Origin of the sequence: Flavihumibacter stibioxidans, assembly GCF_014332695.1 — a bacterium.
Classification (GTDB): domain Bacteria; phylum Bacteroidota; class Bacteroidia; order Chitinophagales; family Chitinophagaceae; genus Flavihumibacter; species Flavihumibacter stibioxidans.
Genome location: NZ_MBUA01000012.1, coordinates 692242 through 807584, shown reverse-complemented (window position 1 = coordinate 807584; position 115343 = coordinate 692242). Strand labels below are relative to the sequence as shown.

At 49.8% G+C, this 115343-nt stretch carries 82 protein-coding genes and 1 pseudogene (1 of these 83 running past the window's edge); 51 read left to right on the top strand and 32 right to left on the bottom strand.

The window, feature by feature from the left end:
* Positions 1–17: 17 nt before the first annotated feature.
* The 13 genes from BC349_RS10580 to BC349_RS10520 all read left to right on the top strand — a co-directional run bounded on the left by BC349_RS10580 (position 18) and on the right by BC349_RS10520 (position 18796).
* Positions 18–1280 (top strand): glycoside hydrolase family 88 protein, encoded by a 1263-nt coding sequence (locus tag BC349_RS10580; protein WP_246456886.1) that lies wholly within the window; start codon positions 18–20, stop codon positions 1278–1280.
* 52 nt (positions 1281–1332) lie between these two features.
* Entirely contained in the window at positions 1333–1905 is a 573-nt protein-coding gene (locus BC349_RS10575) for an RNA polymerase sigma factor (protein ID WP_187256694.1), read from the top strand.
* Positions 1906–1979: 74 nt separating this feature from the next.
* Positions 1980–3152, top strand: coding sequence for a FecR family protein (locus tag BC349_RS10570; protein ID WP_187256693.1), 1173 nt, complete (start codon positions 1980–1982; stop codon positions 3150–3152).
* Between the two features lie 135 nt (positions 3153–3287).
* Entirely contained in the window at positions 3288–6737 is a 3450-nt protein-coding gene (locus BC349_RS10565; protein ID WP_187256692.1) for a TonB-dependent receptor, read from the top strand.
* Positions 6738–6755: 18 nt separating this feature from the next.
* Positions 6756–8222: a RagB/SusD family nutrient uptake outer membrane protein gene (locus BC349_RS10560; protein WP_187256691.1), complete on the top strand. Its 1467-nt coding sequence runs from the start codon at positions 6756–6758 to the stop codon at positions 8220–8222.
* Positions 8223–8322: 100 nt separating this feature from the next.
* On the top strand, positions 8323–9771 hold the full coding sequence (locus BC349_RS10555) for a BNR-4 repeat-containing protein (RefSeq protein ID WP_187256690.1): 1449 nt from the start codon (positions 8323–8325) through the stop codon (positions 9769–9771).
* A gap of 9 nt (positions 9772–9780) precedes the next feature.
* Positions 9781–11319: a PQQ-dependent sugar dehydrogenase gene (locus tag BC349_RS10550; RefSeq protein ID WP_222840139.1), complete on the top strand. Its 1539-nt coding sequence runs from the start codon at positions 9781–9783 to the stop codon at positions 11317–11319.
* On the top strand, positions 11316–12536 hold the full coding sequence (locus BC349_RS10545; RefSeq protein ID WP_187256689.1) for an Nramp family divalent metal transporter: 1221 nt from the start codon (positions 11316–11318) through the stop codon (positions 12534–12536). Before BC349_RS10550 ends, BC349_RS10545 begins: the two co-directional genes overlap by 4 nt.
* An 8-nt stretch (positions 12537–12544) precedes the next feature.
* Positions 12545–13561 (top strand): NAD-dependent epimerase/dehydratase family protein, encoded by a 1017-nt coding sequence (locus tag BC349_RS10540; protein WP_187256688.1) that lies wholly within the window; start codon positions 12545–12547, stop codon positions 13559–13561.
* A 3-nt stretch (positions 13562–13564) separates the two neighbouring features.
* A complete protein-coding gene (locus BC349_RS10535) occupies positions 13565–14629 on the top strand; it encodes a dihydrodipicolinate synthase family protein (protein ID WP_187256687.1) in 1065 nt (354 codons plus the stop codon).
* Between the two features lie 10 nt (positions 14630–14639).
* Positions 14640–16652, top strand: a complete 2013-nt coding sequence (locus tag BC349_RS10530) for a hypothetical protein (protein WP_222840138.1) — start codon at positions 14640–14642, stop codon at positions 16650–16652.
* 18 nt (positions 16653–16670) lie between these two features.
* Positions 16671–17795, top strand: a complete 1125-nt coding sequence (locus BC349_RS10525; protein WP_187256686.1) for a M20 family metallopeptidase — start codon at positions 16671–16673, stop codon at positions 17793–17795.
* Positions 17796–17800: 5 nt separating this feature from the next.
* Positions 17801–18796, top strand: a complete 996-nt coding sequence (locus tag BC349_RS10520) for a Gfo/Idh/MocA family protein (RefSeq protein WP_187256685.1) — start codon at positions 17801–17803, stop codon at positions 18794–18796.
* Positions 18797–19111: 315 nt separating this feature from the next.
* On the opposite strand, the gene BC349_RS10515 is transcribed toward BC349_RS10520, so the two are convergent.
* From BC349_RS10515 to BC349_RS20165, 7 genes are all read right to left on the bottom strand, one after another.
* Entirely contained in the window at positions 19112–19759 is a 648-nt protein-coding gene (locus BC349_RS10515) for a YdcF family protein (RefSeq protein ID WP_187256684.1), read from the bottom strand.
* A 28-nt stretch (positions 19760–19787) separates the two neighbouring features.
* Positions 19788–20237, bottom strand: a complete 450-nt coding sequence (locus BC349_RS10510; RefSeq protein ID WP_187256683.1) for a GNAT family N-acetyltransferase — start codon at positions 20235–20237, stop codon at positions 19788–19790.
* 473 nt (positions 20238–20710) lie between these two features.
* Positions 20711–21037, bottom strand: a complete 327-nt coding sequence (locus BC349_RS10505; RefSeq protein WP_187256682.1) for a hypothetical protein — start codon at positions 21035–21037, stop codon at positions 20711–20713.
* Positions 21038–21242: 205 nt separating this feature from the next.
* On the bottom strand, positions 21243–23531 hold the full coding sequence (locus BC349_RS10500; RefSeq protein WP_187256681.1) for a DUF2357 domain-containing protein: 2289 nt from the start codon (positions 23529–23531) through the stop codon (positions 21243–21245).
* Between the two features lie 3 nt (positions 23532–23534).
* Positions 23535–25121, bottom strand: coding sequence for an MrcB family domain-containing protein (locus BC349_RS10495; protein WP_187256680.1), 1587 nt, complete (start codon positions 25119–25121; stop codon positions 23535–23537).
* A gap of 153 nt (positions 25122–25274) precedes the next feature.
* Positions 25275–26372 (bottom strand): nuclease-related domain-containing protein, encoded by a 1098-nt coding sequence (locus BC349_RS10490; RefSeq protein ID WP_187256679.1) that lies wholly within the window; start codon positions 26370–26372, stop codon positions 25275–25277.
* A gap of 133 nt (positions 26373–26505) precedes the next feature.
* Complete coding sequence (locus BC349_RS20165; RefSeq protein WP_187256678.1) at positions 26506–27996, bottom strand: protein NO VEIN domain-containing protein; 1491 nt, start codon at positions 27994–27996, stop codon at positions 26506–26508.
* 1071 nt (positions 27997–29067) lie between these two features.
* Here BC349_RS20165 and BC349_RS10480 point away from each other — a divergent pair.
* From BC349_RS10480 to BC349_RS20235, 6 genes and pseudogenes are all read left to right on the top strand, one after another.
* The gene (locus BC349_RS10480) at positions 29068–30393 is read left to right on the top strand and encodes a metal-dependent hydrolase family protein (protein WP_187256677.1); all 1326 of its coding nucleotides are present in this window, start codon (positions 29068–29070) and stop codon (positions 30391–30393) included.
* A gap of 10 nt (positions 30394–30403) precedes the next feature.
* Positions 30404–30733: a hypothetical protein gene (locus BC349_RS10475; RefSeq protein ID WP_187256676.1), complete on the top strand. Its 330-nt coding sequence runs from the start codon at positions 30404–30406 to the stop codon at positions 30731–30733.
* A 416-nt stretch (positions 30734–31149) separates the two neighbouring features.
* Positions 31150–31374 (top strand): hypothetical protein, encoded by a 225-nt coding sequence (locus tag BC349_RS10470; protein WP_187256675.1) that lies wholly within the window; start codon positions 31150–31152, stop codon positions 31372–31374.
* Positions 31375–31727: 353 nt separating this feature from the next.
* Positions 31728–31955, top strand: a complete 228-nt coding sequence (locus tag BC349_RS10465) for a hypothetical protein (RefSeq protein ID WP_187256674.1) — start codon at positions 31728–31730, stop codon at positions 31953–31955.
* Between the two features lie 692 nt (positions 31956–32647).
* Positions 32648–33736, top strand: coding sequence for a cytochrome-c peroxidase (locus tag BC349_RS10460; RefSeq protein ID WP_187256673.1), 1089 nt, complete (start codon positions 32648–32650; stop codon positions 33734–33736).
* Between the two features lie 216 nt (positions 33737–33952).
* Positions 33953–34396, top strand: a pseudogene (locus tag BC349_RS20235) (DUF1016 N-terminal domain-containing protein); the annotation flags it as partial.
* 132 nt (positions 34397–34528) lie between these two features.
* On the opposite strand, the gene BC349_RS10450 reads toward BC349_RS20235, so the two are convergent.
* Together BC349_RS10450 and BC349_RS10445 are read right to left on the bottom strand one after the other, a co-directional pair.
* On the bottom strand, positions 34529–35938 hold the full coding sequence (locus tag BC349_RS10450; RefSeq protein ID WP_187256672.1) for a M16 family metallopeptidase: 1410 nt from the start codon (positions 35936–35938) through the stop codon (positions 34529–34531).
* Positions 35939–35956: 18 nt separating this feature from the next.
* A complete protein-coding gene (locus BC349_RS10445) occupies positions 35957–37270 on the bottom strand; it encodes a M16 family metallopeptidase (protein ID WP_187256671.1) in 1314 nt (437 codons plus the stop codon).
* A gap of 140 nt (positions 37271–37410) precedes the next feature.
* On the opposite strand from BC349_RS10445, the gene BC349_RS10440 reads away from it, so the two are divergent.
* Positions 37411–39018: an OmpA family protein gene (locus BC349_RS10440; RefSeq protein WP_187256670.1), complete on the top strand. Its 1608-nt coding sequence runs from the start codon at positions 37411–37413 to the stop codon at positions 39016–39018.
* Positions 39019–39099: 81 nt separating this feature from the next.
* Positions 39100–39858: a DUF4412 domain-containing protein gene (locus BC349_RS10435; RefSeq protein WP_187256669.1), complete on the top strand. Its 759-nt coding sequence runs from the start codon at positions 39100–39102 to the stop codon at positions 39856–39858.
* A 29-nt stretch (positions 39859–39887) separates the two neighbouring features.
* On the opposite strand, the gene BC349_RS10430 is transcribed toward BC349_RS10435, so the two are convergent.
* Positions 39888–42029 (bottom strand): glycoside hydrolase family 97 protein, encoded by a 2142-nt coding sequence (locus BC349_RS10430; protein ID WP_187256668.1) that lies wholly within the window; start codon positions 42027–42029, stop codon positions 39888–39890.
* A gap of 202 nt (positions 42030–42231) precedes the next feature.
* Here BC349_RS10430 and BC349_RS10425 point away from each other — a divergent pair, with 202 nt between their 5' ends.
* The 3 genes from BC349_RS10425 (at position 42232) to BC349_RS10415 (ending at position 43687) form a co-directional block, all read left to right on the top strand.
* The gene (locus BC349_RS10425; protein WP_187256667.1) at positions 42232–42558 is read left to right on the top strand and encodes a hypothetical protein; all 327 of its coding nucleotides are present in this window, start codon (positions 42232–42234) and stop codon (positions 42556–42558) included.
* 168 nt (positions 42559–42726) lie between these two features.
* Positions 42727–43146: a DsrE family protein gene (locus tag BC349_RS10420; protein ID WP_187256666.1), complete on the top strand. Its 420-nt coding sequence runs from the start codon at positions 42727–42729 to the stop codon at positions 43144–43146.
* 10 nt (positions 43147–43156) lie between these two features.
* Positions 43157–43687 (top strand): TlpA family protein disulfide reductase, encoded by a 531-nt coding sequence (locus tag BC349_RS10415; RefSeq protein ID WP_187256665.1) that lies wholly within the window; start codon positions 43157–43159, stop codon positions 43685–43687.
* Between the two features lie 134 nt (positions 43688–43821).
* Here the strand turns inward: BC349_RS10415 and BC349_RS10410 are convergent, their stop codons facing one another.
* Positions 43822–47625, bottom strand: a complete 3804-nt coding sequence (locus tag BC349_RS10410; RefSeq protein WP_187256664.1) for a fibronectin type III domain-containing protein — start codon at positions 47623–47625, stop codon at positions 43822–43824.
* A gap of 183 nt (positions 47626–47808) precedes the next feature.
* Here BC349_RS10410 and BC349_RS10405 point away from each other — a divergent pair, with 183 nt between their 5' ends.
* From BC349_RS10405 to BC349_RS10370, 8 genes are all read left to right on the top strand, one after another.
* The gene (locus tag BC349_RS10405; RefSeq protein ID WP_187256663.1) at positions 47809–50904 is read left to right on the top strand and encodes a sensor histidine kinase; all 3096 of its coding nucleotides are present in this window, start codon (positions 47809–47811) and stop codon (positions 50902–50904) included.
* A gap of 23 nt (positions 50905–50927) precedes the next feature.
* Positions 50928–51563, top strand: a complete 636-nt coding sequence (locus tag BC349_RS10400) for a response regulator (protein ID WP_187256662.1) — start codon at positions 50928–50930, stop codon at positions 51561–51563.
* Positions 51564–51630: 67 nt separating this feature from the next.
* Positions 51631–52125 (top strand): hypothetical protein, encoded by a 495-nt coding sequence (locus tag BC349_RS10395; RefSeq protein WP_187256661.1) that lies wholly within the window; start codon positions 51631–51633, stop codon positions 52123–52125.
* 24 nt (positions 52126–52149) lie between these two features.
* Positions 52150–52950, top strand: coding sequence for a hypothetical protein (locus BC349_RS10390; protein WP_187256660.1), 801 nt, complete (start codon positions 52150–52152; stop codon positions 52948–52950).
* Between the two features lie 33 nt (positions 52951–52983).
* Positions 52984–54309 carry an OmpA family protein gene (locus tag BC349_RS10385; RefSeq protein ID WP_187256659.1) on the top strand — a complete coding sequence of 442 codons (1326 nt, stop codon included), beginning with the start codon at positions 52984–52986 and terminating at the stop codon, positions 54307–54309.
* The gene (locus tag BC349_RS10380) at positions 54309–57398 is read left to right on the top strand and encodes a ligand-binding sensor domain-containing protein (protein ID WP_187256658.1); all 3090 of its coding nucleotides are present in this window, start codon (positions 54309–54311) and stop codon (positions 57396–57398) included. Before BC349_RS10385 ends, BC349_RS10380 begins: the two co-directional genes overlap by 1 nt.
* Before the next feature lie 19 nt (positions 57399–57417).
* Positions 57418–59316, top strand: coding sequence for a serine hydrolase domain-containing protein (locus tag BC349_RS10375; protein WP_187256657.1), 1899 nt, complete (start codon positions 57418–57420; stop codon positions 59314–59316).
* 102 nt (positions 59317–59418) lie between these two features.
* Entirely contained in the window at positions 59419–60201 is a 783-nt protein-coding gene (locus BC349_RS10370) for a hypothetical protein (protein WP_187256656.1), read from the top strand.
* A gap of 190 nt (positions 60202–60391) precedes the next feature.
* On the opposite strand, the gene BC349_RS10365 is transcribed toward BC349_RS10370, so the two are convergent.
* Positions 60392–61456: a serine hydrolase domain-containing protein gene (locus BC349_RS10365; RefSeq protein WP_222840137.1), complete on the bottom strand. Its 1065-nt coding sequence runs from the start codon at positions 61454–61456 to the stop codon at positions 60392–60394.
* A complete protein-coding gene (locus BC349_RS10360) occupies positions 61453–62379 on the bottom strand; it encodes a DMT family transporter (protein WP_187256655.1) in 927 nt (308 codons plus the stop codon). The genes BC349_RS10365 and BC349_RS10360 overlap by 4 nt, the downstream gene beginning before the upstream one ends.
* 90 nt (positions 62380–62469) lie before the next feature.
* Here BC349_RS10360 and BC349_RS10355 point away from each other — a divergent pair, with 90 nt between their 5' ends.
* The 3 genes from BC349_RS10355 to BC349_RS10345 all read left to right on the top strand — a co-directional run bounded on the left by BC349_RS10355 (position 62470) and on the right by BC349_RS10345 (position 65816).
* Positions 62470–64833, top strand: coding sequence for a penicillin acylase family protein (locus BC349_RS10355; protein WP_187256654.1), 2364 nt, complete (start codon positions 62470–62472; stop codon positions 64831–64833).
* Positions 64834–64932: 99 nt separating this feature from the next.
* A complete protein-coding gene (locus BC349_RS10350; protein ID WP_187256653.1) occupies positions 64933–65358 on the top strand; it encodes an SRPBCC family protein in 426 nt (141 codons plus the stop codon).
* 29 nt (positions 65359–65387) lie between these two features.
* Positions 65388–65816: a VOC family protein gene (locus tag BC349_RS10345; protein ID WP_187256652.1), complete on the top strand. Its 429-nt coding sequence runs from the start codon at positions 65388–65390 to the stop codon at positions 65814–65816.
* A gap of 2 nt (positions 65817–65818) precedes the next feature.
* On the opposite strand, the gene BC349_RS10340 is transcribed toward BC349_RS10345, so the two are convergent.
* Positions 65819–67516: a GMC oxidoreductase gene (locus BC349_RS10340; protein WP_187256651.1), complete on the bottom strand. Its 1698-nt coding sequence runs from the start codon at positions 67514–67516 to the stop codon at positions 65819–65821.
* A 28-nt stretch (positions 67517–67544) separates the two neighbouring features.
* Positions 67545–68468, bottom strand: a complete 924-nt coding sequence (locus BC349_RS10335) for a sugar phosphate isomerase/epimerase family protein (RefSeq protein WP_187256650.1) — start codon at positions 68466–68468, stop codon at positions 67545–67547.
* Between the two features lie 236 nt (positions 68469–68704).
* Between BC349_RS10335 and BC349_RS10330 the strand changes: the two genes are divergently transcribed.
* The 7 genes from BC349_RS10330 (at position 68705) to BC349_RS10300 (ending at position 79813) form a co-directional block, all read left to right on the top strand.
* Complete coding sequence (locus BC349_RS10330; RefSeq protein WP_187256649.1) at positions 68705–69313, top strand: RNA polymerase sigma factor; 609 nt, start codon at positions 68705–68707, stop codon at positions 69311–69313.
* A gap of 79 nt (positions 69314–69392) precedes the next feature.
* On the top strand, positions 69393–70454 hold the full coding sequence (locus BC349_RS10325; protein ID WP_187256648.1) for a FecR family protein: 1062 nt from the start codon (positions 69393–69395) through the stop codon (positions 70452–70454).
* Between the two features lie 202 nt (positions 70455–70656).
* Positions 70657–74031, top strand: coding sequence for a SusC/RagA family TonB-linked outer membrane protein (locus tag BC349_RS10320; protein ID WP_187256647.1), 3375 nt, complete (start codon positions 70657–70659; stop codon positions 74029–74031).
* A gap of 16 nt (positions 74032–74047) precedes the next feature.
* Positions 74048–75862: a RagB/SusD family nutrient uptake outer membrane protein gene (locus tag BC349_RS10315; protein ID WP_187256646.1), complete on the top strand. Its 1815-nt coding sequence runs from the start codon at positions 74048–74050 to the stop codon at positions 75860–75862.
* Positions 75863–75900: 38 nt separating this feature from the next.
* On the top strand, positions 75901–76857 hold the full coding sequence (locus tag BC349_RS10310; RefSeq protein WP_187256645.1) for a discoidin domain-containing protein: 957 nt from the start codon (positions 75901–75903) through the stop codon (positions 76855–76857).
* Between the two features lie 70 nt (positions 76858–76927).
* Entirely contained in the window at positions 76928–78535 is a 1608-nt protein-coding gene (locus BC349_RS10305) for a discoidin domain-containing protein (RefSeq protein WP_187256644.1), read from the top strand.
* Between the two features lie 180 nt (positions 78536–78715).
* Positions 78716–79813, top strand: coding sequence for a hypothetical protein (locus BC349_RS10300; protein WP_187256643.1), 1098 nt, complete (start codon positions 78716–78718; stop codon positions 79811–79813).
* Positions 79814–79850: 37 nt separating this feature from the next.
* Here the strand turns inward: BC349_RS10300 and BC349_RS10295 are convergent, their stop codons facing one another.
* The 9 genes from BC349_RS10295 to BC349_RS10255 form a co-directional block, all read right to left on the bottom strand.
* On the bottom strand, positions 79851–80471 hold the full coding sequence (locus tag BC349_RS10295) for a tetratricopeptide repeat protein (RefSeq protein ID WP_187256642.1): 621 nt from the start codon (positions 80469–80471) through the stop codon (positions 79851–79853).
* Positions 80459–81640 (bottom strand): tetratricopeptide repeat protein, encoded by a 1182-nt coding sequence (locus BC349_RS10290; RefSeq protein WP_187256641.1) that lies wholly within the window; start codon positions 81638–81640, stop codon positions 80459–80461. The genes BC349_RS10295 and BC349_RS10290 overlap by 13 nt, the downstream gene beginning before the upstream one ends.
* A complete protein-coding gene (locus BC349_RS10285) occupies positions 81625–83820 on the bottom strand; it encodes an urea transporter (protein ID WP_187256640.1) in 2196 nt (731 codons plus the stop codon). The genes BC349_RS10290 and BC349_RS10285 overlap by 16 nt, the downstream gene beginning before the upstream one ends.
* Positions 83817–85169, bottom strand: a complete 1353-nt coding sequence (locus BC349_RS10280) for a type III PLP-dependent enzyme domain-containing protein (protein WP_187256639.1) — start codon at positions 85167–85169, stop codon at positions 83817–83819. The genes BC349_RS10285 and BC349_RS10280 overlap by 4 nt, the downstream gene beginning before the upstream one ends.
* An 11-nt stretch (positions 85170–85180) precedes the next feature.
* Positions 85181–86233 carry an ATP-grasp domain-containing protein gene (locus BC349_RS10275; protein WP_187256638.1) on the bottom strand — a complete coding sequence of 351 codons (1053 nt, stop codon included), beginning with the start codon at positions 86231–86233 and terminating at the stop codon, positions 85181–85183.
* Between the two features lie 10 nt (positions 86234–86243).
* Positions 86244–86489 (bottom strand): PqqD family protein, encoded by a 246-nt coding sequence (locus BC349_RS10270; RefSeq protein ID WP_187256637.1) that lies wholly within the window; start codon positions 86487–86489, stop codon positions 86244–86246.
* A 27-nt stretch (positions 86490–86516) separates the two neighbouring features.
* Positions 86517–87020 (bottom strand): GNAT family N-acetyltransferase, encoded by a 504-nt coding sequence (locus BC349_RS10265; RefSeq protein WP_187256636.1) that lies wholly within the window; start codon positions 87018–87020, stop codon positions 86517–86519.
* 245 nt (positions 87021–87265) lie between these two features.
* Entirely contained in the window at positions 87266–88756 is a 1491-nt protein-coding gene (locus BC349_RS10260; RefSeq protein WP_187256635.1) for a SusD/RagB family nutrient-binding outer membrane lipoprotein, read from the bottom strand.
* 20 nt (positions 88757–88776) lie between these two features.
* Positions 88777–91983, bottom strand: coding sequence for a SusC/RagA family TonB-linked outer membrane protein (locus BC349_RS10255; RefSeq protein WP_222840136.1), 3207 nt, complete (start codon positions 91981–91983; stop codon positions 88777–88779).
* Between the two features lie 364 nt (positions 91984–92347).
* Between BC349_RS10255 and BC349_RS10250 the strand changes: the two genes are divergently transcribed.
* Positions 92348–93349 (top strand): hypothetical protein, encoded by a 1002-nt coding sequence (locus BC349_RS10250; protein WP_187256634.1) that lies wholly within the window; start codon positions 92348–92350, stop codon positions 93347–93349.
* A 34-nt stretch (positions 93350–93383) separates the two neighbouring features.
* Here BC349_RS10250 and BC349_RS10245 read toward each other — a convergent pair whose 3' ends face one another.
* On the bottom strand, positions 93384–93998 hold the full coding sequence (locus BC349_RS10245; protein WP_187256633.1) for a hypothetical protein: 615 nt from the start codon (positions 93996–93998) through the stop codon (positions 93384–93386).
* A gap of 54 nt (positions 93999–94052) precedes the next feature.
* Between BC349_RS10245 and BC349_RS10240 the strand changes: the two genes are divergently transcribed.
* The 6 genes from BC349_RS10240 to BC349_RS10215 all read left to right on the top strand — a co-directional run bounded on the left by BC349_RS10240 (position 94053) and on the right by BC349_RS10215 (position 100985).
* Positions 94053–94298 carry a hypothetical protein gene (locus BC349_RS10240; protein ID WP_187256632.1) on the top strand — a complete coding sequence of 82 codons (246 nt, stop codon included), beginning with the start codon at positions 94053–94055 and terminating at the stop codon, positions 94296–94298.
* 322 nt (positions 94299–94620) lie between these two features.
* On the top strand, positions 94621–95136 hold the full coding sequence (locus BC349_RS10235; protein WP_187256631.1) for a DUF2975 domain-containing protein: 516 nt from the start codon (positions 94621–94623) through the stop codon (positions 95134–95136).
* A gap of 1 nt (position 95137) precedes the next feature.
* Entirely contained in the window at positions 95138–95344 is a 207-nt protein-coding gene (locus BC349_RS10230; RefSeq protein ID WP_187256630.1) for a helix-turn-helix domain-containing protein, read from the top strand.
* Between the two features lie 75 nt (positions 95345–95419).
* Positions 95420–96295, top strand: a complete 876-nt coding sequence (locus BC349_RS10225; protein WP_187256629.1) for an ABC transporter ATP-binding protein — start codon at positions 95420–95422, stop codon at positions 96293–96295.
* 1 nt (position 96296) lies between these two features.
* A complete protein-coding gene (locus BC349_RS10220) occupies positions 96297–99806 on the top strand; it encodes an ABC transporter permease/M1 family aminopeptidase (protein ID WP_187256628.1) in 3510 nt (1169 codons plus the stop codon).
* 30 nt (positions 99807–99836) lie between these two features.
* Positions 99837–100985 (top strand): serine hydrolase domain-containing protein, encoded by a 1149-nt coding sequence (locus BC349_RS10215; protein ID WP_187256627.1) that lies wholly within the window; start codon positions 99837–99839, stop codon positions 100983–100985.
* Positions 100986–101034: 49 nt separating this feature from the next.
* Here BC349_RS10215 and BC349_RS10210 read toward each other — a convergent pair whose 3' ends face one another.
* From BC349_RS10210 to BC349_RS10195, 4 genes are all read right to left on the bottom strand, one after another.
* Positions 101035–102465 carry a TolC family protein gene (locus tag BC349_RS10210; RefSeq protein WP_187256626.1) on the bottom strand — a complete coding sequence of 477 codons (1431 nt, stop codon included), beginning with the start codon at positions 102463–102465 and terminating at the stop codon, positions 101035–101037.
* Positions 102455–105682 (bottom strand): efflux RND transporter permease subunit, encoded by a 3228-nt coding sequence (locus BC349_RS10205; RefSeq protein WP_187256625.1) that lies wholly within the window; start codon positions 105680–105682, stop codon positions 102455–102457. The genes BC349_RS10210 and BC349_RS10205 overlap by 11 nt, the downstream gene beginning before the upstream one ends.
* Before the next feature lie 24 nt (positions 105683–105706).
* Complete coding sequence (locus tag BC349_RS10200; RefSeq protein WP_187256624.1) at positions 105707–106792, bottom strand: efflux RND transporter periplasmic adaptor subunit; 1086 nt, start codon at positions 106790–106792, stop codon at positions 105707–105709.
* Between the two features lie 156 nt (positions 106793–106948).
* On the bottom strand, positions 106949–107479 hold the full coding sequence (locus tag BC349_RS10195) for a hypothetical protein (protein WP_187256623.1): 531 nt from the start codon (positions 107477–107479) through the stop codon (positions 106949–106951).
* A 294-nt stretch (positions 107480–107773) separates the two neighbouring features.
* On the opposite strand from BC349_RS10195, the gene BC349_RS10190 reads away from it, so the two are divergent.
* Positions 107774–110038, top strand: a complete 2265-nt coding sequence (locus BC349_RS10190) for a xanthine dehydrogenase family protein molybdopterin-binding subunit (RefSeq protein ID WP_187256622.1) — start codon at positions 107774–107776, stop codon at positions 110036–110038.
* On the opposite strand, the gene BC349_RS10185 is transcribed toward BC349_RS10190, so the two are convergent.
* The 3 genes from BC349_RS10185 to BC349_RS10175 are packed head-to-tail and all read right to left on the bottom strand — an operon-like array spanning position 109990 to position 114835.
* Positions 109990–111915: a sialate O-acetylesterase gene (locus BC349_RS10185; RefSeq protein ID WP_187256621.1), complete on the bottom strand. Its 1926-nt coding sequence runs from the start codon at positions 111913–111915 to the stop codon at positions 109990–109992. The genes BC349_RS10190 and BC349_RS10185 overlap by 49 nt on opposite strands.
* Before the next feature lie 25 nt (positions 111916–111940).
* Entirely contained in the window at positions 111941–112687 is a 747-nt protein-coding gene (locus BC349_RS10180; protein ID WP_187256620.1) for an SDR family NAD(P)-dependent oxidoreductase, read from the bottom strand.
* Positions 112688–112705: 18 nt separating this feature from the next.
* Positions 112706–114835, bottom strand: a complete 2130-nt coding sequence (locus BC349_RS10175) for an alpha-glucuronidase family glycosyl hydrolase (protein WP_187256619.1) — start codon at positions 114833–114835, stop codon at positions 112706–112708.
* A gap of 145 nt (positions 114836–114980) precedes the next feature.
* Here BC349_RS10175 and uxuA point away from each other — a divergent pair, with 145 nt between their 5' ends.
* A protein-coding gene (uxuA, locus tag BC349_RS10170) for a mannonate dehydratase (RefSeq protein WP_343063679.1) crosses the window boundary here: on the top strand, positions 114981–115343 show its 5' portion. Its footprint extends 807 nt past the window's final position; the window shows 363 of its 1170 coding nt (coding positions 1–363); the start codon lies at positions 114981–114983; the stop codon falls past the right edge of the window.

Genomic DNA, 115343 nt, shown 5'->3' with positions numbered 1-115343 from the left:
AAACCAACACTGTTTTCATGAGAATGCGATTCCATTGGCTATTGGCCATATCGGTAATAGTTGCTTTGTCTTTTTCCCTGCTTTCCTGGTCAGGAACCATTAAAATGCAACTGATAGAAAGAAATTTCCAGGTGGCGGAAAAGCGCTATGACCAGTTGTTACTAACAGCTACGGACAAGTCCAAATACCCGCATTCGCTGAATAAGGACGGCAGCCTTTTTTATTATGGTATCGATGAATGGACAGGCGGCTTCTGGCCCGGTTGCCTCTGGTTTATGTTTGAATTCACCGGCGATGCAAAATGGAAAAAAGCTGCGGAGGAATGGACGGCTTCACTTGAATCCAACCAATTTAATACCGTCCACCATGATATCGGTTTCATGATGTTCAGCAGTTATGGAAACGGTCTCCGGCTTACGGGCAATGAATCCTACAAGCCCATCCTGGTGCAATCGGCCCGCTCCCTCTGCAAACGGTATTCCCCTGTTGTCGGCAGCATCCAGTCCTGGCCGGCACGCAGGTCAAAAGATGGCCGCAACCATTGGCAATTCCCGGTTATCATGGATAATATGATGAACCTTGAATTGCTGTTTTGGGCAGCAAAGGAAACCGGCGATTCCAGCTTTTACCACATTGCAGTGAAACACGCCGAAACCACCAGGAAGAACCATGTCAGGCCCGATCACAGTTCTTTCCACGTGGTGAATTATGATCCGGTTTCGGGTAAAATGCTCCATCAGCAGACCCTGCAGGGGTTTTCAGATAACTCAGCCTGGTCAAGGGGTCAGGCCTGGGGTATTTATGGGTTCACCGCCACTTACCGGTTTACAAAAGACCGGCGATTCCTTCAGACGGCCATTGGTATGGCAGATTTTTACCTGGATAATAAAAGGCTTCCGGCAGACAGGATTCCGCTTTGGGATTTCAACGCCGGGCAGAAGGGGTATAAGCCTGACTGGGCTTATGACCCAAACAAATACAACCCGGTTCCGCGGGATGTTTCAGCTGCTTCCATCACAGCATCGGCACTGCTGGAATTAAGTGAATATTGCGACGGAAAACGCAGGAAAAAATATTATGACGCAGCTGCAAATATGCTGGAATCACTCAGCCGGCCGGAGTACCTGAATGATACCGGCAGCAATCCTTATTTTTTACTGAAACATAGCGTGGGTAACCTCCCCAGTGACAGGGAAGTGGATGTGCCATTGATTTATGCTGATTATTATTTCCTGGAGGCAATGCACCGGTATATTAAAATGAATCTCGGAAGGGAGTAATAACAAATCTTATGTGTTGGGAAAAACGATACTTTTGAAATAACCATTCCTGATGCCCATAGAAACTGCACAGATAACCAATGACCACCAACTGCTGATGGAACTTAAATCCGGAAGCAATCTTGCGTTCGATGCCCTCTATGACAGGTATTGGGAGGCCGTTTATACCGCAGCGTATAAACGTCTGCGTGATGAATCCTCGGCAAAAGACATTACCCAGGATATTTTTTTGCAGGTCTGGCTGCGGCGCAATGAACTGGAAATCTCCAACCTGAAGGCATACCTGCTCACAGCCGTTCGCAATAATGTGCTGAAAAAAATGGAAAAGGAAAACCGGTTTGTACCGGTGCCTTTATTGCTGCTGCAGTTGAAAACCGCGGGCGACAAGGCTGATGCGGACCTGATGGAAAAAGAATTCCTGAAACTTTATGATGCCATGGTGCAATCCCTTACGCCATCGCAGCAACAGATTTTCAGGATGCGTTTCCAGCACGACCTCAGTACCGAAGAAATTGCCGAAAAGCTTGATATTTCCCGGAAAACTGTGCAGAACCAATTGGGCAAAAGCGTTGCCCGCCTGCGTGAATCCCTTCTTTTTTTCGCTGTACTATTCCTCCTCGACTAAGATTTATTTAAAAAAACTGCAGGGTTGGTGGGATTTTTTTCAATTCACCGGTCTTGTATTAAATGCCTCCCCACATGAACCAGCAAGAGTTCCTGCAATTGCTTAAAAAATATCGCGAAGGATCTGCGACGCAGGAAGAAATTGATTTTTTACACGCTTATTATGACCTGTTTGAATATAGTGACAATGGATTGTCAGCTAAGGACCCGGCATCAAAAGAATTGCTGAAACAGGAGATGAGGTCGGAGATAGCGGCTGCCATACAGAATGAAGCATCCGGTCCTGTGCTGCGCCTGGTATGGTTTCGTCGGCTTTCCGCAGCAGCCCTGATTGTACTCATGCTGGGGGCAGGGGCCTATTTCCTGGTGAAACATGAACCTGTCCAGCCCCAACCGGTTGCCTTGCAGCAAGAGGAACCCACCGATATCGCTCCCGGCGGCAACAAGGCGATCCTCATACTGGCAGATGGCTCCAGCCTTGCGCTGGATGATGCCCGCAACGGCGACCTCTCCAAACAGGGAGCCACCCTGATCAGGAAAACTGCTGAAGGAAAACTGGTCTATCTCACCGAAAACGATGAAGCGCCAGTTCAACCGGTACTGGCGTATAATACCATTTCAACCCCGCGTGCCGGACAGTACCAGCTCACCCTTTCAGATGGTACCAGGGTATGGCTGAATGCCGCTACCACATTGAAGTTCCCGGCACAGTTCATTGGAAAGGAAAGGATGGTGGAACTCAATGGCGAAGCCTATTTTGAAGTGGCGCCCAATAAGGAACAGCCATTTTTTGTGAGGTCGGCACTACAAACCATCAGGGTGCTGGGAACGCATTTTAATGTGAATGCATACGATGACGAAGCGGCGCTCCGGACTACACTGCTCGAAGGCAGGGTGGAAGTGAATATTGGCTCTGCGGATAATAAGATTGCCAGGATCCTGATGCCGGGACAACAATCGGCGGCCACCAGGAATGGAAAGCTTACCGTTGCTCCTGCAGATACGGAGGAGGCAACAGCCTGGAAGGACGGTTATTTCAAATTCAATAAGGCCGATATCCAGACCATCATGCGACAGGTGGCCAGGTGGTATGATGTGGAGGTGGAATACGAAGGAAAAATACCGGAAGACGTGTTTGTCGGAAAGATCAAACGGAGTGAAAATATTTCAGGTGTACTCAGGATCCTGCAACTCAGTAAAGTGCCTTTCAGGATCGAACACAAAACAGTAATCATCGGTATAAAATAGTAGCTGAAATGGTTCAAAAAAAAACCGGAAGTGCTACCAACACAACCGGTTTCGGTCCTTTCGGACCAGTTGGATCATTTCAGTAAAGATTCTCGCGAAAGAATAATAAATCAATAACCCAAACTGCTCAAATGTATGCAAATTAACGTTATCGGCAGGGCCCTTCACCGCATGGGTCTGCCGGCTTCACAAACGGTTTTTTACATGAAACTGACTGCCATTTTTTTACTGTTTGGATGCCTTCAGCTGAGTGCCCGTACCTATTCGCAGATTAGCTTGTCTGGGAAGGGCATTTCACTGGAAAAGGCATTATCGGAAATCGGCCGGCAAAGCGGTCATTTCTTTTTTTACAAGTACAACGAACTCAGGGATGCACAGCCTGTGACCCTGAAACTTCGTAATGTGCCCCTCCCAAAAGCTTTGGATGAGATCTTCCGCAACCAGCCTTTTACTTATGCCATTGACAATAACACGATTGTTGTGGTAAAGAAAGAGGCTGATAGCAGGCCGGCAGATGATGCCCTGCCTCCGGTAGAGGTCATCGGTACCATCACGGATGAAAAGGGTAACCCGATGCCGGGTGCCACCATCCGGGTAAAGGGCACCACCAAAGCAACCGTATCAGATGCAACGGGCACTTTCAGGATCCCCGAGTTGCCGGAAGGAACGGTACTGGTTATTTCCTACACCGGATACGTGATGCAGGAAGTGTTACTGAAGTCCGGCAGGAATATTTCAGTGGTGATGAAGGAAGATGACAACAGCCTGAAATCGGTTGTGGTTGTTGGTTATGGCACACAGGAACGGAAGGATGTTACCGGCGCCATTGCAACCCTGCCGGCTAAAAAACTGAAAGACCAGCCCGTTACCAGTGTGGATGCTGCCCTGGCAGGTCAGATCGCAGGCGTGCAGGTGGCACAGACTTCGGGTAGTCCCGGTGGCGGTGTAACGGTCAGGGTCAGGGGATCCGGTTCCCTGAGTGCCGGCAATGAGCCTTTGTATGTGATCGACGGGTTTCCTGTCAGCAACGATTACAACCAGCTCAATAACCCGCTGAACACACTCAATCCAAATGATATTGAATCCATCCAGGTGCTGAAAGACGCGTCCGCTACGGCTATTTATGGTTCACGCGGGTCAAACGGCGTAGTGATCATTACCACCAAATCCGGTAAATCGGGTGCGGCCAGGATTAACCTCGATGTATATACCGGTTACCAGGAAGTGGCGAAGAAAATCGACCTGCTGGACGCGGAAGGTTTTGCCAACTATATCAATGAAACCCGGAACAATGCCTGGGTTGACCGCGGTGGTTTGATCACCGATGACAATACGGTCCGCAATAACGTGATCTACCGGCTTCCCCCCTTCCTTGCTGATCCCGCATCGCTGGGAAAAGGAACCGACTGGCAGGAAGAAATATTCCGGAAAGCCCCCATCAGGAATTACCAGTTGAGTTTTTCCGGTGGCAATGACAGGACAAAATATTATATGTCTGCCGGTTACCTCGACCAGGATGGCGTGGTGATCAACGGCGATTTCAAACGGTACAATTTCAAGCTGAACGTTGAATCGCAATTGTCCGATCGCATTAAGGTTGGCGCCAACCTGACGCCCACCTACACCACCAGCAATGTGAGTGATGCAGAAGGCCACTGGAGTGGTGGCGCCGTGATCCTTTCAGCCCTGCTGATGTCGCCGCACCTGCCGGTTTACAACCCTGACGGAACCTATACAACCGGACTGAACCTTGGCTATGGTTTCAGCAGCGTGGAGAACCCGGTTAAGACCGCTAAGGAAAAAGTAAATAACTGGGGCCGATTCCGTTTGCTGGGAACCAGTTTTGCCGAGATCGAACTGTTGAAGGACCTGAAATTCAAAGCCCTGGTAGGTACGGATATCCGTACGGCAAGGCAGCGTACCTTCGTTCCTTCCATCATCGGCCGGGACGGAGCACCGCCGCCATCTATTCCCATCGGTACCGCCACCAGTACAGAGAACGTTAACTGGTTGTCTGAATTTACACTTGCCTATAATAAGTCTGTGGGCAAACACAGTGTTAATTCCGTTCTCGGTTATACCATCCAGAAAGAGAATTTCGAAAGCAATTTTGTATCTGCAACCAATTACCCTAACGACCTGGTACAAACGATCAATGCCGGCATCATCAATGGTGGCAGTTCCGACCGCCAGCAATGGTCATTGCTTTCCTACCTGGCAAGGGTTAACTACAGCTACGACAGGAAATACATGCTGACGGCAACTGTCCGCCGCGATGGTTCCTCCCGTTTTGGTTCCGACAATAAATGGGGCACTTTCCCATCTGTCTCCGCCGGCTGGCGCGTTACGGAAGAAGATTTCATGATGGGCGTAAACTGGCTGGATGACCTGCGCCTGCGTGCGAGCTACGGTATCACCGGTAACAATTTTATTGGCAACTACGACCATATCGGTCTGATCGCCAACCAGAATTATGTGCTTGGATCCGGCAGCGGTTCGATCGTAAACGGACTGGCGCCGGGTACTTTCTCCAACAGCAACCTGGGATGGGAACTGAACAAACAGTTTGACCTTGGTATTGAACTGGGCGTACTGAATAACCGGGTGGTGTTCTCCGCTGACTACTATAACAAGGTTACTTCCAAACTCCTGCTGAATGTGCCGGTTCCTTCCATCACCGGCTTTACCAGTGCTACGCAGAACATCGGCAAGATCAGGAACCATGGTATTGAACTGAGCCTGTCAACTAAAAATACCGTTGGCGCTTTCCGCTGGACGACCGATGTGAACGTCTCTTTCAACCGCAACAAAGTGCTGGCCCTCGGACCCGAAGGCTCACCTATCTTTGGTAACTACCAGCTCAATTCAAGTCATAAGACCGAGATCGGTCGGTCCATGGGAAATTACTATGGCTATGATGTGATCGGCATCTACCAGAATGAAGAAGACCTGGCCAAGAGCCCGAAATTCGCCGACTCGCGACCTGGTCACCTTAAATTCAGGGATGTGAATGGTGATGGAGTGCTGAGTACCGAAGACCGTACCATTCTGGGAAGTCCATTCCCCGATATGACCTATGGCATCACCAACAACCTTTCCTACAAGGGATTTGAAATGAATATCCTGCTGCAGGGTGTGGCTGGTTATGAAGTGTTGAACCTTGGTCGTCGTTTTCACGGCAACTATGCCGGTACAGGAAACTCGATCGCTGAAGTGAAGGATGCATGGCGTTCTCCTGAAAACCCGGGCAGCGGAACCGTTCCAAGGTTAAACCGTGACCTGGCCAGGTATTCAAGCAGTAACTCCAGCGCAAATATTTCATCACTGTTTGTGGAAGATGCTTCCTTCCTGCGCATCAGGAACATTTCACTGGGGTATAATTTTTCTGAAAAATTAACCGGTAAGATCAATGCACGTTCGGCCAGGCTTTATGTGAGTGTGCAGAATGCCCACACATTCACCAATTACACCGGGTATAATCCGGAGGTTAGTGTAACCGGTGCGAGCACACTTACGCCGGGTGTGGATTACGGTGGTTATCCTGTGGCCCGGACTTTTACACTTGGAATTAATCTTGGTTTCTAATCAATTCAATTCAACGTCATGAAAAAATACATTTTCTATATATCAGCTGCAGCGGCTCTCGGTTTGACGGGCTGCAGCAAGGATTTTATTGAACTGGCGCCGGTTTCCCAGAACAATGTGGTCAATTTTTATAAGACAGCGGCGGACATGAAGATTGCCGTGAATGCGGCTTATGGCGCGCTGCAGTACAGTGGTCAGTATTTCAGTGCCATGCACGAGATCGCTGAAGTTCGTTCCGACAATACCGGCATTCTCGATGTCCAGACCGGGCTGAATGTGGTGGAGATCGACATCTTCACCAACCAGTCCAGCAATACCCTGCTGAACAATATGTGGAACGACCACTACCGCGGTATCCAGCAATGCAATATTGTGATCGACCGCATCGATGCCATCAATATGGATGCGGCTACCAGAGACCGTTATGTGGGTGAAGTAAAATTCCTGCGGGCCCTGATGTATTTCAATATGGTGCGCACTTTCGGCGACCTGCCGCTGGTGATCAAAGAGATCAGGAACCCGGAAGAAGGCTATGCCTACACACGTGAACCGGTGGATGCCGTATATGCGCAGATCATTGCCGACCTGAAAGAGGCGGAAGCAAAATTGCCTGCGATCTATACCGGTACAGAGATTGGAAGGGCTACCTCCGGTGCCGCGAAATCTTTGCTGGGAAAGGTTTACCTGACGCGGAAAGATTTTACTGCCGCCGCTGCAAAGCTGAAAGAAGTGATCGATGGCACTGCCACCAGTAAATACATGCTGCTTTCCAACTATGAGGACATCTTCAAAGTGACCAATGAAAACCACCGCGAGTCCATCTTCGACGTGCAGTTCAAAAAAGGCGGCACGGGCGAGGGCAGTCCCTTTACCAACCAGTTCGCACCCAGGTCTTCCGGTGTTATTGTGAGCAAGGTAGGACCCGGACTGGGGTATAATATCCCCACCCAGGATATGGAGGACGCCTATGAAACCGGCGACCTGAGAAAGGATCTTTCCATGGCCAATGGGTATATGAACGGCGCCAGTTTTGTGGCTTCCAAGTACATCAAAAAATACCTCGATGTGCCCTTCCAGGCAAACGATGCCGATAATAACTGGCCGGTTCTGCGCTATGCAGATGTGCTGCTGATGTATGCCGAAGCATTGAATGAACTCGGGTATGTGGCCGATGGCCCGGCTTTTGACTACCTGAACCAGATCCGCACCCGTGCCGGCTTGCAGCCGAAGACCGCGGTGAATGCAGAGCCTTCTTTGCAGATTGCCGACCAGGCTGCTTTCCGCCTGGCTATCGAACAGGAGAGAAGGGTGGAGCTGGCTTTCGAAAACCACCGCTGGTTTGACCTGGTGCGTACCGACCGCGCCATTGCCGTGATGGCAGCACATGGCATCAGCATTCAACCCTACCAGTTACTCTATCCCATCCCGCAGAGCCAGATCGATATCAATCCCGAAATGATCAAACAAAACCCGGGATATCAATAATCGTCAGTTGCGTTTTGGTTAAACAGGAGTCCGCCTGCTTGTCGCCTGCCGGCAGGTTGGCCAGCAGGTGGACTCCCTTTTTTAAACCCGGAATTTTCTTATGAACCTGTTATTCGCCAGCCTGCTCAGCCTGCATCTGTTCAACGGTACAGATACCACCATTACGCTGAATGTTTCGGATGATGGTTACCGTGGTATCTGGTACAGCAGCCAGCCTTCCGGCGATGAGTATGTGTACAAGTACAGCGGCGGACTGGCTACTTATCCCGCCAATCACTATCCCTTTTCGGTGTATGCCCCCGCAGTGAACAAGACTTTCTTCTGTTACGGGGGAACCGATGCCGCGGGCAAAACGCTGCTGCATACGGTGTCCTTTTTCGACCATGCCAGGGGCAAAGTACCCCGACCCACCATTGTGCTGGATAAAAAAACCAGCGATGCCCACGATAACCCGGTGCTGAACATCGATGCACAGGGTTATATCTGGCTCTTCTCCACCGCCCACGGCACCAGCGCACCTTCGTATATCCATCGCAGTGACAGGCCTTATGATATCACCAGTTTCACCCGCGTGCAGGCCACCAAAAAAGTAGCCGGACAAACAAGCCCGCTGGATAATTTCTCCTACCTCCAGGCCTGGGTGGTGCCCGACAGCGGCTTCCTGCACCTCTTCACACATTATGACCGCCAGGTGATTCCCGGTTACCCCGACAAACCCCGGCGGACGATCAGCTTCATGAAAAGCAGTAACGGCATCAGTTATGGTGACTGGATAGATATCGCCGCCATCGAAGAAGGCCATTACCAGACCAGCGGACAATATGGAAAAAAGATTGCCACCAGTTTTAATTTCCATCCCTATCGCCAGGGTGAAAACGGACTGAATTACCGCACTAATTTGTATTATATCGAAACCCCTGATTTCGGCAACACCTGGCAGACAGCCGATGGCCACAAAATTGACCTGCCCGTCCGCGAGGTGCAGAACCAGGCGCTGGTGAAGGATTACCGGCAGGAGGGATTAAAAGTGTATATCAACGACCTGGCTTTTGATGCCCATGGCAACCCGGTGATCCTGTATATCACGAGCAAGGGTTTTGAAGCGGGACCGGCAAACGGTCCGCACGAATGGCATACGGCGCATTTCAACGGCCGGCACTGGGATATCCGCACCATCACCCGCTCCGACAACAATTACGACATGGGTTCCCTCTACATCGAAACCGATGGCAGGTGGATGGTGATCGGTCCCACCACCACCGGGCCGCAGGCTTATAATACCGGCGGGGAAATGGTGAGATGGGAATCAAATGACCAGGGAAAAACCTGGACCAGCCAGCCCCTGACCCGGGGCAGCCAATACAATCATTCCTATCCCCGCAAACCGGTTCAGGTGCAGGATGGATTTGTGGCTTTCTGGGCTGATGGCCATGGCCGCCAGCCCTCGCCTTCCAGCCTCTATTTCGCCAATAGAAAAGGGGAAGTGTACCGCCTGCCGCAGAAGATGAAAAAGAAATTCGCCCGGCCGCAACGCATCCACCTCAAATAACCAACTGACATGTACACACGCCATTTTGATTTACGGTATCCATGGCTGACCCTGAGCCTGGTCGTTATACTGGCTCTTACTGCCGTCGGTTGTGGACAGGCCAGCGGAACGATGGCGGAGAAAGCGCCCGAAGCCAGCCTGCAACTTGACAGCAGCCTGCTGGGTATGCAGACCATCGCCGCGGGACTGGATGTGCCCTGGGAGATATGCTGGGGTCCGGATGACAGGATCTGGTTCACCGAGCAGAACGGTTCTATCAGTCGCCTTGACCCAACCACGGGTGAAAAAAAATTATTGCTGCGCATCCCCGAAGTCTGGCGCCACCGAAGCGCGGGACTGCTGGGTATGGCCGTGGGTAAATTAATAGACAACCAGGTGTATGTGTTTGTTGACTTCACACACCGCCATGATTCGGTGATCACCAGCCGCCTGGTCCGCTACCGGCTGGATGGGGATACCCTGGTAGAAGCCCGGCTGCTGCTGGAAATTCCGGGTAATACCGGCCACAATGGTTCGCGCGTGGTATTGTCCCCGGGCGGCCTGCTCTACTGGGCTACCGGCGATGCCGCGAACCTCGCCAATGCCCAGAACCGCGCCAGCCTGAATGGCAAAATCCTCCGCCTCCATACCGATGGCAGTATCCCCGCGGATAACCCCGATCCACAAAGCCCGGTGTGGGCGATGGGGTTTCGCAACATGCAGGGACTGACATTTTCCGCCACGGGCAGGCTCTATGCCTCCGAACACGGCGATGCCACGGATGATGAAATCAACCTGCTGCTGCCGGCCGGCAATTATGGCTGGCCCCTGGTGGAAGGCTTTACCCATACAGACAAGGAAAAACAAGTTCAACCAGCGGGCAGCATGCCGCCCCTGAAAGCCTGGACCCCCACGATTGCTCCCGCAGGAATGGAATATTATGGCTCCGACCTGATTCCCGAATGGACCAACAGCCTGCTGCTCGGAACCCTCAAGGACCAGAGCCTGCGCGTGCTGCAGCTCGATGCCCGCGGGGAACAGATAAGCACCGAACAGGTATTCCTGGAAAAAGCGCTGGGGCGTATCCGTGATATCTGCGTGTCGCCTCAAGGCGAGGTTTTCCTGGCCACCAGCAACCGCGACTGGAACCCTGCCCCGGGTTTCCCGAAACCCCAGGACGACCGGATCATCCGGCTGGCACCCGATCAACGAAGGGCCGCCACTGTGTACAGCGCAACTGCGCCAGGCGACCCCACCACCGCACAGGCCACCACGGCGCAAGCCAACCCCAACCCCGAAACCATTTACAACCAATACTGCGCCTCCTGCCACAAACCCGATGGCAGGGGCCTGCCGGGAAGCTTCCCCGCCCTAAAAGCCTCCCCCCTGGTCAACGGCGATCCGCAGGCACTGATCCACCTGCTGCTGAAAGGAAAAAAACAGATGCCCGCTTTTGAATTTTTATCCAACCAGGAACTCTCGGCCATCGGTAGCTTTATCCGCTCCTCCTGGGGCAATAACCAAACCGCCATCACCGAACCAACCATACAGCTATCCAGAAACAAATGAATACAGCAACCAACACCAGCAAAATCGGAACCTGGATCAAAACCCTCGGTCCGGGTATCATCACCGCCGCCCTGGTCTTCGGTCCCAGTAAAATGACCATCACCTCCCGCCTCGGCGCAGAGTTCGGTTATTCCTTAACGTGGATTATCGTGGTGGCCATCTTTTTTATGATCCTCTTCGCCAATATGGGCTCGCGCATCGGCGCGGCCGCACCCGATACCCTGCTGACGGTCATCCGCCAGAAATGGGGCCGCGCCATAACCATCGCCATCGGCCTCGGCATCTTCCTGGTGGCCACTTCCTTCCAGGCAGGCAACTCGGTGGGCGTGGGCATCGCACTCGGGGAAGCCACGGGCACCGGCCCCCAGCGCTGGATCATCCTCTTTAATATCCTGGGCATCAGCCTCCTGTTTTTCCGCGGCTTCTACAAGGTGCTGGAAAAACTGATGATCCTGCTGGTGGCCATGATGCTGGTTTCCTTCCTGGCCACCCTGCTGATGGTGCAACCGAGTATTGCCGGTATCACAAAGGGATTGATGCCTTCCCTGCCAACCGGTTCAACCGGACTGGTAATCGCTTTCATGGCTTCCTGTTTCTCCCTGGTGGGCGCTTTTTACCAGTCCTACCTCGAAAGGGAAAGGATCCGCACGGCCACCGGAGCTGCCAAAAGACCCGCGGCCAGCACCACCGGCATGCTGATGCTGGGTGCCATGAGCGCCGTGGTCCTTTTCTGTGCCGCCGCCGTGCTGCACAGCCAGCAGGTGAAAGTGGTGAACGCCGCCGCCATGGCCCGCGCCCTCGAACCGCTGTTCGGTACCTATGCCTCGAATATGTTTTTCACCGGCCTCTTCGCCGCTTCCTTTTCCTCCCTGGTGGGCAATGCCACGGTGGGCGGCTCCATGCTGGGCGATGCCCTGGGCTGGGGCAAGGACCTCAACAGCAAAGCAGTGAAAATCCTGATTGCCGTGGTGATGACAGCCGGCGCCTCGGTGGCCCTGCTCTTCGGCAAACTGCCCCTGGAGATGATTGTGCTGGCGCAGAGCATCACGATTTTCCTGGTGCCTTTTATCGGCTGGGCCATGTTCTCCATCGCCAACGATGGCAGTATCATGGGCGCGCATAAGAATACACCCCTGCAGAAATGGATGGCACTGGCGGGTTTGCTGCTGGTGGTCTTCCTGGCAGCGGGTAATGTGTACGAACTTTTTATAAAATAATAAACACCATGAATCTTACAGAACAGAAAGAAAAAGCCCTGCTGTTGCCTTCCGAAGCCCTGCTGCGCGACTTGCAGGCGATCAGCGGCGATATCATGCTGCTGGGCGTTGGCGGCAAGATGGGTCCGGCTATGGCGCGACTGGCCAAACAGGCTATTGACCTGGCGGGATTACCAAAAAAAGTAATCGGCGTGTCGCGTTTCTCCGACCCTTCCCTGGCTGCCGCATTACAGGCCGATGGCATCGAAACGATTTCCGCGGACTTGCTGAACGAGTCCGAACTGGCGGCCCTGCCGGAGGTGGAGAACGTGATTTACCTGGCCGGACAAAAATTCGGCACCACCGGGAAGGAGGCTTTTACCTGGGCGATGAACGCTTACTTACCCGGCCGCGTAGCCGAAAAATACCGGCACTCGAATATCGTGGCCTTCTCTACCGGTAATGTGTATCCGTTTAGTCCGGTTCATGCCGGCGGACTCTCCGAAGAACAGGCTGCCGCACCGGTGGGTGAATATGGACAGTCCTGCCTGGGCCGCGAACGCATCTTCCAGTATTTCGCGGAAAAGAACCAGACGCCCACCCTGATCTATCGCCTGAACTACGCGGTGGACCTGCGTTACGGCGTGCTGCTGGAAATCGGCAAGGCGGTTTTTGAAGGTCGCCCCATCGACCTCAGCTCCGGTAATGTGAACGTAATCTGGCAGGGTGATGCCAACGAAATCGCCCTCCGCTCCCTGCTGCATTGCAGCACCCCGGCCAAACTGCTGAACGTAACCGGTCCCGAGTTACTCTCCGTCCGCTGGCTGGCGGAACAGTTCGGCCAGCGCCTCAACCGCAGCCCGCTGCTGGTGAACGAACCACAGCCCACGGCCCTGCTGAGCAATGCCTCCGAATGCCACCGGCTTTTCGGTTACCCACGGGTGACCATCCGCGAGATCATAGACCTCACGGCCGAATGGATTCTGGGCGGCGGCAGCAGTTTTGGTAAAGCAACCCATTTTCAGGAAAGAAACGGACAATTCTAAACCATGTCAAACACACTCGACCCGATATTACTACATCACCTGCAGGAAGGCACGGTGATCCCGGCACATCCCCTGGCCCTTACGGCCGACCGGCAACTGGATGAAGCCCGCCAGCGTTTACTCACGCGTTACTATATCGCCAGCGGCGCGGGCGGCATGGCCGTGGGCGTTCATTCCACCCAGTTCGAGATCCGCGACCCGCAGGTCAATCTCTATGAACCGGTGCTCCGGCTGGCGGTGGAAGAACTGTCCAAAGCCGCACCCGACCGACCCTTCCTGAAAGTGGCCGGCATCTGCGGCCCTACGGAACAGGCGCTGAAGGAAGCCATCCTCGCCAGCGGTCTGGGCTACGATATGGCCCTGCTGAGCATGGGCGGACTGGCCGCTTATTCCGAGGCAGACCTGCTGGCGCGTACCAGGGCCGTGGCGGCCATTATGCCCGTGTTCGGTTTCTACCTCCAGCCTTCGGTAGGCGGACGTATTTTCAGCTTTGATTTCTGGCAGGCTTTTGCCGCCATCCCCAATGTGCTGGCCATCAAAGTGGCCGCTTTCAACCGCTACCAGACCCTCGATGTGATGCGGGCGGTGGCCTGCTCGCCCCGCGCTAAGGAAATAGCCTTATACACGGGCAACGATGATAATATCATCGCCGACCTGCTGACGACCTATCGGTTTCAATTCGAGGGCCGGCAGGTGGAGAAATCCTTTGTGGGCGGACTTCTCGGTCAATGGGCAGTGTGGACGAGCAAGGCGGTGGACCTGCTGCAGCGGATCAAATCCGCGAAGGCTGAAGGCCGGGATCAACTGCCGGCTTTTCTCTCCGAGGGCGTGGCCCTGACGGATGTGAATGCCGCCATCTTCGATCCGGCCCACCAGTTCCACGGCTGCATTCCCGGCATCCACGAAGTGCTGCGCCGCCAGGGCCTGCTGGCGGGTACCTGGTGCCTGAATGAAAAGGAGCAACTTTCACCCGGACAGGCAGAGGAAATTACCCGCGTGTACGAGTGTTACCCCCACCTGAATGATGATGCATTTGTGCAGGAATTTCTCCGCCAGCAATCCCTTTAAAAACAGACCCATGAAAAATATACCCCAACTGATAAGGCTTGCCTGCCTGGTGTTTTTGCTGCAGGTGGTTGCGCTGCCCGCATCTGCGCAGACAGGTGCCACCCGTGCGCAGGCCGACACCCTTCACCCCCAGGCCGACTCCTCGCGTTTTACCAATCTCGGTCCCCAGCTCCGGGCTTCCATGATCCAGGGCAGCCTGTTCGTGAAAGACTCCGCTGGTCGCGAGCTGCTCTACACCGTGGTGCGCGGCGAACCGGCCCACCTCCTGGGTTATGAACTGGCCTCGGGTAAACTGCTGCTGGACCAGCCCCTGCCCGGGGCGGATGGGGCCTGGGATATGGCTTACTCCCCCGATGGCTGGTTATATGTACCCGGCGCCAGCGGATCGCTATTCCGCCACCGCCCGGGTTCGCCCTCGGTGGAAAACCTTGGCCAGGCCCTGCAGGGCGAAACCTATGTCTGGAGCCTGACCACGGGCAAAAACGGCGAAATCTTCGGCGCCACCTACCCCGGCTGCCGCGTGTTCCGCTACCACCCCAAAGACGGCTTCAGCGATGCGGGCAGGGGTCCGCTGGTGGCGGGCGAGAACTATGTCCGCAGCCTGGCTTTCCACGAAAAATCCGGGAAACTCTATGCCGGCGTGGGCTCCCATGCCCACCTGGTGGAACTGGATCCGGTAACCGGACAAAAAAAGGAAATCCTTCCCGCCAAATACAAAAACCGGGAATTCGTGTATGGGCTGGAGCTGGTAACCGGCATCAAAGGCGGCGACCGCCTGATGGCCCTGCTCAACTCCGGACAAACCACTATTATCTACAACCTCAGAACCCATAAGGTGGAGGCGGAGCTGGACAGCATCGATATGAAAACCGTGCTGCAGCAGCCCGGAACGCCCTGGGTGTACGTAACCTCCGGCGGTAAACTCTGCCGGCTGGATATCAGCCGTCCCACCGCCCCCCTGCAGGTGATCGGCGAAACCGGCGCCAGCGCCAATGCCCTGGCGTTAAGCGGCGACAAACAGGTGCAAGTACTTACCTATAAGGGAGTGGTGCACCGCTTCCATCCGGCCACCCGCGTGTCGAGCCAGCAGCAACTGGAAATACCCGGACAACCCATTCCTATCCAGTCCATCATTTACGGTCCGGATGACCGCATCTGGATGGGTGGTTACCTCGCCGGCGGGCATGCCACCTACGACCCGCAAACCGGTGCCAGCCAGGAATACAAGGGGCACGACCAGACCGAAGGCATGGCCGTGCAGGGTGATCATATTTACATGGGCATCTACCCCCACGGCAAGCTCTATGCGCTGGATACCCGGCAGCCCTGGGATGCCAAAACCAATCCGGCTTACCTGGGTTCCATACCCGGACAAAGCCGGGCTTTCGCCATCCTGGCGGTGGAGGAAAAAAAGAAAGTATTTTTCGGCACGGTGCCGGAATACGGCCAGCTCGGCGGCGCCCTGATCGCCTGGGACCGCCAAGCCAACACCCTCGATGCGGTGGTGAACATCGTACCCAACCAGTCGGTGGTGAGCCTGGCACAGGCAGGCGGACTGCTTTATCTGGGTACCTCCATTTCAGGCGGACTGGGTGCGCAGGCATCCGAGAAGGAAGCGAGGCTGGTGGCCTGGGATATGGACCGCAAGCAGAAACTGATGGACATCGCCCCGGTGCCGGGAGCCATGGCCATCACGGCACTCATCAACGGTCCGGGTAACACCCTCTGGGGCATGGCCGACGGTCAGCTATTTATATTCGACCCGGTGAAAAAAGCGGTGATCGCCACCCGGCGCGTGCATGAAGTGCCCGCCACGCGCGGACATATCTGGCGGAGCGCCTTCCTCGGCATCCACCCGTCGGGTACAATCTATGGCACCGGCGCGAACCTGCTGTTCAGCATAGATCCGGCAAGTCTGGCCGTGACCATCCTCGACAAAAAAGCCAGTTTGTTTGCAATGGACAAACAGGGCTATATTTATTTCAAGCGCAATACCGAACTCTGGCGCTATCAACCCGAATAAGCTGTCAACCTGAAACACATGCACGGAGCAGTACAGATAACCCGCCACCTGGTGGCCATTCCCTCGGTGAACCCTATGGGCAAAGGCCTCACCGGCGAGCTCTATTCCGAAAAGGGAATGGTTCGGTATATAGCCGATTACCTGCAGACGCTGGGCATCAGCGCAGAGGTCTTCGGCGCCGACCCCGACCATCCCAACCTCACCGCGTTTATAGATGCGGGTAAGCCGGAGACCATCATGCTGGAAGCGCACATGGACACCGTGTCGCAGGAACAGATGAGCATCAACCCCTTTGACCCCGTGATCCGCGACGGCAGGATCTATGGCCGCGGCTCCTGCGATACCAAGGCCTCGCTGGCCACCTATCTCTATGCCGTGGGGGAACTGGTTCGCGGGAAGAAATCCCTCAAACGCAATATCCGCCTGGCTTTCGTGAAGGATGAAGAATACGCTTTCTCGGGAGCGCGGGAACTGGTGGACCGGGGCATCCGGGCCGATTTTGCCATCGTGGGCGAACCCACGGAGCTGAACCTGATCTATGCGCACAAGGGACTCTGCCGGTTTTTCATCCACACGAAAGGAAGCAGTTGCCACTCTTCCATGCCTTGGCTGGGCGAGAATGCCATCTACAAAATGGGCGCCCTGCTGGGAAGGATTGAAGACTATGGACGGCACCTGGCCAAGACCGTGCATCCCGACCTGGGTTGTGCTACGGTGAATGTGGGCCGGATCAGCGGCGGACAAACGGTGAACACCGTGCCTGCCGCCTGCAGCATAGAGCTCGACAATCGCCTGCTGCCGGGCATGGACTATGACAGCATCCTGCGGGACCTGAAGACCTGGCTCGGTGAATCCGCAGACTATACCATTGAACCGCCCTACCTGCTGGCACTGGGCGTGCAGAACCATCCCGATGACCCCCACAACCGGGCCCTGCGCCAGGCCTGCGAAGCCAACGGCGTGCAGCCCGCCATGCAGACCGCCCACTATGCCACCGATGCCGCCATCTACCAGCAGGCGGGCATTCCCTGTGTGGTCTTCGGTCCGGGTAATATCCAACAGGCGCATACCGCCGACGAGCACATCGCCATCGCCGACATCGAAAAAGCCGCAGATATATTGATCACCCTCTTAGCAGAATAAACGCTATGCAGATACCTTTTGGCCGCCGTTCTTTTATCCGCGATTCCACTATGCTGGCAGTGACCCTGGCCCTGCCATCCTGGGCTACCGCCTTAAGTCGGCAACCCGTACCGGCAGGCAGGCGTATTGGCATCATAGGCCTGGACACCTCCCACAGCGTTGCCTTCACCGGGCTCTTCAATGCCCCGGATGCGGCGCCGGAACTAAGGGGTTACAAGGTGGTGGCGGCCTGTCCCTTTGGCGGCCGCGACATCATTTCCGCCACGAAAAACATTCCGGCCAATACAGCAAAGCTGGAAGGGATGGGGATCCGCATCGTGGACAGCATTGGGCAGTTGCTGGCGTTCTGCGATGTGGTGCTGCTGGAAACCAACGACGGCAGGCTGCACCTGGAGCAGGCACTGCCGGTTTTTGAAGCCCGGAAACCCCTGTTCATCGACAAGCCCGTTGCCGCTTCGGCAGCGGGGGCAGAAGCCATCTTTAACGCTGCGGCTAAGCACTCCGTGCCCGTATTCTCTTCCTCCGCGCTGCGGTTTGTGGCGGGGATGGAAGCCATCCGGCGGGGCGACCATGGCCGGGTGCTGGGGGCAGACACCTACAGTCCCTGCACCCTTGAGCCCACGCACCCCGATCTCTACTGGTATGGCATCCATGGGGTGGAAATGCTCTATGCCATCATGGGTGCTGGTTGCAGGAAGCTCACGCGGCTGCACACCCGCGACACGGACCTGGTAACCGCTGAATGGGCCGATGGGCGCATCGGCAGTTTCCGGGGCATGCGTTTGGGTCCGCCTGATTTTGGCGGTACTATCTTCACCGAAAAAGGCAATATTCCTGCCGGCAAATTTGAAGGTTACCAACTGCTGGTGGCCGCCATCGCGCGATTCTTCGACACCGGGGTGGCGCCGGTCAGTGCGGCTGAGACCATCGAGATCTGCCGTTTCATGGATGCGGCGGAGGAAAGCAAGAGAAGGGGTGGGGAGGTGGTGGAGTTGCTATAATCAGCCAGAATGCCTGTTTTTTAGTACAAAATGGCTGATTATAAAATCTATAATCAGCCAGAACTTCCTGTAAAGGTATTGGCAAATCAAGGTTGTCGGGTATTATTCCCGGGTTGTCAGGTAAGATGCTAGCTCCAGTTCGGGGTTATTGAAAACTACAAATTGGCAAGGAAGCATTTGTAAGTATTCCTTTCATAGCCACTTTGCAGAGTTTATGTACAGATTGCAATTAGGGTACACTTACCTCCTTTCCTGGCAGGAGATTCACTGTCGCAGGAATTCAGCAGGAAAAGCAAAAGCACATAACTAAAATCCTTACCTTATCAAATGCTGGTCAAATCCCGCCGCCACCAGGGTTTCAAAATCCAGCCAGATAGCATCCGGAATATCCTGGTGAACCTGGAAACCCTTTGCCGGGTATTCCTTAATTCGTTGCAGGTCGCCCACCATGATATTGATTACCCGCTCCAGTGGAATTTCTTCGTTGGGATAGGCTTCGAAATCAATTTGCGGGGAAGTAACCACCAGGTCTTTATCGGGCCAGTGTTTTATGAAAGTGGCGAAGCTCCTTCTCTCCATATAGGGCTTCTGCACCACGATGAAACGCTGCGGGTCCAGGTTCTTCGACAATAGCAGTTGCCGGGTGAAAGCGATGTTTTCGCCCGTATTGGTCGATTGGTTTTCGATCAGGATAACCTCTTCCGGCACACCCATTTCCCTGGCCACCGCCGCGAATTTATCCGCCTCCTTTTCCGTCCACATGCCCTGGGTGAAATTTCCCAACCCGCCCGACATCACCAGCAGTGGCGCCCAACCCTCCAGCCACAGATCCGCCGCCCTTTCCGCTACACGAAGGTCATGGCTGCCCAGCGCCAGGATGCAGTCTGCGGGTTGCAGTTGATGCTGCATGTGGTGGTAGTCCCAGATGCGGCGGGCGGCTGTCAAAATATGTTCAGGGATCATAATGGGGTGGTTGGTTCTTTGGAGTCAACTATTCGGATTGCCTTTTGTGCAGCCACTGGTTTTTTGTCATTTCAAATTTGATCTCGTCCTTTCCATGGTTCCCGATTTCTATCCAGCCGGCTTTCCGGTAAAACTTTTCTGCCCTGGTATGCGGGGAAGTGCCCAGCCAAACAGGCTCATTTGTTTGGGTAAAGTACCAGTCCAGCATCATGTCGTGGAGCTTTTTCCCAATGCCCATTTTCTCAAACTCAGGTGCCAGGAACAGGGCCCAGATATTGTTTTCCTGGCAGTCAACAATGGAGAATCCAACGATCCTGCCATCTATTTCGCAAACCCAACCCTTCCCCCTTTTTGTAATAAACGCTTCGCAATCCTGGTCGGAAACGAGGTTTGGGTCAGATAGCGTATTCTCCTTCACCGAGTTCCTGACGAGTTGGATTTCCTTTATGTCGCTGGTGGTGGCTTCCCTGAAAGTCATTACTCCTAATCGCTTTGATTTACAAAAATGCGGGAAATTCGTTCAGGGGACTTTGGTAATTTTTCACTTCAACCAATTGGTGTCCTTGCTCCCTAAATGTCTGGACTGATTTATCATATCAGTTAAGTACATTAAATTTAGGGAGACATGGAAAAACAAGACGTAATTGGAATATCGAGGAAAAGCTTCAAATTCTGTAGGAAGCAGATCAAATTGGTTTAACGGAAACCTTGGTAAAAGAACTCCGATGCATGTGTGGGATGAACACTACCGGTCTATTGAACCGCTTAGGCCACCATTAGCCGAAAAGCCGGAGGAAAAGTCAAGGCCGGCGATCCGGGATTCCGAAGCGTATGCCATCGCCGCTACGTATAGCCTTTACTTTTCCAGAGGCGAGGCTACCTTTGACGGCAGCGGTGAAAAACAGAAAAAGTGTCTAACCAATATTGACCTTATGTCCAGTTTTTAGGGGTTTAAGACAAAAGATTGTCTGTGATTATTATTTCTTTCTTTGATTGTCTAAAATTCTTTTCATAAAAAATATCGGGTATAATTCCGCCGTTCACATTTTGAAATGCATCAATAACATTTACAAAGCCATACTTTTCAATTAAGCTATATAGTTGTTCTTTTGAAATTGATTGAGTAATGTATTTTCTGCAACCTTCTAGAAAGTTACTTGAACTTGCATTGCCTTGTTTGTCAGTTTTCCTTAAATGATCAACAATTGAATCTGCAAATGGTATTGCCAACTCTGAAAGAGAAATACTCGTCTTTTGTTGTTCAACTATTTCAAGCAATGATTTAGCAAAGGCAAACTTATATGTTGCGGAATTCCCCCCCAAATAATATAATAGCTCTCCACTGAGATTCTATTGATGGGTCATTTATTTGGAATTTTGTCGTCAATTAAATGTGCATTTGTAAACAGGCTCTTTTTCGGGGTATGATTATTTTTTTGTTTTTTCGGCTTATCAGTGGGTTAGGCATTGAAAGGCGGGCATATTATCGTATTTTGTTTTTCATTAATTCAGTAAGGCTCGTTGTAAATGGATATGCGGAGGCTCTGGCAATAGAATAGTTTTTAAGATTCCTGAAATTCCAACTTGCATTGTCAAATTCTGGGTCTGTTACCGGTTCTAATTGTATTACTAGGTAATTGTCCTGTGATGGGGAAGGGTAACCTTTTTTGATTAAATCATCCTTTGAGTACACTTTTGGACCTATACTTACAATCTTCCATAATTCACCGGAAACTTTGTTGCCAGTTGTATGCAGTAATAAATATTTTGAACTTACTGTTTCTTTGTCGAGTATAAGTGAACCTGCGGCAGAACCTATTCTAAAATTGTATAGTCTGTTTCTTGTAATCCAGGAAAATTGTTCAGTAGATTTATAATATCCTACTAGAATAAAGGTTTCATCAGGGATTAAATCTCTGTTTGTGTTGAATGGCTCTGGTAATGGTTCATTGATTATATTTTCCGAGTCTGGAGGCTTTTTATAAATTTCAAATGCCCTGTATGCGACTTTCTCTCTTTGTGATGCACGGTTTAGAAAGTGGTCAATGATTTCCAATATGAAGGCTTTTAGTTCACCTATACCACTGTCTGATTTTGATGGTTTTACTGGAAATGCTCCTAGTCCCGGAATTATTTCATGAAATCCTTTATGATTGATGGTTTTGCCACCGGGATACAAAACATATGCGCCTCCGGTCCGCCTGATTGCATCTTTGTAAGCGTGCATTTTTAAAAGATCGGCATTTTTGTAGATGCCTTTCCGGTTTTCCGCTTTTTCTTCATCCAGATCATTCTCTGTGTTTTGTTCAATATAATCAGCAATAGGGGCAATTTTGTATTTGGCGTCAAAGTGAACATGAACAATTAGTTCCTGTTTTTCTGCCTCATCTTCTGTAATGCCTAAAGGCCAGAATGAAAGTGTGTAGTCAGGTCGTAGTGTTGTTGTCCAGCTTCCCGAATCTGGGTAGTTTTTTCTGCCGGTGAATGAACGGTTGTAGTTGAATCGAACATTAAGCTTTCTGGCTCCTGAATTGTAAATTCCGCTTAGTGCGGTAAATTTACCCTGTTTAATTTGAAGATTTAAGCCATCTGATGTTTCCTTTATGAGTTCCGATATATCTTTTGGATCAATGTCAAAGATGCTCTGAAACAAGTCAAGAAGTTTGAAAAAAAGCCAGTATTCATACAAGGTGGCTATGTCCTTTTTGCCTCCACTATATATATCATCGCCACCAGTCCAAACTAGTTTTGCTGCAAGATCAAACATGAGCCAGACACGCAGCACCTCGCGATATCCTTCTTTCCTTTGCAAAATTGGACTGTTCAGCTTTAAAGTATTTGGTCGCGAAATTTGCTTAAAAACAGTATGATGTAACTGATTATCTAGTTCCTGAATCAATATTTCTGATTCGGTTTCCATTTTTTTATGACCGAATTCTTTTGCCTTTTTATTGATGTCGGTGCAAAACTTTAAAAAGATTTCAAGAGCATGTTTGATAAACCGATTTTCTGGAGTATCCACTGAATCTGCTTTTCGGATGGTGGTTATTCTTTCCGGCAGTGTTTCTATTCCATAATTTCTCAAATAGTGTGTGTGTGGTATTTTTGTGCGTTTACCGCCTTTCAGTATTTCTTTAATGTTGGTGTTGGAAAATCGTCTGGCATTCCTTATATCATTTTCTTCTGTTGTTTCTTTCCACTTGGTTACTGGAGATGTAAGAATACGATGAACAGCTTCCGCAAACTCATTTGTGCCAATTACTGATTTAATAAAGGCAAATTTCTGATAAATAGATTGACTGTCTTTTGTGTAATCAATATCAAAATGTTGCGAAACTGGGGAGCTAGCCTGAAGTAACAGATCTGTGCATTTTTCTGTAATTAGTTCAAGCATATCGCGATAGTCATCCCGATATCCCGCTTTCACTGATTGTATTTCGAGCTCTATTTTACAACATTCCTGAGAAGAGTTTTTTTCTAATAACGGAATAGATAAAGTTCCAACAAAAATATTGGGAGCAATAGAGCCAAGGCTGGTGTTTCTTTTGTGCTGCTGAACTATATTTTCGCCAACATCGCCAAGTCTGTAGTTTGAATCATTGATTTCATAATCATACGTGCAACCTTCCAAAAGCTGAAATCTTGCTTCATTGTTTTCATGGGCCAATTCTTCTGCATCAAACAACGAATCAGGCCTGTTGGCTTCAATCCAGAGCCTCAGTCCTTCTTTAACTGTTTCTAGGTTAATTTCTATGTTTGTAACCGATTTCATTTCTTATGCCTCAGCAAAACTGGCAAAACCGTTATCTATGGCCCCCTTATACATACGGGTTATTTTTTCAAGCGAAAGTGGATAATGAACATTCGTGCTGTTGAAATTAAAATCGGTCTTTTCAAAAACATCCTTAATGATTTTAACATCCCCTGATATGCAAAAGGAACCGAGTGTTTCCAAAGGTGAGCACAATTTTCTCCGGGATCCATGCAGTTTAGGCAGCAGCTTTTGCATTATGGCAATATCTATTTTTTCATCGGGGGTGAGTTCTTTTTGAAGTACGCTCAACTGATGAATCAGTCGTAAAATTTCTGTTGCATTGCGGTATCCAAATTCGGCTCCCATCTTTTTCAGTTCTCCGAAGAATTTAACCAATGTGGCATTGATCGTATCAATATCTTTTGTGGCAAAGGTTTTATTGGCTGCCATTTCTAGAAAATTCTTTGCCATTTCCACACCTTTGCTGGTAAGGATATCCAGGTTTATTTCCTTTATGTTTCCTAGGAAATTTGCCATTTCATCCTGTGTAACGCGAAATTCAACAGTATTTGCTCTATCCAAAACCTTAGGGCTGAACATATTTGTAGTTTCATCAATGTTCACTGTTCCTATAATAAAAAGATTGGCAGGCACTTTTAGTTTTGCAGGCACTCCGTTTTCAACGGCGCTTTCAGCATGCAATGAAATTTCTTCCTTTGATTCCATTACACTCAGAAAATCGGCAAAGTACCGTTCAACATGGCTTAGGTTCATCTCGTCAAGTATCAAAAAGTGCGGTAAGTCAGTTTGCTTATTTGCTTGTATAATTAAGTCCAGTACACCGTTGTCAGGCTTCACATATTCCTGGGGCTTAAGTGCGTTGGGATAACCCAGAAGGGGCTCTCTGTTGGTCCAGTCAGCACCTACCGGGATAATTCGGTACTGACTTGCATCCTTACAAATCCATTGCACAAAAGCCTGAGCTAATTTAGTTTTTCCTGAACCCGATAGACCTGTAAGAATAACGAATGGCTTGGTGAGAAGGGAAGCGCAAAAACGAGTGCATAATGTTTTATTTATATAATATCCTGCATCAAGCGCTGCATTATAAAATGTTGTGCTGCTAAATATTTCAGCTTGTCTAGTAGAACTTTTTGATTCACCTTTATTGGCCATGTAAATTGAAATCAATTCATTTAAATCATCGTTTATTTCTTTTTCATCAATTCCATTTTTTAAATCATAACTTTTGAAGATGTAAGAATTTCCGTATCTCTCTGGTCTTCCTAAATTATTATCTGCGAAAAATTGATCAATTGTTTTTTCATCTGAAATATTCCATTCTCTTTTTGATTTATGGGTTTCACTTACTCCATAGGCAAGAATGAGTAGATTTTTATCTTTGTAATATAGATAAACTGGATAAATGCCATCCTGAACAGTATCAGGCGCATTTAGAAAAGCTATCCAAGGTATTTTTGCTTTGTTCCCTTTTCCAAAACTTACTTTGATGGATAAACCTTGAAAATTATTTTTATATTCTGAAGTGCTAAGGTCTGAGGTTTTAGCTTGTTCGATAAATTTATTTAGTTCAGGATAGTAATTCATGTTGTTCCTAGAATGAGTAATTAGAATAATTATTTCAGCGATTATGCCTTGACATTTATTTGTGGTACTACCCTTTTATATTGTGATAAAAAGAATGTACGTTGAAGTTACTACTGGACTTAAGTTATGTCAAATATTTATTTTAAGACAGTTTCAGTTTGTAATTATTGTTTTTCGATTATTACTGTCCACTAAATATTCCACAATTCTTTGAGTTTCGGTATTTGAGAATGTCGGTTTAAAATAGTTTACATAACCAAGAAGCTCGTTAACATTCAAAATCTTCACAAACTGAAACTCCTCTTTAGGTTTTGTATTTGTCAATACAATGATATTTCTGATTGATATTTTTTTGTCCCCCCAATGATGTCTGTCTAAACGCAGATAATTCTTGCTCATCTCATTATTAAGTAGCTTAAATAGCACAAAACTTGTCCTCTTTATTTGCTGTACGGGTGAACGTAGGCTCAAATTGTCTAATGAATTTTCACTCCAATTCTTTGTTTCAATAAGAAATATTCCTGATGGTCCTACAAGTATATGGTCAATTTGAACTGACTTTATGTAATCATTTTCTTGCCTGTTATAGATTGCAGGTGAAAAAGAAACAGCAAAGTCATTAATCAAAAAATATTCGTCAGACAGGATTTCTAATATTTTAACAACTTTTTGTTCTCCCAACGCACCATATATGAAGCTGTTTAAATCGTCTATAGTAGCTTTTTTTCTTTCAAGTTCAAGCAAAGAATATTGGGCACTTTGCTTTATCGCTTCATTAACATGTGAAGAAATAAATTGATAGCGATTGCTTTTGACTTGGTAATTGTCAATAAGGTTGCTAATTGACGATTTTACTTCAATATCAAAATTATGTTCTTTGTGTTTGATTTTCCTTTTATAGTTCCAATGCCTTAAATTCTTAATTAACTTTTGAAAAATGTTTGTTGGTGCATAGCCTATTGAAATACTCAATTGCTGCTTCAGCTTGTTTATTTCGTCTGTCAGCCTTTGTTCAGATTGCTGTCTTTGCGTTTCAATTTCCGTCTCCAGCTGCTGTAAATCCATGTTGAGCATATTTTTCTCTTGCTCAATCAGGTTTTCATGATGATAAATTAATTGCTGTCGTAAAGTTGTCCATGAGTTTTTAAAATCAATTACGTCTCTTAATGACTTGAAGTCATGGATGTTGTTATTCTTTAAATGTGTTTTTAAAGTCGTCAGTGAACCAATCGTGTTATAAGTCCTGCACATTTGTCTACCGATTGTTAATAGTATGGCGTAATTACTTATCGCCTGAAACGATTAGGGATTTGGTTTGCCAGGGCCATTACTAACGTCCCGCCCTGGTAAACCAAATGCCCTTGTTAACAGCAGCTTTTCATCACTATTCTTTTTTAATTAAAACTTTATACTGTGTTGGTTTCATTAGTAATTGGTTCTCAATGTCGCCATTCAGTTCATAAAACTCGGCAAAATTATTTTCTTCGTCAAAATTGTAAACACGATAAATACAGTATTGATTTTTATTCAAACGCATAAAATCAACTTCGTTTTCACTAAGAAAGAAAGGTGAATATTCATTACCTGTTGTTGTTTTAACTTCTATGAATTTTTCATTTCCTAATTCGTCAAACGAATATACATCATAACCTTTTCCGTCTTGCACAATGTCAACTAGCTCTGCCTTGTCGTGTAAATTCCTTTCTTTTAGAAATTCTATTTCTCGTTGTTTTACTAAAGTTTCGCCTTTGTTGCCTAAATCTTTTTGTTCTTTTGATTTTCTTTGAAAATCCACATCAACACCTTTAAAGTCTTTTTTTGTTTCAGGAATTGATTCGTAACCGTCTTTTGGTTTTTCCTTTTTGATGAGTTTGTTTTTGAAAAGAGTTGGAGGAATTGCTGCTCCCCAAACCGATTCAATAATTGCATCGTAATGCGCTGTGTGTTCTTTAACGAAAAGAACACAAGTTTCTATTAGGGAATCCCAATTTTTTGTAACTAATTCGTCAAATGCGATTTCATTCCATTTAGCTGTCACAGGAATTAGCGATTTACAGAGCTCAATTTGGGCTGGTGAAAGTTTAGAATCTCTTTTGTCTTGACAGTCTATTTTGTATGTGAACGCTTCTGTTGTAGGAAGTGCGTCAATGCCAAAAGTGAAGAAAATGTCTTTTCCTCTGTCAGTATTACGCAATACTTTTATCCAAGTATATGGTTTTATAATTGCCGCTTGCACATTTTCGCCTTTTTCGTTTTCACTCCAACCTCTTTGACTCCAATATTTTTTACCGTCCAATTCAAAACCTTGTAGTCGTTTTACGATTTCTCGTCCCATGTAAATACTCTTTTCCCAAACAGTATCCATTAGGAAATTCTTTGCTTTTACATGCTCGTCATCATTTGGATTATAAACTTTGTATTGCCATTGTTTGAAAAAGTCTAACTCGTCTTGTTTAAAAAAATCTATTCCGTTTTTTGAGGTTGTTCCGTTTGTAATTGATGCAAATTTTTGATAGTTGTCATTTTGTTGCCAAAATATTCTGCATTCTTCCGCTTCGCTAAAAGCAAATAAGTCGTCTTTCAGTTTTTTAAAACTGCCTTTGCCTAATTTTTCAGCAATTCTATAAAATCCGTCTCCGTGGTCGTTTTTGTTTTTGTCTTTGTATATTGCCAAAGAACTAAGTAGAGGTCTTGGAGGTTGTTGGTTGTTTTCAAATTCAGAAACCTCTACTAATATTTCACTTAACTGTCGCCTGCCAAATTCTGTACTGGTGTCAATGTCCAAGTCGCAACCTTTTACTACATCGCTGTAATAAACGAATTTATCTTTCTGTCTTGCTGCGTTAATTAAATATGTTCTTACTCTTTGGTTCACTTTTGATTTTTTGGTGTGGCTCTAAAGTTGCTGCTAACGAATGTATTTATGAATTGTCCACGTATTGCGGATTTTGTATTGTTTTGGTTTTAAAGGAGATGGTTGTTTGTTTTCTGGATTGCGCATACGCATTAATGAAAAGTCCTTTCACAGTATCCGGTTAAAATATCTAATGCGCTATCTTGATAGCGCAATCTGTTAATATTTGATTTTCTTGCAGCAAATGTCTGTTTACCCAAACTACAACTCCAATCCCCACAGCTTCGCCACCTCAGTCACACACCGCTTTCAATTAAAAAACCTAGTAATATAAATATTGCTTTTCACACTTGCAAGCACCGGATAATCAAAAGTTTATCTATTTATGCTTGGCGGTAATTAATACATATTTCAGGGTATTATTATTACCTATTGTCACCTGGTTTTGTGCCACTTCCTCCAACCATTGCTCCAGGGAACCAATTCACACTTTCGGGAGGCAAAACCACCCCCAACAACTAACCGAAATCTATAACCATATTTCTTTCTTCGCAACGGATATTCCTTGTTCATGATTCTCTGCATCACCATTTTCAAAACATATGCACTTACCGCTTCACTGTCTGCCCTGCCGGCCAATCTGCCCGCTGTTTCAACAGGGATTTTTGTAACGAATGGTTGACTTCTGACTTTTCAGGTAGGTGCCTGTTGAATTGGTACCGGTCATGTCTGACCGCAACATTGATCCGCGGGAGAGTTGAAATTGGCAAATAGCAATACAGAGTTTTTGGCAACAAGAAATGCAGAACCTATTCTTTTCCCGGAGCGAACCTAAGACGAACCTAATCTGAACCAACATCGACCAAACAACGACCTAACATCTACAACGGAACGACCAAACAACAACCAACAAGGCACCAAACATCATCTCCATCCTCGCTCCGAAAGCGGCCACCAACCGGTCTACAGATTAACCTTTCAGTCAGAAGTATTCGTATATTTCAATTAAAATATATGTCTTGCGCCTCCCGGGGTACCCCAAACAGTACCCCATCGCCTCCCGGCGCCTGATGTACGCTAAAAATTTTCCGGATGAAATTGATCTTCCTTGCAATGGCGCTGGTTTCTATTGTTTTTCCGGCGCAGGCCCAAACTACCACCATCCTGATCAACAATGTCAGGATTTTTGATGGCGTAAACGAACAACTCCTGACCGGTAACGTACTGATCCGGGGCGACAGCATCGCCAGGATTTCTACCTCACCTATTGCCGTTAACAAAAGCGCTAATACACAGATTATCGACGGGAAAGGAAAATTCCTGATGCCCGGACTGATCGACGCCCACTGGCATACCATGCTTTGCGCAGTTCCAATGAATGTCCTGATGACCGCAGACCTGGGGTATATCAACCTGGTGGCCGGACAGGAAGCTGGCAAAACCTTGCTGAGGGGCTTTACCACAGTTCGCGACCTGGCTGGACCGAGTTTTGGCTTGAAGAGAGCCATCGACCAGGGACTGATCAACGGCCCGCGGATTTATCCTTCCGGTGCCATGATTTCCCAAACCGCCGGTCATGGCGACTTTCGGTTGCCCTGGGAGGTTCCTTCCTCCCCCAACGGCAGCCTCAGCCATGGCGACGTAATGGGCGCCGGCGCTATTGCCGACGGCGCTGATGCCGTACTGCTGCGCGCCCGCGAACAACTGATGCTGGGCGCCACCCAGTTGAAACTGGCCGCCGGCGGCGGCGTTTCCTCCGCCTACGATCCCATCGATGTGAGCCAGTACACCGAGGCTGAATTCCGGGCCGCAGTGGAAGCAGCGGAAAACTGGGGCACTTATGTTACCGTACATGCTTATACGCCGCGGGCTATACAGACCGCTTTGAGGGCCGGGGTTAAATGTATTGACCATGCCCAGTTGATGGATGAGGAAACGGCCAGGATGGTGGCCGAAAAGGGCGCCTGGCTCAGCCTCCAACCCTTCCTGGCCAATGAGTTCTCTAACCCGCAGCCCTCGCCCGAGGGCAGGGCCAAACAACTGGAGGTTGCGGCTGGTACCGATCTGGCTTACCAACTGGCCAAAAAATACCAGATCAAAACCGCCTGGGGTACCGATTTGCTCTTCAACCCAAAGATGACGGTGAACCAGGGCGCTATTCTTGCCACCATGGTTCGCTGGTACACCCCATTCGAAGTACTGAAGATGGCTACTTCCGGTAATGCCTCCTTGCTGGCTTTGTGCGGAAAGCGCAATCCCTACCCACGGCCACTGGGGGTGGTGCGGGAAGGGGCTTATGCCGACTTGCTGCTGGTGGAGGGTAACCCGCTGCAGGATATCAAACTGGTGGCTAACCCGGACAAGAATTTTTTACTGATCATGAAGAATGGGGTGGTGGTGAAAAACAAGCTCCCTTAATTGCATCGTTATGGAAGATAAAATTCAACACTACCGGCAACCCATGGTTACTGTCCTGGGTATATTCCTGGGCTTCCTGCTTAATGGCGCTTATGGATGGGTGGGACATGCTTTTGCCACGAGGCGATTCAAGGAAACGGTGATGGCCGCAGGTCTCTGCGTTTGTACTTCCCTGTTGCTGATTGTCCTGTTCCGGATCCTGAATATGAACTACCCCAAAGACAGGGCTGAGAAATACTACCGCCTTACTTTGTATCTGTTCATCACCGGTATTTCAACTGCATTCCTTTCCATCCTGGTTATCATGGCGGAAAGTTATTATCTGCACCGGACCGAATGAGTGGTTTTGACTTACCGGTACCATCCGGTTCAATAAGCATTCTCCCCGGGTCTGAATGACCACTAATAGGCAGGTACAAATTTCAAATCAATTCTCTTATGGCAGCGATTTTGTCTGCATTGATTTCTGTGATCAATTATTGACGGAAAATAGTGGTTAATCAGAGCGGGAATTTCCACGGTGCTGTATCCGGGCCGGGTAGTGAGTGCGCAATCGATCCGGCAGAGTGTGGTGACGAACCTCCTAAAAGCGGGTCATGATGTAAGTGTGGTGCAGGGTTTTGCAGGGCATCGGTATCCGGGTAGTACGGTGCGGTACCGGCCGGGCGAGGTGGCGACGCTGGCTGCAGCAGTCAATAAATACCACCCGTTTGGATAGGCGTTTTTAAATAAGTAAATTTGAGTCAAATGAGTAGTATGGCGATATCAACCATTGATAAGGAGTTGTTGAAATATTTTACCCAACTGGATGAGCCACAGAAAAGGTCGCTGTTGACGATGTTAAAGACGTTTTTGAAACCGGCGGCAGAAGAGGTAAGCGTAGAGGCCTACAACCGGGAGTTGGATGAAGCTATGGAGCGCATCAGCCGCGGTGAATTTACGAGTCTGGAAACGCTGGAAAAAGAGATGCAATCATGGTAGCGAAGGTGCTCCGTTTAGTGATTGATAATCCGGCAAAAGTTCACCTTCAAGAGGCCTATGAGTACATCCGGAAGGACTCTGTCCAACATGCGGAGCAGGTGAAGGAGGAGTGCAAATGCCACTGAAGCTGACCACTTTATTCCGGGTCCGAATAGCCACTATAAGTCAACTGCAAATTTCAAATCGAATCTCTTACCGCAACGATTTGTCAGCATTGGTTTCTATGGTCAATTATTGTCTAAAAACAGTGGTAATATAGAGGGGAATTTCCAGAAATATCGTGCCAGTGCCATATTTTGCCGGCCTTGCAAAGCTGGGTCAGAAAGTGTAAATTTGTTTAAAACACCAGCAATATGGACAGTGCGGCTACTTTACGCAATAAATTACACCAATACATTGATGTTGCCGATGAGCAGAAGCTACAGGCAATTTATGTATTGCTGGAAGATGACATCAATTGGCGCTACAGTTCCGCAGATATTGCCATGCTGCACCAAAGAAGGCAGCAGCATTTAAAAGGCCTGAGTAAATCCTACACGGTGGAGGAATCTTTAGAGGCTGTCCGGCAGCAAAAAAAATAGTATGTCTTTCAGGGTTGTTATTAAGCAGGAAGCGCACGATGATGTGATCGCAGCTTATACTTATTACCAGGAACAACAGCCTGGCTTGGGCGAGCGGTTTTTAGGTGCTTCGGGATATCCGACTGGAACGCTTCCCTTATGTAGTCGTCTATGAGATTATTGATAAGGAAGTCATTGTATATGCTGTCCATAATACCTATACCCATCCCGGCAATAAATTAAGAAAAGTGTGATCTGATTTTTTAATTCTTCACTCACCTGTTTTTATTTACACTTCGGTTATATCTGGAAATTCCACGTAAGCTGACCACCTTATTCCGGGTCTGAACGACCACTATTAGTCACCTGCAAATTTCAAATCGAATCTCTTATCGCAACGCGCTGTCCGCAATGCTTTCTTTGGTCATTTTGACGAAAACTGTGTTGGTATGGACAGAACACCCACCAATGCCGCCATAAGGCCTTCTATAAGCCTTCCTTAAGTTTTGCAAATGCCTGGCAGAAGTATTCGTAATGTATCCGGGAAGTAACCCAGAAGTATTCCCGAAGCCTGTCCGAAGTATTCGCGAGCCTTTAACGAGGCCGCCACGATGCCTGAGTGTTGCTGGAAACAGGCGCGAACGGAGCTAAAATAGGACAGGAAAGGTTTTATATTGCAGGGACAGTCCCCGCGAATAGCACGTTTTTTTGTTATGAAACATTCCTCCATCATCATCTGCTCCCTGGTTCTGACGGCTTTCCTGTCGGTTTCGCTGACGGATCAACAGCATACCCAAAACCTCCGCCGCCTCTACAGCCAGCCTCCCGCCAAATGGCCCAAACCCCAGACAGACCCCGGCGTGCAGTGGCAGGAGCTGAAGGCCCTCCCAGCCCCGGATTCGGCTTATTTCGCGGCGCAGAACGACCCCCTGGTTACCCTCGGCCGCACGCTGTTTTTCGATCCCCGGCTTTCGGTGTCCAACCAGGTTTCCTGCAGCAGCTGCCACGAGCCGGAATTGTCCTGGGCCGACGGTCGCTCGGTCTCCCTGGGGCACGACCACCAGCGCGGTACCCGCAATACGCCTTCCCTCCTGAATATGGCTTATTTCTCCAGATTCTTCTGGGATGGCCGCGCCCGCACCCTCCAGCAGCAGGCAATCAACCCCATCTCCACCCCGCACGAAATGGCGATGGACCTGACAAAACTGATTCCCAAGATCCGCTCGATCAAAGGCTACGCACCCCTCTTCCTGGCGGCTTACGACAACGAAGAGGTTTCCATGGAGGGCATGCTCGACGCCCTGGCGGCTTTCGAAGAAACGATCACCAGCCGCCCGGGTAAATTCGACGATTTCCTGAACGGCCAGCACCAGTCCCTCTCCGACGAAGAGCTCCAGGGGCTGCACCTGTTCCGCACCAAGGCCCGCTGTATCAACTGCCACCACGGCACTTATTTCACCGACGAACTGTTTCACCGCACGGGCATCGAACACTTCCTGCCCGGCGCAGATAGCGGCCGCTTCCTGGTGTCCAGAAACCCAGCGGACCTGGGTAAGTTCCGCACCCCCTCCCTGCGCGATGTCATGCGCACAGGCCCCTGGATGCACAACGGCCAGCACGACGAAATGGATAGTATCCTCCACTTGTATAATACCGGTATGCCCCAGCCGAACCAAACCCCAATCGACCCGCTGATCAAACCACTGGGCTTGTCCGAAAAGGAAAAGCGCGCTTTAAAGGCTTTCCTCCATGCCATCTCCCACAAGCCTTATAAAATCACCCGGCCAGCATTACCCCAATAGAAAAGCCCACATCCTGTTTCTTCTGAACAAATAACGATCCCGCGCAACCGGCATACCAAAATGAACCCGCAGGAATACTAGTCCTGTCTGCTTGAGTCTGCCCGGGACTCCCACCTGGCTGCATAATTCTAAAATTGATTACCGGTCACCAGTAATCGATGAATTACAGTGATAACACCCTGTTTCACTCGTTTAGGAGTTAATATTTTTATTTCTATGGCAAAGCTTCCAGTCGATACTCATTACAGAGCCTTTTTGACGGAAATAAAGGAGAAAGTGTACCAGGCGCAATACCAGGCTATGAAGCAGGTTAATATCGCGCTGATCGGTCTGTATTGGGAAATCGGTCAGGGTATTGTAGAGCGGCAGCAACAATATAAATGGGGAAAGTCTATTGTGGAAAACCTGTCTGTTGACCTGCAAAAAGAGTTTCCTGGAGTAGATGGTTTAAGTAGCCGTAATCTCTGGTTAATGCGGAAATTTTACAAGGAATACAGCGGGAACGAAAAACTGCAGCCAATGGTTGCAGAAATTGGGTGGACCCACAATATCCTTATTTTGGAAAAGTGCAAGAATGTGTTAGAGAGGGAATTTTATATCAAAATGGTGATTAAATATGGGTGGACAAAAAGTGTGCTGATCCATCATATTGAATCCGGCAGTTACGAGCGTTTTTTGACTGGACAAACCAATTTTGACATTGCCCCAATAAAAAAAATCCCCATCCTCAAACCCGCTGCAGCAGCAAGTTCCAGGATGGGGGACTTCCCTGAATTAAATTTCCCTATAGCATCAAAATCCTTTCTTCGGAGCAGCTTCCCCGCTTATCTCCACCTCCGTCACCGGCCCATACTTCTCCACGATCTTTTTGATGTCGGCCGACTTTCCCACCATCACCAACTGCAGCTTGTCTTTCGGGAAATAGGTGGCGATGATTTCCTTCGCCCGCGCCACACTGAGTCCGTCTACGGTGGACTGGAAATTGTTGATATAGGATTCATTGAATCCATACCAGTACATCTGCGTTAACAGTCCGGCTAACTGCCCGCTGGTCTCATAACGCGGCGGAAACTGCCCTTTCACATAGTTCTTCGCCGAGGCCAAAGATTGCTCATCCACCCCCTGCTGGTGCAGGCGCTGCAACACTTCCAGCGCCTTGTCGATGGCGGCCTCAGTGGTCTCCGTAGCGGTAAAAGTGCTGATGGTAAAGGACCCGCCTTTTTTCAACGAACTGAAATTGCTGCCGGCGCCATAGGTCAAACCAGTATTGACCCGCAACTCATCGTTGAGCATGGAGGTAAACCTGCCCCCAAACAACGTATTGATGACTTCAATGGCTACATAATCCGGATTGTTCCTCGCCACCCCCGGCGCCCCGATGTAAAAAGTGGTTTCCTTCGCGTCGTTCTTGTTGATGAGCAATACCCGGTTGCCGGTGGGTTTTTCAATGGGCTGGGCGGACAGGTCGGCACCGGCGCGACTCCCTTTTTTCCAGTCCGCAAAGAGCTTGCTGACGAGCGTTTTCATCTCGCTGCTTTTGAAATCCCCTGTGATGGCTATGGCCGATCCGTTGGGGATATAGTTCTGCCGGAAGAAGTCCCGCAGATCCGCCACTCCCAGTGCCGACACACTGGCGGGCGTGCCGCTGATGATATTGCCGTACACGTGCTTGCCGTAAAGGAACTGGTCGAATTTTGCACCGATCACGCTGCGCGGACTTTCCTTGCTTTGCTCCAGCCGCAGCAACGCCCGGCGTTTTTCCTTGGCAAACTCCGCAGTGTCAAAGCGTGGCGCAGTGAGCAGCTCGTACACAATGCCCAGCAGTTTTGCCTGGTCTTTCGCGGCAAAGGAGGCCGACAGTCCCGCGTATTCCTTGGTCGCATAAGCATTGACGGTAGCCCCCAGGAAATCCAGTTCTTCATCGAGTTGCTGTTTACTGTAGCTCTTCGTACCGTGCTTCAACGCGTTGGCAGTGAAGGATGCGAGTCCGGCTTTCCCGCCGTCATAGATGGCACCCGCCGGCACTATGGCCGATACCGATATCATGGGCACTTCGTGCTGCTCCATCAGATACACGGTGAGGCCGTTCTTCAGCACAAATTTCTGGTAGGCGGGCAGCTTGAAGCCCTGTGCCCAGGCACCCATCGAACAGATCAGGGCGGCCACGACCAGGTAAACTGGTATATAGTTGATTCGTTTCATGTTTCTTGTGTTGTGGTGTTATTCTTCGGTTTTTGCCTGCAACAGCCCTACGGTGCGGTTGGACTTAGTGAAATATTTTCCCGCCACCCGGCGGATATCCTCCACCGTTACTTTGTTGTATTGGTCCGGTGCCTCAAAGAGCTTGCGGTAGTCGCCAAAGAAGACTTCATAGGTGCCGATATTGTTGGATTTCCCATTGATGGTTTCGATCTGGCGGTAGAATTCTATGAGTTTGCGGTTCTTCACTTTTTCCAGCTCCTCCGGACTTACGCCGTTCTTCTTGATGGCTTCCAGCCCGGCATAGATCTCGTTTTCCAGGTCGGCAGGAGCTGTTCCCTTTCCCGCCACAGCGGTTACCCGAAACAGGGTGGGATCAAAGCTTTCCTGGTAACTGGCAAACACGCTGCTGGCGAGCTGCTTCTGGTCCACGAGGCTGCTGTATAACCGGGACGACTGTCCGCCGGTGAGCAGGTCGCGCAGCAGCACGAGGGGATAATAGTCTTCGTGTGTCGCTTCGGGCGTGTGCCAGGCGATGCTGAGATAGGGCGTGGCCACGTCTTTCTGCATAGCGATCCTTCTTTCCCCGGTTTGTATGGGCTCTTTAATGTGCACGGGCGGCGGGGCTGCCTGCGCCGGGATGGGCTCCAGGTATTGCTCTGCCATCTTTTTTACATCGGCCATGGTGATGGCGCCGGATACGACCACCACACAGTTGTTGGGGGCATAATAGGTTTTGAAATAGCGCTCGAGGTCGGCCTGCTTCCAGTTTTTCATATCATCGAGGTAACCGATCACGGGCCAGTGGTAGGGATGCTCCTGGAATGCCTGTCCCTGCACTGCTTCATAGAGCATGCGGATGGGCGAATTTTCGAGTCCCGTACTGCGTTCCGAGATCACCACCCCTCTTTCGCTTTCCACTACTTTTGGGTCGATGCTCAGGCTGGATATGCGGTCCGCTTCCAGGTCAAAGATCACACCGGTGGCCGAGGCGGGAAACCAGTTGGTGTACACGGTCACGTCCTCGCGGGTATAGGCATTGTTGGCGCCGCCATTGTATTCCATGGTGCGGTCGAATTCCTTGGGACCGTATTTTTTGGCCCCGTTGAACATCATGTGCTCAAAGAAATGCGAGAGGCCGGTGATGCCCTGGTATTCATTGCGCGATCCCACGCGATAAAACAGGTACATATTGGCGTTAGGTATGGAAAAATCTTCCACTACCAGGAATTTCATGCCGTTTTTCAGCGTGAAAGTCTTCACTTCATCGGCCTTCATCTGTGCCTGTCCGCCGAGGGACAGGGCCAGCAGGGCTGATATCCAGATTTTTTTCATAATGTGTGTTTGTCTGAACTGTAATTAGGTGGTTAAATCTACAACACCAACCAGTTATGGCGCCTGCCGCTGATAAAATTCATCGTTTGCCCTAATAAAATTGCCTTCAAATCGTTTAAAGGGGAGTAAAATCCACTCCTTTGAAAAGAATTGTATCTTTTTTGTTGTTGTGCTGCGTTGCCCACGGCGTTTTTGCCCAGCCCGCCATCGATACTACGGTCCGGCTGATTGCCCAGAAAGAGAATGTGATCAAGGCCGAAACGGTCATTAAGATCGAGAACCTGGGGGAGAAGATCAATTCCGACCTGCCGGAGTTGCGGCCCACGATTTCGGCCGATGGCAACCTGCTGTTTTTTATCTGCGAGAACCATCCCGCCAATACCAAATACCGCTCTGTGCCGAATTCACAGGATATCTGGGTGAGTTTCCGCGATGAGCAGGGCAACTGGAGCGAGGCCCGGCATTTGTCCTACCCACTCAACACGGCGCAGTACAATGCGGTGTACTGGATTTCTCCCGATAACAACCGCATCCTGATCCGCGGGGCTTTTGTACAGGGTTCCTATGCCGGCAAGGGGGTGTCGATGAGCGACCTGCAGGAAGATGGCCGCTGGAGCCAGCCCCAGGCCCTGAATATCAAAAACTACCTGAAGTACGACCGCGGCCGCCAGTCCGGCGCCACGATGGCCCACAGCGGCCAGACCCTGTTACTGTATATGGCCCCGGAAGAGGGCAGTTCCTTCAACGATATTTTTGTCAGTCACCTGCACAAGGATGGCTACTGGACCGAACCGAAGAGCCTCGGTAAGAAGATCAACGCCCCTGAAACGGACGAGATGACGCCCTACCTGGCCGCCGATGGCGAAACGCTTTATTTCAGCAGCAACCGCGAGGGCGGACTGGGCGACAACGATATCTGGATGGCGAAGAGGCTGGATGATAGCTGGACCAAATGGAGTGATCCCGTAAACCTGGGCAGTCCGATTAATACCCCCAACTGGGATGCTTTTTTTAATATGGATGCCGGGGGTGAGTATGCGTATCTCACCACCAGCGAAGAGGGTTATGGCGAAAGCGATATCGTGCGCGTGAAACTGCTGGAGCGCGAAAAGCCCGATCCGGTGGTGCTGGTCAGCGGCAATGTGTACAACAAGAAAACCGGCGAGCCGCTGAGCGCCGACCTGCTGTATGAAACCCTGCCCGATGGCACCCAGGTGGGCAATGGTATTTCCAATCCCATCGACGGGTCCTTCAAAATCGTGTTGCCTTACAACAAGAACTACGGCATCCGTGCCACGGCCAAACATTTCTTCTCTATCTCCGAATACCTGAAACTGGATTCGCTGATCAAGGAAGGGTACGTGGAGATTCATAAAGATCTATACCTGGTGCCGGTGGAGATCGGGCAAACGGTTCGCCTCAACAATGTATTCTTCGACTTCGACAAGTGGAGCCTGCGTCCCGAGTCCTTTGTGGAGCTCGATCGCGTGGTGAAACTGTTGAAAGAAAATCCAGCCATCGAAATTGAACTGAGCGCGCATACAGATAGCCGTGGTTCCGATGAGTACAACTTCAAACTCAGCGATAACCGCGCCCGCTCGGTGATGGAATATATCCTGTCGAAGGGTATTGATGCATCGCGTTTGCGCTCGCAGGGTTATGGCGAAACCAAACACCTGACGACAGATGAAACCGAGGCTGGTCACCAGTTGAACCGCAGGGTGGAGTTTACGATCCTGAAGGGCTAAAATCCGGGTGGGTTGCTTGATTATTTGGCTTAACTTTCGGGTGGTTAAGGCGATGATTTCATTCATTCAAAATCTATCGTCATGAGTTTCCACCTGTCGTTTGGGGTTGCCGCCCCGTTTAAAAAGATCACCTGTATTGTAACGCTTTGCGCTGCTTTTGCCTGTTTGTCGCCTGCAACCCTGCAGGCACAGAATGCAGATGGGTTGCAGGATGAATACAAGTTCCAGATGGGCATCACTTACAATATGACCATGGAAAAGGGTGGCAGGAATGGCAAGACCAACCAAATGACTATGTGGTTTGCCCCGGCCGATTATGCCGGCTTCGACGTGGGCGAGCAGAAGGGCATGGCCATGGTGTACGATTTTAAATCCGAGGTGATGGTTACTTTCATGGAGGCCCAGAAGATGGGGATGATCATTGACATGAAAAAGATACACAAGATGGTTGCCGACCAGGCAGCACTGGAGGGCCGGGATTTGAAAGAGGAGGAGGTGAAGATCACGAAAACAGGCCGCACCGAAAATATCCTGGGTTATAAATGCGCTGAGTACAGTGTGGTGTCTGACAAGTCCACCGGAAATGTATGGGTTACAAGTGAACTGGGTGCCGGCTTTGGCAACTATATGAAAAACTTTTCCATGATCATGCAGGGTAACCAGAAGGGTCAGTCGAACCTGCCGAATATGAAGGGACTCGCCAGCGGTGTGATGCTGCGGATGGAAACAAAGGAGACCAGTTCTGGGGATGTTTCAAGGTTCGACGCAACTGCTGTGAACAAGGAGGGTAAAATCATCAAAACAGCAGAGTATAAAATAATGAAAATGCCGGGACAATAGCCCGGCATTTTCTGTTGGTTTTTCAGGATCTATTTTGATCGTAGTTTTTTGAGGGATTTCAATTCTGCCGCTGTGGCTTTTTTCAGGCTGATGGCTACACCGCCACTGGCTGCGAGTGCTTGTTTGAGTGTTGATTTTTTATTCACCAGCACTTTGTAAATATGGTACTGCTGCGGGTTGTGGATATAGTGTGCCGTCTTCCCGTCCTCATATATCGTCGCTACATAATAATCATCCGAATCCAGGAAGCTGAAGTCGATGCTGGTCTGGCGCGGGTTCTCGTCGGTGATGCCACCCACAAACCATTCTTCCTTTCCTTTCGCCTTGCGCGCCATGGTGATATAATCTCCCGGCTCTGCCGATAGTATTCTGGTCTCATCCCAATCCACCGCCACGTCCTTGATGAACTGGAATGCATCCGGAAAACGATCGTAATTGTCGATGATATCCGCTGCCATCTGCAATGGACTGTACATGGTAACGTAGAGGGCTAGCTGCTTTACGAGTGTGGTCTTTACATAACGCGTGTCGCCGGGCTGGTAATAATCGAGTTTTGTCTGGAAGATACCGGGCGTGTAATCCATCGGTCCGCCCATCAGCCGGGTAAAGGGAAGGATGGTGGTATGATCGGGATTGTTGCCGCCAAAGGTTTCGAACTCCGTGCCCCTTGCCGCTTCCGCCGCGATGGCATTGGGCCAGGTACGGTGCAGTCCGGTTGGATGCACCGACTCATGCGAGTTCACCATGATCTTGTAACCTGCGGCTTTCTGGATAACGCGGTTGTAATGGTCGATCATCCACTGACTGTAATGGTGTTCGCCGCGCGGGATGATATTGCCCACATAACCGGTCTTCACGGCATTGTAGCCATGGTTCACCATGAAGCGGAAAGCAGTGTCGAGCCATCGTTCGTAGTTGGTGGCAGCAGCGGAAGTTTCGTGGTGCATGATGATCCTGACGCCTTTGGAGCGGGCATAGTCGGTCAGCATTTTTGCATCAAAATCGGGGTAGGGGGTAACGAAGTCAAAAACGAATTCCTTCGACTTGCCGAACCAGTCCTCCCAGCCTTCGTTCCAGCCTTCCACCAGTACGCCGTCGAATCCGTGTTTCGCGGCGAAGTCGATGTATTTTTTTACGTTGGCATTATTGGCCGCGTGGGTTTTGTTGGGGGTGAGTTTTTTGTAGTCTGTTTTTCCGAGGTGTACGTTGTCGATATCGGCATAGTTCCAGGAACCCTGGCCCGGACAAAACATCTGCCACCAGACGCCCACATATTTCACCGGTTTGATCCAGTCGGTGTGGGTGAGGGCGCTGGGTTCATTCAGGTTCAGGATCAGTTTGGATGCCAGGATCTTTTCTGCCTTGTCGGCCACCACGATCGTGCGCCAGGGGGTGTTGAACGGAGTCTGGATATATCCCTTCCTGCCCTGTGCATCGGGGGTGAGGTGCGATTTGAGGGAGAAATTTTTCGGGTCTAGTTCCAGGTTCATGGCGGCGTATCCGATGAGTGCCGCTTCGTGGATATTCATGTAAATACCCTCCGCGCTTTTCATCATCAGGGGTGTTTGCAGTCCCATGGGTATGATGGTCTGCGAGGCATTGCCATCGTAACTTTTATCGAAGAGGGCGGGCACTTCGGAGAGGTTGGACGTGGTGTAACTGTATTCTTCGGTGTCGTAGTCGCCGGCGATCCACCAGGCTTTCTGGTCGCCGTTCAGTGCGAACTGGCTTTCCTCTTCCTGGATGACAAAGTAGTTCAGGTTTTTCTGCTGCGGGAATTCATAGCGGAAGCCGAGACCGTCGTTGAAGAGCCTGAACCGGATGATCATGTCGCGCTGCTGGGCGGGCTGCGACAGGGTTATGGCCAGTTCGTTGTAATGGTTGAGGATGGTTTTCTGTTCCCCCATCACCGGGTTCCAGGGTTCGTTTTTGCTGGCGGTTTGCTGGTCCTTCAGTGCAAATCCGGTGCGCAGAGAAGGGGCGTTAACCAGGGTGAGTCCCAGTTTGGACGGCTGGATGATGGTCTTGCCGCCGTAGCTCAACTGGTAATGCGGAATGCTGTCGAGGAGGCTGACCTGCAGCGCCAGTTTTCCGTCGGGCGACTGGATGGTTTGTGCTGCTGCCAGTGCGCTGAAGAGGAGGGCGAGGCAACTGCTGAATACATGTTTCATACGCGGGCTGTTTAATGCCATTTCGGCTGAACTGCTAAGGTACGGCAAATGTGTAATTGATACGCAAAGTTGTGGTACGCGTCTGACGCGCGTCTGACGTACGTCAGACGCGCGTCAGACGCGTGCGGGGAAAGCCGGCTCGGATCCCCCCGCCCCCCCTTTTTTAACACCACCAAAACATACCATCTGCTAACTTGCACAAGTGAAGGATTTCGTACGGAAAATACCCTTGTTGTTGTTGCTGGCGCTGCTGGTTTCCAATGCCATTCAGGCCGGATTGGCCCGCTGCCCCCGGTTAAAAGCCGGCGCCAGACAGATGGTCAGCATAACTATGCCGGCATCGGGTTTGCATGGCGATTCGGCGCAGGCCACTGAGGTCTGCAGCACCGGAAGCCAGTATTCCCTCCGTAACAACCAGGGCCTTCCTGTTCCGCCGGTTGTTCATGTATCCCGTTATATGATTCCCCTGAATGAAACGGCCGATGGGGAAGACCATTCCATCCTGCATTTCCCCCCTCCGCGGCAATAGCCTTTCTTATCCTGATTCTTTTATTTCAAACAATTACTGATGACAAATTCAGCCCGTTTGTCGTTCAGGATCCAAACCAGTCTGATTTTTTGTACGCGGGCATCGCCCCGTTTTTTAAGAACCTGGCCATTTCGGGAAGTCTTGTTTTATTAATCAAATCGAAACAACATGAAAAGCTTTAAATTTTTACTGCTGATAGCCGCATTGCTGACGCAGTTTGTGGTTACGGCGCAGACCGCAAAATCAAAAACGGATGATATTGTTTTTTTACTCCGCCAGAAAGAACACGTAACACAGGCAGTGAAGACCATCCAGTTCCTGAAGGAGCCGGGTAGCTCTACCGTGGTTCCCGGCAAATCGGTGATCATCATTTGCGGCGAATTGGTGAAGGACCTGGTAGCAGGCGGACTGGCTGCAGAACTGACTGCCGCTGCAGAACAGGGGGTGGATGTGTATGGCTGCGGATTGTCACTCCAGAAATTCGGACTGGATAAAAGCAAATTGCCGCCAACTGTAAAATACACCCACAATGGATTGGTGATGTCGCTCGAACTGCAGAAAGCAGGCTACCTTTCAGTTGAACTTTAAAAATTATAACATGCTAAATATGAAAAATATGTGGATAGCTATTTTGATGATGATCGGGGTGTACAGTTGTGGTAACGGTAATGGAGGAACGAAGGAAGAAGTTGCCGCGGTGGCAGCAACCGCAGAACCCGCAATGGCACTGCCCTCCTTTATGGTAATGGACAGTGAAGGGAAACAAATCAACCTGCAGGACCTGAAGGGGAAGAAGGTATTTGTGAACCTCTGGGCATCCTGGTGTCCTCCCTGCCGCGCAGAAATGCCTTCTATCCAGAAACTGTATGAAAAAACCCAGGGCAGCAATGTGGCTTTTGTGATGCTGGCCCTGGATAATGATTTTAATAAATCGCTGCAGTATATGAGTGGTAAGGGTTTGATCCTGCCTGCCTACTATCCTGCGGGTCCATTGCCTGAGCTGTTTAATGTGCCTGGCATTCCGGCCACCTTCATCTTTAATGAAAAGGGCCAGTTGGTGCGCAAGATCGAAGGCTCTGATAATTATAATACAGACGAGTTCGTGAAGTTGCTAACGAAAGGGGTTTAGGATTTAAAAGCCGTCTGACGTGCGTCTGACGTACGTCAGACGCACGTCAGACGGCTACCCCCACGAAGGGCTGATAATAAAAATCGCCTGCAGGACATTATCTCCTGCAGGCGATTTAATTCATCTTGTCAACCTTAATTTTTAAGGAATGGAATGGCTTTAACCAAGCCAGATCTTGATACCACTCTCAGGTAATATATTCCCGGCCGTTCCCGGCCCCTATCCATTGTGGTGATTGAACCAGTAATAGTTGCCTGGGTAATGACCACACCCGTAGCACTAAGCACTTCAGCCTTGCCTCCCACAAATTGCCAGCTTGCATAAAAGCGAAGGTTTGTGGTTACAGGGTTCTGCAGGATGCGTACTTCGGCCCCTTCCAGCGACTTTACCAGGATCACTTTCGAAAATTCAAACCTGCCGTTGATATCAATCTGCCGGATGCGGTAATAGGCTTCCGCCACAGGATGGTTGTCGGTATAGCTGTAGTAATTGATGTGGTCACCTGCAGCTCCCGGCTGAACGGATCCGATCCGGGTGAAATTCTTTCCATCCGTACTGCGCTCCACTTCAAACAGGCGGTTCTCGCTTTCCATGGTGGTTTTCCACTCCAGTTTCACCTGCCCGTTGATATTCTTGCCGGTAAAATCCAGCCACACCACCGGCAGGGTTGAATTGGCAGGAAGGATAAAGGTTGCGGGACCGCCGGTCAGGTAACGGATAGAAGCCGGACCAAACTGGTTGTATTCAAACAGCGCAAAATAATAATCGACTGCCGGGTTGATATTGCTGATGGTCACCGTATTGCCCGTGCCATTGTACACTACAAAATTACCGGCTCCCACCTGGTCGCCCGAACCAAAGAACGGGTTCGCGAGATAAGCCTGGTTGTCTGCCGGAATACCATCCACCGCAGTTACTTCCCTTGCCAGCAGTATCCTGCGCTGACCGTTTCCATTCTGCCAGCCTAGCGTTATGGAGGTTTCACTGACATAACCCCATTGTATATCCGAAGACTGAATGGTAGGTGCACCGAAGGTGGTGAAGCTGCCGGCCAGGGGGGTCGCACTCATATATACAGGTCCATCTGTACCGTTGTATTCAAACACAGCCACATGATAGGTGAGCCCTTCTGAAAGTCCGGTTACTGTTACACTGTTACCATTATTCGAATACACGGCAGAATGACCCGGACTGATCACCGATGTGCCAAAATTGGCGTTGGGAGCATATTTGGTGAGATCAGCGGGCGTAAAGCCAATGGCCTGTCCTTCCCTAACCACTACAAGCCGCCTGTTTCCGTTTCCGTTGTTCCAGCTGATGGTGGCGCTATTGCTACCTACTGCAGAGAACATCAGGTTGGAGGCCTGGATGGTGGGAGCAGAGAGCGTATTGAACTGACCGCTACCGAAAGATGATACCAGGTAGGCTATGGTGGCTCCCGTTCCCGCATATTCGTAGATGGCAAAATGATAGGTTTTATTCGGAGCCATTCCGCTGATGTCCACATAGCTGTTGCTGCCATTGTACACCAGGTATTCACCGGCACCCAGTTGCTGTCCCGCCCCAAACTGCGCGTTGGCGGTATAATCCGTTCCATCCTGCGGAACACCCGATACCGCCGCACCTTCGCGGGCTACAACAATCCTGCGGGTGCCGTTTCCGGAGGTCCAGCTCAGCCGCACACTATTGCCTTCAATCGAGGAAAAACTCAGGTTGCTTGCGGCTACGGACGGACGGCCAAGTGTTGTCTGGCTGCCTGTCAAGGGATCGGTGTATTTATATACCGGCCCTGAATTCCCATTGGCTTCATAGACCCTGAAATGATAGGTGACTCCGGGTAGCATCGATGTTAGTGCGGCCGAGTTTCCGTTGCCATTGTACACCACATAGTTCCCATTACCCAAATGTGTACCCGAACCAAATGCTGTGCTGCCGAAATGGCTTTTCAGGTTTTCCGGGTCTGCATCCACGGGCGCGCCTGCTTTTGCGACCATCAGCCTCCTGCTGCCATTGCCGTTCGTCCAGCCGATGGTCATGGAGTTATTGGTCACCGAACTAAAGGTCATATTGGATGCGGAAATAGTGGGGGCCGATAAGGTTGCCTTGTTGCCAGCCAGGAAACTGCTGGTCAGGTACTGCCTGGTGGCACCCGTTCCGGCATATTCAAACACTGCGAAATAATAGGTCGTTGCAGGCTGCAGGCTGGTGAGGTCCACCCAACTGTTATTTGAGTTCAATACCACAAATTCCCCTGCATTCATTTCCGTTCCGCTGCCAAATACGGTACTGGCGGGATATTCCACCCCATCTGCAGGTACACTGGTTACCGGTGCTCCGGCCCTGGCCACCACAATCCGGCCGCTGCCATTCCCCATGGAAAAGCTTAACCGCATACTGTTTCCTTCAATGCTGCTGTAAGTCATATTGGAAGATGGAAGGTTGGGCCTGGAAGAAGTGGCGGCGCTGCCCCTGGCAGGATCTGTCAACAGATAAACCGGACCGCCGCCGCCATTGGCTTCAAAGATGGCGAAATGATAGGCCGCCCCGGGTTTCAGTCCGGTGACGGTTACACCATGCACGGCCCCACCGGTAATTGCGAAGTTACCCGGACTAATAGCCGCACCGTTTCCGAAGGTTGAACTGGTATAGTAGTTCTTGTAATTTTCAGGGAGGGCCGTCACTGGCGCGCCTTCGCTGGCGATCACTATTCGCTTGTTGCCATTCCCGGCCGTCCAGCTCAGCTTCATGGAAGTGGATCCGATCTCGGAAAAAATAATATTGCTGGTTGGCACGGTTGGGGCGGAAAGGGTTGTTCCGGTTGTAACAGGAAAACTGCTGGTGAGATAAGCCGGCTTGCCATCGGGCCGCAGGTCGTATTCAAAAACGGCGAAATGATAAGTGCTGGATGCCTCCAGGCCTGAAATATCGACCCAGGTCGAATTGCCTTTGTACAGAACAAATTCGCCGGGTGCCAGGGCAGCACCGTTTCCGAAAACATAGTTTGCGGTGTAATCGGTTCCGTCCACAGGTAAGGCGCTGACGGGCGATCCTTTTCTGGCTACAAGTATCCGGCCGCTGCCAGTACCGTTCGACCAGGTGAGTCGAAGTGCATTGCCATCGGGGCTGGAACTATACAAGCCGGTTGCAGCCTGCGTGGGCCTGTCTGTTGTTGCCTGGGAGGCGACAGCAGTGGTGGCTGTCAGGAACATCGGTTCACCATTACCGTTATATTCAAAAACGGCAAAGTGCATGGTGGTATTGGTACGCAGGTTGGTGATATCAGCAAAAGAGGTGTTGGATTTATACACCACAAAATTACCGCTGCCCAGTTGCGTGCCGCTTCCGAAACTGGAAACGGCTGAGTAGCTGACCAGGTTGGTGGGAGATACATCCACCGGGCTGCCGGCTTTCGCGATCACCAGCCTGCCGCGCCCGCTGCCATTGGTCCAGTTGAGCCGCAAACTGTTTCCTGATACAGCCGTGAAGTTCAGGTTGCTCGCCTGTACAGCAGGTGGTGCGGCACTGCTGGCACTGGCAGCGAGATAGGGAGATACCAGGTATTCGGTGGTGCCTCCACTGCCGTTGTATTCAAAGATGGCGAGATGGTATTCTGTGGCCGGCTCGAGGTTGCGCATGGTTACGCTGCTTCCTGCGCCGGCATACACCACGAATTCTCCGGGTGCTAACTGGAATCCCTGACCGAAATTTACATTGGCAGTATAGCCAATTCCATTCACGGGTACGGCGGTAACCGGACTTCCTTTTTTGGCAATCACGATACGGCCGGCACCATTGCCCTGGGTGAAACTCATGGTAAAATAAGTTCCCTCCTTCGCGCTTTCGGTAACGGAAAAGTTGGAAGATGCCGTTGTCGGCGGTACGGAAAATCCTGCATAACCCAGCAGGAACAGGGTTGCGAATAGTAAAATTCTTTTCATAAGTGAAGGTTTAAACAGGCCGCAAAGCTATAGCCGATGCGGAACCTATCTTCATTGTTCGAACACCGATGACAGTGATTTTATGTAAGCAGCAGGAACTTGAAAATTTTATCGCATAAACAGAAGGGTTAGCTAAGGGATGAAAATCTTAATTTAACTGAAAATTTCCGGCTCAAAACATGTATGCGTATCCTGCTTACCATAATCACCTTCCTTCAGATTAGTATTGCATACACTCAAACAATCGATGGGTACAGGAATTTTACGATTGACGATGGAATCTCCGACAACCAGGTTTCCTGCATCCTGCAGGATAGGGATGACTTTACCTGGGTGGGCACTTTAAATGGATTGAACTGGTTTGATGGTCGCCATTGGAAATTGTATAACCACCAGAACAGTGCCCTTCGCAACAGCCAGATCAGGCGATTGGCGTCGACGCCTGATCATAAGCTGGTGGCAGCAACCCGCTATGGACTCGCTGAAATTGATCATGCCACCGGCATCATGAAACATATTGAGATACCCGGACAGCCAGGTATTGAAAACTGGACCAATGATGTGCAGCACCTGGAAATTCCCGGCACCAACGAAAGAATCCTGGGTACCCTCACCGGCGTTTATGTGTACGACAGCAACTGGAATCGCATTACTGCCATCGAAGGCAATTTCGATGCCGGCCGGCGTGGCGCTAAAAGGATTTATTTCTGCCTCAACATTGCCGCATTTACCAATGGGGATGCATTACTCGCAACTACAGAGGGTTATCATATTTATTACCACCACCAGGCTAGGATTGTTCCCGTTGACCAGGATAGCTCTGCACCATATGCTTTCCTGCGCAAATTTTTAGCTGAACACCAGCGGGCTTATGTATTTGATATCAATGCCGCAGATCAGTTATTCTTTTTTGATCAGTTCAGTCGCGATGAAATGTTATATGTCCTGGATCAGGCCGGTAAAAAGTTGAAAAAATGGTACTTCCCATTTGACCCCACCTACTATATCCGATGGGATGCAAGGTTTGAATTTCCCGCCGCCGGCAGGGCCAGGATCAACTCCGCCAGGGGTGGTTTTTTTGAATGTGAGTACAACACAAACACCCTCGAACTGACCCGGCCTGTCAGCAGAAAGATGACAGCTATTGTGCCCACCCTAACCTTCGAAGACCGAATGGGCCGCAACTGGCTGGGCACCCAAACCGGTTTGCTAATGCAGGAGGGATACCAGCGTTTTTTTGAACAGTATGCGCTTCATTCCAGCCAGCAGGACAGCCTTTTCCGCGGGGTAAATAATATCCTTCGTTCCGGGCAGTACTACTGGACCAGCGTATACTCCCGCTCGGGCGGCGTCCAGGTATTTGATTCCACTTTCAGGCATATCAAAACCATCCATCCCACCAGCGGAACTGCCCCGCCAGCCTACGTTTTCCGGGTAATCCCCTGGAACTCCGACAGCCTGCTGGTGTCAACCGGTAACGGGATGTTTATGTTTCATCGCTTCAATTTCGGTTATAAACCTGTTGAACAAACCGACCTCCTGAAGGCGGCAGGTAAGGGGTTTATCCCGCTGTATTTTTTTGAATCGGCAGATGGCAGTTTATGGCTGAGCGGAGGGCGTTTTGGCGGACTGCTGGTGTATGACCCTTTGCGTAAAACAGCGAAACGGTTTGCTGCGGGTACGGGTCCCCGTGATTTTCCCCTGGGCCATGCTGCCGGTTTTCAACAGGACAACAAGGGAAATATCTGGATGATTAATGTGACCAATGGACTGACAAAATGGAATGCCAGAACCGGTCTGTTTGATACTGTGGTAACTAAAATCAACCAGGGCAATAACCCCTCGCAACAAATTTCCGGCTTCGCCATCGACGCACAGCAGCGTCATTGGTATTTTGTGAACCAGGCCGGACTGTTTTCCCGTGAAAAGTCCGGTGGCCCGATAACACAGGTACTGCAGGTGAATGATGGCGCCATTTCCGATGCACTGTCTCTGTTCTATACAGACAATCACCAGCTTTGGATCTATCTCAGTAATGGCCTGATGGTATATGATATCCAGAGTGGAAGGTCGAGGTATTTCAGCTATGGTAAAATAACCGGTAACGCAGTACCCTGGGCCTTGCAACTGGATATCGATCAGAAGAACGGCCGGCTTTACCTGGGCTGCCTGAACACTATTCTGGAAATCAAATCACTGGCTGTATTCTTTCCGGGTGAAGAAAACCCCCTCCTGTTTCGCGGAATGACCCTGCCGGGTAGCCGAAAACGACTCAACTTTTCTTCCATTGTTCCATTGAACCCCGACGAAAATAATATCTCCATAGATTTTGCCATGGTTGATTATGACCAGTTGGTTATCCCCCATTTCGAATACCGGCTGAATCATAATGGCGATGCGGGAAACTGGATTGTAGTGGATGCACAGAATAGTCTCCACTTTCATAACCTGGCCAAAGGCAACTACGATTTGCAGGTCAGGAAAATGGGGTTAAAGGAAGTTCAGCCCAACAGCCTTGCTGCTGTAAGTTTTCTGGTCCTGCCGGAATTTCATGAAACCAATCTCTTCAAACTGCTGCTGGTGCTGTTAATAATGGCGGTGATGTATGTTTTCTACCGCGCCAGGATTCAGCAGTTGGTAAGGGAGAACCTGATTCGCAAACGTATTTCCTCCGACCTGCACGACGACCTTGGGGCAAGGATAACCAGTTTGGCATTGCTGGGAGAAATTCTCGACAAAAATGTAAATGATAGCCCGCAGAGAAGCCGGTATGTGCAGAAGATGAAAGAGGAATTAAGCCTGGCTTCCGAATCCCTGGATGATATTGTGTGGAATGAAAAAACCACAGATGAATCTGCCGCTGAGCTGGTGTCGAGAATGCGCCGGTTTGCGGCAGACCTGATGGAACCAACCACCATCCACCTGCAGTTCAGGTCCGACACATTCAGCAACCGCCAGAAACTGAACAGGGAAAAAAGAAGGGATATTTTCCTGGCATATAAGGAGCTCCTGAATAATGTGCTGAAACATTCGGGTGCCGATCGCCTGCAGATTGATATTCATTCATCCGGTAATCGATTCAACCTGCTGGTGGCAGACAATGGTAAAGGTTTTCCCGCCGACCAGAAAACTGACCGCAATGGCATCAGGAGTATCCACCACCGGGTGGAAAAATGGAAAGGAAGCGTGAACTTCGAACAGCATTTCGATGGAGGTGTGCAGGTTCGGTTAACCATACCGTTTGACAGGGCATCACTCAAATGGACTAGATCTGATTAGGAATACGATCCTTAATTTAAATTATGGCAGTTCGAATTGTTTTGTTTGAAGATAATAATACGCTGAGGGAATCCCTGGCTACCCTGCTGAACAGCAGCGGCGAATTTGAAGTGGTCTACCACGACAAGGACCTGCTGGCGGCAGAAGCTATTGTAGGTGAGTACCGTCCGGAAGTGGTTATCATGGATATTGATATGCCCGAGATCAGCGGTATTGAAGGGGTTCGTACAATTAAGGAGCTCGATCCTGAAATTGATATCATCATGTACACACAGTTTGAGGAAGATGATAAATTGTTCAGCAGTTTATGCGCAGGTGCAGACGGCTACATTCTGAAAAAAACATCCCCCATCAGGCTGCTGGATGCCATCCAGGAAGTGAGGCTGGGCGGGGCTCCCATGTCACCTGCCATCGCCCGGCGTGTTCTGGGTTCCTTTAAAGCAGATCGCCCTGTTTCACCAAAGGAATACAGCCTTACCAACCGCGAACTGGAAATTCTTCAGTTATTGATCAAGGGCTACAGCATCAAACAGATTGCTTCAGAATTGTTCATCGCTTTTGATACCTGCAGAACCCATCTCCGGAATATTTACCGGAAACTTCATGTTAACTGCGGCAAGGAAGCTATCGCCAAAGTATTGCAGGAAAAGATTGTCTGATCATCTAAAAGGAGTATTTCCCTGATAGTTCCGGTAGTATAGTTTTGGTTCATCAACCACCAGAACTATGTCAACCAGAATTTTTTTATTCATCTTCACTTTCCTGCTGACTGAAAACATTTCATTCTCCCAGACGGTTACCAGTAAACTATTGATCAAAGATTTTCCCCAGGACACGGTGTTGGAAATACCCACGCCTGAAAAAATTGCCCTGGATTTTACCTACAGCACCTATGCCCTGAACCTTATTCTGGATATGCGGGATCTGCCACCCCGAACGCCCAGGATTTTTTTTGATTATCATACCACCGTTTCTTTAAATGATTCCGTTGTGGCCAGCACAGTAAGGAAGGGTTGGTCGCACAATATGAACGGCGAAAACTTCCTGCCACCCGAGACCTTTGACTTTCTGCCCGCATTGTTCGCACTTGCTACCAAAGAATTTCAATACCAGCTTCCTCCCGGGAAATATGCCATTCAACTGGAGGTAAGACCCCAGCCGATGGAAGGCATTGCAGTAAAGTCAGAGCCGCTGTTAATGCAGTTTACAGTTTCCAATTAATTTTTTCATCCATCAATTTATACCATGAACCGGATCCTTTTTTTTACTGTCATCTGTTTTTCCTTCCTGTTTTCAGGTTTCAAACCCACAGCCATGGCGCCCATGAACTGGGCCGGCACCTGGACCACCAATATGGGCGATTTAACGCTCACACAAAATAAAAATACAGTAACAGGTTATTCCGCCACGCGGGGAAATATAATGGCCACCTATAACGCAACTACCAACATCCTGAGTGGCAGTTTTGTGAAAGATAAATTGACCGGCACTTTCAGCATCAGGGCCACCGGCAGCAATGTATTTGCCGGCACCTGGAAAATGAACAGCGATACCAAACCAAGGGGAGAGTGGAAGGGAACCCGGAAGCAGACTGCCACAGTTTCCACCCTGCCCACAACCAGTGCGGGTTCTTCCATCAGCACCCGCGAAAAGAACTCGGTGTCATGGACCGGCACCTGGAATACGAATACACTGGGTAAACTCATCCTGGTAGAAGATATGACTACCAAAAAAGTGAAGGGCAGGTACCTGTACACCAGGGGCGACCTGATCCGCGAAGGAACCATCGAGGGTACTACCAACTATGGTAACTATGCCAACTCCAGAAAATGGCTGTCAGGCACCATCAGGGAAGGATCGGAAACCGGGAAATTTCTGCTGGTGTTGAACTTTCACAACGGAGATAACCTCGACCAGTTTTCCGGACAGAGTTATTTCCTAACCGAACTTAAACCTGCTACTCCCTTTGAGTATATGCCTGTAAATATGCGCGCCACCCGTGCTTCCACCGCCATTCCAAATTTGAACAGTCCCATGATCCGCTGATTCAGCACACATTAATCCCCCAAATAATTTATTATGAAACCAATAGTATTATTTTTTTCCCTGCTGCTGTTCACTACCGCGCATGCCCAGGTGAAAATTGGCAGAACCGTTAAAGAGTCTGCAGAAAGAACTGCCGACAACAAAGTTGGTCAGAAAACTTCTGAAGCAGTGGACAGGGGTATTGATGAAGGCATCAACCAAACCATTAAAGGGGTAAAAAAAGTTTTTAAGAAAAAAAACAGGAATGAAAATACGGTGGGCAATGACCAGCAATCCGGCGGCATGTCCGGAATGGATAACGCCATGCCATCGGATGAATTTACCGGCGATACGGCCATCAATCCCGGTTTCGGCGCTTATTCCAATTTCACCTTTATCCCCGGATCGGAAACGATCTTCTACGATGATTTTACCACCGATATGATTGGCGACTTCCCGGTTAGCTGGGAAACCGGTGGCAGCGGCGAAGTGGTTACCACCAATGTGTACACCGGACAATGGTTGTCTATGTTACGCAGGTCAGGATATATGCCGGCCATGAAAGAAGCCCTGCCGGAAAACTACACCATCGAATTCGACCTGGCCACCAATGGCTTTGGCAAATCAAAAGGAACTGCCAGGATTTTTGTCCGCTTTCTTCCCAAAAAAGCCTATTCAGGGGGCGCTGCCGGCAGCCGGGCCGAACTGGGCATCCTGCTGTACGACAACTTCAAGGTAGAACAGGTGAGCAATTTTGGCGGTGAAGCAACCACAAAAATTGAAAACCGGATTGACAGGTATTTTGATCAGGCCTTTAACGGGATAATACATGTATCCATCGCCGTGAACAAACAAAGACTTCGTATATGGTTAGACGAAGAGAAGGTAGTGGATGCCCCGAGTTTGCTGCAGGGGAAACTGGGCCGATGGTTCCTGCTGGAAGCATTTGATGTGATGCCCGAGAAAGGCCAGTTCGCAGGCATTACCAACTTCCGGATTGCCAAAGCGGAGCGCGACCTGAGAACAATGTTCGCGCAAACGGGCAAGTACAGTACCACCGGCATTTATTTCAATGTAGATGAAGCCACCATCCTTCCGCAATCTTATGCAGTGGTGAAATCTGTAGCGGATGTACTAAAAGCCACGCCTTCACTTAAACTGAAAATTGTGGGGCATACCGATAATTCAGGGCCAGATGCCCGGAATATGGAATTGTCCCTGCAACGGGCCAATGCAGTAAAGGACGCCCTGGTGAATGAATTTGCCATTGACCCCGACAGGCTGGAAACAGATGGCAGGGGCCCCTCTGAACCCGTGGCGGATAATGGACAAACGCAGGGCAGGGCGAAAAACCGCCGCGTTGAATTTATCAGGCGCTGATGCAGGGCCGGCAGACATATTTCGCTTCCCTGATGACCTTGTTGATCCTGTGTGCCGGTGCTGGTGCACAGGCGCAGTCGGGTGGACTTCTTTTTAAGAATATTACTATTGAAGAGGGGCTGTCACAGAATAGCGTGGTGGATATTACCACCGATCATACGGGCTTTTTGTGGATGGCCACCCAGGATGGCCTGAACCGCTTCGATGGGAACAGTTTTATTCACTTTGACATCCGCTTTGATGATATCACCGAACCCAGGCGCAACCGGCTGGGACGAATACTGGCCAATGGAAATGATCTCTGGATGATTGCCAATGGCGGCCGGCTGCTGCGGCTCAACTTGCTTACTTACCAGGTTAAGGAATTCCATACCATCGGAAGGGACAGCCTGGTACTGCCCGCCCTTAGTCATTTTGTGGTGGACAGTAAACAGCGGCTGTGGTTATCATCCTGGACGGAAGGATTGTTTCGGGTTGACAGCAGTCTTTCGCTGGTGGAACATTTTACCGCGGATGCCGGAAGTAAAATACGTTTAAACAGTAACCAGATTCAGCACTTATATGTTGATGGAAGTAACCAGGTGTGGGTGCTGACAGACAATGGCATCAACGTAATACAGGAAGATCGGGTAAAATATTTTTTACCGGGTATACATGCCGCCTCCATGGATATTGATCACGCCGGTAATGTATGGATCGGCACTCTGGGGGAAGGTCTTTTTGTTAAAAATGTAACCCACGATAATTTCCATCACTATGAGGACCTGCCAGGCGGCGGCAAAAACCTGGTGATACCTGCCGTATATGCGGATAGTCTTTACCGCATCTGGGTGGGCACTTATGGGGAAGGACTCTTCGTTATAAATAACAAGGAAGGCGTGATCCAGCACCAGAAGGCCGACATCAGAAACCCTTTTGCCCTTGCCTTCAATGATGTACTGAGTATAAGAGCCGATCATCAGTATGGCATCTGGATTGGCACGGATGGCGGTGGCGCAAGCCTGTACAATGAACAGTTGAATAATTTTCACCTGGTGAGTACGGCTAACACACCCGGTCATCTGGCCGTCAGCCAGGTGCGGGCGATCACCACCGATCGTTTAGGGAATACCTGGATCGGTACTTCCGGTATGGGATATACGAAGTGGAATACTTCCCTCAGGCCATCGGCAACCTATCATCTTCGTCCATACAAGCCCGGTATCAGCAATTATGACCGGGTGGTATCCCTGATGTCTGATGAACAGCATCAGCTTTGGATCGGCACCCAGGGTAATGGATTGCTGATAAAGGATGGATCCACACAGGCAACTGTTAAATGGTTTCATACCGATAAACAGTCCGGCGAATTTATCCCGGATAATACCATCTGGCAGATCCTGGATGACGGAAATGGAAAGGCCTGGGTTGCCACCCGGAATGGTGGGATCTTTTTACTGGATAAGCAAAAAGGTGTACAAAGGTCGTTCCAGTTTGCGCCGGGTAAAGACTCTTCTCTGGCCAGTAACAATGTCCGGTGTTTTGTCCGCCTGAATGACAGTTTGTTCTGTATCGGTCTGGAAGAAAAGGGCATCCAGTTGTTCAACCTGAAATCCGGAAAATTTTATCGGCCCGATCTGGAAGATAAATGGCATGCGCTGCGCGACCAGGAAGGGATAAAATCAATGTTGTATAAAGACGGATGGTTGTGGGCAGGCACTGCCGGACATGGCCTGCTGGTTTTTTCCCCGGTAACGGGAAAGCTCATACAAATAAGCGGGGAACAGGGCTTGCCCAATAACATGATTTATGGCATTCAGCCCGATAAGGGCAACGCAGTGTGGGTGAGCACCAATTTAGGTCTGGCGAAAATCACCTATACCATTAGCGGGGGTGGACTTGGATTTCAGAACCTCTATCATTTCACTGTGTCTGATGGACTCCAGAGCAATGAGTTCAATACGGGTGCTTCCCATATGGCATCGGATGGCACCCTGTACTTTGGGGGAATCAAAGGGTTTAATTTTTTCCATCCCGGCAGCATCAATCTGTCCGCGTACTCCACGCCTGTTGCCATCACCGGCGCCACGGTAAATAATAATCCCATTATTTCGGATACCCTTATCACCTACAAAAAACTGATTCAACTGAATCATCGCGACAACTCGCTGGCTTTCTCTTTTGCCGCCCTGGAAATGATTTCCCCCGACAAGTTAAAATATGAATACCAGTTGGTGGGATATGACGAAGACTGGGTGCAATCAGGTGCTCGTGGATTTGCATCCTATACCAACCTGCTGCCCGGCTCCTATTTGTTTAGGGTAAGGGCTTCTGCCTACCCCGGACAGGAAGCTTTTATCAATGGAATTGAAATATTCATAGACAGCCCCTTCTGGAAGAAAAAATGGTTCCTGCTGCTGTCCATCCTAAGCGGGGCGCTGGTCTTATATGGCCTGCATCGCTACCGCTTGCACCAGCAACTCAGGGTATATAAAATGAGGAATGATATTTCCTACGACCTGCACGACGACATCGGCTCCAGGCTTACCAGCATTCAACTGCTGGGAGCCCTTGCCAGGAATGGAAATCCTGTGAAACCGGCCGGACAGGATTACCTCGCCAGACTGAATGATGAAGTGCAATCGGCAGCCGAAGCCCTGAATGAAATCGTCTGGAATATGAAGGTGAATGATGAGTCTACCGAGGAATTAGTGTCGCGATTGCGGAAATATTGCGGCGAATGGATGGAACAGGATGAAATAGCCTTCAGCTTTTTATCGGACGATACCATCCGGGGAAAGAGGTTGTCGATTAAAAAAAGAAGGGATGTATTCATGGCTTTCAAGGAGATGCTGAACAATGTAAAAAAACATGCGGGTGCCAGCCAGGTTGATATTCGGATTGATGGAACGGATAATATTTTCAGTATAACGGTGAGGGACAATGGAGTTGGCATGGTGACCGACGGAAACGACCGAAATGGGATCAGGATATTAAAGGAACGGGCGCAAAGATGGAACGGATTTTTTACGATTCAATCAGAAATTGCCGGTGGTACTACCGCGGTATTCAGTTTGCCCTTTAACAGAAAAAAATTATTCAATAGTTGAAAACTTAAAAATGACCTGTATGAAAAATTTTTCCGGTTACCGGTTTTGTTGCCTGTATCTGGCCGTATTGCTGTTGGTTGCGCCCATGCTTACCCGCTCCCAGACCCTTGCTGCGATTGATAAAGCCCTGGAAGATGAAATGATCAACCAGCAGGTACCCGGTATGGTAGTAGGTGTCATCAGCCAGGGGAGAATTGTTCATGCCAGGGCCTATGGCTTCCAGGATGCAGAAAGAACCCAGGCACTCAACCTTACCGATGTGGTGAGAATCGCCTCTGTTTCGAAACTCTATACAGCCATCGCCATTCATCGGCTGGTAGAAACCGGTAAGATCGGGTCACTGGATGACAAAGTGATTAAGTATGTGGGCTATTGGCCAGGGGCTTCTTCTGTCAGTGATTACGACAAGAAGAGAAATATTACCATCCGCCAGTTGCTTACCCATCGCAGCGGCATCGGTCATTATTCCATCAATGAAACCCCTTCAGCTTATAAGTCAGTTACCGGTTCCTATAATGCGGGCCAGGGGGTGGATGTATTCAAAAATCCGGCACTGGTGGCCACTCCGGGTGATACGATGGTGTATTCAACTTTTGCTTACAACCTGTTGGGCGCGGTGGTGGAAGGGGCATCCGGACAACCCTATAATGCCTACCTGAACAGCCTGGCCTCCTCTTTCCGGCTGGGTACCCTGCGACCTTCAACGGGCGACTTTTCAGGGTTTATTAAATCATGCGACGGTAGCTTGCAGCTTAGTAAAATTGGCCAGCAGGAATGGAAAACACCAGGGGGCGGATTGGAAACGACTGTACCCGGAATGCTGAACCTGATGATGGCACTGATGCAGAATAATATCCTCAAAGATCCGCAACCACTTTGGGAAACTGTTGCTGCCAATACCAAAGATGGATCGCTTTACCGGCAGGGGGTGGAGGCCCAGGGTAGCGGATCTTCATTACGTGTCTGGCATGGTGGCGCCCATGGAAACCTTCGCACCCTGTTTCACTATTTCCCGGATGCAAAAAATGGTGTGGTTGTTTTTGCCAACGCTGAATTTGCCAATACTAACCGAATCGCGGCAAGGGTGTATAGCGCTTTGAATCTGAATGTTTTCCCCAATAACACAACAGTTGACTATCTCTGTAACAGTACGGTTCATACCGGCTGCGGGAACCGTTACTTCACCGCAACCTTCCATAAACAACCAGGAAAGGCGGTGCTTAGAAATCTGTACAGCATGAATGCCTTCAACAAGGAATGGAATACGATCAGCTCGAATGGGTACAACGCGGTAAAATTATTGGCTACCAACCAGGGCGGAACTATTAAATGGTCGGCCTTATTCCACACCTCCGATAATCCTTACGCACTTTGGAGAAATTTTACTGAAGACCAGTTTCATACGAAGTGGGATGAAATGCGCCGGTATGGTTTGGTGCTTACTGACCTGGAAGTGCACCAGTCGGGCAACACCCGCTACTTTTCCGGATTGTTCAGCAAAACCGGCGACGGGGCAAAAACCTTTTACATATCGGGGGTTACAGCGGCAAGGTTTAATGAAATATTCCAGTTAAACAAGTCAAAAGGACTAAACCTGGTGGATATAGAAATATATAACCATAACGGACAACCGACTTATGCAGGTGTCTGGCGGGAAGGAAGTCGTAATGGATATAAAACCGATGTTCCCGAATCTTCCGTCGTTAACCAGATCAATTCTTACCAGTCTGCCGGTTATATTGTAGTGGACCTCGATCGCAGGCACAATGGTTCGGGATGGGTTTGGGATATGGTCATCAGTCCTTCCACAACTTCGCAAAAAATTGAACACCGCCTGAGCTATTGCGACCTGATGACCAAAGCGAACACCTACCGGAACACGGGTTATATAATGACCACCCTGGAAGAATATGACTGACGACCCGTCTCCCGGGTGTTGGACTGGTTGGTTCATCATCCAAAAAGGTGATTGCACCAACCCTATGGTTGTTGTTGTTTTGAATTATTAAAGCATCCTATTATGACAAAAATATTTTTCCTGCCCATGTTTATGCTGCTGGTATCTTTTGCAGGCTGCTCCAAAGATGATGCGGACGAACCGCAGCAGCCAACACCCGTTGCTTCCACCTGCCAGCTCACGGAAGCCTTGTCTTATCAAAATAACAAATTGGCCAGGAGCAGGGTATTTGAATACGATGCCTCCACCAAAAATCTGGCGAAGCAGATTCATACCATATACAATACCAGTGGCGTCGTTACTGCTGTGTTGACATATGCGTACAGTTATCCGACCGCTTCATCTGTAGTAATTTCCGGAACCGACAAATACGGGTTTGTATCGAAATCCACCATCAGCCTGAATGATAAGAAACTGGCAACCCATATCAGACTGGAAAGCAACGAGTCTGGTACCACCTGGGAACAGGAGTCCTTTGAGTATAACGGGGAACAACTGGTTAAATCAAAGGTTACCAAATCCAACGGGCTGGAAACAGAATTTGGTTATGAATGGAGTAATGGGAATATGATTCGTAAATTTCTTTTCTCTGATAACAGTACCCAGGTAGAATGGGAATATTATACGGACCAGGATAGGAGAAAAATGGACGCCATAGCACTTTCAGACCTGGCTAGCTACAGATGGGAAACGATCCGTAATAAGAACCAGGTGAAAGGGATCAAGGGAAGCAGGACCTATACTTATACCTATGACGGGAATGATGAAACGAATAAAATGGCGGACTTGCTTTTCAGTAACAATCTAACTACAGACTGGACTTTTAAGTACGTTAATTGCCAATAAGCCGTCAGTCGTTGGCTCGGAAAGCCGTCTGGCGTTTAAGATTACCGAATACAGTGGACACTAACGTCAGACGGCTATTCCTGCACGTCTGACGCGCGTCAGACGCATGGGGTCCGGAGGGAAGCCGTCTGACGTTTATGATTACCGAATACAGTGAACACTAACGTCAGACGGCTACCCCGAGCCAACGTCAGACGGCTATCAAAATCCGCTCCGCCAGTCCAACCATATCTTCCTCCACCGGAAAATTCCGGTTGGTTAATATGATGATGGTGGTGTTCTCAGCAGGAATCCGGTAAATAATATTCCGGAAACTGCTGGTACTGCCGGTATGGTAAATTACCTGCTGCCCCTTAGGGGATTTTTTCAGGTGCCAGCCAAATCCGTAATGAACCGTGTCGCCATTGTTCAAACGGTGATAACTAAACGCTGCCTGCTTTAATTCCGTAGGCAGGATCTTGTCAAGATACAGCGACTGGTCCCACTTGTAGAGATCCTCCACACTCGAATATATTCCTCCATCACCCAGCACGGCGCTGGTGGAACTCTGGTCTTTCAGTTTCCACCTGCCATCCTTCTGCGTATAACCATAAGCGCGATATTTCACTTCGTTGTCGCCAGGCACAAAGGCCAGGCTTTGCTTCATGCCAAGCGGGCGGAAAATATTTTTCTGCAGATAGTCATCAAATCCCAATCCCGAATATTTCTCCACCATCAGCGCCAGCAGGGCATAGGCGGTATTGCTGTAACGGTATTTTTCGCCGGGCGCAAAATAAACTGTATCAAGTTTCATCACAATGTCTAATACACCCTTGTCCATGATCTGCGGATGCATGGCCGTGTCGGAAACATAGTCTTCATAGTCTGCAATGCCTGAAGTATGGGTCAGCAGGTGCTGTACGGTGATGACCTTTCCATAGGCAGGAAATCCCGGGAAGATTTCTGTCAGCTTGTGTTGGAGGGATAGCTTCCCGCGGTGCACCAGTTGCAGGATGGCTGTGGCAGTAAACTGTTTGGTAACCGATGCCAGCCGGAAATTGTGGCGCGAACTCACCCGCTCTTTCTTTTCCAGGTTCGCATAACCATAACTGCGGGTAAGGATTTTTTTTCCATCCTTTATGATCATCAGCGAAGCGCCGGGAACTTCTCCTTCGTATTGTTTCATGATCTCATCAACGGAAGAAAAGTTCTGCGACATAAGAGGCTTTGTTCCGGTAAGCAGGCAACAGGCCAATAAAATTAAACAGGACTTCATGCGGGGTTGTTTTGAGCGGAAGTTTTTCGTGGTTTGGTTCCCAATGTAAGCAGGATGATGGTAAGTAGGATACAGGCAGTTCCCAGCCAGTCCATCTTCCCAAAAGGCACATTCAGCCAGAGCACCGCCACCAGCGCTGCGGACAAGGGTTCCACACTGCAGAGCAGGCTGGCAGTGGTGGCACCGATCCGGGTTACGGAGGTCAGGAAAAAGTAGAATGCCAGCAGGCTTCCGAAAATAATGATGTATAAAAAGGCGGCCCAGGTGGCGCCATCCCATTGCCCGCTGGTCTTCCAGGGCGGAACAAAAAACGAGAATACCAGTCCCCCTATAAACATGCCCCAGCCTGTAATGGTGGCCGCATCATACTTTCTTAATAATTGCACGGGCTGTATGGTGTAGTAAGCCAGGGTAAGGGCAGACAATACTCCCCATACCAGGGCCTGCTCTGAGATGACCAGCTTTTCAAAACTGCCATGGGTAACCAGCAGGAAAGTGCCTCCCAGGGCCAGCAGCAGCGAAGCGTATTCCGCCAGTATCGGCCATCGCCGGTGTTTGATGGCGTAAAACGCTACGACAAATAATGGCCCTATGTATTGCAATACCGTGGCGGTGGCTGCATTGGATAAACGGATGCTGTAGAAATAAGTGTATTGAACCGCCAGCATCCCGAAAATGCTGAACAGCAGCAACTGTGCGGCTTCAGAGGGATTTTTCCAGATCGCAAATGCATCGGTATTTTGTCGGGACAAGGAAATTCCCAGCAGTATGGCCCCCGCAATCAGCAGGCGTACACAAACCAGCCAGGCGGTATCAACCTGTTTCTGTTCGAACAGGAATTGCGCGCAGGTGCCGGAGATACCCCAGAAGATGGCGGCAGATAATGCCATGATGATTCCTGATAGGCGCTGGTTGCTGGTCATATGAACTGGATGGGGTACAAATCTAACAGTTATGAACGATTGCCTCCCGCGATCACTTATATTTAAGGAAGAAATTAAACTCCTTTGGTTATGGCACGTTCCTGTTTCATCGTATGCCTCCTTTTTTCCGCCTGCCTGCATGGCTTCTCCCAACACAAACAGGAACTGCTTTTGCCGGGATTAGAGGCACCCGTGGAAATAATCCGCGATAAATGGGGCCTTAATCATATCTATGCCGCCAACCAGCACGACTTGTTTTTTGCGCAGGGATACGCGGCTGCGAAAGACCGCCTTTTTCAGTTTGAAGTATGGCGCCGGCAGGCTACCGGTACAGTGGCGGAAATCCTCGGCCCGCAGGAATTGAAACGCGATATCGGTACCCGCCTTTTCCGCTTCCGGGGCGACCTGGATAAAGAGTTCAGTCATTACCATAAGGACGGTATTGCTATCGTCCATGCATATACGGAGGGTGTGAACGCGTACATCGATGAAGTGCTGGCCAACCCGACACTGCTGCCTTTTGAGTTTAAAAAACTGGGTATCCTGCCGGGTAAATGGACGCCCGATGTAGTGGTGTCGCGGCACCAGGGATTGCTGGGAAATATTGAAGAAGAACTGAATACGGCGAGGGCAGTGGCCATAGCCGGAAAGGAAAAAGTAAAAGAACTGGTCTGGTTTCATCCCCGCCAACCCAACCTGGATATGGATGCTTCCATTACCAGGGAAATGCTGTCAAAGGATATTCTTGAATTGTATAAAGCTTACAGAAAGCCGGTGGTTTTCAAAAGCGGCTTTAATGCCACGGCACTGCACACGGATATTCCTGTGGAGAAAGGCGTGGAGGGCAGTAATAACTGGATCCTCAGCGGCAATAAAACCACGAGCGGATACCCCATTATGGCCAATGACCCGCACCGAAGTATTACCATGCCTTCCCTGCGCTATATGGTTCACCTGGTTGCGCCGGGCTGGAATGCGATTGGTGGAGGCGAACCGGTTATTCCCGGTATTTCCATCGGGCATAATGAATACGGGGCATGGGGACTCACCATTTTCGAAACCGATGGGGAAGACCTCTATGTGTATGACCTGAACCCTGCAAACCTGCAGCAATACTGGTATCGCAACCAATGGGTTTCGATGCAGGAAATAAAAGATACGATCCGCGTGAAAGGGGCAGCAGACGAGCTGGTAACGTTGAGGTATACCCGACATGGTCCGGTTGCCTTTATAGACACGGCTAACAGAAAGGCCTATGCGATCCGTTGCGCCTGGCTGGAACCGGGCGGGGCACCCTACCTGGCCTCCCTGCGCATGAACCAGGCAAGGAACTGGAAGGATTTCCGGGAGGCCTGCCGGTACAGCCATATCCCTGCCGAAAACATGATCTGGGCCGACCGCAAGGGCAATATCGGCTGGCAGGCGGTGGGCATTACACCGGTGCGCAAGAATTTCAGCGGCCTGGTGCCGGTGCCCGGTGATGGCCGGTACGAATGGAAGGGGTACCTCGATATTTTAAAGCGCCCTCACCTGTATAATCCGGCGAAAGGATTTTTTGCCACCGCCAACCAGCATGTTACGCCGGATTCCTATACCCGTTGGGACGCCATCGGATATTCGTGGGCCGATCCTTATCGCGGAAACCGGATCAACGAAGTGCTGGGCGAAAACAAGCGGTTTACCATGGCCGATAATATGGCGCTGCAGACAGATTATTTCTCTATTCCTGCCCGCAGCCTGGTGCCCTTGCTCAAAGACATCACCATGCCAACGAAGCTGCAGGAGGATGCCCAAAAGAAATTGTTGTCATGGGATTTTGTGCTGGATAAAAAATCCGTTGCCGCCGGTATCTATGCCATGTGGGAAAGGAAACTGATGAGCCAGGCGGCTGAAAGTTTTATCCCCCGGGATATCCGGGGACTGGTGGATTTTCAACTGACCACACTGGTGGGCTGGCTGCAGCAGCCGGGCGCCCGCTTTGGGGTGGATAGTTTCCGCAACAGGGATGCTTTCCTGGTCACCACCCTGCAACAGGCAATAGAGGAGCTGTCCAAAAGATTCGGCCCTTCCACAGATGCCTGGGTATATGGTCAGTCCGGGTACAAACACACCAGTTTTACCCATCCCCTGAATGCCCTGCTGACGGAAGAAGAAAAAGCCGTTTACAACCTGGCTCCACTGCCCCGTGGCGGCAACAGCCATACGCCCAATTCCACCGGCGGACTCGACCGGCAGGGCTCGGGCGCCAGCTTCCGGATCATCACGGACCTGGAGGACTGGGATAAAACCCTCCTGATCAATACACCCGGACAGTCATCCGACCCCAACGGAAAGTATTACAGGAACTTATATGAAACCTGGGCGAAGGACCAGTATTTCCCGGCCTTTTATTCCAGGGATAAAATTCAGGCTAACGCAGATGAACATACGATATTGAAACCCGGGTCAAGATAAGTTGCCCCCGGTCTTTCGCAATCCACCTCTTTTTTGGCGTGTTTATACAGCCGGCATGATGAAATATCATACTATGTTTGAGCTGTCAAAAACACAACTATGGAAAAGGAATTCAACAACGCCATCACGGTTGAAACGACCGTAAACGCACCGCTGGCAACTGTTTGGGATTTCTATACCAAACCCGAACACATTATTAACTGGAATGCCGCAAGTGACGACTGGCATTCACCTGCCGCGGAAAATAACCTGCAGGCCGGCGGAAAATTCTCCTACCGGATGGAAGCAAAGGATGGCAGCATGGGCTTTGATTTCTGGGGCATTTATGACAGGGTGGTGCCGCATGAAACCATCGAATACACCATGGGGGATGACCGGAAAGCGAGGGTCAGTTTCACTGCTGGTGATTCTGGTACCCAGGTCATTACCACCTTTGAAGCGGAACAAACCCATTCGCCCGAAATGCAACAGGCGGGATGGCAGGCCATACTGGATAATTTCCGGAAATATGTAGAAGCCCGCTAAAGTTTTCACTCACCTTAAAAATACCAACCATGCCAAAGATGAATCCTTATCTGAACTTCGACGGTACCACCGAAGAAGCTTTCAATTTTTACAAACTGGTTTTCCGCTCTGAATTCCGGGGACCCATTAACCGGATTGGCGATGCACCCGGATGTGAAAATTTATCTGAGGACGAAAAGAAAAGGGTCATGCATGTGTCGCTGCCCATCCCCGGCGGTGATACCCTGATGGGTTCTGACATTGTTCCGTCGATGGGACATAAACTGATAGTGGGAAACAATAACTACATCTCCCTTCATCCCGAAAGCAGGGAAGAAGCCGACCGTCTCTTCAATGAATTGTCCCCGGGCGGTAAGGTGGAAATGCCCATGGCGGATATGTTCTGGGGCGACTACTTCGGCAGTTTCCAGGATAAATTCGGCGTGCAGTGGATGATCAATTATTCCACCACGCACTAATCTTAGAGGTTCCCTTTTTTCAGTTCACTCACCGCGTGGTCGCAGGCCCTTGCGGTGAGTGCCATATAGGTCAGCGACGGATTCACGCAGGAGCCCGAACTCATGCAGGCGCCGTCTGTGACAAATACATTGGGTACTGCGTGCAATTGATTGTAAGCATTTAGAACCGATGTTTTCGGATCCCGGCCCATGCGCGCAGTGCCCATTTCGTGGTTGGCATTGCCCGGAAAGGAAATGCTGCCACTTACCCTTACATGGGTGAAACCTGCTTTCTCCAGCATCTCCTTTCCATCCGCTGCGATGGCGGCATGCATGGCTTTTTCGTTTTCCCTGAAGGAGCAGTCGATGGCTATTAATGGCCTTCCCCAGGGATCTTTTTTGGAATGATCCAGCGTGATGCGGTTGTCGGCGTATGGCAGGCATTCACCAAATGCATAGAGGCTCATGCTCCAGGGCCCCGGCACACTGGCACTCTCTTTCAGTTCCACCCCGATCCCTTCGCCGCCTGCCCTTCCGCGATAGGCGCCCCCTGCAAAATGGTATCCCCGCAGGTAGTTGGCGGCAGGTTCGTGCACATGCCGGTACTGCGGTATATAGATGGCCGTTGGCCGCCTGCCGGAATAGTAACTGTCTTCAAATCCGGCTACACTGGCAGAGAAGGTCAGACCCTTGTGGTGATCCATCAGGTTGCGTCCCAACTGGTCGCTGTCATTGCCCAGGCCATTCGGGAAACGGCTGGATACCGAGTTCAGCAGTATCGCGGTCGTGGCAACGGTAGAGGCGTTCAGAAATATGATGCGGGCATGGAAGGTCTCTGTGTGTTTGCTTTCCGTATCGATGACTTCCACCCCGGTGGCACGTTGCCGCTGCTCATCATAGATCACTTTATTTACCAGCGAATAGGGTCTGATGGTGAGATTGCCGGTTGCCTGTGCGGCCGGCAAAGTACTGGCGTTGGTGCTGAAATAGGCGCCGAAGGGACAGCCACGGTGGCAGAGATTCCGCGCCTGGCATTGGGTACGGCCTTGCACCGGTTTGGTGAGGTTGGCGGTTCTGCCGATGATAACCGGACGGTGCGGGTAGTGTTTCGATAGCTGATCCCGGAAATGCTTTTCCACCACATTCATTTCGAATGGTGGCTGAAACTCCCCATCGGGCAACTGTGGAATGCCATCCCGGTTGCCGCTCACGCCGATAAATCGTTCCACATAATCGTACCAGGGAGCGAGGTCTTTGTAACGGATTGGCCAGTCCACCCCATGACCGTCGCGTTGGTTGGCTTCAAAATCATGGTCGCTCCAGCGGTAGCTGGCCCGCGCCCATAACAGCGACCGGCCGCCCAGGATATTACCCCGTATCCAGTCGAATCGCTGTATCTCCTGGTACGGATTCTCCTTGTCGTTGATATAAAAATGCTTGTTGTCTTCCCGGAAAGAATAATGCCGGCTCTGGACAAAATTATTTTCCCTGTCTTCATGGGTCAGTTGGGTGCGGTGCGGAAACTCCCAGGGATGCTTATTCGCAGTTGGATAGCTGGGATGCTCCACCGGCCTGCCCCTTTCCAGCAATAATACTTTCAGTCCCTTTTCACAGAGTTCCTTGGCAGCCCAGCCGCCGCTGATGCCCGAACCGACCACAATGGCATCGTAAGTGTTCTGGCGGGTGGATTTATTGTTGAGGTACAGAGAGTCTCCGGGCATTGTTTCTATTAAAAGTTAAGCCTGTAAATTACTGGAATTGTTGTTTGATGGCAGCGGGATAATCGGCCAGTGCGATATCGGGTTCCGCAATTTCGGGATGCCAGAGTTTTTCCCATTCAAAGCTGTAAAAGCCTTTATAACGGTCATCCCTAAGTGCAGCAATGGCTTTCATGATCGGCACTTCGCCTTTGCCCAGGAAAGTATAATTCAGTTTGCCTCCGGCTTTGGTGGCATCCTTCACATGCACATGCCTGATATAGGGTTTAAGCTTCCCGTACATTTCCACGGGGTCTTCACCCGTGATGGTCCACATGTTGGTTACATCCCACACCAGTGCCACTTGCGGGTGATTGGCGGCTTCCATGATTTGCAGGATATCTGCTGTCCACACCATGTCGCCATGGGTTTCCATTAATACCGTAACGCCCGAACCTTTGGCATGATTTCCCAGCTCCTGCAGGCCCCTGGTGATCAGGTCCATGGTGGCCTGCTTTTCCTGGTTCTTCGGGAAATTGTTGGGGAACACCCGTACATAGGGGCAGTTGATCTGCGCTGCGAGGTCGATGAACCTGCGGCCTTCATCCAGTTGTTTGGTCCTTTGCGCTGCTTCAGAAAAATGAAGGGTGGAGGAAGATCCGAGTCCCACAAACTGCAGTCCCTTCTCCTTCATCCTGCGCATGGTGGCTTTGCGGGCTTCGGCGCTGCTGAAAATAGAACTCTTTACCAGGTCCATTTCCCGCTGAATACCCCTTACTTCAATACCGGTATATCCATGCTGTTCAGCAAATTCAGTAATCCGGTTAAAGTCCCAGTCCGGGCACCCCAGGGTGGAAAACGCCAGCCGGGGTTGTTTCCTGCCCATGGCCATCCCCGGCAAAGCCAGTGCCCCGGCCACCAGGATGGTACTTGTGCGGATAAATTCTTTACGGGTGTGCAGTTGTTTTACTGGCATTGCCTATGGCTTTTTTGAATAGTAATGTTACTGAATTTTAGGTACTGCATCACACCGGCCGGCTTAAATGCGGCCATCTTTTCCTGTAAGACAATTAAAAAGTAATACATAATATGAATGTTACGCAAACGATTGAACTGCACGAAAACACGGCTGCAATCGATTGCGTCAATTACTTTACGCACAATTCAGGGTATTATTTTACTGCTATATTTGAAATTGTTAATCATTTCTTAATGAAAAGGGTTAGCAACGATTGCACTCCCCAAATGAAAGATGTCATACATAATGATGAGTTGTTGCAGCAATTGCAGGCAGGTGAGCATGCTGCGCTGTCAGTGCTGATGCGAAACCATTACCAGGGTTTGTATGATTACGGCTGCCGCTTTTGCTCCTGCAAGGACACAGTGAAGGACGCCATCCAGGAGGTCTTTATCAGTCTCTGGCAGAAAAGGTCTGCTGCAGGCGGAATTGGTTCCATCCGGTACTACCTGCTGGGGGCAGTGCGCAACCAGGTGCTTAAATCCCTCCGCCGGGACGGTCGGGTCGCTGATTTTGAAGACAGTTTGCAGCAGGTGGATTTTCAGGTGGATTATTCCATTGAAGAAAAACTGATCCGCCGGGAAGATGCGGAACAGCGCACCATTCAGTTACGCAGGGTGCTGGCGCAATTGAGTCCCCGTCAGAAAGAAGCCCTATATCTCAGGTATTACCAGGACATGGATGCGTCACAGATTGCAGCGCTGATGCAGGTTAGTCCCCAGTCAGTGTACAATCTTCTCCATGAAGCCATCCGGAAACTCAGGATCGGGTGGGATAGCAGCCTGCTTTTACGGGCAGTATAAAAAAATCTAAAAAAAACTTTCGTTTTATCCAGTAGAAAGGGTCAGTCAAGGGTACTTATCTGTAAGTATAAGCACCTGAATGACACGATACCTCTATTATTCATTGGAAGAGTTGAGCCTTGACCAGGATTTTATTGACTGGGTAAGGAAGGGCAGCAATGACAGTGCCTGGCAGCAATTCCTTGAAGAAAATCCCGGGAAAACAAATATTGTACACCAGGCCCGCAGGATCGTAGAATCCTTTGAGCCCATTCCTTTTGAGATCAGTGAAGCTGCACTGGAAGCAGAGATTGCAGCGTTAATGGCAGCTACGGTTGAACCTGAATCCTTTCCCGCTGAACAGAAAGGTTCAGGCCTGAAGCGCGTACTCATTACCGTTATGGGGATCGCCGCCGCAGCCCTTCTCTGGTTTTTCGGGTTCAGGAATACCATGACCGGCGATACAGAACTGACTTACGTTAAGCTGGTCGCGGAAAAGAACCTGGTGGAGCAGGTTAACATCACAGACAAGCCCGTAACAATTGAACTCCCCGACGGCAGCAGGGTGAAACTCTCTCCCCAAAGCCGTTTCAGCTATGCGGCCGGTTTTAATGATTCTGCCAGCAGGGATGTGTACCTGAAAGGCGAGGCAGATTTTGATGTGGCAAAAAATGCAAAAAAGCCCTTCCGTGTGTACAGCAATGAACTGGTAACAAAAGTGATCGGAACCAGTTTTACCATCAGGTCATTTGATGCGGAGGAGGATATCAATATTACGGTGCGTACCGGTAAGGTGAACGTATCGCGCAGGAATATTGAAGGCGTTTCACTCACTGCCAACCAGCAGGCCATTTATCACAAAAAGCAAAAGAACATCGTCAAGCAGCTGAATGAAAGGCCGGTCATTATTTCGCCGGGGGTCAGTGCAAGGCAGATGGTTTTTGAAGACCGGCCCGTGGTGGCGGTACTGGAAATGATGAAGGCCGCCTATGGCATTTCGCTTCACTATGAAAAGGAACTTTTGAAGGGTTGCACCATTACTGCCGACCTGTCGGAAGATGGTTCCATCTACCGGAAACTGGACCTGATCTGCCGGGCCATCAGCGCCGAATATGAAGTGATCGATTCGGAAGTGTATATCTATCCCCAAGGCTGCAAATAAATTACCAAACAACAACTGCATATAAATGAGAAATGACAGCTCCTGAAAAAAAGAAAACCGGCATTGCTGCAAACAATACCGGCCCTGTGCTAATGCCCCTTGTTTCTCAGGCAGGAAGGCATTAATCGATTAAATAATTATTAAACCGAACATTAAAGTTATGCAATATTCAGGTTGCCTGAAAAGGCAAATAATTCATTGTATGAGAGTCGGACTCTTACCCCTTTTCCTGGTCATGTTTTTTGTTGCTATTGGATATGCCAATACCAGCAATGGCCAGAATATCACCAACAAGCGGATCAGCCTGCAGGTTGAACAAATGGAAATCAGGCAGGTTCTGAACCAGATCGGTCTCCAGGCCGATGTTAAATTTGTTTACAGCCCGCAGCGTATTCCCAGCAAAACAAAGATTTCGTTCGAGGCCAGGAACGAAAAACTGGGAGACCTGCTGGCCAGGTTGTTTGCCCCGTTTCATGTTCTCTATGAGGTGGACGGCAAACAGATTCTGCTGACCCGCCAGGAAATTCAGGTGGCTTTTGCCTATAACGGCCCTGTTGACCTCCGGAACATGCCTGCCATCAACCCTCCGACACGCATCGTGAAGGGAAAGGTGGTAGACGATTCCACCAACCTGGTGATGGCGGGAGTAAGCGTAAAGATCCGGGATACTGAAAAGGGCGCCTATACCAATAACGATGGGGAGTTTTACCTGGAAGTGCCCGATAACAGCGCCACCCTTGTACTTACTTTTGTAGGCTATGAGGATTATCAGCTGGTGCTCGATGACCAGGTAAATTATGCAGTACGCATGAAACCCAGCAACCGTATCATGGAAGAAGCGGTGGTGGTTGGTTTCGGTAAGCAGAAAAAGATCAGCGTGGTCGGATCCCAGTCCACCATCAAACCCGCCGAACTGAAACTTCCGGTGCGCGACCTCACCAATGCACTCGGAGGCCGCCTGGCGGGTGTGGTGTCAGTCCAGCGCAGTGGTGAACCCGGCTATGATGCTGCCAGCATCTATATCCGCGGTATCGCTACTTTCGCCTCCAGTCCCCAGGGCCCCCTGCTGGTGGTGGATGGTGTGCCCGACCGTTCCATCAATAATATTGACCCCGAAGATATCGAGAGCTTCACCATCCTGAAAGATGCTTCCGCAACAGCCGTGTATGGTACACGTGGTGCGAATGGCGTTATCCTGGTGAATACCAAGAAAGGCAAGGCCGGAAAAGCCCAGATCAATGTGGAAGTAAACCAGGCCGTTTCCAAGTTTACACAACTGCCCGAATTTGCCAATGCCGAACAGTTTATGACCATGTACAATGAAGGCCTGACCATGCGGGGCCGCACTGCACAGTACACCCCCGAAAGGATACAGCAGCATGTCAGTAAGGTTGATCCTGAACTTTATCCGGATGTAGACTGGTTCAAGGAAATGTTCAATAAATACGGTCGCAGCACCCGTGCGAATGTGAATGTTACCGGCGGTTCCACCAATGCTAACTACTATATCTCGGCAGGATATTATGGGGAAGTGGGGATGTTCAAACGCGATAAAGTACAATCCTACAATTCTACGCTTAAGTATGAGCGTTATAATTTCACTTCGAATGTTAACGTTGACCTTACCAAAACCACCAAAATGGAACTGGGGGTAAACGGATTCATTACCAATGGCAACTATCCCGGTACTGCCACTTCCACTTTGTTCTATTATGCCACCGCCACTCCGCCCCATACGGTTCCAACCATGTATTCCAACGGGCAGTTGCCAAAAGTGGGCGGGGCATTACCGAGCCCCTATGGCATTCTGACCACCGGCGGTTATGCCACTGAATTCAGCAATACCGTCCGGTCCAATATCCGTCTCCGCCAGGAACTGGATTTTGTTACCAGGGGACTCTCTTTCACGACTATGTTCGCATTTGACAATTATTCCTTCAGCAGCCTGAACCGCACCCGCACATTGCCCACCTTCCTTGCCACCGGGCGTGATGCAGAGGGCAGCCTGGTTACGAATATGACGGATCCGGGAAGCGAAGTGCTGGGATTTGGTTCCAACCGCATTACCAACAGAAGATTTTATACCGAAACCGGGTTCAACTACAACCGGACTTTCGGAAACCACAATGTTTCCGGGATGTTGCTCTACAACCAGTCCGATTATGTGAACGGGAATGCCGACAATGTGGTGGCTTCCATTCCATTCCGGGTACGTGGTCTTACGGGACGTGCTACCTACGGTTTTGATAACAGGTATTTCCTGGAGGGGAACTTTGGATACAGCGGCTCAGAGAATTTCACTCCCAACAAACGATATGGGTTTTTCCCTTCAGTGGGACTTGGATGGGTTGTTTCCAATGAAAAATTCTTTGAACCACTGTCCAATGCCATTGATCATTTTAAACTCCGCTTTTCTTACGGCACATCCGGTAACAGTAACACTGCCCAGCGTTTCCTTTTCCTGACCCAGATTGCAAATGCCGACGGTTATACTTTCGGTGAACCGGGAAGTACGGTTTCCTATGGCGGCCTCCAGGAAGGCCAGGTGGGTGCTGATGTGACCTGGGAAACAGCCAAAAGGCAGAACCTGGGTATCGAGATCAACACGCTGAATAATAACCTCCAGCTTATCGTGGAGCTCTTCAAGGAAAGACGCGACGGCATTCTTCGCCAGGCTTTCACCATTCCCTACTCTTCCGGTTACCGCTATGATAATATACCCTATGGTAATATCGGTATTACAGAGAACAAGGGCATTGATGTTACACTCCAGTACAACAAGTACTTCAAAAGAGATGCCTTCCTGACATTCAGGGGCACTTTCAACTATAACCGGAACAAGATCATTCAGGATGAGCTGCCACCATGGCAATATCCCTGGCTTGATCGCGATGGATTGCCCATCGGACAGCGTTTTGGGTATGTGGCGCTGGGACTCTTCAATGACTCCACGGAAATTATGGCTGCCCCGCGCCAGTCAGGGGATGTTCGTCCCGGTGATATCAGGTTTAAAGATTTGAACGGCGATGGTGTGATTAACTCCTTTGACCAGACTGCCATCGGATTCGGCGCCATCCCGCGCATCCTTTACGGCATCACCGTCGGCGGTGGATACAAAGGTTTTGACCTCAGTCTCTTCTTCCAGGGTGCCGGACAGGTTGATTTCAACTATGCCAGCGGATTTGCCACCCGACCTTTCTCCCAAGGGGCTACTTACGGAAACATGTATGCGCTGGTTACCGACCGTTGGACTCCCGACGCCAAGATGCAGAATGCTTTGCCATTTTATCCGAGGCTCTCCACCAACCAGACTGTTACTTCCAATTACAATACCAGTACCTGGTGGATCAAAAGGGCGGATTATATCAGGCTTAAAAGTGCAGAACTCGGTTATAATTTCAGCCTGAGGGCGCTGAAACGCTTCAGTGTGAGCAAGATGCGGCTGTTTGTAAACGGTACCAACCTGTTCACCGGATCAAGATGGAAGGTATGGGACCCCGAACTCGGCGATGGTAACGGCGCTGCTTACCCGAATACATCTATGTACAATGTTGGCTTCCGGGTCAGTTTCAATTAATTAAAAATCTATCGCAATGACACAATCATTTAAAAGATACATCGTGGCGGGATTGGTTTGTTCTTTGGTGGCAGCAACCGGCTGTAAAAAAGACTTTCTTGACACGGTACCCGATAATATCACTACGCTTGATAATGTTTTCACCAACCGGGTGATGAGCGAACAGTGGCTGGCGCGCATTTATAGCAGGATCCCTGATCCCTGGAACCAGCCTTATACCACCCAATGGACTGCCATGACAGATGAGGCGGACTATACCTGGCTTGCCCTTTCCATGAACAACGGGGCATTGACGCCAGACGGTTCCGCAGGTTACTGGAATGCCTACTATGAAGCAATCCGCCAGTCCGGGATTTTCCTGAAGAATATTGACAAAAACGAGGAAATGCTTGGCCTTCCCAATGGTGCTGAACTGGTCAGGCAATACAAGGGTGAAGCCCGTTTCCTGCGTGCCTATTATTACTTCCAGCTGATGAAGATATATGGTCCGGTCGTTTTGCTGGGTGAGGAGCCGGGAGATGTAACCACCGACTACCAGATTCCACGCAGTTCCTGGGACGAATGTTCCGGGTATGTGGTATCGGAGATGGAAAAGGCCAAAGCAGATGTTCCTGAAGTACATGTAACCGGTGGTGGCGCCCCCGACCTGGTGCAAACCGGAAGGATTACCAAAGGAGTCATCAGCGCGGTACAGTCGCAGGTGCTTTTATTCAGTGCCAGTCCGCTCTACAATGGAAACACGGACATGGCTGATTTCAAAAATCCCGATGGCAAACCCCTGCTCAATTCCACTTTTGACAAGGAAAAATGGAAGAAGGCAGCGGATGCCGCCAAAGCGGTTATTGACCTGAACAAATGGAGTCTTTACCAGGAAAACAATGACGATCCATTCCTTGCAGGTTACTACTCTTCCCGCAACCTTTTCTGGAATGGCTGGAAACAGGAAGCCATCTGGACCCGCGCTTCCAGTAATTATTGGTCTGAGTGGGAGCGCCACTGTGCTCCCCGTAATACCCAGGGTAATGCCTGGAACGGTATCGGCGTATTCCAGGAACTGGTGGATGCTTACCGCATGGCCGATGGGAAGGGAATTAAGGACGGCAGCTCCGCTTATACGGAAGAAGGGTTTGCTTCCGGAAAGCCGGGATTCTATGCAGATAACACCAGCAAAATGTATGTGGGCCGTGAGCCAAGGTTCTATGCGCATATCACTTTTAATGGTGCCACCGTTCCGGTGGTTGCAAAATCCGGACAAACCTATGTGGGCTATTTCTTTACCGGTAATTCAGGAAAGCAGGGTGCTCCGCGGGACTGGCCCAAGACAGGTTATACCGCCCGCAAGAACCTTCATCCCAACACCAATTTCAACCCTTCGGTATCTGTCGGACGTCCGGCTATGCTGATCAGGCTGGCTGAGATCTATCTCAACTATGCCGAAGCACTGAACGAATACCAGCCCGGCCATGGCGATGTGCTGCTTTACCTGAACAAGGTGCGCACCCGGGCAGGGCTGCCTGCCCTGGAAGCCGGATTGAGCCAGGATGAGATGCGCGAACATATCCGTACAGAAAGACGAATTGAGCTTTCGTTTGAGAATCACCGTTATTTCGATGTACGCAGGTGGAAAGTGGCCGACCAGCCCGAACACCACCAGGGTGGTGCCTTCTATGGCATGAACATGGACAAGGGTACGGCGCTGGGTGATGTGGCCTTTCACCAGCGGACAGTTGCCCTCACAAAATCTGCCTGGGACCGCAGGAATTATTTCTGGCCCGTGCCGCAGGCCGATATTGACAGGAATAAACAACTGGTTCAATTCCCGGGCTATTAAAGGATGAAGATGCTTTGCTCACCAATTAAACAATTACAATGAGATTTCATACCTATATGACCGTCCTGGCAGGAACTGTGATGATGCTCAGTTCCTGCGTAAAGGACCCTGACTACCTCAAGCGTAGTGATTCAAAGGATAACGTGGTTATCTACCTGAAGCAGGGTACTGCCCAGAGTGTTGACCTGCAGCTTTTCCCCTTTGTAGATGAAGCGAGGAGCTTTACCCTCAATGCCGGATTTGGCGCCATTGGTTATCCGGGTGGAGATGTAGCCATCAAACTGGATGTTGATACCCGCGCATTTGACAGCATCAACCTCATGCGTACAAATGCCGGCCTCACGCCGTATGAAGCTTTTCCTGCAGATGCCTACAGTTTTACAGACCGCGTTTTAACCATTGCAGGAGGAAGCCTCACATCCAACCTGGCAGAGTTCAAATATTTCTCAAAGAAGTTTGACCCCGCCAAAGATTACCTGCTGCCCATCAGCATCATGGATGCTTCCGGTTACAAAGTGAACCCAAGGGCAAAAACCGCCTTCATTATTGCCAGCAAACTGGCCGGGAAGCCGGCTAATACGGATGGCTGGGTGGCCACGGCTTCCTCTGAACAGACGCAGTGGGAAAATACGGGACTGGCTTCCGCCTTGTTCGACGGTAATATCAATACCTACTGGCATTCCAGCTGGTGGCCTTCCGAACCCGCATTTCCACACTGGGTTCAGGTTGATATGCAACAGGAATATTATGTGGACCAGATCGGCCTGGTGCGCAGGCAGGGCAGTTCCACAGGTTTTACAAAGTTCAACCTGGAAGCCAGCGTTGACGGCAATTCCTGGACCATGCTCCTTCAGGACCGGGCTTTTGATAATACCAATAACGCACAGCAAACCTTCCCGCTCACCCCGGCTCCCTGGAGACATTTTCGGTTGACCATGACCGAGGGAAGAATGACTTCCACCCACCTGGCTGAGTTCGTAGTGTACAAGTACTAATTGATTATTTACAGGCAGCAGTATGCGAATCATTTATGGTTCGGACTGCTGCTTTTTTAATGCCATTCATATGAAACTATTTTGCCTTCCGGTTCGTTTACTGGTTGCCACCCATTTTCTTATATCCTGTTCAAGGACGGGTAGTGAACCAGCACCTGTGAACCCGCCGCAGCCTCCGCCGGTTCCGGTGGTGAGTTATAACTATAAAAGCCAGAATGCCTACAGCCTCAACGTGGTGTATTTTGTACCCAATGATGTGGTGCCACCGGCAGATTACCACCGGCGCCTGAGTGAGATCCTGCTCGATGCCCAGTCCTTTATCGGCAAGGAGATGGAAAGGAACGGGTACGCCGGGAAAACTTTGGGCCTGATGAAAGACGTGGATAAAAAGCGCATAAAGCTGGTCGTTATAAAGGCAGGGAGGGGCGGATCTGCCTATCCATATGATGGTGGCGCCAATGCAGTGATGCAGGAAATAGCGGCCTATCGCCAGCTTAACCAGTCTGAATTCCATGGCGACCATTACCTGGTTATCATGCCCGCCACCACCTATGATCCCGGCGGGGAACCCGGCGGTGTACCTTTTTATGGCCTGGGTAAATATTGTTTTGCCCTGGATTATGCCGACCAGGATGTCAGGTATCTTGGCAGTCCGGGCACGCTTGGTACCCGGGCTACCAAATGGATTGGCGGAATGATTCATGAGCTGGGGCATGGCCTGAACCTGCCGCACAATTGCCAGAAAGTTTCGGAAGAATCAACGCTCGGCATGGCCCTGATGTGGGCAGGCAACAGTACCTGGGGCAATTCAAAGACCTTCCTCACCGCGGCCGATTGCGCTGTGCTGAATGTGAACCAGGTTTTCAGCCAGGAGAATAAATCCTTTTATGGCGAAGTGAAATCATCCCTGCAAAGCATTTATGCATCTTATGAAGCAGGAAAAAATTCCATAGTGGTAAAGGGTCGCTTCTCAGCAAATACACCGGTTACCGATATTATTTATTTTAATGACCCTAATGTAAATAATGAAGGCACAGGTGTTAACCGTGATTACAATGCTGTGACCTGGACCAGCAAGCCCATCGGGCAGGATAGTTTTTTCATCGAGATGCCGGTAACCGATCTGAAATACCGTGAGAACCATGAATATGAATTGAAGGTGAAACTGGCACATACCAATGGTGTAATCAGGGAAACTATATTTTCATATCGTTTTGCGAACGGGCTGCCAATCCTGGATTTCAGTACAAGGCCTGAAATCAGTAAAACAGGTTGGAGCATAACTTCATTCAGCTCCGAGGAAAAGCTCAGCGAAAACGGGGCGGCCCTCAACCTGATCGATGGCGATCCTTCCACTTACTGGCACAGCAGGTGGTCTTCCGCTGTGACCTCCTACCCGCACGAAGTGGTGGTCAGTACCGGTGTTGATGTCACAGCAAAAGGCATCAGTATTTCACAGCGCCAGACGCTCAGCAGGTCTGTTAAGGACATGGACATCTTCACCAGTCTGGATGGAGTAAATTTCGTGCCGGCCATCAGCCGCCAACTGGCCAATACCAGCGGGCCGCAATACCTGGAGTTTGCCCAGCCGGTAAACCTGCGCTTCATAAAACTGGTGGCAAAAAGCAGTTGGGATGGTGAAAAATTTGCTGCACTGGGCGAAATAGGGTTGTTCTGATAACACATGTGATAGTATGTGAGTCAGGGTGGTTCCCGGAAAGGCAATTGTAGCCGGGAATCACATCATCGTGTGACTGTAACAGTCGTTTTTTGCCACCATCTTTGTGTGGTCAAACGATCCTCCTTAAGAATACCACCAGTTTCCGACCTGAATCAAATCAAATCAATTTTAAAAAAAATGAAAAATGTTTTTAAGGGCATGCTGTGCCTGTATGCCACCACCATGTTATTCACTGCCTGTAAAAAGGATGACCAGCCGGTTCCGCAAACTCCCGGACCGGAGCAGTATTTTGCCATTAAGGTAAAGGCTTCCATCACTATCGGGGACATCAAATATGACAGTATCCCGGCCAACTTTAAAATTACCAGTTGGGATAAAAACGGACTGAAGTTTGAAAAGGATACCCTGCTGGCCCCGGGTGCCAATTTGATTTACCTGCCAAAATCACACCCCAACTATTCAATCCGGGTTTCCAAGTGGGGTATTGTGTATGAAATGCCATTACGCAACAATGAAGTAGTTGATGGAAAATTGTACACCCTGGGCGGAACAAGGGCTGCAAAAAAACTAAGCTCAGAAAAAAACTATGTTTACCAGGACGAGAGTTTTCGTTTAAGCAAAAAACTTACCTATGCTTACGACCAGCAGGGCAGGTTGGAAAATATCCGCTATAGTTATTTCAATCCGACTACCAGTGATCCCGAACCGACCCTTGCCACTATAGACAGATTTGTGTACAATGAAAACCGCCTGGAAAAAATTGAAATAGTTAACCAGTTGGATGGGGCAAATGATGTGCTTGGTTACAGCCGGTACTATTATAACCAGGAGAATAAAATGATTGCCGTACAATACAGTTACCAGTCGCAGTTCACCATGTACCGCAATCGTTTTGCGAAGGAGAATGGCTATGACCTGATCAGCATGGATGAACTCAATGACTATCATGCTGAATCCGGTTCGAAAATTGAATTGAAATTTTCAGGTGGCAACAGGGTGGAGGAAACAACTATTATTCCTTCCGCTCCAACCAGTACCCGGACTTACGATTTTGATGCGGGCATCAACCCTTATGTTCACCTGAAATGGCCCCAGATGTATTTTAAGGACCAGTCTAAAAACAATACAGTTGCAGAGAAACTGGATGGAACCCTTTACCTGAAGAGTGAGTACAGATATGACAGCGACGGATACCCGATTGAAGTGGTAAAGCAGGAATTGAATCCGTCTACCGGTCAGTTCAGGATCGTGATGAAAACGGTTTATTCCTATTGAAAACCATATTCAGTTAAGCCGGGACCATTGGTCCCGGTTATTTTATCTTCCCCAGACCTTCCAGGCAGGAAGCATCACCAGGCCTTATCAGCAGGGCCTTGGTAAACAGGATCTTCGCATCGTTATTCCTGCCAAGGTTTAAATAGGACCATGCCAGCATATGATTGCCGTCATAATCAAAGGGGTAAAGGTTGGCCACTTTTTCAAAATACCTGGCCGCCTGTTCATACTTTCTCCTGTTGTAATAAATAACGCCGGTCCAGTAATTGGCCACTGAATTCTGCGGATCAATTTTTAATATATCCGTATAAGCCTGCAATAGTCTGTCCACGCTTTGCAACGCAGCCAGGGGCTGCACCAGTCCCAGTTTTGCCTCAACCGAATAGGGTTTCAGGCCAACAGCTTTCTGGTAATAATTCTGCGACTGCGGATAATCCTTTGACAGGTAATAGAGCCAGCCCAGCCGCAGGTTGATCTCATAACTCCGTTCGTCATAGACTTTTTTCAGGCTTGTGATGGCATCGGCATACTGCTTGTTCCCTTCCTGCACATAACTTTCCCTGAATGCCCCCTGCAATGCCGCTTCCTGCTGCGCGTTCGCTATAACCGAAAAGCAAACCACCAGTAGGGTTATGATTGTTTTCTTTAAAACTTCCATGATAGTCCTCCTGTTATTGAATGTTGTTGAAATGTGGTTGTAGTTCCGAAGAGCTGACGTTTTTCGTGTGTGTATCCAAGTTGCAATATGGTCGTTCCGCCCAGGAAAATATAACTGGTGATACCTGCTTTTGATTTATTCGGGTCGATGGCATGGTAAACATACAGCGCGTCATTTTCGGCCAGGTTCCTGAATTCCCCTGCAGTGAGATGCCCTTCCAGCCAGATGTTTTTTATGATTTTTACTCCCAGTACCTGCCTGAAATTGAAGGCCGATTCCCCTTCACGCTGACGAATGCTCGCGGTGGAAAAACTGTAGAGATTGAAATTCCCCAGCGGGTACAGACCTAGCTGCAGGTTGTATTGCTGTTGACTGGTATCCGTAAGTGTTCCCAGTACGGCATCAGCCTGGAAGTCGAAATAATTGCCATTGTATTTGAGTCCGGCCAGTACGAGGTGGTTATTGTATTTGAAATTATTAAACGGTGTATAGAGGTAATGCCAGGCGGTTTTTAATTGCCAGCCCCGGCCCAGGTTGAATAGCAGCCGGTTGTAGTATTCAAACTGGTTGATGTTGATATTGGTATTATTGGTGACGGCAGTCAGTAAGGGTTCACTGATCTTTTGCTGGTAAGTAGCGATGGATTGCTGCATGTGCACACCATAACCAAAGCGGTTGCCCAGGCCAAATCTCGCATAGAGGGGGTTTTGCCTCGATGCTGCAGTGGTCTGCTTGTAACTGAATTCAAGATCCACCCCGGTTATGGCAGCCGGGTTTGTATTTTTCCGGGGCAGCATTCCGGGGTTTAAATATTTGATTTCTGCCATGGCCAGTTCGGGCTGGTTCAGGTTGATCCTGCTCCAGTAAATGAAATAATGCGCAGTGCTGTTGTACGAATCTTCCTTTAAAACTTTTTTATAGTGACGGAGTGCTTCAGCATAATTGCCGGTCATGAATGCGGCATAGCCAAGCCGCAGTCTCAGGTAAATGAAATCCTGGTTGTTGGCAATAGCATCCTTGCCATAGATAAGTAGTTCCTTCCAGGCGGCCTTCTCATATAAAGCATAGGTAGTGCTGTCAACAGTCACAAAGGAATAGTCCTGCTGTGCCTTTGCGGCCGTTGCTGCCAGAAAGAAAGCCAGGATGGTGGTTGTTATTGGTTTCCACATATGGCTTCAATTTTTTTGTCATTCAATTCAACGCGGAACGAATGGATCCTGCCGTCGCTGATTTCAACCAGTGCAAGCATTTTCTGTTTCCTGCTGCCGGCCAGCTTTTGGTCGGCCCGGCTTTCCAGCAGGATGCTGCCGCCTCCCAGCATGTCATCTGCCTGTTTTACATAACTGCTGTACTGCATCTTCATGAAAATATGGAATGGTGCCAGCAGGTCCTGTACCCACTTCAGGGGTTGATTGCCGAAGATGTGCTGCGGATAGGTGTCGGAAATGGTTATTTTTTTCTCTGAACTCAGCAACACTTTATAGGCTGCCTGGTAAAACTGGTACAATAAGGTATTACGCTTTCCAAAGTAATTGGTAAAGTAGAACATGGTGCCGTTGTTGATGAAATAGGCGTAAGCGTTGTGCTGCCGGAAGTAGAAATAGGTTTCGTTATATGCGCTCACCATTACTTCCCATTCTTCATTACCGTACTCCGGCGCTGCTGCTTTCATGATAAATCCGGGCTGGAAATTAAATGCATGCTGCAACTGGGTGTTGGGTACAATATTGCCGGCGATGCTTCCCTCCGTGGGCACTGAAAAAGTTTTCAGGATGCTGTTTCCGGCTTCCTGTTGCAAATAATACGCAAAGGGATAGGCCATGGTCCGGGAATCGAAATACGGGGTGGACTGTACCTGGAAATGCAGGTGTGGTTCGGGAGAGCGGCCTGAATTGCCGCAACTGGCAATGATTTCACCTTTCTTTATGTAGGCTCCCTTTGTTACCCTGAAGGACCCTTTTTTCAGGTGCGACAATTTGGTGTAGAGTCCCTCTGCATGTTTGATCACAATGGTGTTACCCCAGTTCTGCCTGGTATTGTTTCCACCTACCGCATTGTCTTCCACATAGTCTATGATCTCAACCGCAATTCCATCAGCCGGACTCAGGACAGGTTTGTTGTAACAATAAAAATCTTCGGGTTTGCTGCCCGCTCCCTGGTAGGTTTTCTTTTCCTTGTCCGTTATCACAAAGTCGAGGGCCTTGCCCCAGTCACCCTTATGCGTAATGCCGCCGTCATATCCCTGGCTGATGGTCCAGTCGCCCATAAACGGAAGGGAAAGGTGGTAGTAGTAAAAATTATTCAGCACCCTTTCCCTGTTATTGATGTACCTGTATAGGTTTTCCTCCGGACTGTAATACTGGATGGGAGTCAGCACCATCCTGCCGCCCGTTTTCCGCAATTGCAGGCAGAAAAGAAAAAGCATCACCGTTATACAGAAGGGTAATGAAAAAACCGGCAGTCCCCAGGTACTGGTAATCTTCCAGAGGGCAATGACAAGGATATAGGCGATCGGTACAGTGATGAAGGACCAGAGGAAGGACCTGGCTGAGGGGATGATAAATATGCCGCCAAGCGCAACCGATACCAGCATGAAATTGGTGCCGAGGTTATAATAATTGACGCCCCCTGAATAACCATCCATAAGCTGGATAAACAGGATGGCAATGGTGTAGCCGATGGCCATCAGTGACAGTGCAATACGGGAGTAAATAAGCAGGCCGATAGCCAGTACGATTCCGGCGGCGATGCTGCTCTGGAACAGTATGGCGCTCATGGAGCGGAAGAAGCCATTCACGATATCGGGTAGCGGAAGGTTCTCCACTTTCTGTACCAGCCAGATGAGTTCCGTTCCGCCGGTGGCATACATTTCGTTAAGCCAGTATATATTCCGTTGCGTGAGGCCGATGACTGCAAATTCTTTGGAGGAAAGAATGATCACCCACAGCGTGAGAATAAAAGCAAGGGATAATGCCGGCAGGTTTGTTTTGCCCAGGCTTGCAATGAAAGCAGCCGACAGGAGTACAGACAAAACAGCTCCCAGCGCCAGCAGTATCCAGAAACCCGGGGTGAGTTCATAAAAAGTGCCCATTCCCAGGCCCATCAGTAATCCGCTGTAAGTGTAGAGACCACTCTTCACCTGTTCGCGGCTGAAGCCGATAAAATATGCTGTCAATACGGATGCCAGTGTTGCCGTGAAACCTCCCAGCCCGGTATATGGATTAAAGAATGATACCAGTAAAACGATGAGGGCGAAATACTTCCTGTTGCTGAAAAACAACATGGAATAACTGTTCAGCACCGTAGTGACAATATAGTCCAGGAATGGTATGAGGATCGTTTTTTTCACCGCTTCATTAAATGTTCGGGTACCCGTTCCAGTTGTTCAATATATTCCAGGTTTTCCGCCTCCCTCACGAGATGGGTATTCCCCTGTTCATCTATCATCACCACATTGGGGCGCATCTGGATAAACTGCATCCACTGGGTGAGGTTATAGGCCCCCACTTTATGCACCACTACTTTATCGCCCCTGTTCAGCAAAGGCAGGTTAACGCTTTGCCGCACTACATCTATGTTCATGCACAGGGGTCCATAGAGTGCCTGGTCCTCGCTGTGGTGGGTGAAATCCTGCGCCGGTGTAATGGTATGGTCGTACCAGAAAGAGGTAAACAACAGGTTCACCCCACCATCGAGAATGATCGCCCGTCGTCCGTCGCTCAGTCTTTTATTGGCGATGACGGTGGACAGCAGGTAGCCGGCATCATCCACCAGTACGCGACCGCTTTCCAGGATCAGCAGGGGCAATTCATCTGCTCCGAAACCCAGTTTCAGCAAACCGGAGGTGATGGCTTCCGCAAATTCATCCACGGATGGCACACTGTCGGTTCCGGGCAGGAAGGAGCCGCGCAGGGTATTGGAAGAAGGAAATCCGCCTCCCAGGTCGATGTATTGTACCGGGTTGTTCAGCTGCGTTTTGCATTTCCAGGCAAGGTCACCAAGCTTTTTCACCGCCGTGGCATAGGCATCAGTCGATAACATGAAAGTGCCGATATGGCAATGCAGTCCGGTCAATTCCATTTTGCCGGATTCCACAATTTTGGTCAGCGCACTCCAGGCCTGGCCATTTTCATAGTTGAATCCAAACCGGTCCCACATAGGGTAAACACCGGTGTCCATATTCACGCGGATGGCTACCCGCGGTTTTTTCTTCAGCGTATCGCTTAGTTCAATCAGCTGGAACAACTCGTCAAAATGATCGATATGGATCAGGGAGCCATTGTTCACCGCCAGTTCCAGCTCCGCATTGGTTTTCTCCGGACCGTTGAATATGATCCTGTTACCGGGCACCTCATTGCCCAGGGCTTTGCGGTATTCAAAACCGCTGACCACTTCGGCCCAGCTTCCTTCCTGGTGGAAGATCCGGCACACGGCATTGAGGTAATTGGTTTTATAACTCCAGGCAAACTGCACTTTGGGATACCTTGTTGTGAATGCGCGGACGGCATCCTGGTAATTGCGGCGTATGGTCCTTTCGCTTAAAACAAAAAGCGGCGAGCCATACTGTGCCATCATGCTGTGCACGGAAACCCCGTCAATTTGCCTGACTGGTTCGTACTCGGTACGGCTCCCGAATTTATTCATCAGCCCTGCATTCATTTTCTGGATGGAGGGACTTTCGTAAGGCAACTTTTTCATGGTTCTGTATTTTACAATTCTCCCATACCGCTGATCTGGTGGAATTCTTTGATATCGGTTATATGGTCCCAGGAATACCGGATAAATATTTTTCCCACTTCGTATTCTGAATAAGGAGGCTGGGCTTCACCCAGCGCCATTCTTGCCAGCGCTGCCGGCTGGTTTTGTCCCGCTGCCGCTGTCAGGTAGATCCAGGCCGGGAATCGCGGATTGATCTCCATGATATACAGTTCATTCTTATCCGTGCGCATGATCTCCAGTTCACAACCGCCTTTCCAGTTGGTAGCTTCCACAAAATCCCGCGCAACCTTTATCAGCGCATCATCTTCCAGCGTGATACCTGCCCATGCCTTTCCCTTATCCGTGATATATAGTTTGCGCATGGGTATGATGCTGATGGCATTCCCTTTTCCATCGCCCAGGATGGCAATATTGATTTCAGTGCCTTTGATAAATTCCTGCACGATGATGGGAAATCCCCATTTTGCCACCAGCTTATAAAATGCTTTCTGTGCCTGCTCCATGGTATGGGCCACTACGGCATCATAGAACTTCCCTTTTACCACCAGGGGATAACCGAAGGATTCTTCGCAGGCATTTAGTTCTGAGATATTGTTGATGACCTTGTCCCTGGGTACCAGGAGGCCATGCTTTTCCCCGAATTTGAACAGGTTGATCTTGTCCCGCGCATCAAACTGTTCCTGTGTGGGCAGGAAAGTGGCAATGCCCATGGATTTCAGGGTGGGCGCCAGTTTGATGAAATTGTGCAGTTCGGCATCAAAGTTCGGGATGATGAGCTGCAGGTTTTCTTTTTCGTGAATATAACGGAGCCGCCTGAGCAGGTTTTCGGAGCCTGCAGCAGGATAGGGTATCTGGTAGGTTTTGTCCACCACTTCATGCATATAGATGCCCGGCTCCAGTGTTTCGTAAGCCAGCCCGATGATGCGTACCGGCCTGTTCAGTCCATCCCTCAAACCACGGATGACGGCGATGCCCGGACCGGGACTGTCAATGGCATTCAGCCCAGTAACGGCTATGGTTAGTTGCTTTTCAGTGTTTTCCATCTTGAAGGTTTTACAGGTTGTCCAACAGGTTCGCGTCTTTCAGCTGGTTCATGAAATCATCCCAGTCCTGCTCCAGCCGCAATGGATCTACCTCATAGGTGTCCAGGATCTGCCCCTTGATGGAACCAGGTGTCATGCCCTGTTTTAATAATTGTAATATTTCAGCCGCAACGGGATTGGCGGAATAGGAATCGCCCGTGGAGGGGTTGAAGATGAACCCCGATTCACTGGTGGCAATGTTTTTTTTGAGAGGCATATACTAATGTTTTAATAGTGCAGGTGATCACCAGGGCCGCAGTTTCACCCAGATATAATCATCCATCAGGGTTTCATTTTTAAAAACCGCTTTGCGGCGCACACCCTCCAGGTAATAACCATTTTTTTCAAGCACCCGCATGGATGCCTTGTTGTTTTCAAACACTTCCGCATAGAGCCGGATAATATCGAAATAGTAAAAACTGTATTCCGTCATTTGCCGTACGGCTTCGGTGGCGATCCCCTTCCCCCAGTAATTCTCACCGACCCAATAACCGATTTCCGCAGATTTGATATACACATCACCATTCAGGATCAGGCCGATGCCACCAACGGCTTCCCCATCCACATCAATAGCCAGATTGACCAGCGGGGTTGAGTCAACCACCTGGTCCAGCCATAGTTTTCCATGCTCTTCCGTATATGGATGGGGGAAATAATTGCGGAGGTTATTCCAGATATTAATGTTGTTGGCATGAAAGACCAGGTCATTCAGGTCTTCCTGTTTCCAGCTTCTGATGGTTGTTGTCATATCAAAAAATTATGCTGCTGCCAGACCTGCCTTAACAATACCTGAAAATTATAAAATGCCCGGTGGGGTTTATGTAATTAAAATCACCTATAGCACTGATTGTTGTGGTGCAAAATGTCATGTAGGGATGGTGCCGCCGCCTTGTACGAGCCGGCATCAGCATAATACCAGGGCCAGGTATTGGCCATAAATGAAAAAAGGCTACCCGTTTAAACGGATAGCCTTGGTTCAGGGTTCTTAGTTGCTTATTTCAGCCACCAGGTCTGGCCGGAGGTTTTGTCATTTCCCTCACCAAACTGGCGTGTGATTGCCGTTAAAAGGTTTTCACTGTTGGTATTGATCTCCGTGGTCGGGTACATGAACCTGTTAGGAAGGTTCACACCGGCAGGCCTCCTGAAAGACGGATATCCGGTGCGCAGCGCTTCGTAATATGGTTCCCAGCTGCGCTGGAAGTAAGAGAGCAGGTATTTCTGCATGATGATCATGGCTACCTTCTCTTCTTCAGTGGTGGCAGTTGAAAAGTTATTGATCGGCTCTGCCAGGTAAGCTGTGGCATCGGCTTCTTCCACATGGGATGCATATCCTTTGGCGTACTGGTTGTAAAACGCGAAGGATGCTTTCACCCCGGCTTCATAGTAAGCTTTGGCATCTCCGCCGATCCATCCCCTGCTTGCCGCTTCTGCCAGTATGAGCTGCTGTTCTGCATAGCCCATCAGGACAGTTGGTTCGGCTGTAGGGTCCTTATAATACCTTTCATTGACTTTAGAGAGATTACCCTGTGTGGCTTTCACGTTAAGGGTACCATAGGGCGCAGCAGGATCGCCACCTTCATAGGAACTGAAGTCTGTGATCGGTTTGCCCGCTTCTTTTCCGCTCTTGGTCTGCGTACAGTAAATGAAGAGCCTGGGGTCCTTCCTTTCCTGCAGGCGCTGGATAAAGGTGCTGTCCATGTACATGCCTGATCCGAAAGAACTGGAGTTGAACTGGGGATAGCGGTTGCTCTGCTGGTCGAGCCATACCAGTTGTGCATTGTCTCCATTGCCCTGCAACAGGGGCTCATTGTTTGCTATGGCACTGAATTTTGTCCTGATGGCCAGGTCGCTGTCGCCTGTCTTCTTTGAAAGTGTCATCAACACTTTCAGCCTGAAGCTGTTCACAAGCTTCTGCCATTTGGTTACATCACCCTTAAAGATGAGGTCACCGGCAATGATGGTCTTCTCGGCTTTCAGGATATCATTGGCTTCTTCCAGCTCTTTCAGGATGCCTGCAAATACTGCTTTCTGTTCGTCATAGGCCGGCGCCTTGTAGTCGCCTATTTCACCCTTGAGCGCTTCGGAATAGGGTATATCACCAAAGTGTATGGTGATATTGTAGAAGTAGAAAGCACGAAAGAACTTGGCTACCGCTTTATAGGAACTCAGGCCTGCTTTCTCTGCTTCCTCAGCCATTTTGGTAATGTCGCGCAGGTTATTGTAGGCGTCAAAATTTCCCCTGTCCCACTTGTAAAACTGTTCCGTGCTTTCACCGTCTGCCTGCACCAGCATTTTGATGGCATAGAGCGGACTGGTACTGTTCATCTGTGATGCCGCCACCAGCTCCAGCCTTGGCAGGATGAGCTGCGGGTTAACGGAAGTAAGACTGTTTGGATTCACGTTGATCTCCTCCAGTTTTCTGCAGGATCCGGCTGTTGCCGCCACTGCCAGAAGGGACCATAATATTTTAGTATGCGTTTTCATTGTTGATCTGTTGTAAGAAATTAGAATTTGAAGTTGAAGGATACGCCAATGTATCTTGCTGATGGATCCTGCAGGTTGTCATCGTTTCCGAAATCTGGATCGAGGTAAGGGATCTTTTTCCATACCAGCAGGTTGTAACCATATACCGATACATCCAGGGCATTTACCTTTTTCAGTTTAACCACTTTGGTGAGGTCATAGCCGATAGATACCCTTCTCAACTTCATAAAGGTGCGGTCGAAAATGTTGGCGAATTTCTTGCTCTCACTTTCTGTTACGGCATTACGGTAAGGATAGTTCTGCGCCCATGACTGCCAGCTTACCGCTTTGGTGTTCTGGGTGTAGGTGCGGGTATCAGAGAGCACATTTCCATCGATATCCCTTTTCAGTTCACCACCTGTCACGATCACACCGGCAGGAACATATACCGGCTGACCAGCGGCGTATTCCGCGTCACGGTATTCAACAGATTCAGGATGTTTGCCACCCCACCACATTTTTTCGTGGGTAAGAGAGCGCATGATTCCGCCCCATGCTCCGTCAATATCGATATCCACAGTGAAATCCTTGATCCTGAAACTGTTCAGGAAACCGATTCTCCAGTTGGGTTCCAGATGGCCCAGGTTAAGGAGATAGGGGTTACGGGTTGGCATGCCGTTGCTGTTAAGGATCAGCTCGCCTGATGCACTTTTCTCCCACTCCCGTGTATAATAACTGTCGGCGCGGTCACCTTTGAACAGGTTGCCCGACTTCCTTTCGTCATTATAGATATCTGTCAGTCTCTTTACATAACGGCTCCAGTTCAATGTGGTATTCCACTTGAAATTACCGGTCACAACAGGTTTGGCGTTGATGACCACTTCAAATCCATTTGTCTTGTACACGTTACCGTTAACCTTCCTGGAAGTGAAACCGGAGGTTACGGATGTGGGCAGGTTGATGATCTGGTTTTCATCAACGGTATGATAGTAAGTGAGGTCTGCAGAGAGCCTGTTTTTGAAGAAGGCAGTTGACATACCTACTTCAAATGAAGTGGATTTTTCGGGTGCAATGCTCCTGTTGAACAATCCGGCAGGATAGGTTACAGATGGCATGGTACCGAATGTGGTGCTCTTGTTATAGGCGGCGCTGAGACTGTAGGGATCAAGGTCACTCAGTACGCTGGCCCAGGAGGCATTCAGTTTCAGGAAGTCGATCTTTGCAGGCATGTTCACAAATTCTGACAACACCGTACTCATTGAAACGGATGGGTAGAAATAGGGCTTGTCAGGAATGGTTGATGACCAGTCCTGGCGACCTGTTGCGTTCAGGTAGATGCCCCTGTAGAGATCCAGGTTTACAGTTCCGTACACACTGCGGATCGCTTTCTCATTGAGGTTGTTGGATGCCATCACCGGACCGGCGGTATTGTTCAGGCTGTACAGGAAGGGCTGGATGAGACCGTCGGTTGACTGATACTCATTCTGCGTTTTGCGGTACAGGGAGGCGGCACCGGCGGTTACGCCGAAACTGATATTGTCATTCACCTTCTTATTGTAGCTGGCCAGGAAGTCGGCGTCCACATTGAGTTGTTTGGTGTTCCAGTTCTTGTAATCGCCATTGCGCGAGTCACCGTAGTTGAGATAGGTCTTGGGACTTTCCATGTTTTCAAACAGGGAACTGCTGCGGGCGTTTAACCGTCCCTGTAAGGTAAGTCCGGGCGCCAGCTGATAGGTCAGTTTCAACTGTGAATTGAGTACATCCCTGTCGTGCTTCTGGTTGAGTTCATAAGCTGCGAAGTATGGGTTGTTGTACCAGGCATAGTTGTAGTTCGCCTGCCTGTAACCGATCATATCCGGACGGTACATATGCGCTTTCAGGTCAGCTCCATTCACGTCATCTCCCATCCAGATCAGGATGGTGTACATGTGGTTCTTGGGGCCATATCCGTAACGGGGGAAGTTGGGCGAATACACTTTATTGTAAGAGAGGTTCGCACTCAGCTCCAGTTTGTCTGTGAGGTTGAAGGAAGAGTTAAACGTCAGGTTACCGGTCTGCAGGGACGAATTGGGAACCTGTCCTTTCTGGTAAGCATGGTTGGCAGAAAAATAGTAACGACTCTTTTCTCCCCTATAGGATGCAGAGAAATTGGTTTCTGTGATCACACCCGTACCAAGGAAGTCCTTCAGGTTATTGTGATAGTTCCAGTCTGTCGGAACCCTTTCGTAACGTGATTTGTTGTCATAGATTGATCCGGCAACATCACCCCACCAGGGAATTGTTTCCCCGGTTTGCTTGTCGCGGATGGGACTGTTCCACTGGGCAACTTTAGCGCCGGTACCGAATTTCGGTCCCCAGATCATATCGCCATCGGAGATACCGCCGTCGTTACCATCCCAGAACTCGTACTTGCCTTCTGATCCGTTACCGTACTGGGTCTGGGTTTCAGGGAATACAGTGAAGCCGGCAGTAACCATGGTTTTGTTGCCAAAGTTGATCTCCAGTCCTTCTTTCTTGGCGTTTTTGGTGGTGATGAGGATGGCGCCGTTCTTACCCCTTGAGCCATACAAAGCCGAAGCCGTTGTTCCTTTCAGCACGTTGATGTTTTCAATGTTGTTGCTGTTGAGATCAAACAGGTCCGATTCAATGGGAACACCATCCACAACAATGATGGGGTTCTTGCCACGGAGTGAAAAGTTGGGAGCCTGGAACATACCGGTAGGGTTGTTTACTGTCAGGCCGGCCACCTGCCCGGTAAGTGCGTTACCCAGGTTGGTTGTCTTTGCCTGTGCCAGTGCCCTTACACCTACTTCCTGTGTGGAGTAACCGAGTTTACGTTTCTGCTGCTTGATACCAATGGCGGTAACCACCACATCGTTCAGGTTGTCTACATTTTTCTGGAGGATGATGTCGCCCAGGTTGGATTGCGTGGCGGGGATCTCCCTTGTTTCGAAGCCAACCATGGAGATGACGAGAACGGCATTATCGCCCGCCTCAATGCTGAAGCGGCCTTCATTGTTCGTTACGGTGAATCGATTCGATCCTTTTACATTGATGGAAGCGCCGGGTAGCGGAAAGCCGGCATTGTCGCGCACGGTTCCGATCACACGGTCAAATACATTGGCGGAGGTTGCTGCAGGTCTCGTGCCCAGCAGGGTGTCCCGGATCGGTTCGGGAGCTGCAGTAACCGCATGTGCCGACAGGATCATTAATCCCGTTGCCGCTAGTGCAGGTAGTTTTCTAAACATATAACAATTGATTATTAATGATGACTTTGCAAGAATTGCAAAGGGACGCATCCTGTGTTAAGCAATTGTTACAGTATGTTTAACTAAACATTATGTTAATGGAATGGTCAGCAATCTGCCCACAGCTTTGTCGTTGTAAAAAGAAATCCCGTCTTTGCTGCCTTTCAATCCAGGGGTGTACAACAGCGGCCAGTAATGGTCTGGTGCGGCTGAACTCATTGTCCCCGATACCGTTCATGGGAGAACCATGGCCGATAAATAATACCGGCATCAGGGTTTCCTGATTTTTATCATAGCGGATTATGTGTAAGGTCCTGAAATCCGGGTTAGATATACTATAGATTCACAGGAGAAATTCCCGGTTATGCTATCCAGAAAATTCCCCCGGAAAACGGGCTCCCTGGAAGGGCTGCTAATCTTGCTGATAGTCCTTCTCTTTCCTTTTGTAAGTATTGCACAAAAAGAACTTCCGCTCCTGACGGAAAAGCCGGGAACTTTCGAATTCCTGAGCCGCACCGATTATACCCGACCTGAATGCGGTTTTTCCAAAACGGAAATAGCAGATCAGTTGAAAGAGTTTTCTGCTTTGGTGAATGCCGTACGCAGGAATCCCGTGCTGGCAGAAAATAAGGGATTCGATGCCAGGGCCAGGATCTATAATATTAACTGCACCGACCTGGGGGCATATGGTATCCAGGCAAGGATCAGTTTTGAGTTTATATCCTGGTACCAGTTGAAAGATGGTAAACCCGCGAGTATAACCGTGGAGCCACCTGAGTGGACGGTCATCGTCAACAGGCAGCGGCCGGCTTCCTGGCCATTGGCAGCACCAGAGTTTTCCGGCGATAAGAATTATTTCATCCTTCCGCCTAAAATGGAAACCATCCGCAGGGGAATTGATCTGTATGACGGTGAAGTGTATGTGCTGTATAATCCTGATCGCCCCCCTTACTGGCTGCCGGTTACCGTTAATGAAGCCTATGCCAGGTTAAGGTCGTACTGGGGCAGCCAGCCGGATAAATTCACGGTGGATTTTATGATGAAGGCCATCGAAACAGAATATGCTGCCATTCCGGAAGCGGACCGAAATAAGCCCGCATATTATGGGGGTACTGAAGGAACCATCGGTGTAACGGCCAACAGCAGTTATTCACCCATATACCGTGTCAATCCTGCTTACTGGAACAAGGCATTACCCAGGTCGGCCATCCAGTTCATGTATTTCCGGATCATCAGCAACCGGAAATTTTTAAAAGACCGTACGGCGGAGAGCCTGCAGAACAACAGTATCAGTTATAATCTGTACAGATTTGAAGAATCGCTGGACATCAACACTGTCTTGTCCCTGCTACCACTAATCAGGTAGGCATCGGTGTTAATTTTTGATATCACGGCATGGCCTAGCCGATAAAATAGGAAACGAGTCCGGTCAGTATCAGGATTGCCCCGGTAATGATTCCTGCATTGTGTTCCAGGGCGTGCCAGTTCATCCTGATAATGCCTTTATAGGCGAGTCGCACCCAGATCAGCATACCTCCCAGTGAAATGACGGCATACATGGTTGCAATCAATAAAAGCAGGAGCGCACTTTTGGCGCCGGCAAGCAGGAAGTATGCCTCGATCTCCATACAGGGTGAAAGGAACATGGCCAATACCAGGGAGCCGATCAGCCTTGATTTGGATTTTCCCTGGAGCTGCTGTTTGTCGATATGGAAATGATGGTGCCTGTAATGCTGGCTGATAAAATAAAATCCAAGTAAAACCAGGATGGATGGTGCCACTATCCTGGTGAATTGTTCAATGGAGTCCATCAGTTCTGCACCAACAAATCCCAACACCACCCCAATGGCAACGGTGCTGATTACATGCGACACGCCTGCAATGAAGGTTACCCGCATGGTTTGGGAAAGGGGCCATTTTTCCTTCCGGGCAATAGCCAGTACAGGAAGCCAGTGGTTCGGGATTACCGCATGCAGCAGGCTGATCAGCAGGCTCCCTATAATTATTGCATTCATTTCGTTGATCCGGTGATACCGAAATTAGAATAATAATGAGAAAATCAATAGTGTATGATGATATACTGCTACCTGTTTGAAAACCTTTGTTTCAGCCAGTTTCGCACGGGCTCATCATACCATTTCAATGCCAGCCAGGCCAGGAGAACGAAGAAGAAGAATAATCCGGTCGCTACGGGAATGATCTCTTCAGCCGCTGGTTTTTTCAAAGATCCGCTGCCATACACCGCTTACGGAGCCGCCCGCACCCATGGCTACGATCAGTGGGAAAGCCAGTATGATTACGCCGGCTTCATATAGTCCATTGTGCCTGATATACGGGACAAAGAAAATCAGTATCAGTAGCAGGGAGCATACGAGAAACGCCATTGGCATGCGGATCAGTTTACCTCCAGCAAATGAAATATTACCACAAGGATGGCTGCGACACCGCGAAGGCCATCCAGGATGGGGAAATGGGGTTTGGTTTTCAATGGTTTCCGGTGTTATGGTAAAACCGGAAGGTATTGTAAATTCTGTATATGCGGGATAGACACCGATCTTAAAAAATTATTGTAAAACAATAAATAATATTTGAAATATAGAAATAAATTCTATTTTTGTGGTAATTAACATTATTTCTATGAAATCGGTTCGTCTGATCGCCGGGGTGTTGTTTTACATTACAAGGGTTACCAGTATCCTGTACCTGGCATCGGCCTTGCATGTGGCCATTACCACCATCTTTAAAACATCCGCCCTCGATATAACGGAAGGAGGAAATATATTCTATGTGTTGTTTCCGTTTACCAGTAAGCCATTCCTGGTGGGTGAATACAATACTTTTTATATGGTTGAAATGGTGGTATTGCTTGGCTTGTATGGACTCTTCTTCTGGCTGCTGGGCAATGTGCTGAAGGCTTTCCGGCTGGACCGGTTATTTACTGCTGCTAATGTTAAACGACTGACCTGGTTCTACCTGGCTAACCTGCTGGTTCCATTGCCTTTCCTGGTATTGCATATTTACCTCCATTATGAAGTGGGAACCCTGGCGATAATGACTGTATTGCACTTTGTGCTGGGAGTTTTTACGTATTTTATGACGGCCATTTTCAGGCAGGGGTTTCATTTACAAAACGAACAAGATCTGTATATCTAGTATGCCAATCATCATCAACATAGATGTCATGCTCGCCAGGCGAAAAATGCAATCGAAGGAGTTGGCAGAACTGCTGGGAATAACACAGGCCAATTTATCCATATTGAAAACAGGCAAGGCCAAGGGTATCCGCTTTGATACGCTGGAAGCGATCTGCAAGGCCCTGGACTGCCAGCCCGGTGATATCCTGGAATACCGGGAAGAGTAAACACCTCCTGATACGTTAAAAAAATGCACTCTAAAGGGTGATGACACTGTATTGCCCAAACTCAAACAATAGATCATGAATACCATTCGGATTCATCAACTGACAAAAAGCTACGCCAATGGGGTTAAGGCGCTGAACAATATCTCCATGGAAATTTCCAACGGTATGTTCGGACTGCTCGGCCCTAATGGCGCCGGCAAATCCACGCTTATGCGCACCATCGCCGGATTACAGCTTCCCGATTCCGGCACCATTACGTTTAATGATACGGATGTACTCCGTGATACGGATGCCATCAAACAACACCTGGGTTATCTTCCGCAGGAATTCGGCGTGTACCCCAATATTTCTGCTACTGACCTGCTGAACCACCTTGCTGTATTAAAGGGCATTTCGGATAAACATGAACGTAAGGAACAGGTCCGGTCTGTACTGGCCCGGACAAATCTCTATGAGCAGCGCAAAAAATCAGTGCATACCTATTCCGGCGGTATGCGGCAACGCTTCGGCATTGCGCAGGCTTTATTGGGTAATCCCAGGATCATCATTGTGGATGAACCAACAGCGGGGCTGGACCCGGAGGAACGCAACCGGTTCAACAACCTGCTGAGTGAGATTGGTGAACAGGTCATTGTCATCCTCTCTACTCACCTGGTAGAAGATGTGAAAAACCTTTGCACCCGAATGGCCATCATCAATAAAGGTAAACTGGTGGCCATCGGGTCTCCGCAGGAATTCATCGACCAGCTAAGTGGTGCTATCTGGTCAAGGACCATAGATAAACATTCCCTTCCCCAGTACAGCGAAAAGTTCAGGATCATTTCCACCACCCTGAATGCCGGCAAACTTAATATTCATGTCCATTCCCCAACCGATCCTGGCAACGGGTTCACCCCCAGGGAGGCCGACCTGGAGGACCTGTACTTTACTGCACTCCTAAAAGCCGAATAATATGTTCAGACAGATCATGTCTTTCGAATGGGTCTTCCTTTCCCGGAAGAGATCCTTCTACCTGGTACTCCTGGTTTCCCTGGCACTTGGATTGTTCATTGCCACTAATGCCAGTTTCTCCTTCCCCAATACCAGTAAAAATTCTCCCTATGTACTCTCTTACCTGACAGGGCTGGCATCCCTGCTCACCATATTCAGTGTAACCATACTGGCAGCACAAACCCTGTTCCGGGAAAAGGATGCCAATTTTGAATCCATTCTTCATGCCCTGCCCATAAAGAAGGGGCCATTCATAACCAGTCGCTTCCTGATCGTTTTGGGTATTACCACACTCGGGTTTCTTCTTCTCATCACTGGTATTCTGCTTGGATATGAGTTATTGGGAAAACCCGGGGAAGAACTGACCCGCTTCACCCCCTGGCATTATGTGCAACCCTTCCTTCTCCTGGCTCTTCCAAATATTTTCTTTTGCACGGCAGTTATCTGCAGTATTGCCTGGTTTACCGGGAATAAACTCATTGTCTACATTGCAGGGGTATTTATCTACTTTTCCTATTGGGTGATCGCGTTGTATTCCAACTCCCCGCTGGTGGTCTCCGCTTCCCCTGCAACCGCCGAAGCAATGGATATGGCGGCAAAACTGGATCCGTTTGGACTGTCGGCATTCTTCGAACAGACCAGGTATTGGTCGGCCGCGGATCGGAATACAAAACTGGCCGGACTGCATGGCAACCTTCTCCTTAACCGCCTGCTTTATCTCACCATCAGTTCCTTAATCATGGTATTGGTTTATAGCCGGTTCAGATTCAGCAGAAATGACAAAAAATACAGCAGAGAAAAGACTCCGGCTGCGGGCAAAACAACCATTGCCGCGGCCTGTCATGTGGTGAACACAAAACCGGCAGGGCCTGTTTACGGTATCCGGTGTTTCCTGAGTTTTGTCGGGATGGATGTCCGCTTTATTGTAAGGAGCTTCCCGTTTCTGTTGCTCTGCAGCGGGTGGATCCTTTTCTATGGAATAGATATATATGGACATATCAACGGCGGCAGCCGGATCCCGGAGCGTTTTGCCGGCACCGGATTGATGGTGAACAAACTGCTGGAATCCCTGCCTGTCTTTTGTTTGCTGGTCCTGTTGTTTTATGGAAGTGAACTATTCTGGCGAAGCAGGAATATGAGGTTTTCGGCTTTGGAACAGTCCACACCGGTTCCATCTGCCGCCGTATTTTATGCCAAATGGTTTTCCCTGGCGCTTATTCCTTTACTGCTGATGAGCCTTAGTATACTGGTCAGCGTTATTATTCAATTGCTGCTGCAGAACAGCGACCTCAACTGGAAATTGTATGCATCCCTTTTCTACCTCGCAGGTCTTCCATTATTCCTGTGCGCCGGCATCATCATCAGTTTGCAGTCCTTGTTTCAGCATAAATACATGGCCCTGGTCGCATCGGCAATAATACTGGCTTTTACCAGTACAAACCTTGCCGGCATGATGGGACTTCACCATCCACTTATCCGGTTTACCGGCGCCTTCAGGGGAAATTATAGTGATATGACGGGATGGGGTCCATACATACGTGCATTCCACTGGAAGATCGTTTTCGGAACCGGAGTAGTGGTGCTGCTGGCATTGCTGGCAACCAGGCCGGCGATGCGGATGAAGTCTTTTCCGCGCCGGGTTTCCGCAGTGCTGGCAATGGTCATGGTGATGGTTTCTGCTTACACCATAATGAGTAATACAAACCAGTCCGGCCTGGAGGATGTCAATGACAGGAAGCAGGCCTATGAAGAAAAGTACCGGAAGTATGAGCATCTTTCACAACCAGGTATAGCCGAAGTAAGCACCGCTATTGACCTCTTCCCGGAAGAAAACAGCTACAGGGTCAGCGGCAGTTATACATTGGTGAACCATTCCGGCCAGCCGATCGATACACTGCTGTTATACCAGGATGCTGATATGAAGGACCTGGAGGTCCGGCTTCCAAACAGTAAACTCCTGCTGAGGGATGAAAGTTGCGGACACCGGATGTTCAGGTTGGAGCATCCCCTGCAGCCGGATGATTCGATCAGGATGTCCTTCCGGTTCAATTATTCCTGGTCAGCCTTCCGCAGGCATAGCTTTCCCAACACAATAGTTGAAAACGGAACTTTTATCAGGATCAGCAATTACTTTCCGGTCTTTGGATACCAGGCCGATAATGAAATCAGTGATGCCACCGAAAGGGCCCGTCGTGGGATGAGTACCGCAAGGGCATTAAAAAGCGTAGATCATGCAGATAGTACAACTGATCCCCATCAATTCATCCGGTTCAGCAGTGTGATTTCTACAGGCGAAGGTCAGACCGCAATTGGAGTTGGCGAGCCGGTTAAAAACTGGAAGCGGGGCAATCGGAATTATTTTGAATACCGGGCATCATCACCCATTCCCTTTCGTTTTGCAGTAGCCTCTGCCAGATATGAGGTCAGAAAGATTCAATTCAATGGTTATGCTATTGAAGTTTACTATCATTCGGGTCATACCGAAAATATCGGTCACCTGCTGGATGCTGCAAAAGAAACACTGGCCTACTGTGAAAAGAATTTCGGTAAATACCCTTTCAGAACATTGCACATTGCCGAGATCTCCGCATTCACCAATGGCGCAGCCGGAACAGCTTATCCCAACAGTTTCTTTATTAATGAACAATTTGGCTTTCAGAATAAGGTCGCGAAGGATCCGAATAAAGACATCCTGTATGAACTGGTCAGCCATGAACTGTCCCATGCCTGGTGGGGTAATACCCGGCTCAACCCAAACTGGCAGGAGGGAAGCAAAATCCTTACAGAAACACTTGCCATGTACACCGAACTGATGTTATATAAAAAGGTTTATGGCGAAGCCAGTATCACAGACCGGGTTCGTGTACACAAAGACATCTACCTGAGTGAAAGAGCCCTTTCCGATGAAGAACCCCTGTACCGGTCGGATCCCGGCAAACCGCATTTGTGCTATAACAAGGGCATGGTTGTCATGTACCAGCTGTATAAAATGCTGGGAGAGGAAAATGTTAACAGGGCACTCAAAGGACTGCTCAGGGATCATGCCTATCCCGGCAAGCCCCCAACCAGCCTGGATTTCCTGGAAGAACTTTACCTGGTATCGGAAGCATCCACCCATCCGGCAATAGACGAGCTGTTCAAAAAAATTATCACCCATGATATCAGGCTGAATGCCGCGAGCCTTCAAAAACAAACTATGTCATCCATGCGGTTACACCTCGATGCCGCGTTGTTTAAATATGAAGAAGACGGGAAAGGAAATAAAAAGAAACTGGCCTTCCCGGATGCGGTTGATCTGTTGATCCGGTTCAAAAATTTTCCGGACAGGATCATCAGGGTCCCGGTTAATGATGGCCTGATCAGCCATACCATATCACTGACCCGACAACCCATTTATGTTGAACTGGACCCGATGATGAAACTGATGGACATTGACAGGGAAGACAATGGTTATTTGCCGGCTTTTAAGTAGCTTCCTGATTATTCAAAAAAATCAACTGAGATGGTCACCCGCTCAATCAGGCAGTTTGCTATTACCGGAATACTAACCTTGTGTATTTTTCTTCCTGGTTACGCCCAGCCTGAAAAAGCAGAAGCCGGGATCAATGCCCTCATGCAACAAAAACAGGTGGTTGGCTTATCTGTGGCTGTGGTGAAAAACAACAAGGTCATCTATTCCCAGGCCTTCGGACTAAAGGATCTGGAGTCCGGTACCCCGCTGGACAAGGACCATATTTTCAGGATCGCTTCTATTTCCAAGTCCTTTTCCGCCACTTCCATCATGCAGTTAATAGAACAGGAAAAACTGTCCCTGGATGACGACATGAGTAAACTGGTTGGTTTTACGATCCGCAATCCTGCCTTTCCGGAAACTGTCATCACCCTGCGCCATGTGCTCTCACATCGTTCATCCATCAACGATAGCCAGGGTTATTTTACGCTAGATGCCATCAATCCCGATAAAAACCCCAACTGGGCAAAATGCTACAATACCTACGAGCCGGGAACGGGTTATATGTACTGCAACCTGAATTATAATATGGTGGGCACCATCATTGAAAAAACATCAGGGGAAAGGTTTGACCAGTATGTGAAGCATCATGTGCTGGATCCGCTCCGGCTCTATGGTGGCTATAATGTAAACCTGCTGGATTCTTCACGCTTTGCTGCCATCTATGAATACCAGGTCGACTCGGCCCGCTTTGTTTTTTCCCCCGGCGCGTACGCGTCCCGCAAGGAAGAAATTGACAATTACCAGATGGGATATTCCACCCCCATATTTTCACCCACCGGCGGTATGAAGATCTCGGCTGGTGACCTTGCCCAGTATATGATCATGCACATGAAAAAGGGCCGGCACAGGGGCCAACGGATCATGTCAAAACAGAGCGCCTTGCTGATGCAGGCACCGTTGCCGGGAAAGGAAAATTACGGACTGGCCATTTCCACTACGGATAAATTGATTGCCGGTAAAACGCTGAAGGGACATACAGGTTCTGCTTATGGGCTTTACAGTGCCATGTTCTTTCATCCAAAGGAAAAATGGGGCATCGTGGTGATCAGTAATGGCTGCCATCCAGGTTACACCGATGGCTTTAATACGGTGATCCGGCAAACGGTGGAACTGCTGTATAACAGCCTGATTTTATAAATATAAAAATGGGGTTCAACGTTTATGCTGAACCCCATATATGGTTGGCTTAATTCCAGCCTCCTCCCAGCGCTTTATAAATATTTATTTTGGCGATCATAGTTTTTAGTTTGATCTCTATCAGGTCAATTTTAGTTTCCAGGGCTTCCCGCTGGGTTAGCAGCACTTCCATGTAATCTGCCCTTGCTGAGTTAAACAGGTTGTTGGAAATGGTGATGGATTGGGTTAAAATTTCAACTTCCTTCGATTTTGTATCCTGGCTTTTCGCAAAGTTGTCGATCCTGCTGAGCTGGTTGACTACTTCGATGTGCGCATTCAAAATACTGCGCTCATAGTTGTAAATGGCCTGGATCTGTTTCAGGTTGGCATTGGCATACATGGCCTTGATGGCGTTCTTGTTAATCAGCGGCGCCACCAGGTCCCCGGCCAGGTTATACAGGATGGATTCCGGCTTGATCAGCAAGGTCGGATCAAATGCCTGTAATCCAACGCCCGCGGTTAACCGAAAAGACGGATAAAAACTGGCCCTGGCTACCTGGATATCCAGCTTTGCCGCACCCAGCTCCAGCTCAGCCTGTCTTATATCCGGACGGTTAAGTAATAGTTGCGAGGGGATTCCGGCCTGAACAGGATCCTGTCCCCACTCGTTGAAGGATGCCATATTTCTGGCTATGGGTTGCGGAAACCTGCCCACCAGGAAATTGATCCTGTTCTCCGTTTCAATGATCTGTTGCCGGATGGCATATTGAAGGTTCTGGGTGTGCAGCAGTTGCGCATCAAACCTGTTGACCGCTAACTGCGTGGCTTTGGCTGATTCTTTTTGCATTTTCACCACCTGCAATGCAGTTTTCTGGATCTCTACATTTCGCTCTACGATATCGAGTTGCCTGTCCAGCGCCAGCAATTCATAATAGGAGCCGGCTATTTCCGCAATGAGATTGGTAACCATGAAATTCTTTCCTTCAATGCCCGACAAATACCGCATTACGGCCGACTTCTTTGCATTGCGGAGTTTTTTCCAGACATCCAGCTCCCAGGATGCATAGGCCCCGATCATGAAATCCGGAAGCGGCCGGGGAAATTCCTTCCCGGGCTTGATCTCGATGTTTTCATCCACCGCGCCATGTCGTGTAAACCTGCCGTCTTTCTCAAAACCAGCACCGCCCATGATGTGCACAAAGGGAAGGTATTCACCCCTCCTGGCCTTCACTTCATTGGCACTCATTTCAATTTCCTGAAGCATGATGTTCAGCTCCTGGTTGTTTTTCAGCGCGGTATCGATGAGGGCCACCAGGTTTGGATCAGCGAAGTATTGCCTCCATTGAATAGTAGCCTGGTTGGTGGTGTCCTGCGAGTTGTTATAACTCGCAGGAACTGCCTTGTTTTCCTGCCTGGATGCCAGCTCCGGTGTCTTGCAGGCCCAGAACCAGCACAACAGGAAAACGTAGACCGGATATTTTGTTAGGTGTTTATTTATCATTTCTGTTGGTAATTCTTGTTAGTAATTTTTTGATCTTTCTGCTGAGTGCCCGATCAGATCCTTCCTCTACAAAATCTTCACTCAATGGGTTTTCGTCTTCATCCCTGATCAGCTTTTTGCCTTCGGTCATTTTCCCGGCGATGTAGTAAAGTCCGGGTACAACAATCACCCCAAAGAGTGTTCCCGTTAGCATACCGCCGAGTGCGGAGGAGCCAATGGTTCTGTTGCCCACGGCGCCCGGACCAGTGGCTACCACCAACGGAATCAATCCCGCAATAAACGCGAAGGAGGTCATCAGGATCGGACGGAAACGCACTTTGGAACCTTCAATGGCAGCTTCCAGCACTGTTGCCCCTTTCTGGTGTTTCTGTACGGCAAACTCCACGATCAGGATGGCGTTCTTTCCCAATAAACCTACCAGCATGATCAATCCCATTTGCGCATAGATATCATTGGCCAGTCCCATCATTTTCAACACCAGGAAGGATCCGAATATGCCCACAGGCAGCGACAGCAGCACCGCCAGCGGGATGATAAAACTTTCGTACTGGGCTGCCAGTACCAGGTACACGAAAATCAGCACCACAATGAAAATGTACAGGGCCTCGTTACCCCTGGCCGCTTCATCAAATGACAACCCTTCCCAGGCGATGTCATAACCCTGCGGCAGGGTTTCTTTCGCAACTTCCTGGATTGCCTGGATTGCATCACCACTGGTGTAGCCGCTTGCCGGAATACCCTTGATGGAAGAGGAGGTGTACAGGTTGAAACGCGTGATCTCGTTGGGGCCCTGCGTCTTTTTCATGGTCATGAAAGCAGAGTAGGGCACCATTTCACCATGATCGTTTTTGATAAACAGGTTCATGATGTCGGAGGGAAGCTTCCTGTACTCCGGTGCTGCCTGCGTGTACACTTTAAAGAAATTACCGAAACGGATGAAACCCTGCTCATAGGTACTGCCCAGCAGGATGTCCAGGTTGTCCATGGCCTTGCCGATGGATACACCTTTCTGCATGGCCAGTTCATTGTCGATGATGAGCTCGTATTGCGGATAGTTGGCTGCAAAGAAGGTGAACAGTCCGGTTAGCTCTTTCCGCTTCTGCAAAGCAGTCATGAACTCCTTGTTCACTTTGTCAAAGTCCTGGTAATCAACCGTGGTGTTTTTATCCAGCAGACGCAGGGAGAAGCCATCGGAAGAACCATAGCCGGGTACGGCGGGCGGTTCGAAATATTCAATCACCGCGCCGATGTCCTTTGTTTTTTCCTCCAGCTCTTCAATCACTTCCTTCACGGAGTGATGGCGTTCGGACCAGTCCTTCAGGTTGATCAGGCAGGTGCCCGCGTTGGAACCCCGGCCTTCGGTCAGGATCTCGTATCCCGCCAGTGAGGAAACTGATTTGATGCCGTCCACTTCTTCCGCAACCTGCTGCAGTTTCCGCGCAATTTCATTGGTCCTCTCCAGGGTGGCGCCAGGAGGGGTCTGGATGATGGCATAGATCATTCCCTGGTCTTCATTGGGAATGAAACCTGCCGGCAGCGTTTTGTCCAGCGCAAAGATTCCAAAGCCAAATGCCACTAAGATTCCATAGGTGACCAGTTTACGGTTAACTATCAACGTGAGTAAGCCCGCATACTTCCCGGTAAGTTTTTCAAAACGGTGGTTGAACCAGTCCAGGAACATGGTGACCGGCGTCTTCCTTCTTTTCTGGCCATGTGTATTTTTCAGGATCATGGCGCAGAGTACGGGTGTAAGGGTAAGTGCCACCACACCCGACAACACAATGGAACTGGCCATGGTAATGGAGAACTGCCGGTAGAAGATCCCTACCGGACCTGTCATGAAGGCAACCGGAATGAATACCGCTGTCATTACCAGGGTGATGGCAATGATCGCGCCGCTGATCTCACCCAGTACTTTTTTCACCGCGTTGTAGGGAGATAAATGTTCATCGTGCATTTTCGCATGGACCGCTTCCACCACCACAATGGCATTGTCCACCACAATACCGATGGCCAGTACCAGGGCGAACAGGGTTACCAGGTTGATGGTCAGTCCGAAGATCTGCATGAAGAAGAAAGTACCTATCAGCGATACGGGTACCGCGAGGATCGGGATCAGCGTGGAGCGCCAGTCGCCAAGGAAAATATATACAACCAACGCCACCAGTATAAAGGCTTCCAGCAGGGTGTGAAGTACTTTTTCAATAGAGGCGTCTACAAATTTCGACACATCATAGTTGATCTCATAATTCATTCCCGGCGGGAAGTCTTTCTTTAATTCTTCCAGTTTTACTTTTACCTCATCAATCACTTTGCTCGCGTTGCTGCCAAAGTTTTGTTTCAGCACAATGGACGCCGCCGGATAACCATCCTTATTGGAATAGATGTCAAAGAATTCGCTGCCTAATTCCACTTCGGCTATATCTTTCAGCTTCAGGATCTCTCCATTCGGATTGGCTTTGATGATGATGTTTTCATACTCTTCCGGTTTGTTAAACCTCCCTTTGTAAGTCAGTACGTATTCGAGCGACTGGGCCGTTTTACCGGAACTTTGTCCCAGCCTGCCTGGTCTTCCGATTACACTTTGTTCATTCATGGCTTCCATCACCTCATCCGTGGATATGCTGTATGCCCGCATCCTGTCTGGCTTCAGCCATACCCGCATGGCATACTGGCGACTACCCAGTATCTGCGCCCGGCCCATGCCCTTGATCCTTTGCAGCTCAGGCAATACGTGCACGTTGGCGTAGTTGTACAGGAACTTTTCATCTGCGTTTTTATCCTTGCTGAACAGGTTCACATACATCAGCATGCTTGGCTGAATGGGTGTGATCACCACCCCTTCGCGCTGCACCAGCGGCGGAAGGTTGTTCATGACCTGGTCGACCCTGGTCTTAATATTCACTACAGCCGCGTTGGGGTCTGTGTTGGGTTCAAATACGACCTGTATGGTGGCTTCGCCGGCGCTCGTGGCATCAGAGATGATATACTGCATGCCCTGTACGCCATTGATGGCCCTTTCCAGGGGAATCAGGGTGGACTTTACCAGTACATCTGCGCTGGAGCCGGGATAGGCAATAAAAACCATCACCCTGGGAGGGGCGATCTCGGGGAATTGTGATATGGGCCTTGTCTTGATAGCCAGCACCCCCAGGAAAATAATTGCCAGGGAGATGGCTATAGCCAGTACAGGCCGCTGTATAAATTTGCTAAACATGTGTATTGTTTATTTGATTCAATCTTATTCGGCATGTAAATCATTCAACTCCGACAGTACTGTCTGGGGCTTTACAAAATCAACCACAATCCTGTCGTTGTTTTTCACCTTCCTTAATCCTTCCAGCAGAATCCTGTCCTCCTGTTTTAGTCCGCCGGTGACCACATACAAATGAGGCATTTCCACACCCACGGTGATCTCCCTTGATTGCACACGGTTGTCCTTGTCGATGACATACACGTATTTTTTATCGAGGATTTCGAAACTGGCTTTCTGTGGTATGATGAGCGCGTTTTTCAGTGGAATGGGCATCATGATATTTCCGGTTTCCCCATGCCGCAGGATACCTTTGGGATTGGGGAAAGTGGCCCTGAAGGCAATATTGCCGGTCTCATTGTTGAAATCTGCTTCAATGGTTTCCACGATGCCGGGATGATCAAAGAGTTGCTTGTTGGCCATTTGCAACTGCACTTTCCGTACACTGTCTGATTTTGCCCTGGTTGTATAATCGAGGTATTCTGCTTCGGGTACATTGAAATACACCCACATTTTCCTGTTGTCAGAAAGGGTGGTTAGAAGTTCTCCTTCTTCCACCAGGCTTCCCAGTCGCATGTGAAAACGATCCATCATGCCGTCAAATGGCGCGCGGATTTCTGTGAAGTCCAGGTGGGTCTGTGCCAGTGCCAGTTCAGCTTTTGCTTTATCCAGTTTGGCTTTGGTAAGCGCCAGTTCATTTGGTGATACAATATTGCTGTCGGCCAGGCTTTTGGTATTCCTGTATTCGATTTCCGCGAAATTCATTTCCGCTTTTGCCTTTTGCATTTCTGCCTTGTACAAAAGGGGCATGACACGGAACATCAGTTGCCCTTTATGAACATACTGTCCCTCGTCTACATATATATTCTGCAGGTATCCCTTCTCCTGTGACCTGAGTTCAATATGACTGGCGGACTGCACCTGGCAGACATACTCCTTGTGAACCAGTGTGTCTTTCAGAACCGGGTTGGTAACTAAAAATTTGGTTTCGCTTTCCTTCTCCTGTGTTTTGTGCTGACAGGCTGCAAAGAATATTAAGGATGTGAGACTGCCGAGAATAAATATCCTCTTCATGTAAAATTCGTTTTTAGTGGTTGAATGCGTATAGGGGGGCGCTGCATGGTCATGGCCATACAGACAGCTTTCCCCACGCGTGTGTAGAAGTAATTAAATAGAATGCCCCTTATATGGCCGAAGCCATATTCTTAAAGGAACCGGATCTGTCAGGATTCAGGCCAGGTGCCGCTTCCAGGAGTGGTAAAGAATGAAGAAGGGAACTTTGGGCCGGTTGCCAATGGCGGATGAAATCTGCGATAACCTGTTCCTGATAAACGCTGTATAGAACAATTCCGCCGACGAATATTTTACAATATCCTGGCACGTGAAGGCATCGGTAATGAACTTGTCGTCTTCTTCCTCCGAGATCTCCATTTCACTGTCAACCGGATTCGATTCGAAAGGAAGATGATAGGAAAATTGCGCGGAGCTCAGCGGATGGTCCGGCTGAATTTTGGAACAATTGTCTTCTGTTGGGGTAAATACGCCGACTGATTGGGAAAACGACTTCAGGGGCGCGGCAGTAAGGAAGAAGGCAAGCAGCGGTAACAAGCAGTATTGGAATACCGCTTTGATGCCTGCGGGATATTGCCTTGATATGTTCGTTTGTTTGCTGCTTCTTGCCATTCCGATGGGTGAAGATACAAAGGGATGGCCAAAACTTTGTAAGGATGGCCAGTTTTTTCGGAATGGGCGCTTTATCACACAACGCTTTTTCCGGAGATGCCAGAAATACTGCCTGCTTTTTTGTTAGCTGAACCAGCTTGATTCCAAAGGCATGATAAGGAAGCGCTGCATGTAAATACATATTACCGGTAAAATTGGTTGGTAATTCTGTTATCTATCTACTTAAAAGCAGGTAAATTGTTGGGGGATTTACGCTGCATAACATTTGGGATTGAATGCTGTGCAAATGAGCTGTATTAATACCGGTCGTAATTCCGGCTTTATTAGGGCATTTTCCCTCAAAACGGCCGCCGGTCAATAAAAAATATCATCATGAAACATGCCTCATCCTTATCCAGGAGAGCCTTCCTGAGATCTTCGGCGCTTACCGGCGGCGGACTGCTGATTAGTTTTAGCTGGATTCCTGCGCTGGCCGCCGGGGCCGCCGGGGTCGCAGGTTTGTCCGCCGATGATGCCACCAGTATCCAACTGAACGGATACCTGAAAATCGGCAGCGACGGATCCATCACCATCATGTCGCCCAACCCCGAAGGCGGACAAAATGTAAAGACCGGCATGCCGATGATCGTTGCCGAAGAACTGGATGTGGACTGGCATAAAGTTTTGATAGAACAGGCCGGATTAAATACCAAATACTATACCCGCCAGTTTATCGGCGGCAGCCAGGCCATCCGCCAGAGCTGGCTGGTGCTGCGCATGGCCGGCGCTTCCGCCAGGCACCTGCTCCGTATGGCTGCCGCACAGGCCTGGAACCTGCCCCTGGAAGAAATTACCACCTTCGCCGGTGTATTGCACCACGCGCCAACAGGCAAATCTGCCCACTATGGAAGCATGGCGGCAGCGGCTGCCAAACTGGATATCCCGCCTGATGTTAAACTGAAAAACAAACAGGATTTTACCCTGATTGGTAGCTCACAAAAGAATGTGGATGGATTAAAAATCGTAACCGGACAACCCCTGTTCGGATCCGATATCCAGCGCAAGGGTATGCTGATCGGCATGATCGTTCACCCGCCCGCTTTCGGCATGAAACTGAAATCAATAGACGACAGCGCCGCCAGGAAAATGCCCGGGATTGCCGACGTATTCCCCATCCAATCCATGCGCGATGATTTTGAAAGACAGTTTTTTGATACCTGCTCTTTCCCGGAAGTGGTGGCGATTGTAGGGAAGAGCACCTGGGAGGTGATGAATGCGAAAAAAGCCCTGAAAATTGTATGGGAGCCATTTACAGAGCATCACTTCAAAAGAAGCGCTTTTGGCAGCAAACAGGTGGTTACGGTACCAGCGGGACTTGAAAATACTTCGCAGCATCAATCCCGCCTGGAAACGGCATTGCGCCAGCCGGCAAAGATTGTCCGCAAAGACGGCGATCCCGACCTCGCTTTCAAACAGGCCGCCAAAGTCATTGAACGAACTTTTACCGCTCCTTTCCTGGCCCATAACTGCATGGAGCCCATGAATTTTTTCGCAGATGTTTCAGGCGATAAGGCGGAGCTGGTTGGTCCCTTGCAGAAACCCGAACTCACGGAACAAACCCTGTCGGCCCGCCTGGGTATTCCGATTGAAAATATTGATATCCAGATGTCGCGCCTGGGTGGCGGATTTGGTCGCAGGTCCTATGCCCACTGGTTGCTGGAAGCCGCCCTGATGTCGCAAAAAGTAAAAGCCCCGGTTAAGCTGATCTATACCCGGGAGGATGATATGACCGCCGGTATTTATCGCCCCGCCTACATCGCCACCTACCGCGCCGCCCTGGATGCCGATAACAACCTGCTGGCTTTTCATGTGAAGGCAGGCGGCATTCCTGAGAGTCCGCTGGAGGCCAACCGTTTTCCTGCGGGTGCGGTGGAGCATTACCTGGCAGAAGAGTTTACCGTGAACACCAACCTCACCACTGGCTCCTTCCGCGCGCCCAGGTCAAATTTTATCGCTGCAGCGGAACAGGCTTTTCTCGACGAGATAGCAGAAGCGTGCGGTAAGGACCCGATAGATTTCCGACTGGCGCTGCTCGACCGCGCCGCTAATAAACCGGTGGGCAGGCAGAACGACTATGACCCGAACCGATATGCCGGCGTGCTGGAACTGGTGCGTGAAAAATCAGGCTGGGGCCAGTCAACTGCTGGTGTGCACCGCGGCGTGTCTGCTTATTTCTGCCATAACAGCTACGTGGCGGAAGTACTTGATCTCATCATGGAGAAGGGAAAACCAGTGGTGCAGCGCGTTTGCTGCGCCGTGGATTGCGGTATAGTAGTGAACCCCGATGCGGCGATTAACCTGGCAGAAGGTTCTATTGTAGATGGTATCGGTACGGCTTTATATGGCAGGCTAACGGTGAGGGATGGCCGACCGGAGCAACAGAATTTTAATGCCTATCGCATGATCAGGCACAGCGAAGCGCCCAAATCCATTGATGTGCATTTTGTTAAGAACGGGATTGACCCGACGGGTATGGGAGAACCTCCCTATCCGCCGGTGTTTGGCGCCCTGGCAAATGCCCTGTACAAAGCCACCGGCAAAAGGTTGTATCACCAGCCTTTCATGAATGGCGAGGCGGGTAAGCCTTCCCGGTTGTAAATGTTGGCCTGCACCGGGTTGTCTGCCCAGGCGTAACGTACGTACCTGGGCTCCCGTATGCTGTCATGCCATACCAGGATAGTATTTCCTTCAATAACAGCCTTTGCCCAGACAAATTTTTTGTCTGCGCCCGCTATGGCGATATCGCCCGGCGCCTCTCCGTCGCTGGTAACGAGTCCGCCTCCTGTATGGTCAAAATGAAGGGTGATTTTATTTCCGCTGGTGACGGCCTCCCTGAATAACGGTCCGGTGTAAACGATGTTCTCCCCATAGGCAATTTTCAGTGCGTTGAATGCCAGTCTTTCGCCCACATCTTTTTTGTTGTCGGGATGGATATCATTCCACTCGCCCAGGTCAATGGCGACGGCCATTCCTGTACGGGGTACCGACAAAAGCTTTCGCTGCACTTCGCGGAGCTGGGCCCAGTTGCTTTCTGCCGGCAGGTACCGGTAGTCCATATAGCCCGGCAATTGCACGTATAAAAAGGGAAGTTCACCCTGGTTCCAAACCTGCCGCCATTGCCCGATCTGTGCCTTCGCCAGTGCCTCGTATGCCAGCGGATTCCCGGCATCAGTTTCTCCCTGGTACCAGCAGAATCCTTTGATGGTGTAGTTGGTCAGCGGCGCCACCATGGCATTGTAGAGGGCTGAGGGCTGGTGCTGTTCACTGAACCCGGAGGCCGGCGCTGCCATGGTTTGAACCGCGCCTACCTTGTACTGCCATTGTCCCGACAGGTGCACGGTGTCTTCCCCCGCTACCAGGTAGTAGGGCTTGTCCGGCACAAATCCACCCTTGCCGCCGTGGTTGGTGACCCGAACCACGAAAGTATTTTTCCCGGCTTGTAAAATGCCCACCGCCAGCGGATACCTTCTTTGCGGATACTGGTAACCGGTATGCCCGATTTTCTTTCCGTTGATATAGAGTTCATCGGCATCTACGATCCTGCCCAGGAATACTTTTCCGGGCCTGCCCGCCATTGATGCCGGCAGGTTTATTTCCCTGCGATACCATACTGTTCCGTCCAGGTCCCGAAGGCCCTGGTCTTCCCAGTAGCCGGGTATGAAAATATTCCGCCAGCCTGCCGGGCGATAGCCTGTTTCATACCATTTGATATCGCCGCTTAATCCCTTTTCCATCGACCATCCGGACCCTTCCATTGCTGGTGTTGCTGCGCCCTGTGCGGTATTCATAACAGCCGCGTTTTTATTTTTCCGGATGAGTTCCTGCTCAGAGGCAAACCCGCTGAATCCTTCTTCGCCTATCCATGCCCGTATGGGTGTGCCGCCGACGCTGGCATTGATGATGCCTACCGGAACCTGGTAACGCTCCTGAATCTTTTTCGCAAAGAAATATGCCACTGCAGAAAAGGGTCGAACGTTTTCGCCAACGGCCGCTGTCCAGTTTCCGGCGGGCAGGTCAGACGCCGGCCCTGTGAGACTTGTTCCAACCGGCACCAGGAACTGGCGGATCTCCGGATTGTTGGCGGTGGCGATTTCCTTCGCATAGGCGATATCGTGAATATTCATCTGGTGCACCATATTGCTCTGCCCGCTGCAGAACCATACTTCCCCGAACAGGATTTCTTTGAGACGGATGGTATTGGTGCCCTGTACCTCCATGGTATATGGCCCGCCTGCCGCAGTGGCCGGGAGGCGAAGCATCCATTGTCCCGCTGCATTTCCCCTGGTCCGGTAGGTTTTCCCCCTGAACCGCAGGCTGATGTTTTCATTCGCGGCAGACCATCCCCAGATATTGACGGGCTGGTCGCGCTGCAGTATCATACTGTCGCGAATGATGCGCGGCAGTTTTATTTCCGCTTTTATTTCCTGCCCGGCACCGACTGCCATCAGCAGCAAAATGATGAAAAGTTGTTTCATGGCCCTGGTTATTGTTTTCACTGCTTTAAAATCCAATGCTGTTGCCTCCGTCCACGGGCAATACCACTCCTGTTACATAAGCGGCGGCATCACTGGCCAGGTACAGCGCAGCGGCACCGATGTCCTCCGCCTGCCCCATATGCCCTATGGGGGTTCTTGCCATCACGCGTGCTTTTCGTTCGGGGTCACTGTCCAGTGCCTTTGCAGTCATCGCACTGTAAATGAAACCGGGTGCAATGGCGTTGACCCTGATGCCCTGGGGCGAGAGCTCCACTGCCATGGCCCGCGTCATGCCGTCAATGGCGGTTTTGCTGGCCGAATAGGCTATCACTTTCGGCAGCCCGTATTGCGCAGCCATGGAACTGATATGTATGATGCAGCCTTTTTTTCGGTTGAGCATGTCCTTTACTACCTCCCTGCTGAGCACGAATACACCGGTTACATTGGTGTTCAGTATCCGTATGAATTCATCGGTGCTTACTTCTGTGAACCCTTTCTTCTGGTTGATGCCGGCATTGTTCACAAGGATATCAATCTGCCCAAATTCTTCTAAAATGCCATTCACAAATCCCGGTATGCTGTCAAAGTCACTGACGTCACACTGCCTGGCATAACAGTGATCCCCCAGCGCTGATGCGGCAGCGTTTAATTTTTCCTGGTCCCTGCCGGCAATGATGGTGGTTATTCCCGCTCCGGTAAATGCTTTCGCAATGGCATATCCCAGTCCCGATCCACCGCCGGTTACCAGGGCTGTTTTCTTTTCTGATGGCATGTGTTTTTTTTATCCGCTTCAATTACCCGGTGCATAGGGAAACCGGAGTGTTTTATAATAGTCGAGGCTGTGTTCCGGTTGCCCGTACACTGCCGGTATGGGCTGCCGGCTGAATGTCTGGAAATACAACAAACAGGCGTCTCTCCACCATTTCGCTTCCTGGTGCTGGATGTTCAGCAGCATCTTCACCTGGCGATAGCGCTGTTCGTCTGTTTTCTTTCCGGCTTTCTCCCAGGTTTCCTGCATCCGGGCCACCCCTTCCACTCCCTGGTTGTATTGGTGGCAGAGTTCATTCCACAAACTGCGGCCGCTTTTCATCCTGTGCTGCCAGGGCAGGTGATGGAACCAGAGCAGGTATTCTTCCGGACAGGTGTCGGGATCTGCCCATGTCGCTGCCGCGCCGGGATGGTACTGCCCCAGGGCATTGCTGCCCGATGAGGTACGATCAAAGCCAATGCCGGCGCTGTCGGCACGGTGGTAATATACGGGGTTCCATTCGGGGCGCGACAGGTCAGCTATCCAGGGAGCGGGACCGTAATGGTGGCCGGTGGCCATGATATGGTGTAATCCTATGGGGTTCATGTACTGCACCATGGTTTCCCGCGAGGCCAGCATCATCCGGGTGATTTCCTGTACAAACCCGGGGTCGTTGGTATAACTCATGCGCACCCATTCTTCCGCGATGGCGGCGGCGCTTAACTGGTGGTCCCAGGCCAGCCGCCCCAGCGCATACCAGTTGGCCTGCCCGAAGGGATGACCTGTCCAGTTGATGTCCGTGCCGATATTGGCCACACCTGCCATACCATTCAATGCATGTCCCTGCAAACTGCCATCCACCACTTTGGCAACGGTGCTGCCCTTTCCTTTGCTGTAGGTGTCACTGTCGAGGCATTCCTTGAACAGCGGCGCCAGGTACACGAGGTGGGTGCCCTGCCCGAGGTATTCCTGGGTTACCTGGAATTCCATCAGCAGGGGCGTCTGGGGCATGGCGCCAAAAAGCGGATGAAAGGGTTCACGGGGCATGAAATCGATGGCCCCGTTTTTCACTTGTACGAGTACGTTAGGCCTGAATTTTCCGTCCAGCGGCACGAATTCATTGTAGGCCTGTTTGTGCCGGTCGTCCGACACTTCGGCGCTGTAAACAAAGGCCCGCCAGATGACTATGCCTTTAAACGGAGCGATGGCATCCGCCAGCATATTGGCTCCTTCCGCATGGTTGCGATGGTAGTCCTGCGGCCCCGGTTGTCCTTCACTGTTAGCCTTCACCAGGAAGCCGCCGAAATCGGGCACCAGCGCATAGATTTCGCTGATCTTGTTTTTCCACCACAACTGCACCCGCGGATCAAGCGGGTCGGCTGTTGGCAACTGTCCCGATTCCACCGGCGCACTGAAACGGGCGGTGAGATATACTTTGATGCCATAGGGGCGATAGGTGTCGGCCAGCGCTTTTACTTTCTGCAGGTAGGGCGGGGTGAGTACGGTGGCATTGGCATTCACATTGGTGAGCACGGTGCCGTTGATGCCCAGGGAGGCATTGGCACGGGCATAGTCTGTATATCGCTGGTCTATGTATCCCGGCAGGGTATGCCAGTTCCAGATGGAGAATCCCGCATAACCACGCTCCACCGTGCGGTCCAGGTTGTCCCAGTGATTCAGCATCCTCAGTTTCATCCGCGGAACAGAACGGATGTTCAGGCTGGCAATTGATTCCTGCGTTTGCAGCAGTCGCAGAAAATGAAAGACCCCATACAAAACCCCGCGGTCGGTATTGGCCGTGATCACCAACACCTGACCTGCGCCGGTGCCGGTTGTTTTGATGATAAACCCTTCGTCGCCCAGTGTTGACAGTTCTGCCTTTGACAGTTTAGCAGAAGCAGTTTCTATCAGCAGGGTGGTGGTGGCACCCTGCTGGCGGGTGATCTCCGGCTTCCTGCCGGTGAGTCCGGACAGTGCCGTCAGCAGTTCTTTTTCCGCCAAGGCCATCGTGGGGGTATTGCCGGTGAGCGCAATGCTCCTGGTTTGCCGTGCGTAACTTTCCAGCAACCGGCTGTTCGTAACGCGGTCATACCTTAACCATAACCGGTAGCCGTCTTCCGCCTTCAGGGTGGAATGAAACAGCAATAGCAGCAGGAGGGAATATATTTTCATGGAGGCAATCGATTTTACCAGCTTTGTTATTGCCGGTTTCTTTTCCTGAAAATAACCAGAATTCAGGATACTTGCCTGTTCCGCATATCCTTGCTGCTATACCCCGCTAATCTTTATCTTAGGCGGTAAATTAATACCATCCATTATGCTGATGCATCAAACCATGCGCTGGTACGGCCCGCATGACACAGTTAGCCTGTCTGATATCCGTCAGTCTGGCGCTACCGGCGTGGTGACCGCCCTGCACCAGGTTCCGGTGGGTGAACTGTGGACCATCGAAGCCATCGAAGAACGCAAACAACTGGTGGAAGCCGCGGGGTTAACCTGGACGGTGGTGGAGAGCCTGCCGGTGAGCGATGATATTAAAAGGCAGTCGGGCGACTTCCAACGCCATATCCGCCACTACCAGGAGAGCCTGCGCAACCTGGGCGCCTGCGGCATCCGGGTGGTTACTTATAATTTCATGCCGGTGCTCGACTGGCTGCGCACCGATGTGTATTATCCCCTG

What these genes read in the sequence shown, in the direction of transcription:
- BC349_RS10580 (WP_246456886.1), top strand. Translation starts at nt 18, where the DNA reads ATGAGAATGCGATTCCATTGGCTATTGGCCATATCGGTAATAGTTGCT.
- BC349_RS10575 (WP_187256694.1), top strand. Translation starts at nt 1,333, where the DNA reads ATGCCCATAGAAACTGCACAGATAACCAATGACCACCAACTGCTGATG.
- BC349_RS10570 (WP_187256693.1), top strand. Translation starts at nt 1,980, where the DNA reads ATGAACCAGCAAGAGTTCCTGCAATTGCTTAAAAAATATCGCGAAGGA.
- BC349_RS10565 (WP_187256692.1), top strand. Translation starts at nt 3,288, where the DNA reads ATGCAAATTAACGTTATCGGCAGGGCCCTTCACCGCATGGGTCTGCCG.
- BC349_RS10560 (WP_187256691.1), top strand. Translation starts at nt 6,756, where the DNA reads ATGAAAAAATACATTTTCTATATATCAGCTGCAGCGGCTCTCGGTTTG.
- BC349_RS10555 (WP_187256690.1), top strand. Translation starts at nt 8,323, where the DNA reads ATGAACCTGTTATTCGCCAGCCTGCTCAGCCTGCATCTGTTCAACGGT.
- BC349_RS10550 (WP_222840139.1), top strand. Translation starts at nt 9,781, where the DNA reads ATGTACACACGCCATTTTGATTTACGGTATCCATGGCTGACCCTGAGC.
- BC349_RS10545 (WP_187256689.1), top strand. Translation starts at nt 11,316, where the DNA reads ATGAATACAGCAACCAACACCAGCAAAATCGGAACCTGGATCAAAACC.
- BC349_RS10540 (WP_187256688.1), top strand. Translation starts at nt 12,545, where the DNA reads ATGAATCTTACAGAACAGAAAGAAAAAGCCCTGCTGTTGCCTTCCGAA.
- BC349_RS10535 (WP_187256687.1), top strand. Translation starts at nt 13,565, where the DNA reads ATGTCAAACACACTCGACCCGATATTACTACATCACCTGCAGGAAGGC.
- BC349_RS10530 (WP_222840138.1), top strand. Translation starts at nt 14,640, where the DNA reads ATGAAAAATATACCCCAACTGATAAGGCTTGCCTGCCTGGTGTTTTTG.
- BC349_RS10525 (WP_187256686.1), top strand. Translation starts at nt 16,671, where the DNA reads ATGCACGGAGCAGTACAGATAACCCGCCACCTGGTGGCCATTCCCTCG.
- BC349_RS10520 (WP_187256685.1), top strand. Translation starts at nt 17,801, where the DNA reads ATGCAGATACCTTTTGGCCGCCGTTCTTTTATCCGCGATTCCACTATG.
- BC349_RS10515 (WP_187256684.1), bottom strand. Translation starts at nt 19,759, where the DNA reads ATGATCCCTGAACATATTTTGACAGCCGCCCGCCGCATCTGGGACTAC.
- BC349_RS10510 (WP_187256683.1), bottom strand. Translation starts at nt 20,237, where the DNA reads ATGACTTTCAGGGAAGCCACCACCAGCGACATAAAGGAAATCCAACTC.
- BC349_RS10500 (WP_187256681.1), bottom strand. Translation starts at nt 23,531, where the DNA reads ATGAAATCGGTTACAAACATAGAAATTAACCTAGAAACAGTTAAAGAA.
- BC349_RS10495 (WP_187256680.1), bottom strand. Translation starts at nt 25,121, where the DNA reads ATGAATTACTATCCTGAACTAAATAAATTTATCGAACAAGCTAAAACC.
- BC349_RS10490 (WP_187256679.1), bottom strand. Translation starts at nt 26,372, where the DNA reads ATGTGCAGGACTTATAACACGATTGGTTCACTGACGACTTTAAAAACA.
- BC349_RS10480 (WP_187256677.1), top strand. Translation starts at nt 29,068, where the DNA reads ATGAAATTGATCTTCCTTGCAATGGCGCTGGTTTCTATTGTTTTTCCG.
- BC349_RS10475 (WP_187256676.1), top strand. Translation starts at nt 30,404, where the DNA reads ATGGAAGATAAAATTCAACACTACCGGCAACCCATGGTTACTGTCCTG.
- BC349_RS10470 (WP_187256675.1), top strand. Translation starts at nt 31,150, where the DNA reads ATGGCGATATCAACCATTGATAAGGAGTTGTTGAAATATTTTACCCAA.
- BC349_RS10465 (WP_187256674.1), top strand. Translation starts at nt 31,728, where the DNA reads ATGGACAGTGCGGCTACTTTACGCAATAAATTACACCAATACATTGAT.
- BC349_RS10460 (WP_187256673.1), top strand. Translation starts at nt 32,648, where the DNA reads ATGAAACATTCCTCCATCATCATCTGCTCCCTGGTTCTGACGGCTTTC.
- BC349_RS10450 (WP_187256672.1), bottom strand. Translation starts at nt 35,938, where the DNA reads ATGAAACGAATCAACTATATACCAGTTTACCTGGTCGTGGCCGCCCTG.
- BC349_RS10445 (WP_187256671.1), bottom strand. Translation starts at nt 37,270, where the DNA reads ATGAAAAAAATCTGGATATCAGCCCTGCTGGCCCTGTCCCTCGGCGGA.
- BC349_RS10435 (WP_187256669.1), top strand. Translation starts at nt 39,100, where the DNA reads ATGAGTTTCCACCTGTCGTTTGGGGTTGCCGCCCCGTTTAAAAAGATC.
- BC349_RS10430 (WP_187256668.1), bottom strand. Translation starts at nt 42,029, where the DNA reads ATGAAACATGTATTCAGCAGTTGCCTCGCCCTCCTCTTCAGCGCACTG.
- BC349_RS10420 (WP_187256666.1), top strand. Translation starts at nt 42,727, where the DNA reads ATGAAAAGCTTTAAATTTTTACTGCTGATAGCCGCATTGCTGACGCAG.
- BC349_RS10415 (WP_187256665.1), top strand. Translation starts at nt 43,157, where the DNA reads ATGCTAAATATGAAAAATATGTGGATAGCTATTTTGATGATGATCGGG.
- BC349_RS10410 (WP_187256664.1), bottom strand. Translation starts at nt 47,625, where the DNA reads ATGAAAAGAATTTTACTATTCGCAACCCTGTTCCTGCTGGGTTATGCA.
- BC349_RS10405 (WP_187256663.1), top strand. Translation starts at nt 47,809, where the DNA reads ATGCGTATCCTGCTTACCATAATCACCTTCCTTCAGATTAGTATTGCA.
- BC349_RS10400 (WP_187256662.1), top strand. Translation starts at nt 50,928, where the DNA reads ATGGCAGTTCGAATTGTTTTGTTTGAAGATAATAATACGCTGAGGGAA.
- BC349_RS10395 (WP_187256661.1), top strand. Translation starts at nt 51,631, where the DNA reads ATGTCAACCAGAATTTTTTTATTCATCTTCACTTTCCTGCTGACTGAA.
- BC349_RS10390 (WP_187256660.1), top strand. Translation starts at nt 52,150, where the DNA reads ATGAACCGGATCCTTTTTTTTACTGTCATCTGTTTTTCCTTCCTGTTT.
- BC349_RS10385 (WP_187256659.1), top strand. Translation starts at nt 52,984, where the DNA reads ATGAAACCAATAGTATTATTTTTTTCCCTGCTGCTGTTCACTACCGCG.
- BC349_RS10380 (WP_187256658.1), top strand. Translation starts at nt 54,309, where the DNA reads ATGCAGGGCCGGCAGACATATTTCGCTTCCCTGATGACCTTGTTGATC.
- BC349_RS10375 (WP_187256657.1), top strand. Translation starts at nt 57,418, where the DNA reads ATGAAAAATTTTTCCGGTTACCGGTTTTGTTGCCTGTATCTGGCCGTA.
- BC349_RS10370 (WP_187256656.1), top strand. Translation starts at nt 59,419, where the DNA reads ATGACAAAAATATTTTTCCTGCCCATGTTTATGCTGCTGGTATCTTTT.
- BC349_RS10365 (WP_222840137.1), bottom strand. Translation starts at nt 61,456, where the DNA reads ATGAAGTCCTGTTTAATTTTATTGGCCTGTTGCCTGCTTACCGGAACA.
- BC349_RS10360 (WP_187256655.1), bottom strand. Translation starts at nt 62,379, where the DNA reads ATGACCAGCAACCAGCGCCTATCAGGAATCATCATGGCATTATCTGCC.
- BC349_RS10355 (WP_187256654.1), top strand. Translation starts at nt 62,470, where the DNA reads ATGGCACGTTCCTGTTTCATCGTATGCCTCCTTTTTTCCGCCTGCCTG.
- BC349_RS10350 (WP_187256653.1), top strand. Translation starts at nt 64,933, where the DNA reads ATGGAAAAGGAATTCAACAACGCCATCACGGTTGAAACGACCGTAAAC.
- BC349_RS10345 (WP_187256652.1), top strand. Translation starts at nt 65,388, where the DNA reads ATGCCAAAGATGAATCCTTATCTGAACTTCGACGGTACCACCGAAGAA.
- BC349_RS10340 (WP_187256651.1), bottom strand. Translation starts at nt 67,516, where the DNA reads ATGCCCGGAGACTCTCTGTACCTCAACAATAAATCCACCCGCCAGAAC.
- BC349_RS10335 (WP_187256650.1), bottom strand. Translation starts at nt 68,468, where the DNA reads ATGCCAGTAAAACAACTGCACACCCGTAAAGAATTTATCCGCACAAGT.
- BC349_RS10330 (WP_187256649.1), top strand. Translation starts at nt 68,705, where the DNA reads ATGAAAAGGGTTAGCAACGATTGCACTCCCCAAATGAAAGATGTCATA.
- BC349_RS10325 (WP_187256648.1), top strand. Translation starts at nt 69,393, where the DNA reads ATGACACGATACCTCTATTATTCATTGGAAGAGTTGAGCCTTGACCAG.
- BC349_RS10320 (WP_187256647.1), top strand. Translation starts at nt 70,657, where the DNA reads ATGAGAGTCGGACTCTTACCCCTTTTCCTGGTCATGTTTTTTGTTGCT.
- BC349_RS10315 (WP_187256646.1), top strand. Translation starts at nt 74,048, where the DNA reads ATGACACAATCATTTAAAAGATACATCGTGGCGGGATTGGTTTGTTCT.
- BC349_RS10310 (WP_187256645.1), top strand. Translation starts at nt 75,901, where the DNA reads ATGAGATTTCATACCTATATGACCGTCCTGGCAGGAACTGTGATGATG.
- BC349_RS10305 (WP_187256644.1), top strand. Translation starts at nt 76,928, where the DNA reads ATGAAACTATTTTGCCTTCCGGTTCGTTTACTGGTTGCCACCCATTTT.
- BC349_RS10300 (WP_187256643.1), top strand. Translation starts at nt 78,716, where the DNA reads ATGAAAAATGTTTTTAAGGGCATGCTGTGCCTGTATGCCACCACCATG.
- BC349_RS10295 (WP_187256642.1), bottom strand. Translation starts at nt 80,471, where the DNA reads ATGGAAGTTTTAAAGAAAACAATCATAACCCTACTGGTGGTTTGCTTT.
- BC349_RS10290 (WP_187256641.1), bottom strand. Translation starts at nt 81,640, where the DNA reads ATGTGGAAACCAATAACAACCACCATCCTGGCTTTCTTTCTGGCAGCA.
- BC349_RS10280 (WP_187256639.1), bottom strand. Translation starts at nt 85,169, where the DNA reads ATGAAAAAGTTGCCTTACGAAAGTCCCTCCATCCAGAAAATGAATGCA.
- BC349_RS10275 (WP_187256638.1), bottom strand. Translation starts at nt 86,233, where the DNA reads ATGGAAAACACTGAAAAGCAACTAACCATAGCCGTTACTGGGCTGAAT.
- BC349_RS10270 (WP_187256637.1), bottom strand. Translation starts at nt 86,489, where the DNA reads ATGCCTCTCAAAAAAAACATTGCCACCAGTGAATCGGGGTTCATCTTC.
- BC349_RS10265 (WP_187256636.1), bottom strand. Translation starts at nt 87,020, where the DNA reads ATGACAACAACCATCAGAAGCTGGAAACAGGAAGACCTGAATGACCTG.
- BC349_RS10260 (WP_187256635.1), bottom strand. Translation starts at nt 88,756, where the DNA reads ATGAAAACGCATACTAAAATATTATGGTCCCTTCTGGCAGTGGCGGCA.
- BC349_RS10255 (WP_222840136.1), bottom strand. Translation starts at nt 91,983, where the DNA reads ATGTTTAGAAAACTACCTGCACTAGCGGCAACGGGATTAATGATCCTG.
- BC349_RS10250 (WP_187256634.1), top strand. Translation starts at nt 92,348, where the DNA reads ATGCTATCCAGAAAATTCCCCCGGAAAACGGGCTCCCTGGAAGGGCTG.
- BC349_RS10245 (WP_187256633.1), bottom strand. Translation starts at nt 93,998, where the DNA reads ATGAATGCAATAATTATAGGGAGCCTGCTGATCAGCCTGCTGCATGCG.
- BC349_RS10240 (WP_187256632.1), top strand. Translation starts at nt 94,053, where the DNA reads ATGATGATATACTGCTACCTGTTTGAAAACCTTTGTTTCAGCCAGTTT.
- BC349_RS10235 (WP_187256631.1), top strand. Translation starts at nt 94,621, where the DNA reads ATGAAATCGGTTCGTCTGATCGCCGGGGTGTTGTTTTACATTACAAGG.
- BC349_RS10230 (WP_187256630.1), top strand. Translation starts at nt 95,138, where the DNA reads ATGCCAATCATCATCAACATAGATGTCATGCTCGCCAGGCGAAAAATG.
- BC349_RS10225 (WP_187256629.1), top strand. Translation starts at nt 95,420, where the DNA reads ATGAATACCATTCGGATTCATCAACTGACAAAAAGCTACGCCAATGGG.
- BC349_RS10220 (WP_187256628.1), top strand. Translation starts at nt 96,297, where the DNA reads ATGTTCAGACAGATCATGTCTTTCGAATGGGTCTTCCTTTCCCGGAAG.
- BC349_RS10215 (WP_187256627.1), top strand. Translation starts at nt 99,837, where the DNA reads ATGGTCACCCGCTCAATCAGGCAGTTTGCTATTACCGGAATACTAACC.
- BC349_RS10210 (WP_187256626.1), bottom strand. Translation starts at nt 102,465, where the DNA reads ATGATAAATAAACACCTAACAAAATATCCGGTCTACGTTTTCCTGTTG.
- BC349_RS10205 (WP_187256625.1), bottom strand. Translation starts at nt 105,682, where the DNA reads ATGTTTAGCAAATTTATACAGCGGCCTGTACTGGCTATAGCCATCTCC.
- BC349_RS10200 (WP_187256624.1), bottom strand. Translation starts at nt 106,792, where the DNA reads ATGAAGAGGATATTTATTCTCGGCAGTCTCACATCCTTAATATTCTTT.
- BC349_RS10190 (WP_187256622.1), top strand. Translation starts at nt 107,774, where the DNA reads ATGAAACATGCCTCATCCTTATCCAGGAGAGCCTTCCTGAGATCTTCG.
- BC349_RS10185 (WP_187256621.1), bottom strand. Translation starts at nt 111,915, where the DNA reads ATGAAACAACTTTTCATCATTTTGCTGCTGATGGCAGTCGGTGCCGGG.
- BC349_RS10180 (WP_187256620.1), bottom strand. Translation starts at nt 112,687, where the DNA reads ATGCCATCAGAAAAGAAAACAGCCCTGGTAACCGGCGGTGGATCGGGA.
- BC349_RS10175 (WP_187256619.1), bottom strand. Translation starts at nt 114,835, where the DNA reads ATGAAAATATATTCCCTCCTGCTGCTATTGCTGTTTCATTCCACCCTG.